We start from the raw sequence: 83,994 nt of genomic DNA, 5'->3' as shown, positions 1-83,994 counted from the left end.
CCTCAACAAAAAACAGGAAGCTCAAAAAATAGAAAACGCCCTCAAAAAAACCCTGATGAGGGGCATCATGACGCCAGACCTCGGGGGTACGGCCAGTACCATGGAGATGGCAGAGGCCATAAGGGAGGAACTAATAAAGCAGGACTGATGTTCAACCCCCCAATAAAACCTGATAGAAACCCAAACAGCACCCCTGAAGTCCGGGATTGGTCTAAAAAAAGACCCTCCTGATTAACCCTCATTTCTCATGGTCCCTATCCCTGAATAGGGGCATTTATCCCCATTACCAGTTCTCAACCGGTTATCATGGTCCCTATACCCTTCTTTGTGAAGATTTCAAGGAGCAGTGAGTGCTCAACCCTACCATCGATTATGTGGGCGGAGGATACTCCATCATTGATTGCCTGTATACAGGTGAGGGTCTTTGGGAGCATGCCCCCCTCCACTATACCGCTCTTCACGAGGTCGCTGAGCTCATCAACAGTTATCCTCCTTATGAGGGTATCAGGGTCTGAGGGGTCCTCAAGTATCCCTGGGACATCTGTCAGTACTATGAGCTTCTCAGCCCCTATACCAGCTGCAACCTCACCCGCAACAGTGTCTGCGTTGAGGTTGAGTGTATTAGCATCCCTGTCAACCCCTATGGGTGATATGACAGGTATGTAGTTGTTATCTGTTAGCATGTTGATTATCCCGGGGTCAACGGATTCTATTTCACCCACAAGTCCCAGGTCTATCTCCCGCCTCTCACCTGTCTTATCGTCCCTAACAACATGGGGCGCCCTCTTCCTTGCAAGCAGGAGGTTGCTGTCCTTACCTGATAATCCTATGGCCCTCCCACCGTGGTAGCATATCTTTGAGACTATGCTGGTGTTTATCTTACCAACGAGGACCATCTTCACTATCTCCATGGTCTCCTCATCAGTCACCCGGAGGCCCTCAATGAACTTTGGCTCCTTACCCATCTTGTTCATTGCACGTGAAATCTCGGGTCCTCCACCATGGACCACGACGGGTTCCATGCCCACATATTTGAGCAGGACGGTGTCCCTGGCGGTTGAGTCCATGGCAGACTCATCTATCATGGCATGGCCGCCATATTTTATCATGATCTTCTTCCTGTGAAACTTCTTTATGTAGGGCAGTGCCTCAACGAGGATGTTAACTGTTTCCATAAAAAACACCTTAAGACCTTACTCATGTGGTGTACTCTGCATTTATCCTCACATAATCATAGGTGAGGTCGCAGCCATAGGCTGTGGCTGATTCATCTCCAGCAGCCAGGTCAACGATTATTCTTATCTCATTCTCCTTCATGACCCTCTCAGCAATTTCAAGTTCCTCTGTGCCCTCGAATGCCCGGACATCACCATGGTCAACTATCACCACAGATTCTGACCCAGACTCAAGGGTGACGCTTATCTCATCAGGGTCAAACTCTGCTCCAGAGTATCCTGCAGCTGCAACTATACGTCCCCAGTTGGGATCGGCCCCGAATATGGCTGTTTTAACAAGTGAAGAACCTGCTATGGCCCTTGCAGCCATTTTAGCATCCTCTGGTGTCCCGGCATTTACAACATCCACCTGGAAGGACTTGGTGGCGCCCTCACCGTCCCTGGCCATCATACGGGCAAGTTCCCTGCACACGGCCACGAGGGCCTCCTGGAAGTTCGAATCTATCCTGCCTGAGGTCCTGGTGGAGGATATTATGACCATGTCATTGGTGCTCTCATCACCATCCACTATGAGCATGTTGAAGCTCTCATCAACCGCCCTCCTGAGGGCCTCCCTAAGTTCAGAGGCTGATGCATCAACATCGGTTGTTATGAATGATAGCATCGTGGCCATGTTAGGGGCTATCATCCCTGAACCCTTGGCAACAGCACCTATACGGGCCTTCTCCCCGGTTTCAAGTTCAAACTCAACTGCCACCTCCTTGGGGAATGTGTCGGTGGTCATTATAGCCTCTGAAAGATCCCCTGATGCGGCCTCTGAATTTTCCAGTTGATTTACGGCCCTCCTGATGAGGGACTGTATCTTCTCAATGGGCATCCTCCTTCCTATAACGCCTGTGGAAGCCACTGCAACCTCGTTTTCATCCAGGGATAGGGCCTCTGCCACGGTTCTGGCCATCTTTATTGCATCATCCATTCCATCCATGCCTGTGAAGCAGTTGGCGTTCCCGCTGTTTGCAACGATGGCTGAGATTCTTCCATCTGCCATTACGCGCTCTGTGAGTTTAACTGGTTCTGCTCGAACCCTGTTTGAGGTGAAGACAGCTGCAGCAGTTGAACCCCTGTTAACGATGATTCCAACACCATATTTGCCATCACGGCATCCTGCTGCGATGACTCCTTCGACAGCGCAGACGCCACCCCTCATAAATCTCAGTTCCATCGTATACACTCTCCCTTAAAAAAAGTTCATCGGGGTCTCACCCTCAGTAGGTTGTATTGTTGGAGGACCCCTGGTTGTTAACAACGTTGACTTCCCCATTGCCGTTCTCAGCAACCTCCCTTCCCTGCTCCTTTATACCGTTGAGGGGAAGGTGGTTGGTGCTGCTTGGGGTCAGCTGGACATTATCATTGGACGATGTATTATTAATATCAACAGATGTGATGTCCCCGCCGGAAAGACCGATTGCTATGCCCAGGCCGGACCCGCACCCAAATGCTATAAGGGAAATCAGGAAGCTAACAATGATTTTAGCCTCGGTTTCAGGTCTCATTTCAATTCCCCTCAATATTATCTTGACATATCCTTAAATAGGTTTCCTTTTTATGCTGTGGCGCCATAGATAACAGCAAGCAGGATTGCGACGAGGCCAAACTCCCAGTGCCCCATGTTCCAGCCGAGGAAGGTTGCGACGAATACAAAGACAAAGACCAGAAGTGCCACGGACTTCCTCTTCATGAAGAAGTCTATAACTGACCTTGTGAAGGGTGAGGGTATGAAGTACCCGTAGAGGCCATCTGCAACATCGAATACCATTATGGAGGTGGGGTTCCAGAGCATTATCTCATCGGCCATCTGGGCCCTCTCACCGGCCTCCCTCCTTGTGCGTCCTATCCCGACCCTTATGTTTGCCCCGTTATCCATTGCATGCCATGCGGAATCTATACCGGCCCTGAGGGCCATGTCCTTGGTTGGGAAGTTGGCTATGAGGTCGTCTCCTCCCTCACGGTAGCCCTCAATCTTCCCATGGCAGTCATTCTCCATGTAGGCCTTTATATCATTCATTATCTCAACGAGGCTGTCCCGGCCATACCTCTCTATGAATGCGGTGGAGTCGATCATGTCAATGAAGAGGTAATTGTCACGGTAGGATGGTGCACCCTTCAGGGTTTCAAATTCGCCTGTGAATATTATGGCAAATTCTCCTCCAAGCTTTGTGAACCCGACCCCGGGGACTTCGCCTATCTCTTTGTTTAGGTTTATGGCCCTTTCAATGGCTGCAGCGCCTGTCATACCAGCCGCGGCCCTCACATTTATTCCTCTCCTGATTCCAGCACCTATAATTTTTATAGCCACCCTTATGGCGTCATTCTTGGACAGGAACCTTGAAAGCACCTCACTGGAGCTCTTCTCGATTATTTTTCCCTTTTCATTTTCGATGATATCCACGAATTCATCAACTATGCGACCGCCGTTGAATATCTCAATGTAGAGGTAGCGGTCACTCCCCATTATTATGTTACTGAGGAGGGCGTATTCATCGACCTCCTCATCGGCAGGTTTAAGTTCGATGAATTTCCTCTCCCTTGGTATGTTCTCTGTCCCGAGTTCCCTTGTGAGGTTATCGAATATGTTGCTGGTGTTTATATGGGCCCTCTCAATCTCTATGAGCATTGTCCTGGTGTAGTTGAGCATGTCCACGTATTCGCGCTCTGTACTGTTGGTGGGCATGTACCTGGTCCCTATGCTCAGAACCCTGTACCCCAGGAAGAAGCCCAGTATCTTCCGCAGCAGATAATCCATAACCATCAATCATTGCCTCCCTTCTCAAGGACTACCTCGAATTCCCCTGGCTTCTCAAGTAGCATGCTCGGTTTAACGGATACTATGGGGAACCTCCATGAACCTATCCTTGCCGCTATGGTGCTCGCTATGTTCCTTGAGTTCTTCTTAACGAAGCTGTAATCATGATCATTTATTGTTATGTTAACATTGTAGGGGGCCTCCTCCATGACGTCCTCCGAGTACATTATGTTGAGCTCAAAGGTGCCTGGTTTAAGGAACAGGTCATTCCTGACAGCCACCAGGGGGGCGTGCTCAAGTTTCAGCCTGTCCCCGACGGTGACTGCAATGTTCCCGGCGTACTTAACGGCATCACGGTAATCCTTTGGATGCACAAGGACGAATATTATGTAGTTGCTGGTCCTCTCAACCTCCTCAACCATGCTCATGAACTTCTCGAAGAGGGGCAGCTTCATGAATATGCCCTCAAGTTTGGGTTCAAGGCCCTCCTCCTGGCTCCGGCTTATCCTGTCTATTGCCTCCTTGGCTATGGCTATACCGCTGAGTTTCTTGCCACGTTTAACCTTATATGCGTCTATCCTCTTCCTCTCGAATTCCCTGAGGGCCTCGTTGCAGATCTTCTGAAGTATGTTCTTTACCTTCTTTGGTTTCCCGGAGGTCCCGATGAGGATCCTATCATCCCTGAAGGTGTAGGGTATCCTCCTGCTGTTTATATCCTGGAACTCGTCCTTGTAGTCCCTGAAAACATCATTTGAGAGTATCTTGGCATCCTCCTCCTCAGCCATCTTCAGTATGAAGTGGTCTGCGCTGGTACCTGAGGGGACCTGCTGGAATTTACCCTCCTCCAGGAGCTTCCTGAACTGCTCCTTATCATCTATCTCATGTCGCAGGGATGCATCGGCGATTATAACCGGTTCGTAGCCAAGTTTCTCAAGTTCCTCTGCCGCTGAAAGTATGTTCTCTAGGCATGGCTTCTCCTCATCATTCTTCCGTGAATGGGCGACGTTCGATGCATCTATAATTACCCTCAAGTAACCACCTTTAGCTGATATTTCACAGGCTGCAGGATGCCAGTTCAATACTCTCTCCCTGCACCTGATTTAGGACTATTCTCATGGAATCCTAATCAATGTAATATGTATTGTATGAGTTAATATCTTTACCCCTCAGTTTAAGGGATGAGACCGTCCCCGCAGTTACAAAGAAGGTGTCCTCAAGCCTCCAGACGTGGGGGACATGCTTGTGGCCAGATATGACCAGGTCAGCCCCCTTGCTGATTATGGACTGGAGTATGTCACCGGCATCTGCAAGGACGTTCCTCTCACGCCCTGTCTTGGGCACCGGGATTATGTGGTGATGGAGGGCTATAACCCTTATGTGCCCCCTAGAGGATGCCCTGTCAAGTTCCTCCTCCATCCAGATCTGCTGGGACCTCCCTATCTTCCCGTAATCCAGGTCTGGTTCGCTGCTGTCAAGTCCTATGATGGTGAGGCCGTCCATCACAAAGGTCCCCCTCCGGTACCTGAAGACATCCTCGAAGGTCTCATTGCCCACGTGCCTGGCATCATGATTTCCAGGTACAAATATGTGGGGCCCCTTAAGGTCGCTCAGGTACTCTGCTGCCTGAAGGAATTCAAGGTAGTAGCCGTTATCTGTGAGGTCCCCTGTTATGACGGTTGCATCTGGTTTGAGTTTGTTGATCTGTCTTATGGCCTCAAGGAGTATGTCCTCCTTGAAGTTGGGTGCGCCCACATGCAGGTCCGAGATATGGGCTATAAGGACCATCAGCTCAACCTCATGATGGCCTCTGCAAGGTCCCCCCCTGTCTCCTGGAGGGCCCTTGTGGCGTCCTCCCTGCTTGCACCTGTCTGGTTCATGACAAGTTCAATGTCATCCTCGGGTATCTCCATTTCAGCTTCAAGGGACCTCTCACGGGCCTTACCAGTCACCTGGTACGTCTTCTGTCCCATGAACTCCATGACATTAACCTTAGGGTTTTTTATGATGATCTCCTTCCTCTTTAGTTTGATAACAACCTCTTCAACACCACGAAGATCCTTCATATCCATTCCCATCTGCTTCATGGCCCTCTGCATCTGTTTCAGCTGCTTTGGGTTCATTCCCATACCCGGTATCAATTAAAATCCTCCTTTCCTGGTTTTAACTGCCTGGCCATGGTTGAGGTCCATCATCTCCCCGGCACAGAGGAGGGCCTTACCTGTGGCCAGAAGTTCATCATCAGCGTTAACAATTAAAACTTCATCGTTGGCCCTTATATTATTGTCGCAGTCTATTATAAACTTTGCAAAAACACTTTTACCCCTCCTTGCAAAGGGCTCAGACTCCTCATTTACAACCACCCTGAATGCCGGGTAGGTGGTCCCCTGGTGGAGCCTGACCGCCCCCTCCGCTCCAAGGACCAGGAGACCATCTGATGCCCTCATGGTGCAGATGAGCTCATCCCCTGCATATATGTGCCTTATCTTACCTGTGTTGCGGCTCCTCTCAATCCTCACATCATCTGTGAAGAGGAGTTCACCAGCACCCCTGCCGAACTGGTAGTCTGCCACCATCCTGACACGGTCCAGATCTTCAACTGTGGTTTCAACTTCACCTGTGTAAATGTGGGGGAGCTCAATTCCAAGTTCACTGCAGAGTTTCTCATCTATCACTGCACCCAGATCAATTAGGTCCAGGACAAGCCCCCTGAGGAACTCCTCCCCATCAAGGTCCATTATACCAGGTGCATCGCTCTGGGCCAGGGGGTATACCTGGTCAAGTTCAAGGGGGATGAGGCCAAAGGGGAGATCAACCACCACGACACTCCAGTCCCCTCCTTCCATGGGTCTAAGTGAACGGAAGCCCTCAAGCCTATCAGGCAGGCTGGATGAGTAGGGCCTCCTCGATGGGGCGACGAGGGCTATTTTCTCCCCAAGACCTTCCCTGACTTTTTTAAGGTGTCTTTGGACCTCCACTCGACCCAGTGACTCTGGACCTGTGTAGAAGAATGCTGACCTCTTGGATCTCGGCTCAAATTTTTCAATGAGATCCACGTACTCTGACATGCGCCTGTAGCCCTCCAGAAGGCGGGGGTGTGCCCTGCAGCGCTCTTCAACTAGCTCCATGAGGCTTCCGTCGTGGATTGCCTGGCGGACCTTCCTTATCTCTGCGAAGCTCACATGGAGGTTGTGTTCTGCTATAAGGTTCCTGCGATCCTCCCTGTCCATCCCCATGAGCTCTGATGGTGTGTAATCGGTGCAGACACTGCAGGAACATGGCATCTCCTGGAGGTTCTCGAGTTTGTATGTTCCCTCGGTGCTGAGAAGACGGTCGTCCTCTGCATAGAGTATGTAGGCTGCCGAATCAAAGAGGTCGCAGCCCATTGAGACTGCCAGGGCAAACAGCATCGGGTGACCTGCCCCCATGAGGTGCCTTGGCCTTGAGGGTGGTAGCTCAGATACAGATGAAAGCACTGCATCGACGAGTTCCCTGTAACGGTAGGACTCCATGAGTGGCACCACCGCACCGATGGGGTGGAGTTCCACCGGCAGCTCAGCCAGGCGAGATGCGCAGTAACTCCTCAGGTCCGGGTGTGTTGAACCCTGTACAACTGCGTTAAGCATCATTCTCTCCCTGTACTCAATGGACTCCCTGGCCCTCTCAAGGGTGACCTCCACCTCCTCCAGGGCCCTCCTGTGGCTGACACCTGGGGGTGTTGGTATGTCCAGTGATGTGCCTATGTCTGTGCCTATCTCATCCTGGAAACGTATTATCTCATGGTTCTCCACCTCAATGTCTCCGTACTCTGATAGCTGGAATGAACCTGAATCTGTCATTATGGGGCCATTGAAGTCTATGAGTCTGTGCACCCCATCTTTAAGTGCCTTCTCCTTCAGTTCAGGGTTCCTGTAGATTATGTATGCATTGGTTATCACCATCTCGGCTCCAGACCCCTTAACATCGATGGTCTGTTTACCTGGATGTATTACAGGCATCAGCGCGGGTGTCCTGACGATACCGTGCTCTGTCTTAAGTATCCCTGTCCTTCCAAGGCCGTCCTTTGCTTTTATCTCAAACATGAAATCCTCCCATATTAATTAAGTATAAAAAGGGGCTTATCCCCAGATCAGTTGATCCACCTCAGTAATTAAGAGGGTCCTTCCCTGCAGATCAGTGAACCACATGATGCTGATTAACAGGCACCGGAGCAAGATACTGATTAATATGTAATCCTCACACTAAAAATTCTCCCATACAGACTGCAGTGCATGCATTCTAATCAGGCAAGGTGTCGCAGGTTAACCAGGTCCATCAGCCTCCTCCTCATTGAGAGTATCCTCTCCCTTGAGTTGCCTGGTCTATACTCCCCACAGCCACATACACACTCCTCCATCTGGGGGCAGATGATGTATAGCGCCTCCGGACCTGAAGGGTCATCTATTCCAAACCGGGTGAGGTTTCTCCGGACACGTCTCCCGGTTCCCCCCTCCAACCTCTCTGAGCCCAGGTACAGTGGTGTTTTAACCGCTGAGGATATCCTTGTAACTCCCCTGGCAGACATCCTCTCGGCCCTCCGCCTCTCCATTATTTCAATGGCATCAGCAGACAGTTCCGGGTCCCTGTAGGGTATCCCCGCGTCACTGAGGGCTATCATACGTTCATCCCTCCAGTCAAGTGGCTCTCTGATCATCCCTGGATCCAGGGAGGCCAGTGTTCCCCCTGATTTTCTCCCGAACACAGGTCCCTGACCCACATGGAACCCTGCCTCAATAAGGGCTGACCTCATGGGGGCTGCAGAGGTGTAGGTTGCAAGTATTCCCCCCTCCTTAAGGACCCCCGCGAGGAGTGAGATGAATTCCACCGTGTAGAGTTCAGGAGCCACCCCTGGACTGAATGCGTCCAGGAAGACGGCGTCATAGTATCCCTCATCAAGTCCAGGCACCACTGCCCTTGCATCACCGCAGTGAACCCTCAGCTCGATGCCCCTGGGTGGTGGAGGTGAGGTTATTAGGGAGAGTAAGCCCTCAGATAACAGGAAGTCCTCGTATGCCGCCTTAACAATTTTATGGGCTGGATTGGGTGATGGTACGATCAGGGCTGTGGCCATGGTCGCGACTGAGATCTCCACCATGTCAACGGTGATACTGGAAGCCTCAGTGAACTCAAGGAGGGCGGCTGTGTTGTATCCGAGGCCTGAGCAGAGGTCCAGGACCCTTAAGTCGCCTCTGATCCCTGAAACCGTTGGTTTTACAAATTTCTCGATGGCCTCTGTCATGGCCCCCACCCTGGTGTGCATGGCCTCCCCGGCCTCAGATTTAAGGGTGTAGGATCCGTCATCAGTTCTTATGAATTTATCCGAGATTGACCTCCACAGCTCCCTCCTTCTGTTCACAGAATCCAGGGCCCCACCTTCAAGGTGATCCATGACTTCCCTGAGGACGTCCCCTCTTGGTGTAAGTGCCATGGTTACATGATACAGCAATTACAACTTAAAGTTTATGGACGGTTATCTTTATCAGCCTCCCAACCCCCTCTGCAGCTACAGCAATTACAACTTAAAGTTTATGCAGGACTGTCCATGAGCGGGTTCATGCAACATGAAGGCGGCGCATGAAGCAGTGTTCCATCATCTGTCTGACAGTGCACTATGGAGATTACAATAAGGCCGGACCAGTAATGTTTCCAGGCCCCTGAACCGTTCCACATCATATCCTCGGCCTGTAGTGTACAACCCTAAAGGTTATCCTGAACTCAGCACCCTCATCCCTGCCAAGGGTCTCCAGGGTCCCATCTATCTGATCCACGAGGCCCGCCACGAGCCTGAGCCCCAGGGAATCCGACTCCCCCGGTACAAATCCCAGGGGAAGACCAACCCCATTATCTGCGACTGTGAGTGTGAATTCACCCCCATCCTCCTTCAGTTCTATGGTGATCCTGCCTGATGATGTGAAGGCATGCTTAACAGAGTTTGTGATGAGCTCATTGATTATGAGGCCCAGGGGGACCGCGGTTTCAATGGGGAGGGTTACGTCACCGACTCAACCTCAAGGTCTATTCCCCCTCCATGGTAGCTGTCAAGTATGGAGGATGTGAGTCTCTCAAGGTAGCGCCCCATATCGATACTTGTGAGGTCCTCTGACTCATAGAGCAGTTCATGCACAAGTGCCATTGACTGGACCCTGCTCTGGAGGTCTCTGAGGGGCGCTGGATCCTCAACATCCGCCATCTGGAGATTTATCAGGCTTGAAACTATCTGGAAGTTGTTCTTGACCCTGTGGTGTACCTCCCTCAGGAGGGCCTCCTTCTCCCTGAGGGATGATCTGAGCCTGTCCTCATACTCCTTCCTCATGGTTATGTCGGTGCATATTATGACCACCTCCCCGGTTGATAGCTGGTAGAGGTGGACATCAAACCATGCCTCACCACACCTCACCTCCGGGCAGTGGATGGCCTCACCCGTCTCCATGATCTCAAGGAGGGCTTTCCTGATGGCTGAGTTCCAGATCCCTGGAAGTGCCCTGGGAAGATCCATTCCCCTTATAGCTGCGCATGAGACGCCCTCCATCTCCTCGGCTGCCGGGTTCATGGATTTAACCCGGAACCCCTTTCCATCATACTCAACAACAATTATGCCGCTCCTCATGTTCCTGAAGAGTTCCCTGAATTTCTCCTTGCTGACAATAAGGGCCTCCTCGGCCATTTTATGTTCATGTATATCCCTCAAACCGAAGACGTAGCCCTCAATGTCCCCATCTGTGCGGATTGGTCTGTCAACGTATTCCACCCACCTGTAGTTTCCATCCGGCCTCCTTATCCTGAAGGTTGCCCTGTGAGCTTCCCCCCCGGTAATTATGAGGTTTTTAACATTATCCCTGTCATCAGGGTGCAGATAGTCAAGGAAGTCCATGGCTGAGAGGCCTATAAGCTTCTCATGGCCGTAGCCTGTTATCTTCTCTACAGATGGGCTGAGGTACCTGAAATTGAATTCCCTGTCGAATTCTCCAAGACCATCAGCCATGTGTTCTGTCAGCAGGACCAGTCGATCCTCCCTCCTCCTGAGCTTTTCCTCCATCTCAAGGATGGGCCTCATATCTGAACCCGTGAAGAGGAAGCCCACATGTTCACCCCCGGATCCATGCACATGGCCCGCTGATACGATGACAGGTATCCATCCATCTCCACCCCGAAGCCGGGACTCAATGGTTGAGTCTTTGCAGATGTCCTCAAATTCAAGGATCTCAGTCAGCCTCCTCCCTGTGAGTTCAGCTGCCCTGCAACCTGTCAGCCCCTCAGCGGCTGGATTGACGTAGTGTATATTCAGTTCAGGATCGGTGATTATGAGAAAGCTGTTCATATTCCTCACAATGTCCATGGCAGCGTTTAAAGGACTCAGGATTGGTAAACGGAACCTCATGACACCATAGGCTATCATGGAAACCCCAAGTGCAGCTGCAGGGTCTGTGAGTGATGGGACCACAATACCTGCTGAGGGGAGGATGAGGTCTGTAATGATGCCCGTCAGGACAGGTAAGGTGAGGCCTGTGAGGAGGTAGTAGACCCGTGTCCTCTCTGGACCCGATGATGACCTCCAGTGCCAGGCCACAAGTATTATGGCGGCTGCTGCCACAAGTAATCCCCAGATGTTTGAGATCTGGTAGGGGATTGAATCCTCTGCAGCCCTGAAGGTCCACCCCCATGCAGTCATGGTGGGTCCTGCTGTTATGAGATCTGTTGTGAGTTCAAGGATCGCAATCACCCCTGCAGGTACATATATAACTGCAAGGAGTGGCCTGGTGGTCCTTCTACCTGTGAAGAGGAGGACCATGTGCACTATGATCGGTACCACCATGGGCCACAGGAATCCCATCCTCACCCAGAAGTCCGCCATCATGTAGGACTCTGAAATGGAAAGTCCGAAGTCTGTGAGTGAGAGGTAGGCTATAAGGGCTGAGAAAACAAGTAGTGCTCTGTTAAATCTGCTTTCAGGGTTCTTGGCGAATATGTAAACCCCTGATACAAGGGCAGCCACCATGGCTGTGATGGATATGATGGCCATTGGATTCACAGGAAAAACCCCTGCCATGTTATTAATTATATCATACATTAGATATAAATTGATGGAGGAATCAAAGGTTGGATGGGAAAATTGATGAGGCACACCATGAATAATACTCACAGTCTCAAAATTCTCTGCACCAAAAACTGAAAAGTGAAACCCATGAAGATACTTATAGTCTCAGATTTCTTTGTACCACATTATAATGGGGGAGGGGAGAGGAGGTACTTTGAAATCGCCAGGAGACTCGTTGAGAGGGGTCATGAGGTTGATGTGATATCAATGGGGATCCATGGAGTCGGCGATTATGAGGAGATCAGCGGGATAAGGGTGCACCACCTGGGCCCAAGGATAAGAAAGCCGCCCATCAGGGGACCCCTTGAATTCATCAGGTTCATGGCTGCGGTTTTCAGGTGGGTGATGACCCATGACTATGACATCATTGATGCCCAGACCTACGCCCCCCTCCCACCATCATTCCTCGCCTCAAGGATCCGTGGAACACCCATGGTTGCAACCATCCATGATGTGAGTTCCGCCCATGGTGACCAGTGGCTGCAGTCATCAGGAACAGCCGGACTACTTGAGAGGGTCCTCATGAGGCTCCCCTATGATGGTGTGATCACCGTTAGCCGCAGCACGGCCTCAGCACTCACAGACGTCCATGGCAGACCCCCCGCGGATATCCACATCATCCCGAACGGCGTTGACCTTGAACTCATCGATTCCGTCACACCAGCAACCGGGAACTACATAATATTCGTTGGACGCCTCGCCCCCCACAAGCATGTGGATCACATCATAGAGGTCTTCAGTAAACTTGTCACAGATTTCCCTGACCTCAGACTCGAAATAGTAGGGGACGGGGTGGAGAGGTCTAGACTCAAAGCCATGGTCGATGATTTTGGGGTAGGGGAGTCAGTCACATTCCACCATAACCTCAGCTACCGTGAAGTCATATCCATGATAGGGGGGGCCAGGGTGCTTGTCCTCCCATCCACCAGGGAGGGTTTCGGGATGGTCCTTGCTGAGGCGGGTGCCTGTGGTGTGCCTGCTGTTGCCTACAGGTCCGGTGGAGTCGTTGAGGTCATAGATGACGGTGAAAACGGTTTCCTGGTTGAGCCCTGTGACAAGGAGGCCCTCCATGATAGGATAAAGCTTTTAATCTCTGATGATGAATTAAGGGACAGGATGGGGTCCGAGGGCCGGAAGAAGGTTGAGGAAAAATTCCTATGGGATAATATCGTTGAAGGAATCGAAAGGACCTACAGGTTCATCATTGCCCGGAAGAATAGATAGATCAAAGGAAGTGATCCTATACCAGAAACCTACATCATAACACCCAACCTCAACGGAGTATCCTTTCTTGAGGCATACTTCAGATCCCTTCTGAGACAGACCTACGAGGACTTCAGAATAGTGTTCATTGACAACGGCTCATCTGATGGTTCAGTGGACTTTATAAAGAGTAACTTCAGTGAATACCTCAATGACAGGATAATACTGATTGAAAACCGTGAGAATCTGGGATTCGCTGCATCAAACAATCAGGGAATCAGGATAGCGCTTGAGGATCCCCACTGCAGGTATGTGATGTGCCTCAATAATGACACGGAGGTTCTTCCAGATTTTATAGAGAATCTCATGGTGGCGGCGGAGGAGAGTGAAAGTGTGGGGAGTGTGCAGGCCAGGATGATCTGGGGACAGAACAGAAAACTTATAGATTCGGCTGGTCTTGAATACTCCAAGAATGGTCTTGGATTCAACAGGGGCGCATATGAACCCGTTGAAAATTTTGATGAAAGGGCCAGAATCCTGGGTTGCTGTGCCGGTGCCTGTCTCTACAGACGAGAAGCCCTTGAAGATGTTGAGGTCGATGGTGAATACTTTGATGAGGATTTCTTTGCATACTATGAGGACTTTGACCTGGCACTCAGACTCAGAAGCGCAGGATGGGATTCACTTTACGCCCCCGATGCCATCGTATACCACCACAAGGGGGGTACCAATCCCTTTGTAAGTGACTTCACAGTTTACCATAACTGGAGAAATTATACCTGGACCTTCATTAAGAACATGCCCGCTGATCTGCTTTTAAGGTATCTCCCCCTCTTTGTTATCACAGAAATCATCCAGGTCCTTCTGAATATAAAAAGAGGGAAATTCATCATTTTGAGGGCAAAATATGATGCCTACATGGGGCTGAGAAGGGTTATACGTAAAAGGAGGGCTGTGAAGAGGGTCCCTGAATCAGAAATTAAAGAGTACCTTGTAATGAAATGGTCCGTTAAAGTACCCTCCCTCCCGGAAACTGAATAGCTGACATCAATCATCTGTTCCCACAAGGTAGTATACTATCCCTGTGAATACCGGCATCACCACCAGGAGGATGGTTGCCGGGAGTGCCGCTGCAGAGGAAAAGTATGTAAGAGCAACCCCAACCGGTATCACACCATCACGCATCCCTGAAGTGTAAATTGAGGCAACCCTGTATCCGGGCATTCTCCTGCCGATAAGGAAGCCATAGATGAAGCCGGCGAGGAGCATCACAGATACCAGGAACACCACCCTCAGAACACCCCACCCCCCCAGAGCCCCTGACATGTGGGCAACTGCAACTATGATTATCAGAAGCCCCAGAATGGCGGATAAAATGTTAATACCATCCCTCACCGGTTGAACCAATTCAACCTCAAGCCTCAGGATCAGGGCCAGGATGGCTGGAATGAAAACACTGAAGAGGAGCAGTGAGAGCACCCTGAAGGCAACTGCCGGTGATGCAACCCCAAGGACGTAAAGAACCGCGGGGTAGACCGCCACAGAGGTCAGCATGGATGTTAGGGCGGCTGATATTGCGGGAGTGCCATCACCACCAGATATCTCAGTCCAGAGGGCTGCTACAATCGGTGATGGGGCGAATGAGAGGAGTATGACCCCCACAGATAGGTCCGAATCCAGCCCGAGGATCCTGCTGAAGATGAATCCCATGATGGGGTATAGCAATAGAGTAGATGCCAGGATCAGGGCAATAAACCGTGGGTGATGGATTATCCTCCCCAAATCCTCTATGCTGTGCTCAACAACCAGGGAGAAAACCAGGAGCGCCAGTAGTAGCGGCGTGTAACCTGAAAAAATTGAAAATTCAGGGAACAGAAAACCTATAAGGACGCATATAAGCGTCAGGACCCCGTAATACTTCTTTATGACTCTTGTCATCTTCACTCAACGGTCACACACTTTGCAAGGTTCTTTGGCTTGTCAGGGTCCAGTCCACGCTCCACACTCACATGGTATGATAGGAGCTGGAGGGGGACGATGTAGATCAGGGGCGATATGATATCATCAACCTCAGGGTCAAGGCCTATTAAGTCATCGGCCTCCTTCCTGAGGGATTCATCTGAAACGCTGCCAAGGCCTATGACCCTTGCACCCCTCGCCCTGACCTCCTCAACGTTGCTCAGGGTCTTATCATGGCAGGGGCCTGGCGGTGAAATTGCAACTACCGGTACCCCGTCATCTATCAGGGCCAGGGGGCCGTGCTTGAGTTCACCTGCTGCGTAGCCCTCACCGTGTATGTAGGTTATCTCCTTGAGCTTCAGGGCCCCCTCAAGGGCCGTTGGATAGGCGAATCCGCGTCCTATGAAGAAGAAGTCCCTAGCATCACTGTAGGCTGCTGCCAGTTCCCTGATGCGGTCCTCATCCTCAAGGGCACTCTCCATGAACTCAGGGACCCTTTCAAGTTTTTCCATGAGGCCTGGTGCACCCATTGCAGCCACTAGCATGTATATAACAGTTAACTGGCTCACATAGGTCTTGGTTGCAGCCACACCTATCTCGGGGCCAGCCCTTGTGTAGAGGACATGCTGGGCCTCCCTTGTTGCTGAGCTTCCAAGTACGTTGACTATCGCCAGGGTCCTGGCCCTTGAATTGGCTGCACGGAGGGCGTTCAGGGTATCCGCTGTTTCACCTGACTGACTTATGAATATGGCCAGTGTCCTGTCATTCAGGGCCCCTGCAGAGTATCTGAACTCACTTGCAAGGATAACATCGGTCGGTATGCCAAGGAGGCTCTCGAAGAGGTACTTGCCAACCAGGGATGCATGGTAGGATGTTCCACAGGCAACGAAACAGACTCTTTCAACCTCGCCTATCTCCTCAACCACCCTGAACACTTCATCCATCTCTGTGAGGGTGTCCCTCACCGCGGCGGGTTCCTCATGTATCTCCTTAAGCATGAAGTGGTCATAGCCTCCCTTCTCTGCCATGTCAGCCGACCAGTCGATTGAATGGACCTCCTTCTCCACAGGGTTGCCCTCAATGTCGGTGACCCTCAGATCCCCATCAATTATGGCCATCTCACCGTCATCGAGGTATATCACCCTGCTGGTGTGGTTGAGGATGGCGGGAACGTCTGAGGCCAGGAAGTATTCTCCCTCACCGACACCAACTATGAGTGGACTCTCCTTCCGGGCCCCCACGATCCTTCCAGGCTCCCTGGATGATATGACTGCAATTGCATATGCTCCCCTGAGCTTCCTGAGTGCTGTGGCTGTTGCGGCTTCGAGGTCCATCCCCTCATCCATGTACTTCTCTATGAGGTGGGGTATGACCTCAGTGTCTGTCTCGGACCTGAATATGTGGCCCTCTGATTCAAGTTCCTCCTTAACCTCCAGGTAGTTCTCTATTATCCCGTTGTGTACCGCTGCTATCTCGCCGCTGCAGTCAGTATGTGGATGGGCGTTTTCAGCTGTGGGGAGACCATGGGTCGCCCACCTGACATGGGCTATCCCCATGTTGCCTGGTAGATCTGCAAGGTCAAGTTTTGCATCCACCTCGTCGATTTTACCCCTGTCCTTTTTGATCCTTATCACTGGATCCGATGTTGCGATACCAACGGAGTCATAGCCCCTGTACTCCAGCCTCCTGACGCATTCCAGGAGAATCGGGGCTGCAATCCTATCCTTAAGTATACAAGCCACAATGCCACACATTATTTCACCCTGAGAAGCATGAATCTGATTTCGCAAGATTATATAACTGAATCGCGATATAACTCATAATAGGATTTACACCTATATAAGTATTGGAGAGTCGATCCAGAATCTCATGCTCATAATTAATTTAAAGTGATAGTATGGATGTGAAGATAGACGGTCCACTCTACAGTGGTAAGGCAAAGGATGTTCTCCTTACAGATGACCCTGAAATTGTTGCAGTCAGATTCAGGGATGATATAACAGCAGGCGACGGTGAAAGGAAGGACACCCTTGATATGAAGGGCTACTACAACTCTGTTATCTCAGCAAAGATATTTGAGGTCCTCGAGGACGCCGGGGTACCGACCCAGTACCTTGAACTGAGGGAGCCTGGCTGCATCCTTGCAAGGAAACTTGAGATGATACCCATAGAGGTTATAACCAGGAACATAGCAGCCGGGAGCATCGTGAGGAGGTTCCCCTTCAGGGAGGGCCAGGAGTTCAGACCACCCCTCATACAGATGGACTACAAGAGTGATGAGCACGGGGACCCCATGCTGAACGACGACATAATCCTTGCCCTCGGGATCGCCACCAGGGATGAACTGGAGGAGATAAGGAGGATCACACTGCAGATAAACGACGTCCTCAGGGAGTTCCTCAAGTCAAGGGGACTTATCCTGCCAGACTTCAAGCTGGAATTCGGAAGGGACTCAGATGGTAGGATAAGGCTCGGCGATGAGGTTAGCCCTGACACCTGCCGCCTCTGGGACAAGGAGACCGGAGAGCCCCTGGACAAGGACATATTCCGCCGTGGAGAGGAGGGTGTTGTGGGCGCCTACAGAAGGGTTGCCAGGATGATACTCGATGATGATGACATTGAAAGGTGGAAGGTTAAACTCTGAGGTGATGGAATGAAATTTATGGTTGAGGTAAGAATAAGGCTAAAGAAGGGGATGCTGAACCCTGAGGCGGCCACAATTGAGAGGGCCCTGGCCCTCCTTGGATACGAGGTTGAGGACACCGATACAACTGATGTTATAACCTTCACCATGGACGAGGACAGCCTTGAGGCTGTTGAGAGGGAGGTTGAGGATATGTGCCAGCGCCTCCTCTGCAACCCGGTCATCCATGACTATGATGTCAGTATAAATGAGATGGAAGGCTGAAACATGAGGGTGGGAGTTATAAGGTTTCCCGGATCCAACTGTGACCGTGACGTCCACCATGTCCTTGAACTGGCAGGGGCAGAGCCCGAGTATGTGTGGTGGAACCAGCGCAACCTTGATCACCTCGACGCCGTCGTGATCCCAGGGGGTTTCTCCTACGGGGACTACCTCCGTGCAGGTGCAATTGCAGCCATAACCCCTGTAATGGACGCTGTCAGGGAACTTGTGAAGGAGGAGAAGCCTGTTCTGGGCATATGCAATGGTGCCCAGATCCTTGCAGAGGTTGGGCTTGTGCCAGGGGTCTTCACCGTCAACGAGCACCCAAAATTCAATTGCCAGTGGACCGAACTCAGGGTTAAAACAACCAGGACGCCATTCACAGGTCTCTTCAGGAAGGATGAGGTTATAAGGATGCCAGTGGCCCATGCAGAGGGCAGGTACTATCACAACAATATCAGTGAGGTATGGGAAAACGATCAGGTGGTCCTGCAGTTCCATGGGGAAAACCCGAACGGTTCCCTGGACGGGATAACAGGGGTCTGCGATGAAACAGGGATGGTATGCGCGGTGATGCCCCACCCTGAGAGGGCGTCCGAGGAGATACTGGGATCCACTGATGGCTTCAAATTCTTCAGGGGCATCCTGAAGATCTAGAGGTGATGATCATGGTAGTATATCCTGTTGCTATGAACTGCAACTCCCCCCTGAGGATATTACAACAGAGGTGATGATCATGGTAGTATATCCTGTTGCTATGAACTGCAACTCCCCCCTGAGGATATTACAACAGAGGTGATGATCATGGTGGTCTATCTTGTTGGCGCAGGGCCAGGGGACCCTGAACTCATAACACTCAAGGCCATAAGGGTCCTTGAGAGGGCGGACGTGGTGGTCTATGACCGCCTGGCAGGTGAAGAGATACTCAGATACGCGCCTGATGAAGCCAAACTCATATACGTTGGTAAGAGGAGTGGTGAACACCACAGGACCCAGGATGAGATAAACAGCATACTGGTTGAGGAAGGCCGGAAACATGGGACGGTGGTGAGGCTCAAGGGCGGCGATCCCTTCGTATTTGGGAGGGGTGGTGAGGAGATCCTGGCCCTTAAGGAAGCCGGAATCCAGTACAGGGTCATCCCGGGGGTAACATCGGCTGTTGGTGTCCCCACATCTGTCGGGCTTCCTGTAACCCACCGGGGTGTTGCAACATCCTTCACCGTGGTTACAGGCCATGAGGACCCGACAAAGCCCGAGAGGCAGGTCCACTGGGACTACAATGCAGATACACTCATAATACTCATGGGTGTTGGTAACATAAGGGAGAACATGGAGGAGATCATGAAGCACCGCCCCGCCGAGACCCCTGTATGTGTAATTGAGAGAGGGACACTGGATGATGAGAGGATAGTCCTCGGGACACTTGGAGACATTGCAGATAGGGACCTGAGGCCACCAGGCATCATAGTTGTGGGTGATGTTGTCAATGTCTACCGTGAAATTAGAGGGACTGAAGAATAGGACTGTGGCCGTCACAAGGCCCCATGAAAGATCTGCAGAGGCTGTTGAACTCATAGAGGGGGCAGGTGGAAGGGCCCTCGTGGCCCCGACCCTGGAGTTAAAGGAGGCCCACACCGAATCCCTCAGGGAGGTCTGCAGGAGGGCTGATGAATGGGACCTTGTAATCTTCACGTCACAGGCTGCAGTTGAGTCCCTCTTCAGGCTCTGCAGCGAATTTGCAGAGAAAATCAGGAGGGACTGCATGGTGGCAGTTATAGGCCCCCGGACAGCCACTGCGGCCCGTGAGCATGGACTCAGGGTCGACATAGTCCCTGAGGATTATACCGCCGAGGGCCTCCTGGACGCCCTCAGTGGACTCAACCTTGAGGGATGGAAGGTTGCCCTCCCGAGGACGCTCTCTGCAAGGAAGGTGCTCCCCCGTGGACTTGAGATGATGGGCGCAGAGGTCCTAGTGGCCGAGGCCTACAGATCCGGTTTACCTGATGACACCGGACCCGCAGAGGAGCTGATAGATGGCCTCCTTGCTGGATGGGTGGATGCAGTTACCTTCACAAGCCCCCTGACGGTTGAGAACCTCCTCAAAATCGCCGGCAATAGGCGTGAACAGCTCATCAGAGCCCTTAAGAATGTTGAGGTGGCTGCGATAGGTCCGATAACCCTCAGGAAGCTGGAGGAGTATGGGATAAAGGCCGTGACACCTGAAAGGTACACCGTGAAGGATATGATAGCCGCCCTCGGGGTTAGCATGGCTGAAGATGTGGACCAGCAGAATGCAGTGAAGCTTACCAGAAGGAGGAGTTAATTTGATCATATGGCCAGCCTATCTTGATTCAAGAAAATCTCGGAGTGAGGGTCGCAGGGTGCCCCTGGAGTATGCTGTTGAATCTCCGACCGCCAGTGAGATACTGAGGGCTGCGAGGAAGCTCCAGCTGGAGGCCCGGATGGAGTCGGACAGTGCATATCCCTCATCCTGGTGGGAGTCCTCAGGAAGGGTTGTGGTGGAATACGATGGAAAAAAGAGCGAACTACTTCCCAAACTTGCGAGGCTTCTGAGGTCCTCGAAGAAGAGATGATGCCATGGATACGGGTATTGATGAACTGAGATTGGCCCTCAGAAGGGCCAGGGAGATGATAGAATCCTCTGAAACTGTCGCGGTATACAGTCACACTGACTGTGATGGTATAACAGCCGCAACGGTCCTCAGCAAGGTCCTTGGAAGGCTGGGTATGGACCATGAGGTGAGGATCATAAACATCAATGAGGTGCCTGACGTTGAACTCTCCTCGGACCTCACCATCTTCAGTGACCTTGGATCCGGTCAGAGGGTCCATGAGAACCTTAAATCAAACTCAAGGGTTCTAATACTGGACCACCATCCCCCCGTGAGGAAAAGGGACTTCACAGCACCCAGCGGGGAGTTACTGGAGATAAACCCCATATTCTATGGTATGGACGGCTCAACACATGTCTCAGGCGGGGGACTTGCCTACCTCCTTGGAAGGGAGTTCGGCTACAGGGACCTCGGCTGGATGGGTCTCCTTGCAGCTGTGGGTGACATGCAGAACATCACCCTGGGTAAGATGGAGGGTCTCAACAGGGATATCCTCCAGGACAGCGTCAGGGAGGGTCATGTTGAGTGCCAGAGTGACCTTACAATCTATGGTAGACATACAAGGCCCCTGGTTAATGCGCTCTCCTATTTTGGGGATGTGACGCTCCCAACAACAAACAACACCAATGAGTGTATTGCAAGGCTCAAGAACCTTGGGATACCCCTCAGCAATGGTGAATCACAGCGGAGGCTCTGTGACCTTACTGATGATGAGAAGAGGAAACTCTTCAACGAGATATACCGCATGATGGTCAGTGAGGTCCCTGAAAGATACCATAAATACCTTCCAAGGCTTATCCTTGGTGAGGTCTATGAGCTCAGCTCCGAGGAGAGGTACACTGTCTTCAGGGATCTATCTGAGTTCTCAACCGCGGTGAACGCATGTAACCGTAACTCAAGGTGGAAGCTTGCAATGGAGATAATCGGCGGGGACCGGAAGGGGAACCAGGATGAACTGGAGGATGTCCTCAGGGCCCACCGGGCCTACCTTGCAGCTACACTCAACGAGATAATGGATGATGAACTGATAAGGGACATGGAGAACCTGCAGTACTTCCATGCCCCCGGAGTGAACACAGCGGTCATAGGAACCGTTGCAGGTATGCTTCTCGGGTACGGTGACTGGAGGAGGCCCATGATCGGATTGGGGGAGACCTCTGATGGGTTAAAGGTTTCACTACGATGTTCACGGCTCCTGGCCTTCGACGGCATACACTTCGGCTCCATAATGAGGAGGGTTGCCGAGAAGGTGGGTGGAAGCGGCGGGGGCCATGCAACTGCCTGCGGCGCCTACATACCCTCAGATCGTGAGAGAGAATTCCTTGAACTCCTTGACAGGGCCATAAAGAATGTGAGGGTGAATGGATGAAGTCTTTGCGAAAGAAGGGTGAGCTTACACGCTTTCAGATACTCAGTGAGATAGCCAGGCTGCAGCCCTATGTGAGGCAGAAGGACATAGCAGATAAGCTCGGGATAACCGTCCAGGCCGTCTCTGAGAACATCAAGAGCCTCATAGCAGAGGGCCTGGTTGAGTCCGGAAGCGGCAGGTCCCACTACAAGATAACCAGGAGGGGTGCTGAGAAGATCAGAGAAGCCGCCATGGACCTTAGAAGGTACGCCGATGAGGTGCTTGAATCCATGAGCTTCTACAGGTCGGTGTGGCCTGCCATAGCCTGGGAGGACCTCCAGGAGGGGGATGAGGTTGAACTCTTCATGGAGGATGGTATACTCTACGCGCGGAGGAGGAGAAACGGGGAGGCCTATGCAGAGGTGCTCCATCCTGCAAGGAGGGGTGAGGATGTCGCCCTTTCAGAACTCGGGGGTACCATACCCCTCCAGAGGGGTAAGGTGACCATAGCCGTGCTGCCAGGAATATCTGAGGGAGGATCACGGAATGCAAACCTTGAAAGATTGATGGAGCTCAGCAGAGGCCAGGACAGGATAGGGATAATGGGGACAGTTTCAAGGGCAGCTGCAAATAAACTGGATCTGAGGGTGGATTTTGAATTCGCAACACCCCACGCAGCACTTGCAGCTGCAAAGAGGGGCCTCAACGTCCTTGTACTTGCAGTTGGTAAAATGAGCAGGAGTATAACAGAAAAACTTGAGAAGGAGGGTATTGAGTACTCCGTGGAGGACCTCAGGCTCGCCCAGAGGGAATAAAAATCAACCTCCGGTGGTAATCAGAGGGAGTAGACCTCCTCTGGTGGGACCATCCTCACCCCTGCATCCCCCAGTGCACCCTCAAGGGCGTCCAGGTCCTCCGTGCTCATGAAGAGTATGGCCTTGTCCTTCTTCTCATGTACAAAGGCGTATATGTAGTCAAGGTTTATATCGTAGTCCTTCAGCACCTCAAGGATGGATGCAAGGCCCCCTGGCCGGTCATCCATTTCAACCGCGACCACGTCCTTAATTTTAACAACGAAGCCCTTATCCTCAAGCACAGCTGCAGCGTGTTCAGGTTCGGGTACTATGAGTCTCAGTATGCCGAATTCGGATGTGTCTGCAAGTGAAAGTGCCCTGAGGTTTATACCTGCCTCTGCAAGTGTGCTGAGGGCCTTCCAGAGCCTGCCCTTCTTATTTTCAAGGAATATTGATATCTGCTTAACCCTCATCTTATCACCATTCTATCCTTTAAACTAGAGGTTCCTCCTGTCTATCACCCTCACGGCCTTACCCTCACTCCGGGGTATGGTTCCTGGTTCAACAAGGGTCACCTTGACCCTGAGGCCTATCTCATTCTCTATGAACTCCTCGATGCGGTCACGGGTCTCCACCATCTTCCTGATATCATCTGAGAAGAGTTCCGGTGAGGTTTCAACCCTGACCTCAAGTTCGTCCATGAGGTGGGGCCTTGTCACTATTATCTGGTAGTGGGGTTCGATTCCGTCTATGCGGAGGAGGGCCTTCTCTATCTGTGATGGGAACACCGATACGCCACGGACCTTGAGCATATCGTCAACCCTGCCTGTGATCCTTGAGATCCTTGCAAGGGTCCTGCCGCACCTGCAGGGTTCATAGTCAATGGATGTTATGTCCTTGGTCCTGAACCTTATAACAGGCATCCCCACCCTTGTCAGTGTTGTGATCACAAGCTCCCCCCTCTCCCCGGGGCCGAGCCTCTCACCCTTTTTATCTATTATCTCAGGGTAGAAGTGGTCCTCTGCGATGTGGAGTCCGTTCTTCTCACTGCACTCCATTGCAACACCTGGCCCCATGATCTCCGTCAGACCATATATGTTGAAGGCCGGGGCGTTGAATCTTCTCTCAATCTCTGCCCTCATCTCCTCGGTCCACATCTCAGCACCGAAACCTATGGCCTTTATCCTGGATTTTTCAGGGTCGAATCCTTCTTCACGTGCTATTTCAGAAAGATAGAGACCATATGACGGTGTGAATATCATGACCGTTGTTCCGAAGTCCTTCATTATCTCTATCTGCCTTCTTGTCTGCCCGGTTGATATGGGTATTACCGTGGCCCCTATCTTCTGTGCACCGTAGTGGACGCCGAAGCCCCCTGTGAAAAGTCCGTAGCCATGGGTGTTCTGTATTACATCATCCTCGGTTAGGCCCATCATGGTGAGGCCCCTTGCCATGACCTCACTCCATATCTCAATGTCCTCCCTGGTGTAACCTGAGACCACTGGCTTGCCTGTTGTCCCTGAGGATGTGTGGACCTCAACTATCTCCCTGCGCGGCACTGCGAACATGCCGAAGGGGTAGACCCTCCTCAGGTCGTCCTTTGTCGTGTAGGGGAGTTTTTCTATATCATCAAGGGTCTCTATATCCTCGGGGTGAACCTCCACCCTGTCAAAGGCCTCCCTGTAGTATGGTACGTTCTCATAGGCCCTCTTCACGGTATCCTGTAGTCTGCTAAGCTGCAGTTCCTCCAGTTCATCCCTTGATATGCATTCCATTTCTCTATTCCAGATCATCAGAATCATTCCCGGATCAGTGTAACTCTTAATGATTTATGATGGTTTAGAAATAAATGTTACCCCGGTATGTGGAGCAGGAACTCAGTAGTTGGTTCAAAAATTAAAGTTTAGCCGCTATTGAAGCAGAAAAGATAAATATAAAATGAGGGAGGATGATCCTCTTTAAGCTGGAGTGGTCTAGAGGATGTCCTCAAAGCGTTTTTCAACTTCCTTCCAGTTTACTATGTTCCAGAAGGCCTCAACGTAGTCTGGTCTCACGTTCCTGTAGTCAATGTAGTAGGCGTGTTCCCATACATCAAGGACAAGGAGTATCCTGAAGTGGGGTATGACATTAACGTTGTGTTTCTCGACCTGCATTATGAATAGCCGGTCTGTCCTCTGGCAGTAGGTGAGTACAGCCCATCCTGAGCCCTCTGCACTTATAGCTGCCTGTGAGAACTCCTTCTTGAATCTTTCAAAGCTTCCGAAGTCCTTATCTATGTACTCTGCCAGTTTTCCTGATGGTTCTCCTCCGCATTCATCTGCAGGTCCCAGGTTACCCCAGAAGAAGAGGTGGAGAACGTAGCCCCCAACATGGAATGAGAGTTCCTTGAGGGCCGCCTTGATGTCAACTTCTGTGTCTGATTCCCTTGCCTCATCCAGTTTCCTGAGGAGGGCGTTGGCACCATCAACGTATGCCTGGTGGTGTTTCTGGTGGTGTATGCTGAGCTGCTCCCTGGATATGTATGGTTCAAGGGCGTCGTATGGGTATGGGAGCTCGGGTAGCTCATAGAATTTTTTCTCCAATCTATTCACCCCCTATTTTGCGGTGGCATAGCCACCAGTCGTAGCATTCATATTCATCCTTCCTCTTCCTGGCTGTTTCAATGTCAGATGCCGGGGGTATTATCACATGGTCCCCGATGAGCTGGTTATCGGGCCAGTTGGCTGGTGCTGCAACCCCCTCGGCATCTATGACCCTGAAGGCACGTATCATCCTCACGATTTCCGGGATGTTCCTTCCAAGTTCCTGTGGATAGTAGAGGATGGCCCTTATTATCCCTTCAGGGTCCACCACAAAGACCGCCCTGACGGTGTTTGTGGGCCTTGATGGGTGGATGAGTCCCAGGGTGTCTGCCACCCGTCCGGTGTCTGCTATCACCGGGAACTCTATCTCGGTGTCAAGGTTCTCGGCTATCCACTCAATCCACTTGATGTGGGAGAACACCTGGTCAACGCTGAGTCCTATGAGTTCACAGTCAAGTTCCTGTAGTTCCGGGTAGACCTCCTGGAAGGCCACGAACTCGGTTGTGCATACAGGTGTGAAGTCTGCGGGGTGGCTGAAGAGTATGAACCATCTGCCCTCAAATTCGTCAGGGAGTTCCATTGGTCCGTGGGTCGTCTGGACCTCCATCTCCGGGAATTTATCCCCTATGAGGGGCATTCCCCTTCCCTTCTTCTTTATCTTTCTGAGTTCGTATACCTTCTCCCCCATATCTCATTCCCCCTTATCTGCAGGTGGATTGTAGACCCTCTTTGCCAGTTCTGAGTCCAGCATGAGGAGTCCGCTGGGCGAGTCCGATGCTAGGCGCACCCTCTGGAGAAGGCCCCCTGCTGATTCCTCCTCCTCAACCTGCTCTGCAACGAACCACTGGAGGAAGTTGTTGGTGGCGTGGTCCCTCTCTGAGATGGCGAGGTCCACAAGGTCATTTATGAGTCCTGTGACCTTCTTCTCATGTTCAAGGACATGCTTGGCCACCTCCAGTGGTGATTCCCACTCAAATGGTGGTTTCTCTATCTCATCAAGCACGACCCTTGCACCCCTCTGCACAAGGTAGTCGTAGAATTTCATTGCGTGTGAAAGCTCCTCCTGGGCCTGTACACGCATCCAGTTTGCGAATCCTGGAAGATCAGAGGCCTCGTAGTAGGCTGCCATTGAAAGGTAGAGGTATGCTGAGTAGAGCTCAGCATTTAGCTGCCTGTTGAGTGCCTCCTGCATCCTTTCACTTACCATCCATTCACCCCCTTTATCTTCATGGCAAGTTCATCCACCCTCTGCAGGTCCTCCTCAAGGGGGAGGCCCTTCACAAGGACGGATTCAAGGTATTCGACATTCAGGTTTGAAAGGAGCTTCCTGACCTCTGACTCTATCAGGCTGCCCCATCCATAGGATCCCATGACTGCAACATATTTAACAGGTGGTTTCAGGGCGTTTACAAGGTACAGGGCCGATGCTATGGCCGGGTGCGGCCTTGTGAGCACCGTTGGTGATGCAACGACAAGCACCGATGCATCTACGAGTTCCGTCAGAAACTCTCCTGTGTCATGTTCTGCAACGTTCACCGGTCTTACGCCCACATCGAGTTCCATGAGTTTCTCTGTGAGTCTCTCAACCATTACCCTGGTGCTTCCATGCATGGTGGTGTAGGCGATGACCACCCCATCCCCGCCTGATGTCCAGGCAGCATAGGCGTCCATTATGAGTTCAGGTTCAGATATGACCGGGCCATGGGATGGTGCTATCATGGATACCTCCAGCTTTGAGATCTTACTGAGGTTTGATGTCACCATCTGGCTGAAGGGCATCATGATATGGGCGTAGTACCTCTTCGCCTCCCTCAGGAAGTCTTCTGGTGTCTCCATTATCTCTGATGTTGCAATGTGTGATCCGAAGAAATCGCAGGTGAATAGTATGCCCTCCTCCTCAAGGTAGGTTACCATGGTGTCTGGCCAGTGGACCCATGGGGTTACGGTGAATCTCAGTGTCTTATCACCCAGGGAGAGGGTCTCACCATCCCTTACCTCCCTGAAGTTTCCCTTGATTCTCAGGAGCTCCTCCAGAAATTCTATGCATGGCGGTGTCCCGAGGACCTCTGCCTCAGGGTAGATTTCAAGGAGTTCAGGTATGGTGCCTGAGTGATCCTGTTCTGCGTGCTGTGATACTATGTAGTTTATCTCTGCATCCATCTCCTCGAGGGTCCTGAGGAGTTCATCTGCCATTGATGGCTCGGTGGAGTCAATGAGGGCTGTGGCGCTGCTTCCTGAGATGAGGTAGGAGTTGTAACTTGTACCCCTTGGTAGGGCTACAAGTTCATCGAAGGTCCTCCTGTCCCAGTCGATGGTGCCTGTGTAGTAAACCCCTTCAGCAATCCTTTTTGCTGTCATCTAATCCATCTTCTTGAACTGGTCCTTTCCAACCCCGCAGACAGGGCATACCCAGTCGTCCGGGAGGTCCTCGAAGGGTGTTCCTGCCTCTATACCTGAAGCAGGGTCTCCCTCCTCGGGGTCGTAGATGTATCCGCACATCTGACAAACATATTTGTCCATTCATTCACCTCTCAATCCAGTGGTTTGAACATCTTCTTCTTTGCACCGCATGATGGGCACCTCCATGTCTCAGGGAGGTCCTCAAATGGTGTTCCGGGTGGTGTATCCGTCCTTGGCTCGCCCTTCTCAGGGTCGTAGATGTATCCGCATACACGGCACTTGTATCTCTTCATGTCGCGCACCCCAATTTTATATCTGCCACGATCTATCTTTATTACTCTACTGAAATTTAAAATTATCTATAAAATTCACTGCGAAAGGTTTATGATGTTAATAAGGACATGAAAATGCTGATGATTTGAATGGCTGTGCATAAAAGCTGTTAAAATAAAAAATTTCAGACAATGGATATCTGTAATTAAAAAAAGAAATTTTACTGGTCGAGGTACTTCATTCTGAATACATTGAACCCAACAACGCATCCCACAAAGCCCATCCTCACGTATGGGCTTACAGGTGCATAGAGGGCAATTAGGAGTATCAGAACACCCACAAGGCTGTGGGTTAGAAGGTTCTTCCAGTCTGTAAGGTAGGACTTTATACCGCTGAACACCCTTTTCAACCTAACACCTCTCAGATATATCAAATTTTGATATATCAGATTATTATATACTCCCATATATACTTTTCTAACCATGGGTGAAAAAATTATCTCTTCACCAGGAGAACCGGAACATCCACGGTCTTGAGGGTTGTCTCAGCAACACTCCCCATCAGCAGTTTCTCAAGGCCTGACCTCCCATGGGATGCAATAACCACAAGATCAGCCCCTGTCTTCTCTGCTATCTTCTTCATGTCATGGGCAGGGCTCCCGAAGACAAGGACCTCGTCAACCCGGACACCTGCCTCACGCCCCTTCCTCTGAACAGCCGCCAGTATTTCCTTACCCTCCTCCTCAAGGACATCAAAGGGGTATATCAGCTTCTCATCGATGACATGGACTGCAATCACCACTGAACCCAGACGCCCCGCAAGTTCTATGGCCATATCCTCTGCCCTTGCAGCGTACTCTGAGCCATCCGTTGGAACCATTATCTTCTCAAACATGAAATCACCTGACATGCCTCACATGATCACCTATGACAAACTCCTTTCCACCAACATGGAGGACAGGCTTCACAGATTCAACATCGAGGAGTCCTTCCTTCACAGATCCAGGGCGCACCGATGCACACACCACACATCCGGTTATAAGGTTGTGGTCTCCAACCTCAAACATCCTGAGGAGTTCACATTCAAGGTGCCCGGGGGCCTCAACGATTCTCGGAGGCTTCACCCTCCTTGATGGGACCCATCCAAGACCAGCAGCCTCAAGTTCATTCTCACCCGCTGGAATGTCCCTGGCGGTGACCCACATCTGTTCAATTATATCTGCAGGTGTTATGTTTATGACAAATTCATGTGTGCTCTCAATGTTCCTGGCGGTGTGGTGGTCTGGCGCCGATGCAAATGCAACCACCGGCGGGGCAATTGAGACCGGCATTGTGAATGAGAAGGGGGCTGCGTTGATGTTGCCCTCCTCATCCACGGTTGTCACCATAACCGTCGGTCTGGGTGTCAGTATCCTGTGGGCGCTTTCAACCGGAAAATCCTCAAAATCCATGGAGATCACCCCTTAACCCTCTGAAGGTATCTTGCATGACTCCTCTCAACAAATTCATCACAGAGTTCATCTGGTTCACCATCCATAACAATCCTTCCATCCTCAACCATAACTGCCCTGGTGCTGAGCTCCCTTATGAAGTCGACATGGTGGCTGACCATTATTATGGTTGTCCCGAACTCCATGTTGATCCTCTTGAGGGAGTTGGACACCATGCGCAGTGTGATGGGATCCAGATCCCCGAAGGGCTCATCAAGTATAAGCACGTCGGGCCTCGATGCAAGGACAAGGGCGAGTGTCGCCCTCACCCTCTCGCCCCCTGAGAGCTCATAGGACCTCCTGTCCAGTATACTCATGGGAAGGTCAAGGGCCCTGAATATCGGCTCAGCATACCTCTTAACCTCACTGTCAGGGAAGCTGGGGAATAGCTCCTCAAGTATCTCAGGTGAGAGGCCCAGCTTCTCAAGCCGGTACCTTGCCTCTGTCTCAGGAAGATCAGTGAGTTGGTAGAGGACATCGAGAACCATGTCACTTATCCCGAGTTCATCGGCCCTCTTCTTTGCCTCCGCAACCACATGTTCCCCCTTAACTCCCAGCCTTGAGGCTATCTGACTCCTTATGGTGGCATGGTGCACAAGGGCGAACTCCTGGTGCATGAAGCCCATCTTCCTCCTTATACCCATCCTCTTAACACCAGGCTCATGCATGTTTACCCATTCACCGTCAAGGCGGAACTCCACAGTACCCTCATCAGGGAGGTCCAGGCCCCCTATCATCCTGAGAAGGACCGTCTTACCTGCTCCGCTGGGGCCTATTATGGATACCATCTCCCCCCCATCTATATCGAGGTTAACGTCCCTCATTTCAAGGACAGCTCCGCCCTTGAGGAGTACGAACCTCTTCCTGAGGCCCCTGACCCTGAGTATCTCCTTCCCTCTGGCCCCGGGTGTGTATTCAACAGGGTTTTCGATGTCCTCAAGGAACCTGCCTATGATGGCTGAGGGTTCGCCCTCATCAACTATGCTTCCATCCTCCATGAGCACCACCCTGTCTGCCAGGTACTCGTGGACCTCCGGGAGGTGGGATACAAGGACCACGGTGACGCCGAGTTCCCTGTTTATGTTCTTTATGGCGTCCAGTATCTCCTGCTTGGTCCTCGGACAGGACATGGTTGCTGGTTCATCAAGTAGAAGTACGCGGGGTTTTTTTGCAAGCTGCCTGGCCATTATGAGCCTCTGCTTTTCACCCCCACTCAGTACCGGGGCGAAGTGGTCAGCCTTGTGTTCAAGTCCGACAAGCCGGAGGAGCTCCATGGCCTCCTCGCCGAACTCATCGTAGGCATAGTCAAAGTCTGTCATGGACTCATCGCCATACTTCGCAGCGTAGAGCTTCCTTATGACGTTCTGGAGGGCTGTCTCGGCCCAGAGACCGAAGGACCTCTGCAGGTGGATTGCTGTCTTCTTCTTCAGCTTTGAGAAATAGTACTGGCTGGAATCAGCTTCAACTATCACATCATCAAGGGCGATTCTGCCTGAATCAAAGGGTTCAACTCCCCTCAGTATCCTCAGGAGGGTCGTCTTACCTGATCCGCTCATTCCAAGGATTCCAAGTATTTCACCATCAGCCACCTCAAGGTTAACATCGGAAAGTGCCCTGAATTCGTCTCCATTCTCAAGTTTATATGTCTTTGTGAGGTTCTCTACCCTTATCATTGCATCACCCGCATCTCTCCTCTGGCAGTGCCCATGAACTGCAGACTGCCATTGAATGATCCGCAATCGCCGCCGGCTCCATGAATATATACTAGAAGCACCATAATTCTAATAGTTTTGCTGACATAATAACTTTATGCGGTGATGACAATGAGGGGATTGCTGGTTGGAAGGATGCAACCATTTCACAGGGGCCATCTGGAGGTCATAAAGAGGATACTCGAGGAGGTCGACGAACTCATAATATGTATTGGCAGTGCACAGCTGAGCCACAGCATCCGGGACCCATTCACGGCAGGTGAAAGGGTCATGATGCTCACCAAGGCCCTCAGTGAAAACGGGATCCCTGCATCACGCTACTACATCATCCCGGTCCAGGATATAGAGTGCAACGCCCTATGGGTGGGCCACATAAAGATGCTAACACCACCCTTCGACAGGGTCTACAGCGGGAACCCCCTCGTCCAGAGGCTCTTCAGTGAGGATGGCTACGAGGTAACAGCCCCGCCCCTCTTCTACCGTGAGAGGTACTCAGGGACAGAGGTTAGAAGGAGGATGCTGGATGATGGAGACTGGCGTTCCCTCCTCCCCGACTCTGTGGTGGAGGTTATAGATGAGATCAATGGCGTTGAAAGGATAAAGCACCTTGCAAAAAAGGAGGTCAGTGAACTTGGAGGGATATCATGATTGTGAGGGTAACTGATGAGAAGGAGGCCTACCGGATGGAGGACCTCATAGAAAACCTGAAGAAAGGTCCATACATTGAGGAATGCGGGGCCATATTCACATTCGAGGGTATTGTCCGCGGTGTGGATGATAAGAGGATAGATAAGCTGGTGCTCACAACACCAGACATTGAGAGGGCCCAGATGGAGCTTGAGGGTATAGTTGAGGATGTCAGGAGGAAGTACCCTGTAAGGGACGTTGCCGTGGTCCACTATCTTGGTGAGTTCTACACTTCAGAGACCCTCTTCATGGTGGCTGTCGCGGGTCCTCACCGTGGCGAGACACTGGAGGCCCTGAGTGAGATAATTGAGAGGACAAAGCATGAGATTGAATTCAGGAAGGAGGAGTACACCAACAGCGGTAAAAACGTCATAATGTCAGGCGGCTGAAAAAAGACGGAAGTAGGTAATGAAGCTGTAGAAAAAGATATCCCCTTGGATAAGGGGGCCACACATGAAATTCATAAGGGACAGCGTCCATGGAAACCTGAAGCTGAGTGAGTTCGAGGTCAGGATAGTTGACACTCCCCAGTTCCAGCGCCTCAGACGTATAAAGCAGCTCGGATTCACCAGCCTCATATACCCCGGTGCAAACCATTCAAGGTTCGAACACTCCATAGGTGCCATGTGCCTTGCATCAAGACTTGCAGAGCACCTCGGCCTTGGCAGCGAAAAGAGGAGGGTGCTGAGGCTCTGCGCCCTCCTCCACGATGTGGGCCACGGCCCATTCTCCCATGTATCCGAGGGTGTCCTTGAGAGGTCCCATGAGAGCCTCACAAGGGAGCTCATAAAAAAATCCGTCCTGGGGGATATAATATCAGAGGAGTTCGACCTCAGGCAGGTTATGCGGATACTCAGGGGGGAGGGGGTCCTTGGTCAGGCCATAAGCGGGGAGCTGGATGTTGACAGGATGGACTACCTCCTCAGGGACTCCCACTACACAGGGGTTGCCTACGGTATAATCGACGTTGAAAGGCTGATATACAACATGAAGATGGAGAACGACCTTGTGCTTGACAGGAAGGGTGTCCAGGCAGCCGAGTCCACACTGCTTGCAAGGTACTTCATGTACCCCAGCGTATACCAGCACCACACCACGAGGATAGTGAACTCCATGTTCAGGAGGTGCCTGAGGAGCCTTATATCAGGGGGCGTCCTGGACGCCTCCAGGATCTACAGGTACGATGACATGGACCTCATCGTCATGTGCAGGAACCAGGAGGGACTTGCAGGTGATATGATGAGGAGGCTTGATGACAGGAACCTCCTCAAGACCGTTGACTCGGTGAAGCTCAATGAACTTGAGGACCCCGAGAGGGTCTTCAGGATAACTGAGGTGGAGATAAGGAGGGCTGAGGAGGAGATCGCAGAGGACATGGACCTCGATCCGGACTACGTGGTGGTGAATCTACCAGAGTACCCTGCCTTCGACGAGATGAGGACTCAGGTCTCTGTTGGTGACTCCATTGTAAACCTGAGCCACATCTCAAGCCTCGTAGGGGCCCTGAAGGAGGCCAGGTTCAATCATGCAGATATCTGCGTCTACGTGCCACGGGAAGCTGCAGACTCCTTCAGGGATTTCAGCCTCCATGACTACATGGACCTCCCTGAGAGAAGGCCCTCCCATCCGAGGCAGCTGCGACTGACAGTCCCGGACTACCTGAGGTTCAGGTGACCTGCTGGATGCATTAGATTAAAGAAAGGTGATTGCAATGATAATACTTGCCATGACAGGTGCGAGTGGCGTTATCTATGGTGAGAGGATCCTGAAGGCCCTCAGGGGGGCCGGGGTGAGGGTTGGGCTCATGATAACCGACACCGCCCGTGAGATAATAAGATATGAACTTGAGATGGAACCTGGAGCCCTTGAGGAACTGGCAGATGAGTGCTTCGATGCCACGGATTTCACAACATCCATAAACAGCGGATCATCTCCCTTCAGGGCCATGGTCATCGCCCCCTGCACAATGAAGACCCTCTCTGCTATAGCCAACGGGTATGCAGGGAATGCCCTTACAAGGGCCGCTGATGTCTGTCTCAAGGAGAGAAGGGAGCTTGTCCTCGTCCCAAGGGAAACTCCACTGAGGAGTGTCCATCTTGAAAACATGCTCAGGGTCTCAAGGGAGGGTGGGATAATACTTCCAGCCATGCCAGGTTTCTACCATAAACCCGCCAGCATAGAGGATATGGCGGACTTCATAGCCGGGAAGGTCCTTGATGTCCTTGGAATAGAGAACGACCTATTCAGAAGGTGGACCGGTAAGGATATAAGCACCGAAGGGTGATGGCTTGATACCCGACGATGAGTTCATAAAGAACCCTGCAGTGCCTGGCCCAACAGCCATGGAGGTGAGATGCCTCATCATGTGCCTTGCAGAGCCCGGTAAAAATGATGTTGCCGTTGATGTGGGCTGTGGAACCGGTGGAGTGACCCTCGAACTTGCAGGGAGGGTCGGGAGGGTCTATGCAATCGACAGGAACCCTGAAGCCATCAAAACAACTGAGATGAACCTCCAGAGGCATGGCCTTGGAGATAATGTAACACTGATGGAGGGTGATGCCCCTGAGGCCCTCATGGAGGTCCCTGAAATTGACATTGCAGTTGTTGGTGGAAGTGGGGGTGAGCTCAGGAAGATCCTTGGGACTATAAAGGATAAATTGAAGCCAGGTGGGAGGATAATCGTGACAGCAATACTCCTTGAGACGAAGTTTGAGGCAATGGATTGCCTCAGGGACCTTGGATTTGATGTGAACATCACAGAACTCAACATAACCCGGGGTCGTGCACTTGATAGGGGCACCATGATGGTCTCAAGGAACCCGGTTGCATTGATATACACGGGGGTATCCCATGAAAACAAAAATTAACTGGAGAGTAAAACTGGCACTTCTTCTGGTACTTGTATCAGCATCCATATACTTCATCTTATATCTGATTCCATAAACCAGAAACAGAGCTGTTCTACATAGGCATAGACCTTGCATTCGTGCCACTGGAGATACTTATAGTGGTGATAGTTGTTGAGGCGGCAATATCCAGAAGGGAACTCTCAGAGAGGCTTGAAAAGCTCAACATGGTCATAGGCGCATTCTTCAGTGAAACAGGTACAGAGTTCCTGAGGGAGGCCTCCAGATTTGAATCAAACACACCCTTCATTGCATCCAGACTGATCATGGATGCCTCATGGAGCAGGGAGGATTTCAAAAAAATAATTGACGAGTTAAATGACCTGGAGTTCAGCTTTGAGCTCGGATCCGGGGAGAGCATTGAACTCCTGGAGTACCTGAGGGAGTTTCTCATATTAAGGAGGAATTTCCTCCTGGGCCTCCTTGAAAATCCGAATCTACTTGAACATGAAAGTTTTACAGATATGCTCTGGGCCGTGTTCCATCTGATGGAGGAGCTCGAGGCCCGGAAGGACGTCAGATCCCTTCCACCCTCAGACTACGAACACCTTGCAGGCGACCTTACGAGGGCCTACAGTGCAGTTATCAGGGAGTGGCTGGGCTACATGGAGCACCTGAGTGAGAACTACCCCTACCTCTTCTCCCTTGCAGTGAGGAAGAATCCCTTCAACCCCGAGGCAAGGGTGGAGGTCATCGATTAGGCCATGCCGTCTAAGGGAGAATTCAGTAAAGGGAGACCAGGAACATTTCATATTTTAATTTAAATTTTTAATATCGCCTTTATGTGAAAATAAAATCGTATAACTTATATATCATGATAAAGAGAGTATAGAAAAACTCCTGTGGTTGGTATCCATGGAAAGGTTGACCCTAGAGCAGTATAGGGAAATGGTCAGTGAGATAATTGAGTTTAAGAATCTATACGGGTCTTTACCGGAATATGCTCTTGTCGATGGGAAGAAAATCCATAAAGAACACTACATCGACATGATTGAGCGTGTAAACAAGTTTGTTCTTGAGATGGGACGGAATCCGCGCACAGTTGATATCAGATCCTGAGATCCTCCGGGCGGTTGAAGTTCCTGAAGCTCTGAAGTGTCGGATCCAGGCTGATGGCGGCTATGCGGCAGGAGTTAATGGATTCAATTAGAGTCCCCACCTTCCTTTTATTTCTGGATAGAAGCGCCTCCACGGTCCCCCTCACCCGGGCAGAGTACACAGCATGGAGGGGTTCTGGTCCATCATCCCCCCAGGGCACGAGGGCGTCACAGGACCCGCCAAGCCTCCGGAAGCACTCCTTCACGTTCAGCAGGAACTCATCTGTAACGAGGGGTGCGTCACAGGGAAGGAAAAGCGCAGCGTCCCCTGATATACTCCCCAGTGCCGTGTATATGCCTCCAAGGGGTCCTGTGCCAGGCAGCTCATCCGTCAGGATCCTCACACGGTCATCAAGTACGCCCCTGTAGGCCCGGGCCTGTTGAGTGTCACGTAGAACCACAAGTACCTCACTGAAATGTCCCAGCAGTTTCACGGTTATGATCTCTATGAAGGGCCGATCATCCATCAGAAGAAGTCCCTTATCTGAGCCCATCCGCCTTCCCCTGCCACCGCAGAGGACAGCCGCAGAGTCAAGTTCACTCATTTCCATAAAAAAATAATTATTTGAGGGTCGGATAGTTGGGGCTCTCATTGGTTATCAGGAGGTCATGGGGGTGGCTCTCCTTGATACCGCTTGATGTTATCCTTACCAGCTTAGCCCTTTCCTTCATCTCGTTAAGGTCAGCTGCGCCGCAGTATCCCATGGATGCCCTCAGACCACCTATGAGCTGGAATAGAACTTCACTTACCGTGCCCCTGTAGGGTACAACACCCTCAACGCCCTCAGGCACCACCTTGGTGTGCTTCATGTGCCCCCTGGGTTCCTGGAAGTACCTGTCGGTACCTGCACCTATACCACCTGTCATTGCACCCAGGGACCCCATTCCACGGTACTGTTTGTATTTACGTCCGTTCATCACCACAACATCTCCGGGGGCCTCATAGGTACCCGCCAGGAGGTTGCCCAGCATCACACAGTCAGCGCCAACCGCCACCGCCTTTGCAATGTCCCCTGAGTACCTTATACCACCATCGGCGATAACAGGCACTCCATATTCTGCGGCAACATCAGCCACCTCTGCTATGGCTGTGAGCTGAGGGACACCAACACCTGCTATTATCCTTGTTGTGCACATTGAACCAGGACCTATCCCCACCTTGAGGCCGTCCACGTCCTGTGCAATGAGGTCCTCTGCAGCCTCCCTGGTTGCTATGTTACCTACTATGAGGTCAGCATCTACCTCCTTCTTCATTGCCCCGGCACTCTTCACAAGGTTCATGTTGTGTCCATGGGCGCTGTCGATTGCCAGCACATCCGCACCAGCCTCATCCAGTGCCCTGGCCCTTTCAAGGTCAAAGGGGCCGGTTGCAGCCGCCACCCTCAGGTAGCCCTCACTGTCCCTGGATGCATGGGGGTACCTCTTGCGCTCCAGTATATCCTTCATGGTGAGTATGCCGACGATCCTTCCATCCTTCACAACCGGGAGCCTTTCGACCTTGTTCTCGTAGGCTATGTCAAGGGCCTCACTGGGGGTTATGGATTCGTCCACGGTTACGACGTCCCTTGTCATGACCTGGTCAACCTTCCTGTCTGCCTCTGAGTTGAAGATGGGTTCAATGTCCCTGCGGCTTATTATACCTATGAGCACACCGTCCTCAACCACCGGGAGACCGCTTATCTCCTCCTGGTCCATGATCTCATGGGCCTCCCGCAGGGTTGAGTCTGGGGATATTGTTATAACGTCCCTTATGGTGATGTCCCCTGATCTCTTAACCTTCTTCACCTGTTCGACCTGGTCCCTGATGCTCATGTTCCGGTGGATAACCCCCATTCCACCCTCCTGTGCCATGGCAATGGCCATTTCATACTCTGTGACCGTGTCCATGGCGGAGCTGATTACGGGTATCTTGAGTTCTATGTTCCTTGATACCCTGCCGACGGTCTCCACGTCCCTGGGTTCCACATATGATGCCTGGGGAAGGAGGAGAAAATCATCAAATGTGTAACCTGTTTCTGCTTCAGTTAATTTTTTCATGTACATTCAAATCCCTCAGCTAATTTAGAAGCTTTCCAGGAGTTCCTTGAGTTCCCTCACAGCATCCCTGTGAATCCTGCCAGTGTTGCGGTCTCCGCCAACACATGCAGCACCCCTTATGCCGACAACGTCGCAGCCGATGTCATGGAGGGGTTTTAGGTGTTCCCTGCCAACTGATCCTGCCAGGGCTGACTTAAGTCCATGGTCCCGGGCAGCTGATACAAAGGCCTCCAGTTTCTCCATATCCATGAAGTCAAAGAGTGTTTTACCGTCCTTCACTGCGGTGTCAAGCATTGCAAGATCCGCGCCGGAATCAGCCGCAACGAGGGGTATCTCCATTGGTTCAACAGCGCCAACACGGTGAGCATCAGCGTAGCCGGCTGCAACCACGATTGCGTCTGACTGGTCCTTAACCGTCCTCACAACGTTCTTCATGACGTCAACTGCCTCATCATAGTTCCTGGTTCCGTATAGACCAACCTTTATGTAGTCAGCCCCTGATACCAGGGCCCCCATGGCTGCAAGGGATACCGTGCCTGGCTTGTAGGGCACATCCCCCAGTGTCGCGCTTACAAGCATGTCATCAGGTGTCATCTCCCTGACCCTGCGGATTACCCATGGAAAGTTTGCTCCGAGGGATCCCTCTGCAGGGTTCTTAACATCGACTATGTCTGCACCGCCTTCTATGGCTTCTAGTGCCTCCTCAGTGTTAATTGGACTTATCAATAGAAGCAATCTATAACCTCCTGGTAAAAATCATGGAATGAATATCCCAAGAAACATGATATGATAATTTTTTTAATTAATCTAGAACAGCACCTTTTTATACCTTTCTTTTCAGAGGGGTGAACCCCTCCTGAGTATCCTCCCGGCTATCCTCAGATGTTTGGGGTGCCCCATACCAGCGGCAACACACTCACCCCTGAGCCTCTCCATCATTTCAGCTGTGGGTGTTTCCACCGGGCACTTCTCGGTGCACAGGCCGCAGAGGGTGCACATGTAGAGGCCAGATTCGGCTGCAGCTTCCCTGCCCTCAATGAAGCTGCTCATAACAACTCCACGGCCCCCCAGGTAGCCCCGGTATCCGAATCTGTTCCCGACTGTGTTGTAGACAGGACAGCTGACTATACAGCTGCCGCAGCCTATGCAGAGGAGGGCCTCAGGGTACGCTGTGGATCTCCCGTTGTCAACTGCAACTGCTATGACCCTTGATGCACCGTACATACCCCGCAGGAGCATCTTCTCTATATCCGCGGTCTTTGAGGGTCCTGAGATCACATTGATGTAGGAGGGCACCCGGGTACCTGTGGCATAGGCTGTCTCCAGTTTTACCACAGAGATAGCATCCTCGATCTCAGGGACCAGTTTATCTATCCCAAAGACCAGGATGTGTGTGTCCATGAGTGATAGTCTCGCCACGTTTCCCTCGTTGTGGACTATGATGGCTGAGCCATCAGAGGCTGCCACAGAATTGGCGCCTGTTATCCCTGCATCGCACTCAGCGATGGACTGGAGTATGTCGGATCTCACCGCCGCCATTATCTCATGGGGGTCATCCCCTATGTCAGCTCCGAGTTTATCCCGCACTATAGCTGCTATCTCAGATACGCCAAGGTGGAGGGCAGGTCCAACAGGGTGTGCAGGTTTCTCTATACCTGCAAGCTGCAGTATACGGTCCCCAAGGTCCGTCTCAATTACCTCCACACCCCTCCTTCTGAGGTAATCTGCAAGGCCTATCTCAGAGAGGGTGTTTGACTTCGACTTTGCAATGGTGTCATCTTCCAGGTTCTCATAGATTATCCTGCAGGCATCATCACCGTCCGCTGCAAGGTGGAACTCGACACCGTTCTCAGAAAAGCTTTCAGAGGCCACTGATATGAGTTCCTGGAGGTTCTCAAGGGAGGATTCGCGTATCCCCCTGACACGGTCTGCGAGTTCAGCCACCTCTGCCCTGTCCAGAAGTTCAAGGCGTCTTTCATTGAGTTTGCTGAAGGAAATCCTCATCTGGCGGATTTCACTCTCATTCAACGTTTCTCCTCCTGATAAGTTCCGATAGGAGCTCTGTTATATCCATGACCCTCATGGATCCTGATTCAAGGTTGAGCCTGCAGAAGGGGCAGGAGGTGCACAGGACGTCAGCCCCGGTCCTCTCGGCCTCCTCTATCCTTGAAGATGCAACAGAGGCCGATACATCGGGGTGGGCTGAACGAAGCCCCCCTCCGGCACCGCAACATCTGGAGTCCCTTCCATGATTTTCCATTTCCTTAAAATCTGTTAATTCCATCAGAATATCCCTGGATGCGTCCCTTTCATCGCTGTGACGTGAGAGGTGACAGGGGTCATGATAGGTAACCTTCATGTCTGTCCCCTCAAATTCAATTGCACCCTCTGCCATGAGGTCCCATATGAGCTGAGATATGTGTTTAACGGTTATATCATAACCCCTCTCACTGTAATCCTTGCTGAGGGTCCTGTAACATCCGGCACATGATACAACAACATCCTCTCCATCAAGCATGCTTCCCGTCCTCTTGATCTGTGTCTCTGCCTCCTCAAGGAACCCCGTCCTCAGAAGAACAGAACCACAGCATGACTCTTCCTCAAGTACCCTGTATTTCAGCCCTGAGGATTCCAGTATCCTCTCAGTGGCCCTGGATATTCCATGAAGTCTTTCCCTTGCAAGACATCCCCTGAAATAGATGACCATGATATCAGCTATGTCATCCCTGACTATTAATAGTTGTCAGCAGGTCCTAGAAGGATTCAAAGATACAGACCCATGTAAAAAAATGGGCGTCAAAAGGCCTCAGTAAAAGGATTCAATAAATACAGGGCATGGAAGACTCATTCATCCCTTCCTGTGACCTCCCTAAGTACAGCCTCAAGTTTTGCCCCTATGGAATCTGCACTGTAGTCCATGAAAACATCTGCGGCCTCAGAGGTTAATCTCCCGTGGAGCTCCCTGCTGGAGAGTAAAAGTTCAAGCTTATCTGCAAGGTCACGCCAGTCCCCGGGTTCAAAGAAAATTCCACCCCTCCCCTGGCTTGCCTCCATCACTGGGGGTATCCTGGCAGCCACAAAGGGTGTTCCGCATCCCATTGCCTCCACTATAACTATTCCGAAGCCCTCAACCACACTTGGAAGGCAGAAGACCCATGACCCTGCTATAACCTCCAGTACATCCGAGTGTTTCTCAACGAAGCCCATGAACTCAAGGTTATCCTCAACACCAAGTCTATGTGCAAGGCCCCTTAAATTCTCCTCCATGGGGCCTGTGCCGATTATCCTGCACCTGATATCAGGGAACTTCTCCCTTATCACCGAGACCGCCCTTATGAGGTCCTGTATCCTCTTGTATTCAACGAGGCGTGATACGCATGCAATTGACGGTGTGCTGGTCTTCCGGACATCCGGTGCCCTGAAGTCGACCATGTTATGGACAACCGAGACCTTCTGCCAGGGATACCTCTCAAGGATCTTGCCTGCTGTATACTCAGATACAGCCACTATACGGTCGAACCTCCGTGAGAGGGTGTACCTCTCAAGCACCTCCCCGAGTATGCCCGAGGCCCCTATGTTCCTCACCCACTCACCGATCCAGACGTCATGGTAGCGGGCCAGTGCCGCGGCATCCCTTTTTCCTGCTATCCTCCATGCCACCGGGTGGGTTATGAAGTTGTAGCCAATCACCGCGTCAGGGTCAAGCTTCAATCCCTCCCGGTAGGCTGATAACATGAAGGACAGCCTTCCCGTGATGGAACCCGCCTGCACATAGGACCTTACAGGGCCGCAGCAGATAACCTCCATGTTCCCGCAGCTGTAGTTTTCAGGGTTTTCAGGGGTCCTTGATGTCAGTACCGTTACTTCATGTTTCTCTGACAGTTTAAGGGCCTCATTGAAGGCGCAGGCCTCTGCACCGCCCCTGATGTTCAGTTCCTCGCCTCCCGGGAAGTACTCTGTAACGATGCATATCCTCATTTGAAACCCCTGTTTACTCAATCATCATGTTCCCTGAGGGCGATTTCATGCACAAGCTCGGTTATATCCTGCTGAATCCTGTCAACCATCAGGTATATCCTGAAAAGGATGTAATATGCACCCAGTATGCCTATTATGAGGAGAAAATCAAGTCCACGCCCGATACCAAGGATGTTGGCTATCCTGGTTGATAATGGCGGGTTGAGTGAGAACATTATGACCGAAACCCATAGTATCAGCCAGAGGAGGAGGCCCCCCGGCGATGTCCTTGACTCCCTGAACCTTGCAAAGGATACAATTATACCTGCAATCCCAATAACAATTCCAAGAACCTGGTATATCATAAAAATCACCGAAAACTGTATCTGAGGAGGAACTCCTGTTTAAACCCTTCTAAGCATGTTCAGTATCAGCCTCAGGAGTATCCTTATACCCACTGATGTACCGGTACCCTTGGATATGGTCTCAGGGGTGTATATCGTTTTTATTTTAACCTCCCTCATCCTGAGGCCATTTCTGTGTATCTCACCTATTATCTCAGATGAAACACCGTAACCCCTGCTCTTTATATCCATAAGTGATGCTGCCCTGGCAGTGAAGGCCCTCAGACCGGACTGGGAATCTGAGACCCTGCAGCCATAGAAGAGGAGGGTGAGCAGGTTCATTATTGTGTTCCCGATGCTCCTTGAAAGGGGCATCTCAGAGAATTCCCTGCTCCCTATCACCACATCGGCCTCTCCCTCCATGAGGGGTTCGATAACACCCTCAATATCATCAGGGTCATGCTGTCCATCGGCATCGAATGTGACGATGTATGAGGCCCCTTCACCCACAGCCGCCCGTAAACCTGTCCTGAGGGCTGCTCCGAGGCCCCTGTTTATTACATGGGTGTAAACAGATAAACCCTCCCTTTCAGAGGACATTCCTGCAAGTATTTCTGGGGTTGAATCCCTTGAGCCGTCATCAACGGCTATAACCCGGTATCCCCTGTCAAGGAGGGATTCTATCACACCAGCCACGGTCTTCTCCTCATTGTATACCGGTACAACCACTGCAACATCCTTTTGCCTGTGTCCCGCCATGGATTCCACTCAGATAGTTTTTCATCCATGGATCCTTGCTGCCAGGAGGGCGACCCTCCTTCCAAGGTTCCTTGATGTTTCAATACCTGCCTGGTCACTGGCTGATTCGCCCTTTGCACCGCCTACACCGGTTCCTCCATAGTGTGCAGTGGGTGAGGCGTCCCCCACAACAGCTGCCTCATGTATAAGGAAGAAGTTGTGAATGTCACTGCATGCAGTTTCCTGGCCGCCATTTCGTGAGCCCCCGACGGTCACAGCACCCCCAACTTTGTCTGCCAGTCTGAATTTGCTCCTGAGGGGTCGGGTCCTGTCCATGAACATCTTGGTCTGGGCTGTCACTGAACCAAAGTAGACGGGGCTACCTATAATTATCCCGTGGGCTGATGCCACAAGTTCAACCACCCTGTTGAGGTCATCGTCGATGTCGCATTCACCTGTCTCCTTGCATGAGTCACATGCCCTGCAGGGATTTATATCAAGGCCTGCTAGTCTCACAAGTTCTGTCTCTGCACCGGCCTCCTCAGCGGCATCAAGGGCCTCCCTCAGGAGTATCTCAGTATTACCATTCTTTCTTGGACTTCCACAGATTCCAATGACCTTAACCATTAAATCAGCCTCCTTCTGTTTTTTATTTAAAGTGGTCCGGCATCAGGTTTGCCCTCACGCAGACCCATGCCTGCCTCGCGTGTAAGCCTATCTGGTTTAAAGAGCATCATGATGAGGTTCTGGGCATGTTCCCTTGCCCTGTTATCAGCAAGGACCTTCAGTTCCTCAGGGTCATCCTCCTCATCCTCATGGACAAATACCTCAAGTATGTGGGTGTTCGTCATGAGCTGGGCCTGTATGAGGCCAGTGGATGCCTCATGGGCGCAGACCTTATCCTTTTCCTGGGGCCCTGGCATCCCGAGGGCCATGACCATTTCACAGCCCTCCTCCTCTATGAGTTTCTTGCAGGCAACTGGAAGGTCCTTTATCCCGGGCACGGTTCTCCTTATGATCCTTATACCTGTAGCGTGTTTCTTCAGCTCATCGATTGCAGCTCCGCCCATATCGTACCTTGCAAAGGTTGTATCGCAGATCCCGACCTTTATCATGAAATCACCTACCTGAGCTGGTTAAGGAGTTTCCTCCTGGCCTCACCTATTGTCAGTGGGTAGGGCTCCTCAAAGGGGAGTTCATCCTCCTTCTGGAGGATCTCAACTAGGTGGGCTATCCTTGGAAGACGGAGGTTGGCCCCCCGGATGGTATCGATATCTGAGAATACCTCGGCAGGTGTCCCTGTACTTATTATCTCACCATCATTTATTACATATATTCTGTCGGAGTAGAGGGGGGCGAGGTCAACGTCATGGGTTGATATGATTATTGTCATGCCCTCCTCGTTGAGGGTATGGAGTAGCCTGATGATCTGGGAGGCGCCCCTTGGGTCAAGGCCAGAGGTTGGTTCATCCAGAACCATTATATCAGGCTTCATTGCGAGTATACCTGCTATTGCAACCCTCTTCTTCTCACCGCCACTGAGGTGATGGGGTGGTTTGCTCTCATATCCCTGCATACCCACCTTCTGGAGTGCGTCCCTTACCCTCTCCTCAACTTCATCCTCAGGGAGACCCATGTTGAGGGGTCCAAAGGCAACGTCCTCATCCACCCTTGGTGCGAATAACTGGTCATCAGGGTTCTGGAAAACTATTCCGACCTTCTGACGGGCTTTAATCAGCCCTGATTTGCTGTAGTCAAGCTCCTCTCCCTCTATCATTATCTTTCCGCTGGTTGGCTGAAGTATTCCATTGAAGTGGAGGAACAGGGTGGATTTACCTGCCCCGTTCGGTCCCAGGAGCGCCACAACCTCCCCCCTCTCTGCATGGAAGTTGATCCCCCGGAGGGCCTCTGTACCGTCCGGGTATGTGTATCTGATATCTACTGCCTCAATAATCCTCATGTTCACACCGCGATCCGTTAACCGTTATGATGAATAATGTGTATTTTATATTTAAGTCTGCTTAACCCTATCGGATTGATGAAGAGATGAAATCCTGGCGGTACGAAAGTGCTAGAATCAGAACATTTCAGTTAAATGTGATGATAAAATCTCAGATAAGGTGTCTCATAGCCAAGCACCTGAAGTGAAGAGGAGACCAGTCACAAGGAGACCGTCAAAAAGGATGATCATGGCCATACCCCTCAACCCCATTGACTTCTTTCTCAGTGCCGGCATGGATCCCATGTAGCATCGTGACTCCATGGAACGGTAGACTGTCTCACCCCTGAGCCATGACCTTATAAATAGGTTGCCTGCAAGTAGTCCCAGGGACCTGTAGGAGTTTCGAAGGCCGCTGTATCCGAGCCTTGTATCCTGGGCATGGTACATTATCGATGCCTCCTCAAGGAAGACAAAGATTGACCTGTACATTAGGAGGGCTATCTCGGTGAGGGCTGGTGGCACTCCAAGCCTTCCAAGTTCATGGAAGATCTCATTCACAGGTGTTGTGAGGGCGAGGAATGCCAGGCAGGAGAATCCCCCCATGATCCTTGAGAATACAAGTATCCCTGTCTGCAGACCGTCACTGTACACTGTGAGACCCATGATGGTTGCTGCAGGGTCCACGCCGAAGAAGAAGGTCATGAGGACAAGGGTTAAAACTCCAAAGCCTAAAGGAACCGCTGAAAACCTCAGGTAGTATGATGCAGGTATATCCGCTACAAAGAGGATGATGAGGGTCATTAAAACCGCCACGATGGCGGGGATCACTGGTGTGGGTGATATCACTGATATTATCATTGTAATTATGCACAGGGCCATCTTGAAGCCCGTACTGCTTTCCCTCAGGCTGTTGTTATGTGCATAGTAGTCAACGGAGATGTTCATCGCCCTCACCTGTAACTTCTTACCTCTGAAGGATCATTCTGATGTCTCGCCCCTTCCCCTGTAGTAGCCAAAGACGTACCCTATTATGAGGGCCCCTATTGCTGCCTGCAGGGCAAAGAGGAGGCTCTCTATTTCACCGCTTGGAGGCTCCCATAGTGGCTGGAACCATGGCTTGTAGCCTGTCTCACTTATTGCATCACCTGCGCTATCATCAGCGCCTCCGAAGTAGCCATCATCCTCTCCATGGCCACTGTATATTATCAGGGGTGCCACGGCGATTATTATGACAGCAAAGAGCATCAATATGTGCCTCTTATTCATCTTCAAGCCTCCGTAGCCTTTTTACTGATTATCTGGAGCTTTTCCATTATGTCCGGTTTGAGCTCCAGTATCTTCTCAAATATCACAACTGTCAGCAGCCCCTCTGCCACCGCAAGGGGTAGCTGGGTGTAGGCGAATATGATCATGAACTTCATGAGGGCCTCTGAAAACCCTGGAACAGGGAATGCCAGTGCCAGCTGCACTGAGGTTGTTACGTAGGTCATCAGGTCCCCCAGGAAGGCTGCAAGGAAAACTGAAACTGAGGTGGAAAGGGATGGCCCTGTGAGCCTGTAGATTCCCCAGGCACATACAGGCCCGACTATTCCCATTGAAAACACGTTGGCTCCCAGGGTGGTGAGTCCACCATGGGCCAGAAGCAGCGCCTGGAAGATCAGAACAATCAGTGCCATGACGGATGTAACTGCCGGTCCGAAGAGTACAGCGCCAAGACCGTTACCTGTGGGGTGTGAGCAGCTGCCGGTTACAGATGGCAGTTTAAGGGATGACAGGACAAACATGAATGCGCCGCTAACTGCAAGGAGCGGTTTTGCCTCGGGTCTATCCTCTGCAATCCTTATTATCTTCAGGAGGCCATAGACTATGACCGGTGCTGAGAGCAGATACCAGAAGAGGCACCACTGCCAGGGTAGAAATCCTTCCATTATATGCAATTTATCACCTTCTTGAATCCTTCTAAAGTAAACTTTAAGATTGCAGTATATAATATTTTCTATAAATTCTGATCTGAATTAAAGTTTCCCTGATGGTGTGGGGTTATGAAAGGATAATATATATCCTAGTCCAAATTTTCACCAGAGCAGATTATCTCTGAGACCCCTGAAAACTGATATTAAAAGGTTATTATCCATAAATGGATCTTTAAAATTCAGGAATTGATATTATGGACGTTAGAAACAGACTTATACTCGCAATGGACCTCATGAACCGGGATGATGCCCTCAGGGTCACCGGTGAGGTCATCGAGTACATAGACACCGTCAAGATAGGTTATCCCCTTGTACTCTCAGAGGGTATGGATATCCTGGCTGAGTTCAGGGAGAGATTTAACTGCAGGATCATAGCTGACTTCAAGGTTGCAGATATACCCGAGACCAATGAAAAGATATGCCAGGCCACCTACAGAGCCGGGGCTGATGCAATCATAGTCCATGGATTCCCTGGAGCAGACAGTGTCAGGGCCTGCCTCAATGTTGCAGAAGAAATGGAACGCGAGGTCTTCCTCCTCACAGAGATGTCACACCCGGGGGCTGAGATGTTCATACAGGGCGCTGCAGATGAGATAGCCAGGATGGGCGTTGAACTTGGTGTTAAAAATTATGTAGGACCATCAACAAGGCCTGAAAGGCTTTCAAGGCTGAGGGAGATCATAGGTCAGGAATCATTCCTCATATCCCCCGGTGTGGGGGCCCAGGGAGGGGATCCAGGGGAGACACTCAGGTTCGCAGATGCCATAATAGTTGGGAGATCAATCTACCTTGCAGATGACCCTGCAGCCGCAGCCTCAGGGATAATAGAATCCATTAAAGAGTCACTTAAACCCTGAAAAACTATTTTTCTTCAGAATCCTCATTCAGCCCCCTGATGCACTACTCTACCCCCAAGCTCATATGCTGCCTCAAAGAGGAGGAACAGGATGACTGTCAGAGGCCCAAAGCCCGTCTTAAAACCTGCCAGGGATAGGATGGCAAGTAGAACTATGACTATCTTAAGTGAGAACCTGTAATCAAAGAAAAGCCTTAAAATCCTGCTTTTCCCATAAATTACCGGGTTATCGTTCCCGTACTCATCTAGGTAGGCAGCCAGGGTGCACATTAACACTGCAGGGATGCTTATAACCGGTAATCCGCCAGCGAGTATGAAGAGGACAAATACAAGGGCCGCAGCAGCATGGCTCATGCAGTCAACCTTGAATGACAGGAGTGTGCCTGCGAATATGCCCAGGAATATGCATGCAGCTGCAGGATCACTTACCGATAGAAGACCCGCTGATGCCCCGCAGAGGGCACCCGCCACCATACCGGTGCGGGGCATCTCCCACTCATCCTCACACTCATCGGCGATCTTCATGAGAAAACCTGAAACAGGGTATAGAACCTCGATCATGCAAACACTCCGAATGAAGGCCCCTATAACACGCACTAGAGCCCAGATAATGCCCCTGCCAGTATCAACGGGAAGAGGGCTGTTGCATCACCCACCACAGTGACAAGGTTTGAACCCTCCTGGGCCTTCGCCCATGACTTTGCCTCCTCCAGGGGCGCCCCGCTGAGGCTCCCTGTTTCACTGCGATCCATGGTTATCTGAACCGCGGCATCCACCCCTCCCCTGAGGAGGGTTGATGCCAGAGTGTAGTGTTTGGGGAGTCCGCCGCCAAGTATTATGGCGCCTATGCGCTCATGACTGAAAACAAGGTCTGAGAGGCTGTGCATATCCTTCACAGCATCCAGGCATATGCTGTTATCCTGGGTGTACATCCAGAGCTGGAGGCCAAGCATGCTGTCAATGATTCCGGGGGCGTATACAGGTACTCTGCGGAGATGTGCTGTTCTTATTATGGACATGCCGTCATCCAGGTGGCCGCCTATATCATGTATGAGTTCCTGTATGGATATCCGGGGTTTTGATGAGAATATGCATGAGAATATCCTCTGGATCTCTGATTCAAATACCTCAAAGTCCTCTGACCTTGTATAGACATCCCCGATGCGGCCTATACCCTGCTGGTGCAGCTTCTCATCGTCAAAGCCATAGTCCCTGTAGTGGGCGCCCCCGAAGGCCTCCAGGAGGTCATGGGTAAGGTTTGCCCCGCTTGTTATCAGGGCGTCTATTGTTCCATCATCTATGAGGTCCCTTATTATCCTCCTCATACCCCCAGGAACCAGGGGCCCTGCCACGCTCATGAATATGGCCATTTCCGGGTCATCAATCATCTCACGCAGGAGCCTTGTTGCCCTGTAGACCCTGCCAGCTCCCAGGACCCCTGAACGTCCCATCTCCTCTATGAGTTCTGCCACGCCCATACCTGCTGTTATATTCATGTGATTCACATTCAAAATTAACACTTCCTCTGATTGATAGGGAAAAATCCATTAGACGTAGGGTCTGTATGCAATCCCCGGTTTCCTCAAGGAAACTTCAGTGCTGGGATGCCACCTCAAATCCTGAACACGATATACAAAGATTAATCTGGTGTGCTTATATATCCTTACCTGCTAAAGTAAATAGACTAACTGATTCTATCACGTCGCTGTGACATATAAATCCTTACCTGCTAAAGTAAATAGACTAACTGATTCTATCATGTTTGCTAGTAACTAGACCTGGATAATTTAAAATAAGGAGGTCAGTCAAGTCCAGCGATGCTATCAAGAATATCTGTCCTGGTTATTATACCGGAGGGTCTGCCCTCACGGTCTGTGACTATCAGCCTTCCAATATTGTATTTATTCATAATCTCTATGGCATCTGCTATCATCATATCCTGTTTAACGGTTATTATATTCTTTGACATTATATCTGAAACCTTCAGAAACTCTGTACCTTCGGCTATGGATTCCGTTATATCACTGAGCGTTACTATACCCTTAACCTCATCGTCCTCAACTATGGGGGCCCCCTCGATTCCAAGGGATGATAACCGTGCTGCAGCCTCCCTCACAGTCATATCCGGGGAGAGGGTTACAAGATCACGGGTTGCGACCTCATCAACAGTCTTCTTGGGTATGCTCCTTATCGCCGTCGTATCAAGGAGGATCATGTTATCCATATCATCCCTTCCAACAACCACACCATCAACCACGAGCTTGTTAACAGGGGTTGGACCTATCCTGACCCTGTCACCGAGGTCAAGTTTCCTTATACTTCCAACAAGTTTTATGGCTGCCTCGCACTCACCAGGGTCAGGTATGCTGGTGAATTCTATCTTCGCGACTGAGAGGTCCTCAATCTGCTCTCCATCCCGGTAGATGGGTACCGTGGTCTCTCTACCTGTTGATGATATGTTAAGCTGATGGTAGGCCTTTATTGTTGGTTTGTAGCCGCCACGTGGTCCTGGCACCCCCTTAACAAGGCCCAGGCTTCTGAGGGACTGCATCTGGTTCCTTATTGTACCGGGGTTCCGGTTCATTATGGCTGCTATCTCCTCCCCCTTGATTGACTTGCCATTTGAGTTCCTGTAAAGATTGATGAGGGTCTGGAGTATCTCCTTCTGAACAGAGGTAAGCATCTTAACACCTGCAGATCAATTATGCAAATCTATTATGAATAATAATTATAATTATTTTTAATTAATATGTCTTTTTATTCATAGCAAGATATAAATGTTATCCATTCAGTGCCTAGTAATACCCATCCAGTTTCTTATCCCTCTTGAAATATATACAGTGTGACGGGTTACCCGGCCCCCGGGGGTGTCTGCAGTAGACCTTAACCTCCCCCAGATCCTCAACCACCACCTCACACCTGTAGACACATAGTGGACATTCACCTGTTGCAGATACTATCCTGAAACCTTCAGCTGACTTCATCAAGATCTCCTGTGAAAAATGATAAATGTCTTATCTCGGTTTCATCTTAAATACTATTGGGGTGTTTGTATGCGGACTTCAATGGATAGAAATGCCGTCGTGGGAGAGGTTTACAGAGACCTTGATGAGAGGGGCCTTGTCTCAGATGAGGAGCTCTGCCTGCAGGATATAAACTATCACCTGGATTACCTTGAGGAGGCGATCCTCAATTCAAGTCCGGAGCTCTTCAGTGACTATGTGCTGTGGGCAGACATTCTTCTTAAGAACCTAGGCTTGCCTGAAGAATGTCTGAGAGGTTCTCTTAAAAGCATAGAAAGGGCCATTATGGGACTGGCTGATGATGAAGTTGCAGAGAAGGCATCAGAGTACATTTCAGTTGCACTCAAAACCCTTGAAACTTCACATCCCTCATCAAGCTACCTGGGGGACCGGCCCCTCCGTGAAATTGCAGAGGAGTACCTCAGGCTTGTTCTGAATACTGAGGCCCATAAAGCCAGAGAACTCATAATATCCTCCCTTGAATCAGGTGTTAAGGTGGAGGACATATACGTCAATGTCTTCGAACCTGTTCAGCGAGAAATAGGGAGGCTCTGGCAGACCAACCAGATATCCGTGGCCCATGAACACTATGCAACATCCGTTACCCAGAGCATAATGTCAGAGCTCTACCCCTACATCTACAGTGCCTCAGAGAGGCGAAACCTCAAGCTGGTGGCGGCATGCGTTAACAATGAGCTCCATGAGATAGGGATAAGGATGGTGAGTGATTTCTTCGAGATGAATGGCTGGGAATCAATTTACCTTGGAGCAAACACTCCACCCGAGGACTTCCTTGGCATCGTGGCTGACCTCAAACCAGATCTTGTGGCCCTCTCCGCGACCATGACCTTCAACGTCGGTCATGTCAGGAATATCATAGAACTCCTCGAGGAACTGGAGGATAGACCGCCGGTCATGGTTGGAGGGTACCCCTTCAACGTTGACATAAGGCTCTGGAAGAAGGTTGGTGCTGACCTCCATGCTGCAGATGCATCAGGGGCTGTGAATGTAGCAGAAGAATTCCTTGACATGGGAAACAGCTGCTAAAGCTAAGACATGATTTCTACCAAAGAGAGGAACTCCATGTTCAATGGACCCCCTCCGTCGGTAATTGTGGTACTCATGTTGTAGAATGCAAAGAGAGGAACTCCATGTTCAATGGAGTATGGGAGTGAAAAATTATGGAAAATGAAATTGAAGGCGTTTTCCTGATCCTGAAGAGGGATGGAACCATAGAGAAGGTAACATGCTATGGCACTGACATCCCCCATGGTATAGGATCCTTTGCCAGTCTCATGGATCATGGCAGCCGGGAGAAGGCTTCAAATTTTCTTGACAGGATACTGGAGAAGGGGGCTGCATATAACTGGGAGATGAACCTGCGGGATCTTAAAACCTATCACTTCTCAGGATTCCTCAATTCTGACAGGATTTACGTTGTTGGTTCACCATCAAGGGAGGATATGATAAATATATATCACCTTGCAGAAGAATACATGTCCCCAGAACCCGAAATAGAGCTTCCTGAGCATACTGAAGTCGAAAAAGAACTCTTCAATGAACTTACAAGGTTAAACAATGAGTTATCCTCAGCCCAGAGAGAACTTCTGAAGAAGAACCTGGAACTCCAGCGGGCCCTTGAGGAGAAGGAGATGCTGCTGCGGGAAATAAACCACAGGGTCAAGAACAACCTCATGATAATCTCAAGTATCCTTAACCTCCAGTCAAGGTATGTGAAGGACCGGGACGACCTGACGCTCTTTAATGAAGCCCAGTCAAAGGCCAGAGCAATGGCCATGCTCCATGAGAGACTCTACACCTCCGGAAAACACAGGAGAGTTGATTTCGGGGAATATCTCAGGGGCCTTTTAAGGGACCTTTACTACTCATTCATCCAGGACACTTCACACATAGGTCTTGAAACAGACATAGATGATGCGGAACTGGATGTGAACATCGTTGTACCGCTTGCCCTCATAGTGAATGAGGTCTTCACCAATGCCATCAAGCACGGCTTCCCCCATGGCCAGAGTGGCACCATAAGAGCCTCCTTTAAAAGGATGAATGGTGAGTACCTCCTTGAGATAGCTGATAACGGCGTGGGACTTCCAGAAGACTTTGACCCTGAGGGTGCTTCAACCCTCGGGATGCAGCTGGTCAGGAGCCTGTCAGAGCAGATCAACGGGGACTTAAAAATTGAATCTAACGGTGGTACACGAATCTCCATCAAATTCACAGACTGGAAGCAGTAATCGGAACCGACAAAAAACCCGAAAAAACCTCAAACAAATCCATAAAAACAGAAATAGCAATAATCTGAACTTCACTGTCAATGCTTTATTTTATATGTCCATTGCCCCAATCATAGATGGGGAATGCTTATGGTTGGAAGTGTTTATATCCTTGCTGTCAGGGCCTTCATTGAAGACGATGATGGTAGGGTCCTCCTGATCAAGAGGGCCGCTGACTCAAAGACCAACGCCTCAAGATGGGAACTTCCAGGTGGAAAGATTGGTACCGGAGAATCACTGGAGGAGGCCCTTAAGAGGGAAGTTAAAGAGGAAACAAACCTTGAAATTATCCCTGGAGATGTTATGGGTGTTGTTGAACAGAAATTTCCAGTTATAAATGCGGTTCATATCATAATCAGGTGCAGAGCAGAGGGCAGCGTGAAGCTCAGCGGTGAACACGAGGGCTTCGCATGGGTTGAACCATCAGACCTCAGCAGGTATAGACTAGCAGACTGGCTCTCAGACTTCATTATGAAACTTAAAATGGAAGAGAATAAAGAGGATTCCCCTTTAGGGGGGCTAATTAAATTTGTGAGGGGCATCTGAGTATATCAATCAATTGAAATTTTTTTGACCTCTATTTTACAGCTCCCTCCCTCACAGTATTCAAAGACATATCCGCATCGGCTGCATTTTATTGCCCCCACTATCTTCTGGTCCTCAGGGATGCCTGCTTCCCTGAGTTTATCCAGGTTCTGGGGATTTCGCACTGTTGAAACGTCCTTATCAACCTCTCCGCATTCCGGGCATGGTTTTTTTAGATCCTCAACCTTCATACAACCACTCGTTCGTATTCTATAAAACCATTATGGGCCTCCCAACATATAAAGGTCACGGTCAATATAGACTGTAAGGTGAGTAAAATGGATGTCCTCGAAGCAATCAAAACAAGGCGAAGCATAAGGAAGTACCAGGATAAGGATGTTCCAGAGGAGCTGATAGAGAAGATACTGGATGCTGGTATGTGCGGTCCCTCAGCCGTCGACCAGAGGCCATGGCACTTCATAGTCGTGAAGAACAGGGAGATGCTTGAGAAGATACCCGAGGTCCACCCCTACGGGGCGATGGTGAAGGATGCTCCCGTCGCAATCATCGTATGCTGCGATAGCAGTCTGGAAAAGTTCCCTGGATTCTGGGTGCAGGACTGCTCCATTGCATCACAGAACATACTCCTTGCAGCCCACTCCCTGGGTCTGGGTGCGGTGTGGACCGGGGTCTACCCCCTCGAAGACCGTGTTGAGGGTATAAGGAGACTCTTCAATATCCCGGAACATGTTATCCCATTCTCAGTGATACCCATTGGCTACCCCGCCGAGAAACCGGGTGCAAGGGACCTCTTTGACCCGGAAAGGGTGCACAGGGAAAAATGGTAGGGCTCTGCAAAGATATTTAAGGATCAACCAATATCTTGAGGTGAAAGCTATGAAGATAGTTCTTGGATTACCTAAGGGTAGTTTGAATAATGTTAACCGTGGAAACACCTACAGACTCTTCAGGGACGCAGGTTATGAGGTTAAGGGATACGAACCTGGCCGTGAAGAGAATGAGATAGAGATAACAAATGACCCTGAAATAAAGGCATACCTGACAAGGCCCCAGAGCGCACCCGTTGAACTGAACCGTGGGATGCTCGATATAGCCATAATAGGAGAGGACTGGGTCCGTGAGGAATCCATAAACAGCGGCGATGGATCTATAAAGAAGATAGGGGACCTTGATTATGGTCAGACAAGGCTGATAGTCGCAGTACCCCAGGAGGACCCCTACAGCTCCCTTGAGGACTTCTTCCTCAAAAATTCAGAAAGAAAAAAACCAGTACTGTGCTTCACAGAGTACCCTAACCTCACAAGGGACTTCTTCATGAAGAACCCTGGCTACAGGGAACTCTTCGGGGACAGCAAACCAGTGGTCCAGATAAGGGGACTGCGTGATGGTGACAATGAGATGGTCCAGATAATAAACTCTGATGGAGCCACAGAGGTATACATCGCCAAGGGCGCCGACCTCATAGTGGACAACACACAGACTGGAAGCAGCCTCAGGAAGGCCGGCCTTAAAATAATTGACACCATAATGGAATCAAGTGCAGGCCTCTACGCTGGTCCATCCTGCACCGGTGAGAAACTTGAGAAGGCTGAAATGATATTCAAGCAGCTTTACGGTGCCACCAAGGCAAGAAACTACTTTGATGTGAAATTCAACATAGCCAACCACCGTGCAGATGATGTGGTTGAGTTCCTGGTGAAGATGAAGTACTGTTCAGATGAACCAACGGTGGTGAGTGGAAGGGAGTTCTCACAGGTAAACGTCCTCATAGATAAGAGCCGGTTCCCTGAAATGCTGGAGGAAATAAAGGGCTTCGGTGCTTCAGCCATAGTGAGGGAAAACGTCAAACAGTACATAGAATAATTGCCTTATTTTTTCATTTTATGAAATAGAAAATTAAAATGAATTAAACCATTCAAAGTATATTAAAAAATAATTGGGTTATTCAGAAACCCTCTCCCTTCTAAGAATGCTGTTAAGGGACCTGAGGAGTTCAAGGTCATCTGCGGGGTCTAGGCTCGCAGTCTTATTTTTACTGCCACAGTATGGACAGGTATCCCTTCCATCCACCCATGGCCTTCCACATATTAGACACTTCTGTTTTATCTCAGGAACCAAATTATCACCTTAAAGATCACATGAAGAAAAAACCGGGAGTAAAATGTAGAGTCTCATGTTATATAAATCTTCCCGGAAAATTACTTAAATAGGGGAAAAAAATTATTAACAAGGTGGTAACTTGCAATTAAATAGAATTATTCTTCTGAGTGCAGTGCTCCTTACCCTTTCATTGAATGTCAGTGACGCTGCAGCAGTAGATATATTCCTGACCTCTGACTGCATATCAGGAAACTGCTCCGCTGACACTGAGAGTCTGAATCTCATCAAGAGCTGCATTGAGAATGAGAGCGAGCACAATGTTACAGTTGACCCCCTGGCCCCAAAGCCCGGGGAAGGTTATCGTGCTGTTAAGTGCGCGCCTGAGGGTGGCGTTGCAGTTTACCTCGCAGCATCCTGCCCTGGAGCCATGATGGAAGTTGCCAGAATGGCTGCAACAACATGCAAGGGCGTAATCTTCGTTAACACAGGCAGCCTTGACCTCAAAAAGACCGCAGTCCTCAGGAGAGCATGGGATGATAACTTCTCAAACAAATACTTTGCAGGTATAATCTCCCCCTACAGGTTCCTTACATCAGCCGGTGTGAGAGTAATACAGCCAAACGTCGACTGTGCAGATAGATCCTGGGAGGAGAAGTGTCGCTTCATCGCATCAGAAATCATTAGAATGGTCAATGAAACACCAGAGATGCTTCAGAGGGAAGGCAGGTTCTATAACAGCAAACTCATAGCCTACCACAGCATTGACCCTGCAAGGATGGCTTATGCTGCAGCTGAAATTTACAGGGACATAATGAAGGGGAAAAAACTTAAAGGTAGCTACTCAGGTTACAGTCCAGCCAACTTCCTTCTAATGGCAACCGACTACATGAACGGCCCCATAAGGCCCATCAGGGTCAGTGGCCCATCAAAGACCATTGCGAGGAGCACATTCCATGGATACATTTCCATGAAGGAATACAGGACCCTGGCAGCGGATATTAACAGTTACATGAGAAGATACCTCAAAGCACCAAGTTACGTCAGGTTCAGGGGTAAAATAATAGGGTACATGGATCTGCTGAGGATATACTCAAAAATTACGAGGACCCATACCTCAAAGAGAACTATGCAGCTACCATCATCAGTTAAGGTCTAGAATCGCTGACCCCATACACCCTTATTTTTTTTACCGGATCTTACCCACAGGGGCCAGGTAAACTGCGAATTCATCCACACCATCAACGCCGAGGACCTCGTCAAGGTATTCCTGGTCATAGGCTGCCACCCCACATGTACCCGCCCCTATGGCCTCACATGCAAGGTAGAGGTTCTGGCAGACGTGTCCAGCGTCGATGAGGATCACCCTGTGGGCTGCAAGGCCATACCTCCACTCCATCCGGTAGGGGATCGTTGTCCAGATGAAGGTCACCGCAGAATTTCCTGTGAAACTCTGGTTAAAGGTGGCCTCTATGATCCTCTCGGGGAGGTCCTCATCACGGTACTCGACCAGCACCTGGTGGGTTGAGGGTATGTACCTGTAGAGTCCAGTGTCAAGACCCTCAACATTGAAGACCGCAAGGTAGGTCTCAAAGGTGTGCCTGCATCCCGCAGATGGCACATTCCTGAATGCGGAGCCGCCTGCAACCATCCGTATGCCCTGGGTGGCCCATAGAAGGAATGAAAGTTCATCAAGGCCAAGTGGAGTGTTCAGGTAGCTCCTGCGACTCATACGGTTTCTTATGCATGTTACAATGTTTACATCAACGAACTCTGCCCAGTCCCTCACTGGAAGGTTAATCCGCTCTGAGTCAGGCGGCCATGGCTTCTCAAAGGGCGGGGCCTCAACTCCCATGCTCTGGGGCGTTTTTGAAAAATCCACCCTCTTCCTTATGCTATCCCTGAGGAAGTAACGGTTCCTCTCGATTTCCCCCATCAGATCACATCAGAAAAATTCAATCTATCTTCACAAGAATCTCATTTTTCCTTAAAAAGCCCGGGACAGCCGGGTGATTGTACTGTGCTATTATGAAGTTTGATTTTGATTCGATTGAATTCCTTTCAAGCCATTCCTTAAGTTCAGCTATCCTTTCAGTCGCCATCTCACTGTTAACCCTCCCGGAGAAGCTGTAGGCTGCGAAACGTTGATCATTCTCTTCACGAAATTTAATCCTATCATCGAGTGGCTCCGGGAGAGTTTCAAGTGTGTATGAAGAGGGCATTGTAAAGGAGATCCTGTATTTGCCTGGTTCAGCATCATCAGGAACCTCCTCTGTAACCGGGACCGTCATTGGTATCCTCTCAGATGAGTCAAGGTTAACACCGGTTACCGGTGATGTCATAGGGATCTCCTCCTTACGCCGGTTTCCCCCAAATATGTAGTTTGCCAGGATAGAGAAGCCTATGATCATGGCATCCCTGAAACTGGCCTCAACATCAACCTGTGCCAGTATATATCCATGGTACCTTCTTATCTCAAATTTACCATCCTTCAATTCAACCGTATATTCAGGACTCTCAGTCAGAACTGACCCCCCACTATTTTATTGATCCCGCTCAGTGAAAATGGGAATCTCCCCATGACAATCTATATAGGATACCATCATATATCTATCTTACATGATGTGGATAGTGAATGCATACTGTGACCTCTGCAGGGCAAAGAGAACCCTGGAGGTGGAGGGTAAAACCACTCCCTACCACATTGGTGACAGGATAGAGGAGTGCCCCTGTGGCGGCAAGTATGTTGTTGAGGAGATAATAGAGGTCTAGACATGAAGATGGAGGAATTTTTAAAGGAGTGCCCTGTATGTGGCTGCAGAGACAAGGTTGTTAAGAGGAGATTCATGGATGAACACAAGTCAAGGACATCCATGAAGGAGATAGTCTGTGAGAAATGCGGCCACGTATTTGAGACCGCAGATTAGGTGGTTTTATGGCATTCCATGTCATGATAATACCCTCCATGGACTGCCCCTCAGACTGCAGCTACTGCTGGGGCGTTGACAGGGACTCCAGGCTTATGGACATGAAAACCGTGAGGGAGATGGTCTCCTGGCTCATGGAATTCAGGGATGAACCTGCAACCTTCACATTCCATGGAGGAGAACCTCTGCTTGCAGGATACGAGTTCTACAGTGAGGCCCTCAAGCTAATATCTGAGAAGCTGTCCTTCCTCAGGCCCGCCTTCGCCATCCAGACAAACCTCTGGTTAATGACAGATGAACTGGCGGAACTCTTCGCAGAGTACAGCATACCCGTAGGTTCAAGCCTCGATGGTCCGAGGGAGATAAACGATTACCAGAGGGGTGACGGTTACTTTGATAGGACCATGAGGGGGTATGAGATAGCAAGGAAGCATGGATTGCGTGTGAGCTTCATAAGCACCTTCACATCCTATTCCATAAAGAGGAAGGAAGAGATATTCAACTTCTTCCTGCAGAACGGTATGAACCTGAAGCTGCACCCGGCCCTGCCATCCCTGAAGAGTTCAGACCCCGAGGAGTGGGCCATAACCTCAGAGGAGTACGGTGAACTGCTCCTGTACCTCCTTGACAGGTACCTCGAGCACTTCGGTGAGATAGAGATACAGAACATAGACCACTTTGCAAAGAGCGCATTCCTCAGGCGGGGGGTTGTATGTACACACGCTGATTGTGTGGGCAACACCTTCGCAGTTGACCCCCATGGTGATATATACCCCTGCTACCGCTTCGTTGGTATGAAGGACTACGTAATGGGTAATGTGGCTGATAGGCCTTCGATGGAGGATCTTGAGGAGAGTGAATCCCTCAGAAGGCTCTATGAATGGAGGGAAGTTGTTGACGATGAATGCTGTGACTGTGACTTCTACAGGTTCTGTCTAGGGGGGTGCCCCTATAATGCAATCACCATCAGGGATGGTGTGATGGAGATAGACGGTGTTGACCACCAGTGCGAGGCCTACAGGATGATCTTCAGCGAAATCAACAGGAGGGCCAACAGGGAATTCCTTGAATCCGGAATCCTTGGGGGTAATAAAAAGAGTAAAAAGCCGGGTGTCCTTGATATAATGATGAAGTAGTGAATTACCGGAAGATTAAGAAACTTTCTCTGAAAACAGGGCTGAGCTTTGGTCTCACCTCAGCCATAATAACCACCCTCGGCCTCATGTTTGGACTGCATTAAGGTACCCATTCAAGAATTGCTGTTATTGGGGATCCTTACAAGCAATAGCTGATGCCCTATCAGATACGATGGGTATACACATTTCTGAGGAAGCAGAGAATGTTCACACAGAGGGGGAGATCTGGGAATCCACCCTGTAACCTTCATGAGTAAATTTTTATTTGCTCTAACCTTTCTTCCTCTTCTTATTCTCGATTTAACACTGGATGTTACCGCATCCATTATATGGGGTCTTCCTCTCCTTACGGTTCTCAGTTTCCACATCGCAGGGTCCCGGAATGTTCCTCCAGGGAGGCTTCTGCTGGAGCACATCGCAAAAGCCTTAATGATCATAGTGATAACACCATTCAGGGAACATCCTCAACCTTAGTAATAACACACCATTCAGGGAACCGGATATCCTCAACTTTGGTTAGGTGTGCTGTTCATCTGCAGGGATCCAGTGAAGATAACCATTTCCGTCCGAAAATTAATGGCTCAGGACTCAATAGAACTCATGATCTGCTGGTATGATACACTGCAGGCCAGGTCAAGGGCCTCCGAGATGTGGGAGTCGTCACCATCCATTACCCAGGCCCTCCAGAGCCCCTCTGCCTCCAGTGACTGGTCACCGTCCACGGCAACCATGTGGGGTTCAAGGAGTATCGCCCTTATCTCGTAGAGTGTGTGGAGGTATCTGCTGGATCCAGAGGATGTGTGGGGGCCGCAGATGCCATCGGAGATGTAGTGGCTTGCAACCCCATAACAGTAACTTGCATAACGGTAGTTACCTGCATCGTAACTTAATTTCCCCTGATTCAACCAGAAATTAGCCTTTTCAAGATTGTATGGATAAACATGGTACCTAAAGTCAAGGAATACCGTGTCAGGATCATCAGCCCCATTCTTCATTTCATCAAGGTTCATCCTGTCCCTGACGTCGGGGGGCATTTCACTGTATACCTTCTCTGCAATGTCATGATGGTTCTTGACTGACCATGCAGATGCGCCCTGAACCTGCAGGACTGAGAGAATCAGAATCAGAATTACAACAATGGCTCGCATTTTAACCTCATAGAGTAGTTCCATAATCTAATTGGAGGAGCCTATATAAAATCTTTGCGTCTTCAAATCCATGATATGGTTTAACATGAGTAAAAAATTATAAGACACGCTTCAGCTTCATTGTGCCGTTACAGGAGTAGACCTCTGCGGGTATGGAGAAGGCCTCAACACATGTTTTCACAGAGTCCACAGAACTCCATGGTGCGATGATCCATAGTCTCACACCATCGGTATATGCAAATCTTCTCCATTTCCTTATATCAGGGGTATCGCATGCTATATCAACCAGGATCACATCTGAGTCATTGGATGCACGGATATCCGGGACAAAACCCTTTAAAGTTCCTGGTCTTAACTTCTTTTTGCCGTTATTTATCTTTAAATCATATCCTACGGTTCTAAGGTGTTCAACAGCGGTTCTTAATATTAAGGAGTATTCCTTATCGATCCCGGAGTAATTTAAAGACTTTCTGATCATTTCAGGCCCCTTGAATGTTTTTCCATATTGAGTGTATGAAAATGGTTTTCTGAACATTGTATATAGTATAGTGGTAAGTAGTATAAATACTTATACCCTATTGGGGTAGAGATACAAAAAATATATATTATGGGGCGTCATAGTAGATATTGGTGATTATGATGGGTGTGCTTGATGATGAAACACTGAAGATGAGGTACATTGAACTTGTGAGGAAGGGTGTTCTGGAGAAGGATGAATGCGCCTCCTATGAAAACAAGGACGAGTTGAAGCCGTGCATGAAGAGGAAGGTTGAGGAGTTTGATGATTTCTTTGTACCCGGCACGGTCCTTATAAGTGAAAGGGCATCGTACCGGTTGAGGGTCGGATACCCCATGGAATAACCCTTTTTAAGTTATTAAACCTTTTTTATGGTGAATTCTGGAAAGACTAGATTATCACAAGCTTACCTGCCCTGGTTATGGAGTACCTGTCAAACATCTGGGACTGCTTTACCAGACCCATATCCATCAGGGCTGAGAGGTGCTTGTAGACCATCGCCCTTGAAATCCCCACTTTCCTTGAGATCAGAACCGCGTTGAGACTCTCCTCCTCAAGTACCTCCAGTATCCTGAGCTTGGTATCAGAGATATCCATTTTAAGGGGCGGTATCCTCACTGCTGATTCACCGAAGCACGTGTAGATGGCATCCACACCCTCCCTGTGGGCCATGAATGAGAGTATGCCCCCAAGTTCCTCTCCATCAGAGGCCACGTAAACTTCCCCATGCTTTCTGGCACCCCTTATGACTTCAGATATCCTTCTAGCCGCCTCAATGGGATCCTGGGTGTCAATTCTGACTATTCCTCCCTTAACGAATTTTTCAAGGCCCGAGTCATTGACTTCCCCTGTCTGGATGGATATAAGTCCATCGATCTGGGTCTTCATCGCCACATCAAAAAGGCACCTTCCCCGCAGGTTGCTCACAAGGGTCTTCATGATATCACACATTTACAATTCTCATATAATAGTAGAATATTCTCATTAATATATATAATTATCTATCCGGGTTTTCCAGAAATGGGAACCCTTAAATTACAGCAAGGAAAATTGTTCATTAAAAAACATGCTAAAACAGGGGATGTTAGATGACTGTTCAGGAAATGAAAATTGCGGGTGATGACCTCACAACAAGGGACATCAACAGAAAGATAAAGGATGGGCTCAGCAAGGAAATCAGGCGCTTCGAAATAGAAAGCAGCGCCGAGCTTGACTCCATTGTAGTTGGAATCCGGGAGGAAGCTGAATTTGTCCTGAATGGTAAATTCGGGGACTTCATAGGCGCCCTCAACATGGCCCCATGATAGAGATAAACGGCAAAACCGGGAGATACGTCGGGAACAACATGACAGCCGGGGAGATAATTGTCCATGGGGATGCAGACGATGGCGTGGGTTTTGGAACCTACAATGGCACCATAGTTGTCCATGGGGATGCAGGTAACGGTATCGGCCAGCTGAACAAGGGAGGCATCATAATCATAGACGGAGACATCGGCGACCTTGCAGGACTCTACATGCTGAGCGGTGACCTCATAATAACAGGAAACAGCGGAGAGGACACCGGGGACTGGATAATAGGAGGCAACATATACATCGGAGGTGACTTCGATAGCGGTACCAACACCAGGATCGTTGAAATGGATGAATCAGATATAAGGAAGCTATCAGCCCTCTTCGAGCAGTACTCAATAGAAGCATCTCCAGATGAATTCAAGAAAATACAGAGAAAGGAGATACGTCCATTCTACGGCTAGGTGATCCATATGGTACAGATACTCTTAACAGAACCTGAAAAATGTGATGGCTGTAACAAGTGCGTGGAGGCATGTGAATCTGTCCTTGGAAGGAGTGCGATTTTCCTCAACAAGATGGACACCGGCTACCATGCCATAGTCTGTCAGCAGTGCGTGGACCCCTCTTGTGCAAGGGGCTGCTTCAGGGACGCAATTAAAAAGGAGAACGGCGCAGTCAAGATAGATCAGGAGTCATGCGTCGGCTGCAAGCTATGCATGCTCATGTGCCCCATCGGCGCCATAACCTACACCGATGAGGGCATGGTGAAATGCGACCAGCAGTGCATTGAAAAGGTAGGAGACACGCCAGCCTGTGTGGCTGCCTGTGAGCAGGGATGCCTCGAGGCCCTCGATGTCATGGAATACGTTAATGACATCCAGAGGGGCTTTGAGATCAAAAATCCAGGTACCGGCTCAATAACACCAGCATCTCCATCATCAGACCTTGCAGCAGTAACCCAGGGGCTCTGCGTATTCTGCGGCACCTGCGAAATCGTCTGCCCGACAGATGCCATAAAGATAGTCGAGGACCATGCAGAGATAGATAAGACCAAGTGCATAATGTGTGGTTCATGCCTTGCAGCATGCCCTGTCCTCATACCAACAGGTGCAGGCAGCATATGGGACCCCCGGACAATCGCAGATATAAGGTACACATCAAAGGCTGGTAAGTACGTCCTCAGGGGATTCGGTACAGAGAGGAGGCTGCCAAACTTTGATGACATAATCATACTCCCTGCCCAGGCATCCATACCACCTGTCGACAAGTACAGGGAACCATGCAACACCAGCGTGGTCCTCGGTGACAGGTTTGCAGAGGAACCACTGGTACTACAGACCCCTGTACTCATTGCAGGTATGTCCTTCGGTGCCCTAAGCAAGGAGAGCAAACTGGCAATGGCCAAGGGATCATCCATGGTGGGATCCTGCGCCAACACAGGTGAGGGTGGAATGCTCCCTGAGGAGAGGGAGCTCGCAGATAACCTCATGGTACAGTACTCAAGTGGAAGGTTCGGTGTATCCTCAGATTACCTGAACGTGGCCGATGCAATCGAGGTCAAGATAGGGCAGGGTGCAAAGCCTGGTATGGGTGGACACCTCCTGGCAGAGAAGGTGAGCCCGGAGGTCGCAAAGATTCGTGGAATACCCGAGGGTACCGACGCCCTCAGCCCTGCACGCTTCCTTGACGCCACAAGGGAGGGTGACCTTGCAAAGCACATAGAACTCCTCAGGGAGGTCACAGACTGGAGGGTGCCCATAGTCGTTAAACTTGGACCCGGACGCGTATATGAGGACGTGCAGATCGCGGCGGAGGCCGGCGCAGACGTTATCTCAGTGGATGGAATGGAGGGTGGAACAGGCGCAGCCCCTGAGGTTGTGATAGAACATACAGGGGTGCCAACCCTGGCAGCACTCGTGCAGGCAGTTAACGGTCTCAATGATATAGGGCTGAAGGACGAGGTTGACCTCATAATAACAGGGGGTATCCGCAGCGGGGCCGATGTGGCCAAGGCCATGGCCATGGGAGCCGATGCAGTTTACATCGGGACCGGTGCAATGATTGCAATGGGATGCCGTGCCTGCCGCATGTGCTACACAGGCAAGTGCCCTGTTGGTGTCGCCACACAGGACCCCGTACTGAGGGAGAGGATGGACGTGGACCTTGCAGCAAGAAGGGTCGCAAATTACATAAAGTCCATGACCGAAGAGGCCAAGATGCTGGCCCAGCTTGCAGGACACGACGATATACGTAAGTTCAACCCTGAGGATCTCAGGGCCCTGGACACCAACACAGCAGATATAACAGGACTGAAACTCATAAACCAGTGAAAAAACACTTTTTATATTTTTTTAATCAGATATAACAGGACTGAAACTCATAAACCAGTGAAAAAACACTTTTTATATTTTTTTAATCAGATATAACAGGACTGAAACTCATAAACCAGTGAAAAAACACTTTTTATATTTTTTTATTGAAATAAAAACCTGCTCTGGATCAGATTTAAAGTGCATGAAAGGGGCAGCCCTGGAGAAACCCCTTAATCAACAGAGAACAGACTTATAAAATAATGACAGATATGATCATATGATCGAGACAGGACACAGAAACAGGATACTGATTCTACTCTTTATAGGGGTCTTCATGGGGGCCCTCGACATAGGAATCATTGGCCCGGCACTTCCCGCTATAGAGGACTACTTCAGGGTGGATCCCCGCCTTGCATCATGGACATTCATATCCTACATACTCTTCTTCATGCTTGGAACACCCCTCATGGCGAAGCTCTCAGACAGGTACGGGCGCAGGGACATCTACATACTTGACATCCTCCTGTTTGCTGCAGGGTCGGTTATAACTGCCATGTCACCATCATACCCCCTCCTCATACTTGGGAGGTCCATACAGGGCTTCGGTGCAGGGGGAATATTCCCTGTTGCAAGTGCATTCATAGGGGACACATTCCCCCCTGAAAGCCGTGGAAAGGCCCTGGGCATCATAGGATCCGTCTTTGGTTTCTCATCCATAGCGGGACCAATCCTTGCTGGTTTCATACTCCCCTATGGCTGGCAGTGGCTCTTCCTCATAAACATCCCCATCGCAGCGATAATAGTTGTCACTGGATTCCTTATACTCCCAGTTACAGTTAAAGGGGATGATGGGAAATTTGATGCCATGGGTACCATCCTTCTCGCAATCACTGTGGCATCCCTTGCAGTCGGGATAAACCAGATCAATACCACGGACATCGCCGGGAGTTTAATGAGGCCCATTGTCCTTTTTCCTCTCATAATTGCAGCTGCACTCACACCCCTTCTATGGCGGGTTGAAAGGGCTGCAGATGACCCTGTTGTAGAGGTTGACCTCCTGGGCAGCCGTGAGGTACGGATTGCGACCGCCATATCTGCTGGTAACGGTCTCTCCCAGTCCGCAATTGTATTCATACCCAGCTACGCCCTCATCGCCCTTTCACTCTCAGAGTCAATGGCCAGCTTCAGTCTCCTCCCATTTGTAACCACAATGGCCCTCTCAGCTCCCCTGGTCGGTGTTCTGCTTGACAGGGTTGGTTCAAGGACTGTGATGGTCTCAGGGAGCATTATCCTCATGGCCGGGTGCATCATCATGGCCCTGCTCTCATCAACCGCCCCCCTCTTCATACTGGCTGAGATACTCATGGCCCTTGGACTCATAACCGTTATAGGGTCCCCCCTCAGGTACATAATGCTATCGGAAACTCCCCCAGAAAAAAGGGCCTCTGGACAGGCCCTCATAAACATAGTATCCAGTGCCGGGCAGCTTGTTGGGGGCGCGCTGATCGGGGGTATAATAGGATCCATGGGGGGAGGGATAATGGGTTACAGGTTCTCATTCCTCTTCCTGGTTGCAGTCGCAGTCTCAATCTTTCTCCTGTCAACTAACCTTAAGGGAAGAAGTGAACAGCTTGAAACAATGAAGAAGAACCTCTAAAGAACAAAATATCTGAAACAAAAAAGAACCTCAAAAAAATTAAATTAAATATCTGAATTCTATTCAGATGTGAGGTACTGGTAGGTGAGGGCTGCAAGGACAGCTCCCACAACAGGTCCTATGACGTAGATCGGGAAGTAGTTCCAGAGGTTGGTGCCAGCGAAGATCATGTCGTTGAGGTATGGGCCAAAGGTACGTGCAGGGTTCAGTGAGCTTCCGCTTATGTTACCCAATGTGGTAATGATACCTGCAACTGTGAGGCCGATTACGATCCCAGCAAATCCCTTCGGGGCCCTCTCATCGACGGCTATACCCATGGCCGTGATCATAAGAAGGAATGTCCCAACAGCCTCTGCAAGCATTGCCTGCCAGTAGCCGATCCCCGGGAAGGGTGCTGTGGCCCCCAGTCCACCTATGGTGGCTGCAGTTATACCCGCACACTGGAGGAATATGAAACTCCCGAAGGCTGCCCCTAGGAGCTGTGCAATGATATAGGGTACAACGTCCCGTCCAGGAAACTTCTTAACAGACCAGAGCCCTATTGTCACAGCAGGGTTTATATGGCACCCAGAAATGTTTCCCAGTGCGTATATGCTTGCCGCTATTGCAAAACCGAATGCGAGACCTATGGCAACCCAGTCGCCAAGGCCACCCAGGAGACCTATACCAATGTTAAATGGGTTTGGAGCTGTGCCCCCAGATGCTATCATCAGGGTTATGGCGGCTGATCCGGCACCGAAGAACACCAAAAAAAATGTGCCTATAAACTCAGCGATACACCTCTTTGTAAGGGATACCATCCTAATCCTCCTTCATGACATTGTAGCAGTAGGGACAGAGTATCCTTGGCAGCGTACCCTTAACCTTCTCTGCTGGGAAGGGGTAGCCTCCACTCCAGATCTCGGTTTCCTCCCTTATGGCGTGCTCGGTGCAGAGCCCCATCCCGCAGACTATACATATTGCAACCGCATCGGTGTCCTTGCCCTGCTCGGCGCAGACATAACATTTCATATGATCACCAAAAAAATGGATGGATTGGTGAAGCTATACAGCTTCTCTCCACTGGCAGTGGTTGTGTCTGAAGTCAATTAGGGCTGCTGCTGCGCAGTTCTTACATGTCCTTGCAGGTGATGCAGCGCTCTCCTTGTGGAGTGCGATTATGTTGGTCATCAGGGTTGCGGTGACCGGTTCACTTGTAAGGAGGCATGGGTAGTCAGCAAGTCTCATGAGGGCTGAGAACCTCACTGTTATTGCACATGCCGGGTATGTGTAGCGCTGTGGGTTCATTATGACTTCATTTTCGTGTATCGGTGAGAGATCAACCTTGTAGTCTCCGACCATGGGTTCAAGTGGCCCTTCTTTTCCGTTAAGCATCCTCCTTGCCCTGTCGATGTGTGTCCATCCACGGTATATCATGTCCATGAAGTCGCTGTTGTGGAGTTCGGCTGCGGCGCCCCTTGTGGGGTAGAGCTGTACATAGTTGTGGAACCTCTTTGTGAGGAGGTCAACAACACCTATTGCATTGAAGCCATCAAGTTCGAGTATGTACTCGACAGCGCATGCAGATGAGCCTGTTGCAAGGCTAAGGACATCATATTCACTCTTAAATGATGACACCGCGCTGTTGAGGGTGCTGTCCATGACCTCGGTGGTTGCCTCTATTATGGCCATTACCACATCATCCTTGCACATGTTGTAGGTGGACTGGGCTATGTGATGTGATATGTCACCAACACAGTATGCTGGTACAGTGAGTATGTTGCCGTAGTGCACCCCATCATCCATGGCTGCCCTGACGGTTGCCTCCATCTCCTTCCTGTAGCGGGACATGTACTCCCTTACATCAAAGGATTCATGACCATGGTCGTCCATGAGTTTTGCCTGGGCCTCCACTGGCTCCTCATAGATGTATTTCACCATTTCGATTTCCTTCTGGGCTGCCTCTGCGGCGGTCGCCCCCCTCTCAAGTTCGTTTGCAAATACCTCCCCTATACCGTAGGAAGTGTTCATACCCCATGATTTTGCTGATAGTATTGCCTGTTTGTGCATTTCGGGGATGTCTGTCTTGCTGAGAATCCTGTTCACCACGTTGCTCGTGCTGCCAGGCATGAGGGCAAAGTCAACCACACATGTTGGGCCGTAGAATCCACCGTACCTTCTTATTGCCTCTTTTCCTATAAGTGCCTCAGACTTTTCTATGGCATCTATGAATGCCTGGAGGCTCTTTTCAAATTCGCTGTCCTCATCCCGGAGTATTTCAAGGACCACAGGTGTCTGGTAGTGTTCCACGAATGGGTCGTCCTCTGGTCTTATGGTGTCTGTCAGGCTGTCAAGTATCTCATAGTGGGCCTTCACTGAGTCCCTGTGCAGGTTTATCACAGCCTCGCTCTGGTCTCCGACGGGCTCCATCTCCTGCACCACATCCAGGTAGGCCTTTGTATCCTTTATTTTAAATTCCTTTCCCCTATTCTTTTTTATGGTTTCGACATCGGCTTTCTGGGCCATCATGGCCTCTTTTACCATTTTTTCGTATAACTCAACCATTAGATCACCTTCGGTGGAAATGATCCATCTGGATAATTACATTCCACCAATATTAAGTAGGTAAACTACATTAATATCAGTTTCTAAATATCACAAGACAAAAGTTTTAAATAGTGGTATTTTTCTGGAAAATCTTCAGTTTATCATGATTATTCATTGAAATTTTTTAGGGCAAAGGTGAAAAGTGGGCAGCCACATATACTAGTATGGTGATGTTATGGAGGTTGACTTCAGCATGGAAAACATCAGGAGGTGCCTCTGCCTCGACTGTCCCGTTCAGAGGAAGAGCCGGTGTGTGGCTGATAAGAAGAGGATAATGCTCCTCATAACCCAGCAGGACCTTGACAGTGCCATGCGAATGGACACGGACCGTGTACCCGGTGTGTACTGCTCCACAGGGAGAGCCATATGCACCGACATAGACCCACATGAGGAATGCCTCTGCAGTGAATGTGAGGTCTGGGTGGAACACAGACTGGGTGATGCTGAGATCTCAGAGTATTTCTGCATCAGGGATTAACTTCGTTATATGTGTCTATGACGAAGATAAAACCATGAACCATACACTCTTCTTCAGGTATGGTCTGGAATGATAATGTCATATCATGGTATGCAGTCCCCAGGGCAGAAAAAAATAGAATAATCGATTTAAGGCCTATTTTTCTACACCGCCGGGTTTAGATACCCTCCCATGTCAAACAGAATTTTTTCAGTGATTTTAGGGTCCCGATATGGTTTTTTTGACTGGAAGGGGCCAGGTCTAAAGCAGGATTTTTCCTAGAAGACCTGATTTTATATCCTATATCCACCAATATATGGGTGTATGGGGGTTAAGGAATGGAGGAAATATTAGAAAAGATCGAGGAATTTTTTGGTTTTATACCAGAGATATTTAAAGTCCTGGAGGACGAGCCAGAGGTCCTGGAAGCATATTATGACAAAATGGAGAAGATTCTATCTAATGATGCGCTCCCACTGGTTACAAAGGAGCTTATAGGGGTTGGAGCTGCAGCAGCCCTTGGATCTGAACACTGTCTTAAAACACATATTAAGGCTGCAAAACGCCTGGACGCAGGTGGTGATGAAATATTACTGGCGATCCTTATAGGAGCATCCATGGCAGAATCAACAGCACTTTCAAGGTCCCTGAGGGTGTTCAAAGAGGAAAGGGCGGATCTGTAGAAATCATATACCTGTCATCAGCGTATTAAACATCAAGCTTAAGGTGATCCTGCTCTGAGGTGGGACTGCGGAAGCAGATGTGATTCTAAAGGTGCAAAAATTGAGCGCCACATATATACCATGCAAAGAATATCCCTGCATTTCGAGGCAAAAATGTATCCAGCCATCAGACATATCACCAGACAACACAGACATAAAGACACCATCCAGGGGTGAAAGACATCCAGCTATCACACATATCTGTAAGCGACATAATAACCGTCCTCACACCAACATGCAACTTCAGATGCAGGTACTGCTTTTTCAGACCAAGGGGATGCAGGAACCACCCCCCTGATTTTATAGCGGATAAAATCCTCAAGATCAGTGAGGAAACAGGAACTGAGAGGGTCCTGATAGCGGGGGGTGAGCCCACCCTCCAGGAGGACCTCCCTGAACTGACAGGAATCCTGGCAGAAAAACTCCATGTTACCATATCAACCAATGGCACCCGCAGGGATGTTCTGGGGAGGAGCACCTTCCATGAGGTCCACATTGACCTCAAGGCCCTCGACGAGGCGAAGCACATCCACCTGACCGGGGAGTCCAACCGGGAGGTCCTTGAATGTATAGAGGAATTCTCGGGTTCAGACAGGATTGAGGTCTCAACGGTCCTGGTGCCGGGTCTCGTTGACCTTGATGAGATCGAGGGGATTGCAGAGTTCCTGTCAGCATGGGATGTTCCCTACAGGATAACAGGGTATGTTGCCCACGCTAACAGCCTAGGTGCAAGGCGACCATCTGCTGATGAGATAAGGGCTGCTGCCAGGATCAGCAGGAAGTACCTCAGCAGCGTATCAACATCCCTCGACTTCAGGAGGCACAGGAAGAGGAGGATGATAGTCACCCTCTAGTCGCAGATGATGTAAATCGAAAACTATATAAAAACCTGGCCTTGGACATTAATAATGAAGGTTGGGATTTGATGAGGACGACACTTATTTCGGTTATCATATTATTTCTGATTGTAGGGGGAGTTTTCACAGCTGCAGCTGCCACTGAAACAGGCAACAATTCCTCAGATGTTAACAAAACAGTTAAAGGTGGGGGAGGAGTTCAGCCACTTTCCTTTGCATCCAGTATAGACGTGCAACCATCAACCATCAGTCTGGGAACCGTTTACCCGGACGGTATTGAGAGGAGTTACCCCAATGCTGTAACAGTGACGGTAACATACCTGTTTGCCTTTGGCGACACACTCTCGGTTAGGGGCAGCGGGGACCTTGTAAACACGGCTGACAGCTCACTCAGGATACCCCTATACAACCTCAAATTCAGCACCCCCAGCCTCAGCAAGAGGTCCTTCACGACCTCCGATCAGACCATAATGACCTACAGCGGATTAATTGGATCAAAGAGTGTAACCATGGATCTTTACATCACTGTACCCCCATACACTGACCCTGGCACCTACCAGACAACACTCATATACACATCAACCTAGCATCATCCTCTGGTTTAAGTGATTATTTCCTGATGATATGATAAATTAAGAAGGGTATCAGCAAAAACCATCCAAACTTTTTTGTGAAAATACCCACATACAATTCAAGTATATGTTTCCAGTGTCACGAAAAATGAAAAGATTTATATAATGCGCTGTGACAATTAATTCTTATCTGAAATACAGGTGATCAATATGAGGGAAAAATTAATGGGTATAATCCCGCTTATAGTTGCCCTTGTGTTTGTGGTGGCGATAGGTGCATACAGCTCTCCATCATATGCGGCAACAGCAAGCCAGACAGTTACGGTTACAGTGCCAGAGGCTATCTCAATAGTTGTACCAGATGTTAACTTTGGAAGCATTACGGCAGGAACTGAAGGAACAAGCCCTGCTTTCACAGTAAGTAACACCGGTAACGTCAAGATAGACCTCTATGTCAAGGCAGATGCCGGAAACTTCACAAGCCCAACTGCTACAGACACAATACCAATAACAGGGTTCAAAATTTTCAGTAATGTCACCGGTAGCTACGCAACCTTCCTTACAAGCTACCAGAAGATATATGACAACATGAACAAGGCAGCCCAGGGATCAGGTGCCCCAACAACATGGTCAACAACACTCAAGCTCAGCGTACCAGCATTCACAGAGGACGGCACATACACAATAACAAACACATACGCAGCAGTGAAGCATAACGCAGCTCCACCATCACCATAAACCAACTATTTTTTCCTATTTTTAAAAATCTTTTAATACCTTAAGATTTAAACTCATTTTTAGGTTAAGGTGGATGACCATGAAAGCCAGACATTTAACAGCCTTCTTAATGATCATATTTGTCCTCGGATACGTGGCGCCCGCACTGGCAACAGGCCTCTGGGCATCACCTGCAGACTTCAGATACAACCTGAAACCCGGAGATTCTGTGAGCGGCGAGGTTACAGTTCGGAACATCGGCAAGGAGGAGTTAAGCGTCAACGTGACCAAGAAGAGACTCCTCATGGACAGTGTGAACCTGGTGTACTCTGACAGGGGTATAGCCCAGTGGATCACCATTGAGGGTAACACCACCTTCAAGCTCAAACCAGGGGAGTCAAGGAAGATAAGATTCACAGTCAACGCACCCGGAAAGATAAACTACCTCGACGCTGCAGGGGCCCTGGTTATAAGGGGGGTGCCTGTCCAGAATGCCACAGCCGGACAGATACAGATAGTCCAGGGAGTTGAACTCGTGGTACCCATATATGTGGGTCTCCCTGGGCCGATAATCGAGTCACTCAAGCTGGAGGACCATAAAGCACCCACCGTACTTCTGAGCTTCATGCCAGGGAAGTTCACCTACAAACTCAAAAATACAGGTACAGTCCAGGCAAACATGACAGGGGCCATTGAACTCACAGGGATCACAGGTAAACAGAGGGTACCCATCGATGGTGTTGTCTACCCCGAGGACAGTTACACGCTGGTTGAGACATGGAAGCCAGGGTGGCTTGAATTCGGACCATACAGCGCCAGGACAGAGATAAAGTATGGGCGTTTCCATCAGACAAAGAGCATTGAGACCACCGACACGGTCATCGTGATACCTGCATGGCTGATAATCCTCCTGGTCCTCGGAGCCACCGTGTGGATGATCCGTAAGAAGGGAATTGAGCCTCCAGTCTCAATCAAGATAGAGAGGAAAAAGTAATCTCTATTTTTATTTTTCTGCTACGATGCGCACCTATTTTTATTTGTAGAACTGTTTTTAAGAGGTTTTCCAAAGTTCAAAGTTCTTCGGAAAACTATGCACACTCCCCCTTTAAAAGCACTTGGTATTACAACACGTCCAATTAACATCAAAATAGTAATAATTAGACTTATATATTAGTAATAACATTATTTTTAATGATAGACTTAAAGGAGGTGAAAATGTATGGGAAGACAGTATTTCATGGTTTTCATGGTTCTTCTCGTTGCTGTGACACTTACAGGTTCGGTGAGTGCAGCGGATACGACATGTGAGGTGGGGGTTGACGTCAAATATGAATACCCCGACGATAACGGCAATATAAACCCCGACATCCAACTGACAGACGAAAACGGGACAAAGATAAACTTCACCAGGACCTTTGACCCGGCAGCCAACATGACCAAAATAAAATTCAACTACGAGAACATGACAGAAAACACAAAATTCACAGTAAAAATCCGCGCACCAGGATACAGGGAACTCTCACACACATTCCAGCTAACAGACTACGGCACGGTATACGCAGCCCACCTCTCACTCCAGATGAACGCCACAGACGCCTACAGACTCGGAAGGGAAATAACAAAGAAGGCAGACCAGATTCTCAACTTCACCAGAACAGAGGAGGTCCTGGTCATAACAACAGCAGGAACAGCCCACTACAGAAACCAGACAACAGAGGACGTCCTGGAGGGCATACTCAACCAGGCCCGAGGTATAGTGAGCTATGGTAAAGGGAACCTCCTGATGCTCAGGAAAACCCGGCTAGACCCCCTGGACTTCGCATTCATAGTAAGGAAGGGTAACGACCTCATACTCGCCTACTTCAAAAACGCCAGCATGACACACATCTACATTGGAACGGTCTCACAGAACATGACCCTCACACAGTACCAGGCACTCCAGAAAAAACTCGGAAACGAAACATTCCCCATAGCAAGCCTGGCCAACGCATGGGCCATAGGACTCTCACCAGACATCCTCAGGGAAGCAGCATTCCATGGACACGTCTGCATGGGAACAATCAGCGGCTACGCAATGATAGAAACACTCCTCAAATACTACCCTGCTACAAATGAATTTGGTCTTCCTCTTGAGGGTGTAAGTTACAAGGTTATAGGCGTCCCCGGTGGTTCAGACGATGACGTATTCATATACGCCATGGACGCAACCCCCGGGAAGAGGGCCTATGTGGGGTTCAACACAACCGAAGACACCAACATTGTTGGCTTCATCCGATGGAACTCAAAGACCAAAACAGGGACACTTATCATAATGGCATACAACCTTCAGGACCTCATCAGCAAATACAAACAGGAAACCGGTGAAACAGCAGTATCAGAACTCAAATTCAATGCATGGGCTGTTAAAAAATTAACAACAAGTCCAGAATCCCTCGTGAAGATCCTCTACGCATTCGACAACCTCACACAGGACCAGGTGAACTATCTCATGGGTTATGAGCCCACGAAGGGTAATACAACCATCGCTGCAGCTGGCCTTGACCTCAACTACATCCTCAACCAGACAAACCTGATAAACGCAACCCCATCCAGCAGAACCTACAGTACCGGCAATCTAACATACTGGGACATCAAGAACATCGGCCGCCTTGCAGCAGAGAAGGCTGTAGAGCTCTTCCAGGCCATGGGTATAAACATTGAAAGGGATGACTACCAGTTATTTGTCCTAACATCAGCAGGCTACGTCAGACTAAACGGACAGGACACCAGTCCAGTCTGGGATGGAATCTATGAGGTCCTCGGCTTAAGGCTCAGCAGAAAAACACTTCTACCAGTACATGCCCCACTCTGGGGTCAGCTAAAATTTGACTTCTGTCTGATCAACGGCACACAGAAGATAATCAAATCAATGTACTACAATCTCACAAGCGGAACACTTGTTGTTCAGAATTCATCCAACTACATAATAGAGGAGGTCCTACCATATGATCCGCCCTTCGATGTGCTGATGGGGTGGCTCTTCCACAACCATGTCTGTGGTGGAAGCTCACCGGGTTACCTCATAGCAGACTACATCTTCAACAAGTACCCCAAGGGTGAAAACGAGAAGTACATCTATGTCACAACACTCGACAACTGTAAGGACGACATACTCTTCATGCTACTAGGTGTTTCAGCTGGACAGGGAACCTACGCCAACCAGAGACTGACAAGTGAGGAGACAGCTGGCAGTGGAATGAATGGGATGGTGGGCTACATCATAGTATGGGATGAGAAGACAAACACCGGAAGGGTTGCAATCATCACCTGGCAGAGCCCACGCTTTGCAGCAGGATCCAATTCCTACGAGGAGTATATCAGACTTTACAAGCATGACTATTCATCACCAAACCTTATATCAGCACCTGTTGTCAGTACAGCGGCAGAGCGCCTTATAAACCGGGAGGAACTCGGCATACTCCTTGCTGGCGGAACCGGATCAATGAATGCACTTCAGTACATATTCAGCATACCTGCAAACAGGACCCTGGCTGACCTCATACCAGTGAATAACGGTGGATCAGAAAGTGGAAACCAGGGCGGTGTACCCGGTGGTATTCCTGGTGGCTCAAACGGCGGTTCAACCGGTGGTTCATCTGTTACAGGACATACCGGTCACTCCCCTGGTTTTGAGGCTGCTGCTTCACCGGCAGCTGTGAACGCTGCATCTTCAGTGTCAGAGGAGCCTGCATCATCCCCTGCAAGGGCCTATGAGGTTAAGAATGCTACATCAGGTGCCAGTGGCGGTGACTCCTCATGGTACGTCTATGGTATCGTGGGCGTCCTTGTTGCTGCTGGTCTTGTGGCCTTCGGATTCCTCAGGGGCGGAGCAGGAAAATAAACCCCACCCTTTTCTTTTTTTAATATCACTACCTCATTCTCAACAATAAAATTTATACATGTAAACGTACTGTCTATTAAATGGAGGTTTTACCATGAAGATAAGGGGTGTGTCCTTAATCCTTGTTCTTATGGTGCTGCTTACTCCAGCCTCCTTTGCCTGGAAGACGGTGACCCACTATGACACAGCAGAGGCCATATACGAGAAGCTGCCCTCCCACAAGAAATCCAGGTTAAACGTCAATGCCATGGTCGACGGATCCAACGACCCTGATGAGAAGTTCCATGATACAGTGAGACACAGCTTCCCCAGGAGCTTCACCGAGGCGAAGAAATGGCTCGACCGTGGAAGGAGTGCCTACAGGAACAGGAACTACAGGTATGCGAGTTACTGTTTCGGGGTTGCAAGCCACTACATAACAGACACTTTCAGCGCCCCACACTCTGTGAGCGGGGAGTCATCATCACTCCATACAGGCTATGAGAGGCAGGCGGTGTACCTTGCACCCAGAATAAGTTATGTATCAGGGGACCTCTACACTCTGATGAACAGGGGCTACCTCAACGGTAGGAGTGACTGGTCAAGGTGGACGAGGACAAAGAGCCCATCAATAGTCCAGAGGGACCTCAACATGGGCACCAGTGTCGCATACATGGCAATAAACTCAGCAATGAATTAAAAAATTAATTATTTATTTTTCATTGATGGTGACTGCTCTACCACCAACAATCAGTATCACCTAGAAGCTCAGCCCGGATATCCTCTCCATGGCCCTCACAGTGTTCCTGAGGGAGTTGAAGGCTGTGAGACGGAAGTATCCCTCACCGCTTGGCCCGAACCCTGAGCCAGGTGTTCCAACAACCTCGGCATCATTGAGGAGTGTGTCAAAGAACTGCCAGGAGTCCATTCCCTCCGGCACCTTTATCCAGATGTAGGGGGCGTTTACACCACCATAGTACCTTAAACCCGCCCTTTCAAGGCTCTCCCTTATTATCCGGGCATTCTCCATGTAGTAATCTATGGATTCCCCTATCTCCCTCTGTCCCTCTGGTGTGTAGACGGCCTCTGCAGCCCTTTGGACCGGGTAGGACACTCCATTGAACTTGGTTGTCTGGCGCCTGTTCCAGAGCTCCCTCACAGAGTGCATCCTCCCGCTGCTGTCCGGGACCTCAAGTTCCTCAGGCACAACCGTGAAGGCGCACCTTGTACCTGTGAAGCCAGCGTTCTTTGAGAAGCTCCTGAACTCAATTGCAACCTCCCTTGCACCTTCAACCTCGTATATGCTGTGTGGTATCCCATCCTCCTGGATGTAGGCCTCGTAGGCTGCATCGAAGAGTATCAGGCTGCCATTGTCCCTTGCATAGTCCACCCACTCAGCAAGCTGTTTCTCTGTTAGTGTTGTGCCTGTGGGGTTGTTGGGGTAGCAGAGGTATATTAGATCTACCTTCTCCTCGGGGAGGGAGGGTATGAAGCTGTTCTCCTCTGTGCAGGGTAGGTAGACGAGTCCACTGTACCTCCCCTCATCGTCTGCCGGACCGGCCCGGCCTGCCATGACGTTGCTCTCAACGTAAACAGGGTACACAGGGTCTGTGACTGCGACCACGTTGTCGAGTCCGAAGATCTCCTGGATGTTCCCTGTGTCGCACTTGGCACCGTCGCTTATGAATATCTCATCAGCCGTGACATCAACTCCCCTTGAGGCGTAGTCGTTCTCTGCTATGGCCTCCCTAAGGAAGGGGTATCCCTGTTCAGGCCCGTAGCCCCTGAATGTCTCCTCCTCGGCCATCTCATCAACGGCCCTGTGGAAGGCCTCCACGACGGCCCTGGGGAGGGGCCTTGTAACATCACCTATACCCATCCTGATTATATCGGCGTCAGGGTTTTTTCTCTGGAATTCCTCAACTCTCCTGTTTATCTCAGAGAATATGTAGCTGCTTTTAAGTAGCAGGTAGTTCTCGTTTACGGTCACCATGATCTATCCTCCAGAAGTTAATCACGAGAAGAATGATATTATCATGTAGTCTGCAGGGGCTAATAAAAATTGCTGTCCTCTGCTTCTGTGCATTTCTCTGGATGAAAAGTAGAAGGTTCCATCTCAGGATAACCAAAGATGTATTGTCCGGGAAAATGAAAAATCATTTGTGGGCATAGTAGAATACCATCCCACCATCAAGAGAATCCAGGCGGGCGAAGCCGAACCTTTCGAGCTGGACAACATCATCAACCTCCAGCCCTGATGCGTTGGCCTCAATGAATCCACTCACCCTTGATGCGTCCGGCATGACGACCTCTGCCTCCAGGGCGGAGTCTGCAGGTACCCAGTGTATCATTGAAGCGCCGAGTTCACGGGCCTCATCGATCCCTTCACTGTGGTACCTCAACTCACCCCCAGAGTAGATCACATTAACAGCGTCTATGAGGCGCAGCGGTCCCTCCTCAAGGTCGTCACCTGGAAGGTAGACCTCATCCCTCAGTTCAAGGACCCTGTTCCCGAGTTCAGGGTGGTCCGGGTGGAGGGGCCTTTCAACCCTCACAGGTCCGGGTAAACCTAAAACTTCAAGCTTAACGGGATCTGCAGCGAAGAAGTACCTCCTGGCCTCCTCCTCGAGTATACCCCTGTTAAGGCCGTATATCTTCTTCCAGCTCATTGTGGAGTCTGCTATCTTCACTCCTATTTCAATCATCAGCTTCCTTATGGCCTCCGGCCTTATACCCCTCCTTGCAATGGCCCTCAGGGTTCCGAGGCGTGGATCGTCCCAGCCAGAGTACTCACCCCTGAGGATGCCCTCACGGGCCCCTGAGGTGCTGAGTGCAACGTCATCCATCTTCAGGCGCCCGTAGTGTATGAATTCAGGGGGCTCCCATCCGAGGTGTCTGTAGAGGTACTCCTGCTTCTCACTGTTTGCCAGGTGGTCCTTACCCCTCAGGACGTGTGTCACGCCGAGGAGGTGGTCATCAACCGCCACTGAGAAGTTCATCATCGGGTAGACCCTGTAGCGTGTACCTGTGCGGGGGTGCTCCGCTTCAACGATCCTCATTGATACCCAGTCCCTTATGGCGGGGTTGGGGTGGTTAAGGTCCGTCTTAACCCTCACAACGGCTGAACCCTCATTCATCTCAAACATCTCCCTCCATCGCTGGAGGTTCTCCTTGACGCCGAGGGACCTGCAGTGGCACGCCTCTCCCCTGTTCTTGAGTCCCCTGAACTCCTCAGGGCTGCATGTGCATACATAGGCACCGCCCATCTCTATGAGTTTCTCTGTGTACTCATAGTAGGTCTCCATTCGGTCACTCTGGATGACCGTCTCATCCCATGCGATGCCCAGCCACTCAAGGTCAGCCGGGATCATATCATAGGCCTCCGGGTCAACCCTGCGAGGGTCTGTGTCCTCGATCCTCAGGATGAGTCTGCCGCCATATCTCCTTGCATATTCATGGTTGAGGATAGCGGCCCTTGCATGGCCTATGTGGAGGGGTCCGCTGGGGTTGGGGGCGAACCTGAGTACCACGTCTCCCTCTGCCCCTGGAAGTTCCTTCAGGCCCCTCCTCTTCTTCTGTTTCCTCTCGGTGATCTCAAGGCCCAGCCTCTCCATCTCCTCCTTCTGTTCCTCCGGGCTTAAACTGTTGACCCTCTCAACTGCAGCCTCAACCGCTTCCTTAACCTGGGGTGCCCTCTTCCTGAGTTCCGGTTCGTTGCTCATGACCGCCCCCATAACTGCCCCTGGGTTAGCCCTTCCCCTGTGTTTAACTGCGTTCATGAGGGCGTACCTGTAGACAAGGTCCTCCACTGGCACCACCTAGTGTTCCCTTTCAAGGACGAAGTCGGCTATCATTGCGAGGGCTTCCCTTGCATCCGATTCCTCAAGTACCTCGAGGCGCTCCTTTGCCATCCTCACATGGTCCAGGGCGACGCCGTGGGCATATTCTGTTGCCCCGTATCGTTCGAAGATGTCTATGGCCTCTGCCACAAGTTTATCGTCCCCGGATCCCAGGATGGATATCAGCCTCTCCCTGTCCTCATCTGATGCCCTCTCAAGTGCCTTCACAACCATGAGGGTCATCTTGCCCTCTGCTATGTCGCTGCCCACGGGTTTGCCCAGGGATTCCTCGTCACTCACCACGTCAAGGTAGTCGTCGTGTATCTGGAATGCTAGGCCGATGAACCTGCCGTAGTCCTCGAGGGCTGAGATCTCCTGGGGTGAACCGCCGCCCATTATTGCCCCGGCCTTTGTTGCGGCTGCAATGAGGGCCGCTGTCTTCTTGTAGATCATCTCCATGTATTCATCCTCTGTGACGTCCAGTCTCTCCTCGAATCCCATGTCAAGGGCCTGGCCCTCACATATTTTTACGCATGAGTCAACGACAACTGCAAGGGCGTCCTTCACCCTTTCAGAGTCCCCGTTCCTGATAACCGCCTCGAAGGCCTTTGAGAAGAGAACATCCCCGGCGAGTATGGCCATGGGTTCTCCCCAGAGGACATGTACGGCTGGTTCTCCACGTCTGATCTCGTCGTCATCCATTATATCATCGTGGATGAGTGAGAATGTGTGGATAAGTTCTATGGCCGCTGCAACACCTGCAGCATCCTCTGGCTCTCCGCCGACGGCCTCGGCACTTAAAAGGGCCAGTGATGGCCTTATCTTCTTACTGCCTGCTGTGATGAGGTGTTCGGATGCCTTCAGGAGTGTTTCGGGTGTTATGTCACTGATTGACTCCCTTATCCTCTCATCAGCTATTTCAGAGTACTTCCTTAGAATATCCACTACTTCCATCATCGGATACCTCCATTAAAGACCTGTGCCTGTCCATTCCTCAGGATGTGTATATCGTTACCCAGCTTGTAGCCCTCCTCCTCTGCTATCTCTGTATAGGCTGAGAGCATGCTGAGGTCGCCATGGGCGGGTATTATGTGCATGGGGTTCAGCATCCTTATGAAGTCCCTGTGGTCCTCCCTCCCTGCATGCCCGGATACGTGGGCGTTGGTGTAGATCCTGGCACCGCTTGATGCCAGACGCCTCTCCATGAGGTTCCTGTTGGCCACGTTCATGGGGTTAGGGATTACCGGGGCTGATATCACAACATTGTCACCCCTCTGGACCCTGAACTGGGTCTTTGCATTGGCTATCCTTGGGAGGAGCGCGTCTGGTTCTCCCTGATGCCCTGTGGTTATGAGTAGGTAGTCCTCACGCTTTGCCTCTGCACGTGCAAGGGCCCTGTTAACCGCCTTGGGACTTCCATATATGCTTGCATTCTCAGGGAGTTTCAGTATCCCCATGGCCTCTGCCAGTCCACAGTAGCGCTCCATTGACCTTCCCAGGAGGAGCATCTGCCTGTCGCTCTTTGATGCTATGTCACTGATGGCCTGTATACGCTCCATGTGGGATGAGAAGGTTGTCACGATCATCCCTGTCTTCTCCTCCAGGGGGTTCTTCATTATGTCCTCCAGGACTATCCTTGCAACCTTCTCTGAGTGGGTCTTGACCTCCTGCTTCTCATTGGCCCTTGTGGTCTCCACTATCATGGCGAGGACTCCCTTCCTCCCGAGTTCCCTGAGGCGGTGGTAGTCTGGTGGTGGGGATATCTTCTGGTGGTCGTCGAATTTGAAGTCCAGTGCATAGACTATTATGCCCTCTGGTGTGTGGAGGGCTGCTATCACGGACTGTGGTATACTGTGGGTTGACTGGATGAACTCCAGGGTTATGCCCGGTGATATCTGACACTTCTCCCCGGCGTTCAGCACCTGGAGTGTGTTCAGGACGTTGAACTTCCTCTCGGCCTTTATTGTTCTCTCTATGAGTGCTATGGTGTATGGTGTTGCTATTATGGGTGCCTGGTACCTGTGGGCGAGTTTTGCAACGGCACCTATATGGTCAAGGTGGCCGTGGGTGAATACTATGGCCCTTACCTTCCCGTCCACGTCCTTCATGAGGGTGTCGTCGGGTATAACCCCCCTCTCAATCAGGTCAAGGCTGTGCATCCTTGCTATATCAGTGTCCTCATGTATGTGAACCCTGTCAAGGTGAATCCCCATGTCAAATATTACAACGTCGTCTCCTACCTTAACGGCGGACATGTTCTTACCAACTTCCTCGTATCCGCCGATCGCAATTACTTCTACGCTCAAATTATGACCTCCTGGCGTATTTTTTAGTTTCAAAGCCCCTTTCGTTCAGCCATTCTCTTGTCTGGCCTGTGATTATGATTGGTGATTTTTTAAGATCCTCAAGTGTCTCTGCACCTGCAAGGTACATTGCAGTCCTGAGGGCCTCATTGAATCCCTCAATTACCTTAATAACATCGCGGTAACCATGCCCTGCTGCTTCAAGGACCGGGAGTGCGATTCCCACCATTTCTGCGCCGAGGGATATTGCCTTGGCGGCGTCGATCCCGCTCCTGATACCCCCTGATGCTATTACGGGTATGCTGACAGATTCTACCACCTCCACTGTGCTTGCAGCGGTTGGTATGCCCCAGTCCCAGAAGAGTTCTCCGAGGTACCGGTCGTCCGCCCGGTATGTTTCGACGGCAGCCCAGCTGGTGCCTCCTGCACCTGCAACATCTATGGCTGACACACCACAGGATTCAAGTTCAATGGCGTCCTCTGAGCATATCCCCACCCCTGTCTCCTTCACCATTACCGGGACGTCCACTGACTCAACTATTGATGATATGGATTCAAGGGCCCCTGATGAGTCAACGTCTCCTCCAGGCTGGATGGACTCCTGTAGGGGGTTGAGGTGCACTGCAAGGGCGTCTGCATCTATCATTTCAACGGCCCTTTCAGCGTATTCTGTGTGTGAACTTCCAATATTTCCTATGAGCATTGCTGAGGGTGCCTCCTCCCTTGCTATGGTGTAGGTCCCCTCAAGTTCAGGGTGCTCAACCCCTGCCCTCTGACTTCCAAGTCCAAGTGCTATTCCAAGTTTCTCTGCCGCCCTTGCAAGCTCCCTGTTTATCTTCATGGAGGCAGGGTGGCCGCCTGTGATTGCACTTATCATCACAGGGGATGATAACTCCTTACCGAGAAATTCGAGGCTTATATCTATCTTTTCCCTATTTATTTCAGGCACGGCCCTGTGAACTATCTCAATATCCTCGAAGCCTGTCTTCTTCCTGTACTCAACATCACAGCTGGCGCACAGGATTAGATGCTCCAGTTTCCTGTCCGAAATCATGTTTTAACGCCCTTTAAAAGTTTTCCCTCAATTATAACATCCTTTGAATGTTGATTGATAATCGTGAAGTCTTCAATGTTCCCCTATGATCCTTGTGCCCCTTACCTCCTCTCCCAGGAGGGCTCTCTCAATATT

The 83,994-nt window shown here is 50.3% G+C and carries 100 protein-coding genes (1 of these 100 only partly in view); 41 read left to right on the top strand and 59 right to left on the bottom strand.

What is annotated here, in order from left to right:
- A partial coding sequence (locus DNK57_RS00870) for an isocitrate/isopropylmalate family dehydrogenase (protein ID WP_264291541.1) occupies positions 1–148 on the top strand: 148 nt, incomplete at its 5' end.
- Between the two features lie 145 nt (positions 149–293).
- Here the strand turns inward: DNK57_RS00870 and argB are convergent.
- The 11 genes from argB to DNK57_RS00820 form a co-directional block, all read right to left on the bottom strand.
- The gene (gene argB, locus DNK57_RS00865) at positions 294–1,175 is read right to left on the bottom strand and encodes an acetylglutamate kinase (protein ID WP_192961169.1); all 882 of its coding nucleotides are present in this window, start codon (positions 1,173–1,175) and stop codon (positions 294–296) included.
- Positions 1,176–1,197: 22 nt separating this feature from the next.
- Positions 1,198–2,397 (bottom strand): bifunctional ornithine acetyltransferase/N-acetylglutamate synthase, encoded by a 1,200-nt coding sequence (gene argJ / locus DNK57_RS00860; protein WP_192961168.1) that lies wholly within the window; start codon positions 2,395–2,397, stop codon positions 1,198–1,200.
- A gap of 43 nt (positions 2,398–2,440) precedes the next feature.
- Positions 2,441–2,728, bottom strand: a complete 288-nt coding sequence (locus DNK57_RS00855; protein ID WP_192961167.1) for a class I SAM-dependent methyltransferase — start codon at positions 2,726–2,728, stop codon at positions 2,441–2,443.
- Between the two features lie 50 nt (positions 2,729–2,778).
- On the bottom strand, positions 2,779–3,984 hold the full coding sequence (locus tag DNK57_RS00850) for a hypothetical protein (protein ID WP_192961180.1): 1,206 nt from the start codon (positions 3,982–3,984) through the stop codon (positions 2,779–2,781).
- Positions 3,984–5,009 carry an NYN domain-containing protein gene (locus DNK57_RS00845; protein ID WP_192961166.1) on the bottom strand — a complete coding sequence of 342 codons (1,026 nt, stop codon included), beginning with the start codon at positions 5,007–5,009 and terminating at the stop codon, positions 3,984–3,986. Before DNK57_RS00845 ends, DNK57_RS00850 begins: the two co-directional genes overlap by 1 nt.
- A gap of 91 nt (positions 5,010–5,100) precedes the next feature.
- Positions 5,101–5,763: a metallophosphoesterase family protein gene (locus DNK57_RS00840; protein WP_226890913.1), complete on the bottom strand. Its 663-nt coding sequence runs from the start codon at positions 5,761–5,763 to the stop codon at positions 5,101–5,103.
- The gene (locus tag DNK57_RS00835; protein WP_010875816.1) at positions 5,763–6,116 is read right to left on the bottom strand and encodes a nascent polypeptide-associated complex protein; all 354 of its coding nucleotides are present in this window, start codon (positions 6,114–6,116) and stop codon (positions 5,763–5,765) included. The genes DNK57_RS00840 and DNK57_RS00835 overlap by 1 nt, the downstream gene beginning before the upstream one ends.
- Positions 6,117–8,057: a tRNA guanosine(15) transglycosylase TgtA gene (gene tgtA, locus DNK57_RS00830; RefSeq protein WP_192961165.1), complete on the bottom strand. Its 1,941-nt coding sequence runs from the start codon at positions 8,055–8,057 to the stop codon at positions 6,117–6,119.
- A 200-nt stretch (positions 8,058–8,257) separates the two neighbouring features.
- On the bottom strand, positions 8,258–9,442 hold the full coding sequence (locus DNK57_RS00825) for an MnmC family methyltransferase (protein ID WP_192961164.1): 1,185 nt from the start codon (positions 9,440–9,442) through the stop codon (positions 8,258–8,260).
- Positions 9,443–9,683: 241 nt separating this feature from the next.
- Positions 9,684–9,953, bottom strand: coding sequence for a sensor histidine kinase (locus tag DNK57_RS08935; RefSeq protein WP_320056829.1), 270 nt, complete (start codon positions 9,951–9,953; stop codon positions 9,684–9,686).
- 50 nt (positions 9,954–10,003) lie between these two features.
- Positions 10,004–12,061, bottom strand: coding sequence for a PAS domain S-box protein (locus DNK57_RS00820; protein ID WP_226890911.1), 2,058 nt, complete (start codon positions 12,059–12,061; stop codon positions 10,004–10,006).
- 135 nt (positions 12,062–12,196) lie between these two features.
- Here DNK57_RS00820 and DNK57_RS00815 point away from each other — a divergent pair, with 135 nt between their 5' ends.
- Positions 12,197–13,333 carry a glycosyltransferase family 4 protein gene (locus DNK57_RS00815; protein ID WP_192961163.1) on the top strand — a complete coding sequence of 379 codons (1,137 nt, stop codon included), beginning with the start codon at positions 12,197–12,199 and terminating at the stop codon, positions 13,331–13,333.
- Positions 13,334–14,353, top strand: a complete 1,020-nt coding sequence (locus tag DNK57_RS00810) for a glycosyltransferase family 2 protein (protein ID WP_320056828.1) — start codon at positions 13,334–13,336, stop codon at positions 14,351–14,353.
- A gap of 6 nt (positions 14,354–14,359) precedes the next feature.
- On the opposite strand, the gene DNK57_RS00805 is transcribed toward DNK57_RS00810, so the two are convergent.
- Together DNK57_RS00805 and glmS are read right to left on the bottom strand one after the other, a co-directional pair.
- Positions 14,360–15,250 (bottom strand): bile acid:sodium symporter family protein, encoded by an 891-nt coding sequence (locus DNK57_RS00805; RefSeq protein ID WP_226890921.1) that lies wholly within the window; start codon positions 15,248–15,250, stop codon positions 14,360–14,362.
- A 2-nt stretch (positions 15,251–15,252) separates the two neighbouring features.
- A complete protein-coding gene (gene glmS / locus DNK57_RS00800) occupies positions 15,253–17,025 on the bottom strand; it encodes a glutamine--fructose-6-phosphate transaminase (isomerizing) (protein ID WP_192961161.1) in 1,773 nt (590 codons plus the stop codon).
- A 143-nt stretch (positions 17,026–17,168) separates the two neighbouring features.
- On the opposite strand from glmS, the gene purC reads away from it, so the two are divergent.
- The 8 genes from purC to DNK57_RS00760 all read left to right on the top strand — a co-directional run bounded on the left by purC (position 17,169) and on the right by DNK57_RS00760 (position 22,972).
- Complete coding sequence (gene purC, locus DNK57_RS00795) at positions 17,169–17,915, top strand: phosphoribosylaminoimidazolesuccinocarboxamide synthase (protein ID WP_192961160.1); 747 nt, start codon at positions 17,169–17,171, stop codon at positions 17,913–17,915.
- Between the two features lie 9 nt (positions 17,916–17,924).
- Positions 17,925–18,179 carry a phosphoribosylformylglycinamidine synthase subunit PurS gene (gene purS, locus DNK57_RS00790; RefSeq protein ID WP_010875808.1) on the top strand — a complete coding sequence of 85 codons (255 nt, stop codon included), beginning with the start codon at positions 17,925–17,927 and terminating at the stop codon, positions 18,177–18,179.
- Between the two features lie 3 nt (positions 18,180–18,182).
- Positions 18,183–18,833, top strand: coding sequence for a phosphoribosylformylglycinamidine synthase subunit PurQ (gene purQ / locus DNK57_RS00785; protein WP_192961159.1), 651 nt, complete (start codon positions 18,183–18,185; stop codon positions 18,831–18,833).
- Positions 18,834–18,980: 147 nt separating this feature from the next.
- Complete coding sequence (gene cobA, locus DNK57_RS00780) at positions 18,981–19,697, top strand: uroporphyrinogen-III C-methyltransferase (protein ID WP_192961158.1); 717 nt, start codon at positions 18,981–18,983, stop codon at positions 19,695–19,697.
- A complete protein-coding gene (locus DNK57_RS00775) occupies positions 19,663–20,499 on the top strand; it encodes a uroporphyrinogen-III synthase (RefSeq protein ID WP_226890909.1) in 837 nt (278 codons plus the stop codon). The genes cobA and DNK57_RS00775 overlap by 35 nt, the downstream gene beginning before the upstream one ends.
- 1 nt (position 20,500) lies before the next feature.
- Positions 20,501–20,770, top strand: coding sequence for a signal recognition particle subunit SRP19/SEC65 family protein (locus DNK57_RS00770; protein WP_192961157.1), 270 nt, complete (start codon positions 20,501–20,503; stop codon positions 20,768–20,770).
- 4 nt (positions 20,771–20,774) lie between these two features.
- Positions 20,775–22,178 carry a single-stranded-DNA-specific exonuclease RecJ gene (recJ, locus tag DNK57_RS00765; RefSeq protein WP_226890908.1) on the top strand — a complete coding sequence of 468 codons (1,404 nt, stop codon included), beginning with the start codon at positions 20,775–20,777 and terminating at the stop codon, positions 22,176–22,178.
- On the top strand, positions 22,175–22,972 hold the full coding sequence (locus tag DNK57_RS00760; RefSeq protein WP_192961156.1) for a DUF7839 domain-containing protein: 798 nt from the start codon (positions 22,175–22,177) through the stop codon (positions 22,970–22,972). Before recJ ends, DNK57_RS00760 begins: the two co-directional genes overlap by 4 nt.
- A 20-nt stretch (positions 22,973–22,992) precedes the next feature.
- Here the strand turns inward: DNK57_RS00760 and DNK57_RS00755 are convergent, their stop codons facing one another.
- The 12 genes from DNK57_RS00755 to DNK57_RS00700 form a co-directional block, all read right to left on the bottom strand.
- Complete coding sequence (locus DNK57_RS00755; RefSeq protein ID WP_192961155.1) at positions 22,993–23,424, bottom strand: ACT domain-containing protein; 432 nt, start codon at positions 23,422–23,424, stop codon at positions 22,993–22,995.
- A 24-nt stretch (positions 23,425–23,448) separates the two neighbouring features.
- Positions 23,449–24,744, bottom strand: a complete 1,296-nt coding sequence (locus tag DNK57_RS00750) for a phenylacetate--CoA ligase family protein (RefSeq protein WP_192961154.1) — start codon at positions 24,742–24,744, stop codon at positions 23,449–23,451.
- Between the two features lie 180 nt (positions 24,745–24,924).
- A complete protein-coding gene (locus tag DNK57_RS00745; protein WP_192961153.1) occupies positions 24,925–25,533 on the bottom strand; it encodes a superoxide dismutase in 609 nt (202 codons plus the stop codon).
- A gap of 1 nt (position 25,534) precedes the next feature.
- Positions 25,535–26,221: a peroxiredoxin gene (locus DNK57_RS00740; protein WP_192961152.1), complete on the bottom strand. Its 687-nt coding sequence runs from the start codon at positions 26,219–26,221 to the stop codon at positions 25,535–25,537.
- A 3-nt stretch (positions 26,222–26,224) separates the two neighbouring features.
- A complete protein-coding gene (locus DNK57_RS00735; protein WP_192961151.1) occupies positions 26,225–26,740 on the bottom strand; it encodes a ferritin in 516 nt (171 codons plus the stop codon).
- Positions 26,734–27,891, bottom strand: a complete 1,158-nt coding sequence (locus DNK57_RS00730; RefSeq protein ID WP_192961150.1) for an FprA family A-type flavoprotein — start codon at positions 27,889–27,891, stop codon at positions 26,734–26,736. The genes DNK57_RS00735 and DNK57_RS00730 overlap by 7 nt, the downstream gene beginning before the upstream one ends.
- Positions 27,892–28,053 carry a rubredoxin gene (gene rd / locus DNK57_RS00725; RefSeq protein WP_192961149.1) on the bottom strand — a complete coding sequence of 54 codons (162 nt, stop codon included), beginning with the start codon at positions 28,051–28,053 and terminating at the stop codon, positions 27,892–27,894.
- Between the two features lie 11 nt (positions 28,054–28,064).
- Entirely contained in the window at positions 28,065–28,226 is a 162-nt protein-coding gene (locus DNK57_RS00720; protein WP_013295425.1) for a rubredoxin, read from the bottom strand.
- Positions 28,227–28,426: 200 nt separating this feature from the next.
- The gene (locus DNK57_RS00715; RefSeq protein WP_320056827.1) at positions 28,427–28,606 is read right to left on the bottom strand and encodes a hypothetical protein; all 180 of its coding nucleotides are present in this window, start codon (positions 28,604–28,606) and stop codon (positions 28,427–28,429) included.
- 95 nt (positions 28,607–28,701) lie between these two features.
- Positions 28,702–29,100: a universal stress protein gene (locus DNK57_RS00710; RefSeq protein ID WP_192961147.1), complete on the bottom strand. Its 399-nt coding sequence runs from the start codon at positions 29,098–29,100 to the stop codon at positions 28,702–28,704.
- Between the two features lie 4 nt (positions 29,101–29,104).
- Positions 29,105–29,656, bottom strand: a complete 552-nt coding sequence (locus DNK57_RS00705) for a flavin reductase family protein (protein WP_192961146.1) — start codon at positions 29,654–29,656, stop codon at positions 29,105–29,107.
- Positions 29,657–29,661: 5 nt separating this feature from the next.
- Complete coding sequence (locus DNK57_RS00700) at positions 29,662–31,368, bottom strand: ABC transporter ATP-binding protein (protein WP_192961145.1); 1,707 nt, start codon at positions 31,366–31,368, stop codon at positions 29,662–29,664.
- Between the two features lie 150 nt (positions 31,369–31,518).
- On the opposite strand from DNK57_RS00700, the gene DNK57_RS00695 reads away from it, so the two are divergent.
- The 7 genes from DNK57_RS00695 (at position 31,519) to DNK57_RS00665 (ending at position 36,059) form a co-directional block, all read left to right on the top strand.
- Positions 31,519–32,055: a nicotinamide-nucleotide adenylyltransferase gene (locus DNK57_RS00695; protein ID WP_192961144.1), complete on the top strand. Its 537-nt coding sequence runs from the start codon at positions 31,519–31,521 to the stop codon at positions 32,053–32,055.
- Positions 32,052–32,483 (top strand): molybdopterin synthase catalytic subunit, encoded by a 432-nt coding sequence (locus tag DNK57_RS00690; protein ID WP_192961143.1) that lies wholly within the window; start codon positions 32,052–32,054, stop codon positions 32,481–32,483. Before DNK57_RS00695 ends, DNK57_RS00690 begins: the two co-directional genes overlap by 4 nt.
- Positions 32,484–32,547: 64 nt before the next feature.
- Positions 32,548–33,768 (top strand): HD domain-containing protein, encoded by a 1,221-nt coding sequence (locus tag DNK57_RS00685; RefSeq protein ID WP_192961142.1) that lies wholly within the window; start codon positions 32,548–32,550, stop codon positions 33,766–33,768.
- Positions 33,769–33,805: 37 nt separating this feature from the next.
- Positions 33,806–34,378 carry a UbiX family flavin prenyltransferase gene (locus DNK57_RS00680; RefSeq protein ID WP_192961141.1) on the top strand — a complete coding sequence of 191 codons (573 nt, stop codon included), beginning with the start codon at positions 33,806–33,808 and terminating at the stop codon, positions 34,376–34,378.
- A 4-nt stretch (positions 34,379–34,382) separates the two neighbouring features.
- On the top strand, positions 34,383–34,961 hold the full coding sequence (cbiT, locus tag DNK57_RS00675; RefSeq protein WP_192961140.1) for a precorrin-6Y C5,15-methyltransferase (decarboxylating) subunit CbiT: 579 nt from the start codon (positions 34,383–34,385) through the stop codon (positions 34,959–34,961).
- A gap of 140 nt (positions 34,962–35,101) precedes the next feature.
- A complete protein-coding gene (locus DNK57_RS00670; RefSeq protein ID WP_226890906.1) occupies positions 35,102–35,701 on the top strand; it encodes a hypothetical protein in 600 nt (199 codons plus the stop codon).
- 154 nt (positions 35,702–35,855) lie between these two features.
- A complete protein-coding gene (locus DNK57_RS00665) occupies positions 35,856–36,059 on the top strand; it encodes a pseudomurein-binding repeat-containing protein (RefSeq protein WP_192961139.1) in 204 nt (67 codons plus the stop codon).
- Here the strand turns inward: DNK57_RS00665 and DNK57_RS00660 are convergent.
- From DNK57_RS00660 to cbiM, 14 genes are all read right to left on the bottom strand, one after another.
- Positions 36,049–36,642 (bottom strand): molybdenum cofactor guanylyltransferase, encoded by a 594-nt coding sequence (locus DNK57_RS00660; protein WP_226890904.1) that lies wholly within the window; start codon positions 36,640–36,642, stop codon positions 36,049–36,051. The genes DNK57_RS00665 and DNK57_RS00660 overlap by 11 nt on opposite strands.
- A 16-nt stretch (positions 36,643–36,658) precedes the next feature.
- Positions 36,659–38,140 (bottom strand): IMP dehydrogenase, encoded by a 1,482-nt coding sequence (gene guaB, locus DNK57_RS00655; RefSeq protein ID WP_192961137.1) that lies wholly within the window; start codon positions 38,138–38,140, stop codon positions 36,659–36,661.
- Positions 38,141–38,158: 18 nt separating this feature from the next.
- A complete protein-coding gene (locus DNK57_RS00650; protein ID WP_192961136.1) occupies positions 38,159–38,869 on the bottom strand; it encodes a (5-formylfuran-3-yl)methyl phosphate synthase in 711 nt (236 codons plus the stop codon).
- Between the two features lie 102 nt (positions 38,870–38,971).
- On the bottom strand, positions 38,972–40,162 hold the full coding sequence (locus DNK57_RS00645; RefSeq protein WP_192961135.1) for an LUD domain-containing protein: 1,191 nt from the start codon (positions 40,160–40,162) through the stop codon (positions 38,972–38,974).
- The gene (locus tag DNK57_RS00640; RefSeq protein WP_192961134.1) at positions 40,155–40,841 is read right to left on the bottom strand and encodes a (Fe-S)-binding protein; all 687 of its coding nucleotides are present in this window, start codon (positions 40,839–40,841) and stop codon (positions 40,155–40,157) included. Before DNK57_RS00640 ends, DNK57_RS00645 begins: the two co-directional genes overlap by 8 nt.
- Before the next feature lie 137 nt (positions 40,842–40,978).
- On the bottom strand, positions 40,979–42,112 hold the full coding sequence (locus DNK57_RS00635; RefSeq protein ID WP_192961133.1) for a glycosyltransferase family 4 protein: 1,134 nt from the start codon (positions 42,110–42,112) through the stop codon (positions 40,979–40,981).
- Between the two features lie 17 nt (positions 42,113–42,129).
- The gene (locus DNK57_RS00630) at positions 42,130–42,456 is read right to left on the bottom strand and encodes a DUF2304 domain-containing protein (RefSeq protein ID WP_226890902.1); all 327 of its coding nucleotides are present in this window, start codon (positions 42,454–42,456) and stop codon (positions 42,130–42,132) included.
- Between the two features lie 39 nt (positions 42,457–42,495).
- Positions 42,496–43,194, bottom strand: a complete 699-nt coding sequence (locus DNK57_RS00625; RefSeq protein ID WP_192961132.1) for a glycosyltransferase family 2 protein — start codon at positions 43,192–43,194, stop codon at positions 42,496–42,498.
- A gap of 21 nt (positions 43,195–43,215) precedes the next feature.
- A complete protein-coding gene (locus tag DNK57_RS00620; protein WP_192961131.1) occupies positions 43,216–43,800 on the bottom strand; it encodes a flavodoxin family protein in 585 nt (194 codons plus the stop codon).
- A gap of 26 nt (positions 43,801–43,826) precedes the next feature.
- Entirely contained in the window at positions 43,827–44,285 is a 459-nt protein-coding gene (ribC, locus tag DNK57_RS00615) for a riboflavin synthase (RefSeq protein ID WP_192961175.1), read from the bottom strand.
- Positions 44,286–44,296: 11 nt separating this feature from the next.
- On the bottom strand, positions 44,297–45,133 hold the full coding sequence (locus DNK57_RS00610) for an ATP-binding cassette domain-containing protein (protein WP_192961130.1): 837 nt from the start codon (positions 45,131–45,133) through the stop codon (positions 44,297–44,299).
- 165 nt (positions 45,134–45,298) lie between these two features.
- Complete coding sequence (cbiQ, locus tag DNK57_RS00605) at positions 45,299–46,060, bottom strand: cobalt ECF transporter T component CbiQ (RefSeq protein WP_192961129.1); 762 nt, start codon at positions 46,058–46,060, stop codon at positions 45,299–45,301.
- A gap of 33 nt (positions 46,061–46,093) precedes the next feature.
- Positions 46,094–46,381 (bottom strand): energy-coupling factor ABC transporter substrate-binding protein, encoded by a 288-nt coding sequence (locus tag DNK57_RS00600; protein WP_192961174.1) that lies wholly within the window; start codon positions 46,379–46,381, stop codon positions 46,094–46,096.
- A gap of 2 nt (positions 46,382–46,383) precedes the next feature.
- Positions 46,384–47,052, bottom strand: coding sequence for a cobalt ECF transporter S component CbiM (gene cbiM / locus DNK57_RS00595; protein WP_192961128.1), 669 nt, complete (start codon positions 47,050–47,052; stop codon positions 46,384–46,386).
- Between the two features lie 230 nt (positions 47,053–47,282).
- Between cbiM and pyrF the strand changes: the two genes are divergently transcribed.
- Positions 47,283–47,945, top strand: a complete 663-nt coding sequence (pyrF, locus tag DNK57_RS00590; protein ID WP_192961127.1) for an orotidine-5'-phosphate decarboxylase — start codon at positions 47,283–47,285, stop codon at positions 47,943–47,945.
- Positions 47,946–47,968: 23 nt separating this feature from the next.
- Here pyrF and DNK57_RS00585 read toward each other — a convergent pair whose 3' ends face one another.
- From DNK57_RS00585 to DNK57_RS00570, 4 genes are all read right to left on the bottom strand, one after another.
- On the bottom strand, positions 47,969–48,505 hold the full coding sequence (locus DNK57_RS00585) for a hypothetical protein (RefSeq protein WP_192961126.1): 537 nt from the start codon (positions 48,503–48,505) through the stop codon (positions 47,969–47,971).
- A gap of 35 nt (positions 48,506–48,540) precedes the next feature.
- Complete coding sequence (locus DNK57_RS00580) at positions 48,541–49,455, bottom strand: deoxyhypusine synthase (RefSeq protein WP_192961125.1); 915 nt, start codon at positions 49,453–49,455, stop codon at positions 48,541–48,543.
- Positions 49,456–49,745: 290 nt separating this feature from the next.
- On the bottom strand, positions 49,746–50,627 hold the full coding sequence (locus DNK57_RS00575) for a CBS domain-containing protein (RefSeq protein WP_192961124.1): 882 nt from the start codon (positions 50,625–50,627) through the stop codon (positions 49,746–49,748).
- Between the two features lie 112 nt (positions 50,628–50,739).
- Positions 50,740–50,928: a hypothetical protein gene (locus tag DNK57_RS00570; RefSeq protein ID WP_192961123.1), complete on the bottom strand. Its 189-nt coding sequence runs from the start codon at positions 50,926–50,928 to the stop codon at positions 50,740–50,742.
- Positions 50,929–50,997: 69 nt separating this feature from the next.
- Between DNK57_RS00570 and DNK57_RS00565 the strand changes: the two genes are divergently transcribed.
- The 3 genes from DNK57_RS00565 (at position 50,998) to DNK57_RS00555 (ending at position 53,804) form a co-directional block, all read left to right on the top strand.
- On the top strand, positions 50,998–52,014 hold the full coding sequence (locus DNK57_RS00565) for a cobalamin B12-binding domain-containing protein (protein ID WP_226890898.1): 1,017 nt from the start codon (positions 50,998–51,000) through the stop codon (positions 52,012–52,014).
- Between the two features lie 134 nt (positions 52,015–52,148).
- Positions 52,149–53,219, top strand: a complete 1,071-nt coding sequence (locus tag DNK57_RS00560) for a sensor histidine kinase (RefSeq protein ID WP_192961122.1) — start codon at positions 52,149–52,151, stop codon at positions 53,217–53,219.
- Positions 53,220–53,348: 129 nt separating this feature from the next.
- Positions 53,349–53,804, top strand: a complete 456-nt coding sequence (locus DNK57_RS00555) for an NUDIX hydrolase (RefSeq protein ID WP_226890896.1) — start codon at positions 53,349–53,351, stop codon at positions 53,802–53,804.
- 5 nt (positions 53,805–53,809) lie between these two features.
- Here the strand turns inward: DNK57_RS00555 and DNK57_RS00550 are convergent, their stop codons facing one another.
- A complete protein-coding gene (locus DNK57_RS00550; protein ID WP_192961120.1) occupies positions 53,810–54,034 on the bottom strand; it encodes a TIGR04165 family Cys-rich peptide in 225 nt (74 codons plus the stop codon).
- An 87-nt stretch (positions 54,035–54,121) separates the two neighbouring features.
- Here DNK57_RS00550 and DNK57_RS00545 point away from each other — a divergent pair, with 87 nt between their 5' ends.
- Both DNK57_RS00545 and hisG read left to right on the top strand, forming a co-directional pair.
- Complete coding sequence (locus DNK57_RS00545) at positions 54,122–54,631, top strand: nitroreductase family protein (protein ID WP_192961119.1); 510 nt, start codon at positions 54,122–54,124, stop codon at positions 54,629–54,631.
- 49 nt (positions 54,632–54,680) lie between these two features.
- The gene (gene hisG, locus DNK57_RS00540) at positions 54,681–55,667 is read left to right on the top strand and encodes an ATP phosphoribosyltransferase (RefSeq protein WP_192961118.1); all 987 of its coding nucleotides are present in this window, start codon (positions 54,681–54,683) and stop codon (positions 55,665–55,667) included.
- 78 nt (positions 55,668–55,745) lie between these two features.
- Here the strand turns inward: hisG and DNK57_RS00535 are convergent, their stop codons facing one another.
- The gene (locus DNK57_RS00535; protein WP_192961117.1) at positions 55,746–55,922 is read right to left on the bottom strand and encodes a toprim domain-containing protein; all 177 of its coding nucleotides are present in this window, start codon (positions 55,920–55,922) and stop codon (positions 55,746–55,748) included.
- 154 nt (positions 55,923–56,076) lie between these two features.
- Here DNK57_RS00535 and DNK57_RS00530 point away from each other — a divergent pair, with 154 nt between their 5' ends.
- Complete coding sequence (locus tag DNK57_RS00530) at positions 56,077–57,060, top strand: pseudomurein-binding repeat-containing protein (RefSeq protein ID WP_320056825.1); 984 nt, start codon at positions 56,077–56,079, stop codon at positions 57,058–57,060.
- Between the two features lie 30 nt (positions 57,061–57,090).
- On the opposite strand, the gene DNK57_RS00525 is transcribed toward DNK57_RS00530, so the two are convergent.
- Positions 57,091–57,837 (bottom strand): SagB/ThcOx family dehydrogenase, encoded by a 747-nt coding sequence (locus DNK57_RS00525; protein ID WP_192961115.1) that lies wholly within the window; start codon positions 57,835–57,837, stop codon positions 57,091–57,093.
- Between the two features lie 19 nt (positions 57,838–57,856).
- Positions 57,857–58,426 carry an SOUL family heme-binding protein gene (locus DNK57_RS00520; protein WP_192961172.1) on the bottom strand — a complete coding sequence of 190 codons (570 nt, stop codon included), beginning with the start codon at positions 58,424–58,426 and terminating at the stop codon, positions 57,857–57,859.
- Positions 58,427–58,520: 94 nt separating this feature from the next.
- Between DNK57_RS00520 and DNK57_RS00515 the strand changes: the two genes are divergently transcribed.
- Genes DNK57_RS00515 through DNK57_RS00505 form a run of 3 tightly spaced genes read left to right on the top strand, consistent with a single transcriptional unit; the run spans position 58,521 to position 59,964 of the window.
- On the top strand, positions 58,521–58,673 hold the full coding sequence (locus DNK57_RS00515; protein WP_192961181.1) for a hypothetical protein: 153 nt from the start codon (positions 58,521–58,523) through the stop codon (positions 58,671–58,673).
- 2 nt (positions 58,674–58,675) lie between these two features.
- Positions 58,676–58,828, top strand: a complete 153-nt coding sequence (locus tag DNK57_RS00510) for a TIGR04165 family Cys-rich peptide (RefSeq protein WP_192961114.1) — start codon at positions 58,676–58,678, stop codon at positions 58,826–58,828.
- An 8-nt stretch (positions 58,829–58,836) separates the two neighbouring features.
- A complete protein-coding gene (locus tag DNK57_RS00505; protein ID WP_192961113.1) occupies positions 58,837–59,964 on the top strand; it encodes a TIGR04083 family peptide-modifying radical SAM enzyme in 1,128 nt (375 codons plus the stop codon).
- 581 nt (positions 59,965–60,545) lie between these two features.
- Here DNK57_RS00505 and DNK57_RS00500 read toward each other — a convergent pair.
- On the bottom strand, positions 60,546–61,112 hold the full coding sequence (locus DNK57_RS00500) for a zinc dependent phospholipase C family protein (protein WP_192961112.1): 567 nt from the start codon (positions 61,110–61,112) through the stop codon (positions 60,546–60,548).
- Between the two features lie 97 nt (positions 61,113–61,209).
- Positions 61,210–61,647: a hypothetical protein gene (locus DNK57_RS00495; RefSeq protein WP_192961111.1), complete on the bottom strand. Its 438-nt coding sequence runs from the start codon at positions 61,645–61,647 to the stop codon at positions 61,210–61,212.
- 104 nt (positions 61,648–61,751) lie between these two features.
- On the opposite strand from DNK57_RS00495, the gene DNK57_RS00490 reads away from it, so the two are divergent.
- Positions 61,752–61,973 (top strand): hypothetical protein, encoded by a 222-nt coding sequence (locus DNK57_RS00490; RefSeq protein WP_192961110.1) that lies wholly within the window; start codon positions 61,752–61,754, stop codon positions 61,971–61,973.
- Positions 61,974–62,019: 46 nt separating this feature from the next.
- On the opposite strand, the gene DNK57_RS00485 is transcribed toward DNK57_RS00490, so the two are convergent.
- Positions 62,020–62,568 (bottom strand): ArsR family transcriptional regulator, encoded by a 549-nt coding sequence (locus DNK57_RS00485; RefSeq protein ID WP_192961109.1) that lies wholly within the window; start codon positions 62,566–62,568, stop codon positions 62,020–62,022.
- Positions 62,569–62,717: 149 nt separating this feature from the next.
- Between DNK57_RS00485 and DNK57_RS08930 the strand changes: the two genes are divergently transcribed.
- The 4 genes from DNK57_RS08930 (at position 62,718) to DNK57_RS00470 (ending at position 66,893) form a co-directional block, all read left to right on the top strand.
- Positions 62,718–62,933, top strand: coding sequence for a hypothetical protein (locus DNK57_RS08930; RefSeq protein WP_226890895.1), 216 nt, complete (start codon positions 62,718–62,720; stop codon positions 62,931–62,933).
- Entirely contained in the window at positions 62,930–63,385 is a 456-nt protein-coding gene (locus DNK57_RS00480) for a GltB/FmdC/FwdC-like GXGXG domain-containing protein (protein WP_226890893.1), read from the top strand. Before DNK57_RS08930 ends, DNK57_RS00480 begins: the two co-directional genes overlap by 4 nt.
- A gap of 9 nt (positions 63,386–63,394) precedes the next feature.
- Positions 63,395–65,254: a glutamate synthase-related protein gene (locus DNK57_RS00475; RefSeq protein ID WP_192961108.1), complete on the top strand. Its 1,860-nt coding sequence runs from the start codon at positions 63,395–63,397 to the stop codon at positions 65,252–65,254.
- A 259-nt stretch (positions 65,255–65,513) separates the two neighbouring features.
- Positions 65,514–66,893 carry an MFS transporter gene (locus DNK57_RS00470; RefSeq protein ID WP_192961107.1) on the top strand — a complete coding sequence of 460 codons (1,380 nt, stop codon included), beginning with the start codon at positions 65,514–65,516 and terminating at the stop codon, positions 66,891–66,893.
- 59 nt (positions 66,894–66,952) lie between these two features.
- Here the strand turns inward: DNK57_RS00470 and aqpM are convergent, their stop codons facing one another.
- The 3 genes from aqpM to DNK57_RS00455 are packed head-to-tail and all read right to left on the bottom strand — an operon-like array spanning position 66,953 to position 69,437.
- Positions 66,953–67,693: an aquaporin AqpM gene (aqpM, locus tag DNK57_RS00465; protein WP_192961105.1), complete on the bottom strand. Its 741-nt coding sequence runs from the start codon at positions 67,691–67,693 to the stop codon at positions 66,953–66,955.
- A 1-nt stretch (position 67,694) separates the two neighbouring features.
- Complete coding sequence (locus DNK57_RS00460; protein ID WP_048060737.1) at positions 67,695–67,904, bottom strand: DUF2180 family protein; 210 nt, start codon at positions 67,902–67,904, stop codon at positions 67,695–67,697.
- A 33-nt stretch (positions 67,905–67,937) separates the two neighbouring features.
- Positions 67,938–69,437: a DUF2193 domain-containing protein gene (locus DNK57_RS00455; protein ID WP_192961103.1), complete on the bottom strand. Its 1,500-nt coding sequence runs from the start codon at positions 69,435–69,437 to the stop codon at positions 67,938–67,940.
- A gap of 217 nt (positions 69,438–69,654) precedes the next feature.
- Between DNK57_RS00455 and DNK57_RS00450 the strand changes: the two genes are divergently transcribed.
- The 8 genes from DNK57_RS00450 to DNK57_RS00415 all read left to right on the top strand — a co-directional run bounded on the left by DNK57_RS00450 (position 69,655) and on the right by DNK57_RS00415 (position 77,363).
- Positions 69,655–69,957, top strand: coding sequence for a DUF2769 domain-containing protein (locus DNK57_RS00450; RefSeq protein WP_192961101.1), 303 nt, complete (start codon positions 69,655–69,657; stop codon positions 69,955–69,957).
- A 317-nt stretch (positions 69,958–70,274) separates the two neighbouring features.
- The gene (locus DNK57_RS00445) at positions 70,275–70,619 is read left to right on the top strand and encodes a carboxymuconolactone decarboxylase family protein (protein WP_192961100.1); all 345 of its coding nucleotides are present in this window, start codon (positions 70,275–70,277) and stop codon (positions 70,617–70,619) included.
- Between the two features lie 212 nt (positions 70,620–70,831).
- Entirely contained in the window at positions 70,832–71,512 is a 681-nt protein-coding gene (locus tag DNK57_RS00440) for a radical SAM protein (protein ID WP_192961099.1), read from the top strand.
- A gap of 71 nt (positions 71,513–71,583) precedes the next feature.
- Positions 71,584–72,102: a hypothetical protein gene (locus DNK57_RS00435; protein WP_192961098.1), complete on the top strand. Its 519-nt coding sequence runs from the start codon at positions 71,584–71,586 to the stop codon at positions 72,100–72,102.
- A gap of 195 nt (positions 72,103–72,297) precedes the next feature.
- Positions 72,298–72,825, top strand: a complete 528-nt coding sequence (locus tag DNK57_RS00430) for a hypothetical protein (protein ID WP_192961097.1) — start codon at positions 72,298–72,300, stop codon at positions 72,823–72,825.
- Between the two features lie 79 nt (positions 72,826–72,904).
- Positions 72,905–73,798 carry a COG1361 family protein gene (locus tag DNK57_RS00425; protein ID WP_192961096.1) on the top strand — a complete coding sequence of 298 codons (894 nt, stop codon included), beginning with the start codon at positions 72,905–72,907 and terminating at the stop codon, positions 73,796–73,798.
- A gap of 252 nt (positions 73,799–74,050) precedes the next feature.
- Positions 74,051–76,684 carry an FmdE family protein gene (locus DNK57_RS00420; RefSeq protein ID WP_226890891.1) on the top strand — a complete coding sequence of 878 codons (2,634 nt, stop codon included), beginning with the start codon at positions 74,051–74,053 and terminating at the stop codon, positions 76,682–76,684.
- 94 nt (positions 76,685–76,778) lie between these two features.
- Positions 76,779–77,363, top strand: coding sequence for a zinc dependent phospholipase C family protein (locus DNK57_RS00415; RefSeq protein ID WP_192961094.1), 585 nt, complete (start codon positions 76,779–76,781; stop codon positions 77,361–77,363).
- A 60-nt stretch (positions 77,364–77,423) separates the two neighbouring features.
- Here the strand turns inward: DNK57_RS00415 and DNK57_RS00410 are convergent, their stop codons facing one another.
- From DNK57_RS00410 to DNK57_RS00385, 6 genes are all read right to left on the bottom strand, one after another.
- Positions 77,424–78,659 (bottom strand): LL-diaminopimelate aminotransferase, encoded by a 1,236-nt coding sequence (locus DNK57_RS00410; RefSeq protein ID WP_320056826.1) that lies wholly within the window; start codon positions 78,657–78,659, stop codon positions 77,424–77,426.
- 160 nt (positions 78,660–78,819) lie between these two features.
- On the bottom strand, positions 78,820–80,481 hold the full coding sequence (gene gltX, locus DNK57_RS00405) for a glutamate--tRNA ligase (protein ID WP_192961092.1): 1,662 nt from the start codon (positions 80,479–80,481) through the stop codon (positions 78,820–78,822).
- A complete protein-coding gene (idsA, locus tag DNK57_RS00400) occupies positions 80,482–81,459 on the bottom strand; it encodes a short chain isoprenyl diphosphate synthase IdsA (protein ID WP_192961091.1) in 978 nt (325 codons plus the stop codon).
- Positions 81,456–82,808 (bottom strand): RNase J family beta-CASP ribonuclease, encoded by a 1,353-nt coding sequence (locus DNK57_RS00395; protein WP_192961090.1) that lies wholly within the window; start codon positions 82,806–82,808, stop codon positions 81,456–81,458. Before DNK57_RS00395 ends, idsA begins: the two co-directional genes overlap by 4 nt.
- 1 nt (position 82,809) lies before the next feature.
- On the bottom strand, positions 82,810–83,859 hold the full coding sequence (fni, locus tag DNK57_RS00390; RefSeq protein ID WP_192961089.1) for a type 2 isopentenyl-diphosphate Delta-isomerase: 1,050 nt from the start codon (positions 83,857–83,859) through the stop codon (positions 82,810–82,812).
- 72 nt (positions 83,860–83,931) lie between these two features.
- Positions 83,932–83,994, bottom strand: the end of a protein-coding gene (locus DNK57_RS00385; RefSeq protein WP_192961088.1) for an isopentenyl phosphate kinase. The gene runs 738 nt beyond the window's last position; only the last 63 of its 801 coding nucleotides appear in the window; the start codon falls outside the window, past its right edge — the gene reads right to left on this strand; its stop codon occupies positions 83,932–83,934.

It is taken from the genome of Methanothermobacter thermautotrophicus (assembly GCF_014889545.1).
Lineage (GTDB): Archaea > Methanobacteriota > Methanobacteria > Methanobacteriales > Methanothermobacteraceae > Methanothermobacter > Methanothermobacter thermautotrophicus_A.
This window is presented reverse-complemented; position numbering and strand designations above follow the sequence as displayed.

What these genes read in the sequence shown, in the direction of transcription:
- argB (WP_192961169.1), bottom strand. Translation starts at nt 1,175, where the DNA reads ATGGAAACAGTTAACATCCTCGTTGAGGCACTGCCCTACATAAAGAAG.
- argJ (WP_192961168.1), bottom strand. Translation starts at nt 2,397, where the DNA reads ATGGAACTGAGATTTATGAGGGGTGGCGTCTGCGCTGTCGAAGGAGTC.
- DNK57_RS00855 (WP_192961167.1), bottom strand. Translation starts at nt 2,728, where the DNA reads ATGAGACCTGAAACCGAGGCTAAAATCATTGTTAGCTTCCTGATTTCC.
- DNK57_RS00850 (WP_192961180.1), bottom strand. Translation starts at nt 3,984, where the DNA reads ATGGTTATGGATTATCTGCTGCGGAAGATACTGGGCTTCTTCCTGGGG.
- DNK57_RS00840 (WP_226890913.1), bottom strand. Translation starts at nt 5,763, where the DNA reads ATGGTCCTTATAGCCCATATCTCGGACCTGCATGTGGGCGCACCCAAC.
- tgtA (WP_192961165.1), bottom strand. Translation starts at nt 8,057, where the DNA reads ATGTTTGAGATAAAAGCAAAGGACGGCCTTGGAAGGACAGGGATACTT.
- DNK57_RS00825 (WP_192961164.1), bottom strand. Translation starts at nt 9,442, where the DNA reads ATGGCACTTACACCAAGAGGGGACGTCCTCAGGGAAGTCATGGATCAC.
- DNK57_RS00820 (WP_226890911.1), bottom strand. Translation starts at nt 12,061, where the DNA reads ATGGCAGGGGTTTTTCCTGTGAATCCAATGGCCATCATATCCATCACA.
- DNK57_RS00815 (WP_192961163.1), top strand. Translation starts at nt 12,197, where the DNA reads ATGAAGATACTTATAGTCTCAGATTTCTTTGTACCACATTATAATGGG.
- DNK57_RS00805 (WP_226890921.1), bottom strand. Translation starts at nt 15,250, where the DNA reads ATGACAAGAGTCATAAAGAAGTATTACGGGGTCCTGACGCTTATATGC.
- glmS (WP_192961161.1), bottom strand. Translation starts at nt 17,025, where the DNA reads ATGTGTGGCATTGTGGCTTGTATACTTAAGGATAGGATTGCAGCCCCG.
- purC (WP_192961160.1), top strand. Translation starts at nt 17,169, where the DNA reads ATGGATGTGAAGATAGACGGTCCACTCTACAGTGGTAAGGCAAAGGAT.
- purS (WP_010875808.1), top strand. Translation starts at nt 17,925, where the DNA reads ATGAAATTTATGGTTGAGGTAAGAATAAGGCTAAAGAAGGGGATGCTG.
- purQ (WP_192961159.1), top strand. Translation starts at nt 18,183, where the DNA reads ATGAGGGTGGGAGTTATAAGGTTTCCCGGATCCAACTGTGACCGTGAC.
- cobA (WP_192961158.1), top strand. Translation starts at nt 18,981, where the DNA reads ATGGTGGTCTATCTTGTTGGCGCAGGGCCAGGGGACCCTGAACTCATA.
- DNK57_RS00775 (WP_226890909.1), top strand. Translation starts at nt 19,663, where the DNA reads ATGTCTACCGTGAAATTAGAGGGACTGAAGAATAGGACTGTGGCCGTC.
- recJ (WP_226890908.1), top strand. Translation starts at nt 20,775, where the DNA reads ATGGATACGGGTATTGATGAACTGAGATTGGCCCTCAGAAGGGCCAGG.
- DNK57_RS00760 (WP_192961156.1), top strand. Translation starts at nt 22,175, where the DNA reads ATGAAGTCTTTGCGAAAGAAGGGTGAGCTTACACGCTTTCAGATACTC.
- DNK57_RS00755 (WP_192961155.1), bottom strand. Translation starts at nt 23,424, where the DNA reads ATGAGGGTTAAGCAGATATCAATATTCCTTGAAAATAAGAAGGGCAGG.
- DNK57_RS00750 (WP_192961154.1), bottom strand. Translation starts at nt 24,744, where the DNA reads ATGATCTGGAATAGAGAAATGGAATGCATATCAAGGGATGAACTGGAG.
- DNK57_RS00740 (WP_192961152.1), bottom strand. Translation starts at nt 26,221, where the DNA reads ATGGGGGAGAAGGTATACGAACTCAGAAAGATAAAGAAGAAGGGAAGG.
- DNK57_RS00735 (WP_192961151.1), bottom strand. Translation starts at nt 26,740, where the DNA reads ATGGTAAGTGAAAGGATGCAGGAGGCACTCAACAGGCAGCTAAATGCT.
- DNK57_RS00730 (WP_192961150.1), bottom strand. Translation starts at nt 27,891, where the DNA reads ATGACAGCAAAAAGGATTGCTGAAGGGGTTTACTACACAGGCACCATC.
- rd (WP_192961149.1), bottom strand. Translation starts at nt 28,053, where the DNA reads ATGGACAAATATGTTTGTCAGATGTGCGGATACATCTACGACCCCGAG.
- DNK57_RS00720 (WP_013295425.1), bottom strand. Translation starts at nt 28,226, where the DNA reads ATGAAGAGATACAAGTGCCGTGTATGCGGATACATCTACGACCCTGAG.
- DNK57_RS00710 (WP_192961147.1), bottom strand. Translation starts at nt 29,100, where the DNA reads ATGTTTGAGAAGATAATGGTTCCAACGGATGGCTCAGAGTACGCTGCA.
- DNK57_RS00705 (WP_192961146.1), bottom strand. Translation starts at nt 29,656, where the DNA reads ATGGATTTTGAGGATTTTCCGGTTGAAAGCGCCCACAGGATACTGACA.
- DNK57_RS00700 (WP_192961145.1), bottom strand. Translation starts at nt 31,368, where the DNA reads ATGATAAGGGTAGAGAACCTCACAAAGACATATAAACTTGAGAATGGA.
- DNK57_RS00695 (WP_192961144.1), top strand. Translation starts at nt 31,519, where the DNA reads ATGAGGGGATTGCTGGTTGGAAGGATGCAACCATTTCACAGGGGCCAT.
- DNK57_RS00690 (WP_192961143.1), top strand. Translation starts at nt 32,052, where the DNA reads ATGATTGTGAGGGTAACTGATGAGAAGGAGGCCTACCGGATGGAGGAC.
- DNK57_RS00685 (WP_192961142.1), top strand. Translation starts at nt 32,548, where the DNA reads ATGAAATTCATAAGGGACAGCGTCCATGGAAACCTGAAGCTGAGTGAG.
- DNK57_RS00680 (WP_192961141.1), top strand. Translation starts at nt 33,806, where the DNA reads ATGATAATACTTGCCATGACAGGTGCGAGTGGCGTTATCTATGGTGAG.
- DNK57_RS00665 (WP_192961139.1), top strand. Translation starts at nt 35,856, where the DNA reads ATGGAAAGGTTGACCCTAGAGCAGTATAGGGAAATGGTCAGTGAGATA.
- DNK57_RS00660 (WP_226890904.1), bottom strand. Translation starts at nt 36,642, where the DNA reads ATGAGTGAACTTGACTCTGCGGCTGTCCTCTGCGGTGGCAGGGGAAGG.
- guaB (WP_192961137.1), bottom strand. Translation starts at nt 38,140, where the DNA reads ATGTACATGAAAAAATTAACTGAAGCAGAAACAGGTTACACATTTGAT.
- DNK57_RS00640 (WP_192961134.1), bottom strand. Translation starts at nt 40,841, where the DNA reads ATGGTCATCTATTTCAGGGGATGTCTTGCAAGGGAAAGACTTCATGGA.
- DNK57_RS00635 (WP_192961133.1), bottom strand. Translation starts at nt 42,112, where the DNA reads ATGAGGATATGCATCGTTACAGAGTACTTCCCGGGAGGCGAGGAACTG.
- DNK57_RS00630 (WP_226890902.1), bottom strand. Translation starts at nt 42,456, where the DNA reads ATGATATACCAGGTTCTTGGAATTGTTATTGGGATTGCAGGTATAATT.
- DNK57_RS00625 (WP_192961132.1), bottom strand. Translation starts at nt 43,194, where the DNA reads ATGGCGGGACACAGGCAAAAGGATGTTGCAGTGGTTGTACCGGTATAC.
- DNK57_RS00620 (WP_192961131.1), bottom strand. Translation starts at nt 43,800, where the DNA reads ATGGTTAAGGTCATTGGAATCTGTGGAAGTCCAAGAAAGAATGGTAAT.
- DNK57_RS00610 (WP_192961130.1), bottom strand. Translation starts at nt 45,133, where the DNA reads ATGAGGATTATTGAGGCAGTAGATATCAGATACACATACCCGGACGGT.
- cbiQ (WP_192961129.1), bottom strand. Translation starts at nt 46,060, where the DNA reads ATGAACATCTCCGTTGACTACTATGCACATAACAACAGCCTGAGGGAA.
- DNK57_RS00600 (WP_192961174.1), bottom strand. Translation starts at nt 46,381, where the DNA reads ATGAATAAGAGGCACATATTGATGCTCTTTGCTGTCATAATAATCGCC.
- pyrF (WP_192961127.1), top strand. Translation starts at nt 47,283, where the DNA reads ATGGACGTTAGAAACAGACTTATACTCGCAATGGACCTCATGAACCGG.
- DNK57_RS00585 (WP_192961126.1), bottom strand. Translation starts at nt 48,505, where the DNA reads ATGATCGAGGTTCTATACCCTGTTTCAGGTTTTCTCATGAAGATCGCC.
- DNK57_RS00575 (WP_192961124.1), bottom strand. Translation starts at nt 50,627, where the DNA reads ATGCTTACCTCTGTTCAGAAGGAGATACTCCAGACCCTCATCAATCTT.
- DNK57_RS00570 (WP_192961123.1), bottom strand. Translation starts at nt 50,928, where the DNA reads ATGAAGTCAGCTGAAGGTTTCAGGATAGTATCTGCAACAGGTGAATGT.
- DNK57_RS00565 (WP_226890898.1), top strand. Translation starts at nt 50,998, where the DNA reads ATGCGGACTTCAATGGATAGAAATGCCGTCGTGGGAGAGGTTTACAGA.
- DNK57_RS00560 (WP_192961122.1), top strand. Translation starts at nt 52,149, where the DNA reads ATGGAAAATGAAATTGAAGGCGTTTTCCTGATCCTGAAGAGGGATGGA.
- DNK57_RS00555 (WP_226890896.1), top strand. Translation starts at nt 53,349, where the DNA reads ATGGTTGGAAGTGTTTATATCCTTGCTGTCAGGGCCTTCATTGAAGAC.
- DNK57_RS00550 (WP_192961120.1), bottom strand. Translation starts at nt 54,034, where the DNA reads ATGAAGGTTGAGGATCTAAAAAAACCATGCCCGGAATGCGGAGAGGTT.
- DNK57_RS00545 (WP_192961119.1), top strand. Translation starts at nt 54,122, where the DNA reads ATGGATGTCCTCGAAGCAATCAAAACAAGGCGAAGCATAAGGAAGTAC.
- hisG (WP_192961118.1), top strand. Translation starts at nt 54,681, where the DNA reads ATGAAGATAGTTCTTGGATTACCTAAGGGTAGTTTGAATAATGTTAAC.
- DNK57_RS00525 (WP_192961115.1), bottom strand. Translation starts at nt 57,837, where the DNA reads ATGGGGGAAATCGAGAGGAACCGTTACTTCCTCAGGGATAGCATAAGG.
- DNK57_RS00515 (WP_192961181.1), top strand. Translation starts at nt 58,521, where the DNA reads ATGATGTGGATAGTGAATGCATACTGTGACCTCTGCAGGGCAAAGAGA.
- DNK57_RS00510 (WP_192961114.1), top strand. Translation starts at nt 58,676, where the DNA reads ATGAAGATGGAGGAATTTTTAAAGGAGTGCCCTGTATGTGGCTGCAGA.
- DNK57_RS00505 (WP_192961113.1), top strand. Translation starts at nt 58,837, where the DNA reads ATGGCATTCCATGTCATGATAATACCCTCCATGGACTGCCCCTCAGAC.
- DNK57_RS00500 (WP_192961112.1), bottom strand. Translation starts at nt 61,112, where the DNA reads ATGCGAGCCATTGTTGTAATTCTGATTCTGATTCTCTCAGTCCTGCAG.
- DNK57_RS00495 (WP_192961111.1), bottom strand. Translation starts at nt 61,647, where the DNA reads ATGTTCAGAAAACCATTTTCATACACTCAATATGGAAAAACATTCAAG.
- DNK57_RS00490 (WP_192961110.1), top strand. Translation starts at nt 61,752, where the DNA reads ATGGGTGTGCTTGATGATGAAACACTGAAGATGAGGTACATTGAACTT.
- DNK57_RS00485 (WP_192961109.1), bottom strand. Translation starts at nt 62,568, where the DNA reads ATGAAGACCCTTGTGAGCAACCTGCGGGGAAGGTGCCTTTTTGATGTG.
- DNK57_RS08930 (WP_226890895.1), top strand. Translation starts at nt 62,718, where the DNA reads ATGACTGTTCAGGAAATGAAAATTGCGGGTGATGACCTCACAACAAGG.
- DNK57_RS00480 (WP_226890893.1), top strand. Translation starts at nt 62,930, where the DNA reads ATGATAGAGATAAACGGCAAAACCGGGAGATACGTCGGGAACAACATG.
- DNK57_RS00475 (WP_192961108.1), top strand. Translation starts at nt 63,395, where the DNA reads ATGGTACAGATACTCTTAACAGAACCTGAAAAATGTGATGGCTGTAAC.
- DNK57_RS00470 (WP_192961107.1), top strand. Translation starts at nt 65,514, where the DNA reads ATGATCGAGACAGGACACAGAAACAGGATACTGATTCTACTCTTTATA.
- aqpM (WP_192961105.1), bottom strand. Translation starts at nt 67,693, where the DNA reads ATGGTATCCCTTACAAAGAGGTGTATCGCTGAGTTTATAGGCACATTT.
- DNK57_RS00460 (WP_048060737.1), bottom strand. Translation starts at nt 67,904, where the DNA reads ATGAAATGTTATGTCTGCGCCGAGCAGGGCAAGGACACCGATGCGGTT.
- DNK57_RS00455 (WP_192961103.1), bottom strand. Translation starts at nt 69,437, where the DNA reads ATGGTTGAGTTATACGAAAAAATGGTAAAAGAGGCCATGATGGCCCAG.
- DNK57_RS00450 (WP_192961101.1), top strand. Translation starts at nt 69,655, where the DNA reads ATGGAGGTTGACTTCAGCATGGAAAACATCAGGAGGTGCCTCTGCCTC.
- DNK57_RS00445 (WP_192961100.1), top strand. Translation starts at nt 70,275, where the DNA reads ATGGAGGAAATATTAGAAAAGATCGAGGAATTTTTTGGTTTTATACCA.
- DNK57_RS00435 (WP_192961098.1), top strand. Translation starts at nt 71,584, where the DNA reads ATGAGGACGACACTTATTTCGGTTATCATATTATTTCTGATTGTAGGG.
- DNK57_RS00430 (WP_192961097.1), top strand. Translation starts at nt 72,298, where the DNA reads ATGAGGGAAAAATTAATGGGTATAATCCCGCTTATAGTTGCCCTTGTG.
- DNK57_RS00425 (WP_192961096.1), top strand. Translation starts at nt 72,905, where the DNA reads ATGAAAGCCAGACATTTAACAGCCTTCTTAATGATCATATTTGTCCTC.
- DNK57_RS00420 (WP_226890891.1), top strand. Translation starts at nt 74,051, where the DNA reads ATGGTTCTTCTCGTTGCTGTGACACTTACAGGTTCGGTGAGTGCAGCG.
- DNK57_RS00415 (WP_192961094.1), top strand. Translation starts at nt 76,779, where the DNA reads ATGAAGATAAGGGGTGTGTCCTTAATCCTTGTTCTTATGGTGCTGCTT.
- idsA (WP_192961091.1), bottom strand. Translation starts at nt 81,459, where the DNA reads ATGATGGAAGTAGTGGATATTCTAAGGAAGTACTCTGAAATAGCTGAT.
- fni (WP_192961089.1), bottom strand. Translation starts at nt 83,859, where the DNA reads ATGATTTCGGACAGGAAACTGGAGCATCTAATCCTGTGCGCCAGCTGT.